Consider the following 115,343-nt stretch of genomic DNA (forward strand, 5'->3'; position numbering starts at 1 on the left):
TTGTTGAAGGCTATATGGATGTCATAGCCCTAGCGCAGCATGAAATTACAAACGTAGTAGCCACATTAGGTACAGCCACGAGCACCTATCATATTCAGTTACTGACCAAACATACTAAGTCTTTGATTTTTTGCTTCGATGGAGATAATGCAGGAAAACAAGCTGCGTGGCGTGGGCTAGAAAGCAGCTTACCTCATTTAAATCTAGGTTTGGACGTCAGTTTTATGTTTTTACCTGATGGCCACGATCCCGATAGTCTTGTCAGAGAAGAGGGGAAAGAAAATTTCTTAAATCGAATAAAACAAGCTACTCCCCTAAATCGCCTCTTCTTTGACAGTTTAGTAAAAGATCTGAATTTACTCAGACCTGCAGGAAAAACTCAACTAATTAATCTAGCCAAGCCTTTTTTACAAAAGATGAGCGAAGGATCATACAAGCAAATCCTCATAGAAGATCTTGCACGCTTAACCCATATTGAACCTCATAGACTTAATCAACTCATTACCGATCAATCTAAAAATACTCCTCAAGAACCGATGATGACAATTACACGCACCCCCATGCGTGTTGCCGTAGCTCTTTTATTACAGCATCCAGAAATTTATGCACAAAGCATGTCGCAAATGAATCTTGAACTTTTAGATGCTCAGGAACATGAAATACTGCTTCAACTCTTAAGCCAATTAGCCCTAAACCCAAAAGCAAATACCGCAACATTGATTGAAGCGTGGCGAAATCATTCCTATTTTGATTTTATCAATAAATTAGCAGCATGGGATCATCAAGTACCTGAACTAGAGCTTGTCAAAGAATTTATTGATATCATGTTCTTTTTACAAAAACAAAACCGAGAATTGAGCATACGCCAGCTCATTAATAAATCACGCCAGCATGGTTTAAACGAAGCAGAAAAAATGAAATTACAAGAAATGTTAAAAGAAAGACATAATTGATTGAGCCAATTCTGTACTTAGTTAATTACAAAAAATTAAGAAAACCCCAAAAAAGCAATGAAAAATTACTGGTATGTTGCTGCTACCCAGTTTATAATTATAAGATTTTGTAATCCTAAAAAAACAATCAAAACTTAATCAATAGCTTAATGCTAAGGGTTGAGTTGTTTTTTTAGGATTTTTTCCAATTGTCCCTAGAGAAGTGTCTATGACCATAAATGATCAAGAACAGCAAAGCTCACAGATAACCAAAGTCATTAGCCTAGGAAAAGAACAGGGTTATTTGACGTACAGTCAAATCAATGACTTACTGCCGAATATAGTCGACACGGAACATTTTGATGTCATTATTAGCATGCTAGAAGGCATGAATATCAAAGTGTTTGAGCTACCACCAGGTGATGATGAACTAGCGCTTCTGCTCAATACTGAAGAAGTGCCTGATATTGAAGAAGCGGCAATGGTACTCGCGTCTGTGGACAAGGAAACAGGCCGCACTACAGATCCTGTACGCATGTACATGCGTGAAATGGGCACCGTAGAATTATTGACCCGTGAGGGTGAGATCCGTATTGCTAAACGCATTGAAGAAGGTATTTATCAAGTACTGAAGTCTTTAGCTCACTATCCAGAAACAGTACAACTTGTTCTTGATGATTATGAACGCTTCAATGCCCAAGAAATTCGTCTTAATGAAATTATTAGCGGCTTTGCTGATGTTGAAGATGAAATAGCTCCTGCTTCGAGCATTGGCTCCATGCTTGACGAAGATCAACAGCAAGAAGCAGAAATTCTTTTATCTGACGATGAAGATGAAGATGGTGAAGGGGGCATCAGTGAAGTTGACGATGGCCCTAACCCTGAACAAGCGAAAGTTTACTTTGATGATTTACGTGAAACTTATGAAGCAGCACTGGTTGCATTAAAGGAACATGGCAGAACTCATGCGAAAACCATTAAAGCATTAGAGATAATGTCGGAGTCATTCTTAAAGCTTAAACTCACTTCAAGACAAGTAGATCGCTTAACCCGCCACTTCCGACAATTACGTAATCACATCAGAGAGCATGAACGTGGTATTATGCGCCTTTGCATTGAAAAAGCGCGCATTCCAAGGAAATTATTTATAGATACTTTCCCTGGTCAAGAAACTGATCTTGAGTGGTTGAGCACAATTATTGCGAAATACGGCAAAAAACTTGATATGAATCGTATTCAGGATAATACTGAAGAAATTTTACGCATCCAATCTCGATTAGTTGCGTTCGAAGTAGAATATGGCTTATCCATTTCTGAAATTAAAGAAATTAACCGTAAAATGTCTATTGGCGAAGCGAAAGCACGCCGTGCCAAAAAAGAAATGGTTGAGGCAAATTTACGCCTAGTAATTTCCATAGCAAAAAAATACACCAACCGAGGCTTACAATTCCTTGATTTAATTCAAGAAGGAAATATAGGCTTAATGAAAGCCGTAGATAAATTTGAGTACCGCCGTGGCTATAAATTTTCTACATATGCTACTTGGTGGATTAGGCAAGCAATTACTCGATCCATAGCTGATCAAGCACGGACTATTCGTATACCAGTTCATATGATTGAGACCATTAACAAGCTCAATCGCATTTCTCGACAAATTCTTCAAGAGACAGGACGTGAAGCAACCCCAGAAGAACTTGCCGAAAAAATGGAGTTAAGCGAAGACAAGATTCGTAAAGTCTTAAAAATCGCTAAAGAACCGATTTCCATGGAAACTCCGGTTGGCGATGATGATGACTCGCATTTAGGTGATTTTATTGAGGACAACAACATTGAATCTCCTATCGATATGGCTACTGCCGAAGGACTACGCGAAGCGACTCTGGAAATTTTGGAAACACTGACACCACGTGAAGCTAAAGTCCTTCGGATGCGTTTTGGTATTGAAATGAATACTGACCATACCCTGGAAGAAGTAGGAAAACAATTTGACGTAACTCGTGAGCGCATTCGTCAAATTGAAGCCAAAGCGTTACGTAAACTACGCCACCCATCCCGATCAGAAAAACTAAGAAGTTTCCTCGAAGGCGATGAAGGTTAAGTTCATAAATGAGGATAAAGAGCACCTTAAATCTCTTATCCTCATTTTTTAAATAAGATAAGGCTAAAAAAAATAAAAAAAACTAGCACATTAAGTAAATTAAGTTTAAAATGACTCCCTCTTCGGGCCCATAGCTCAGTTGGTTAGAGCAGCGGACTCATAATCCGTTGGTCCTAGGTTCAAGTCCTAGTGGGCCCACCAATTTAAGCCAGTAAAATCAATAAGTTACAATTGACTATCCCAACCCCTCAAAAACCATTGTGGGGATTTTGTGGGGCACAATCGACACAGACTCATAAACTAATCACCTTACGGTTTTGAGATGTATCTTTTTCTTTCCTATTATTTGGATTACGCAGCAATGGGTTTTGTCGCAGAAATTCCAGATTTTGTTAGAGTTTCCAAATTTTTGGTTCTGTCGCGAAAAATTATGGAACATGCTAATCTCGCCAATTTTCTCAGAGCAGGCTAATGATCAGTTTCAAATGGAAGCATTTCAAAAAAGACCTTATCTTGATGTTGGTGCGGTGGTACTTGGCTTACTCATTAAGCTACCGTGATATTGAAGAATTAGCGTTAGAACGCGGTTTGAAAATTGATCACTCTACTGTTCATCGTTGGGTGGTTGAATATTCGCCTCAGCTGGAAAGTGCTTTCCGCCAACGTCATAAGCGTCAAGTTGGTGGTTCTTGGAGGGTGGATGAGACCTACGTTAAAGTTAAAGGTGTTTGGTTGTATTTATACCGAGCCGTAGACAAACAAGGCAATACGGTTGATTTCATGTTTACACAAAAACGTGATGAGCAAGCCGCCAGATCATTTTTTGTTAAGGCCATCGGTTCAAACGGTATTCCAGAAAAAGTAACTATGGATAAAGGTGGTGCAAACAAAGCCGGCATAGACACCATCAATATTCAGTTGGTTTTATTGTTTATTTTTGGTGGCGTCCCTATTCAAATAATGGTTAGACAAGTCAAATATCTCAACAATATCGTTGAGCAGGATCACCGCTTTGTTAAAAAAATAACTAAACCTATGAAAGGCTTTAAAGTATTCCACTCAGCCGAAGCAACCTTGACCGGAATAGAATTACACCACATGCTTCGTAAAGGCCAACATAAACAGTCACACACTGAGACTATTTTTGAACAGTTCTATGGGCTCGCTGCATAGTTGCGCCCAGAATAAATTTGCTCTATGCACATTAATATTTTCGCAACAGAACCCCTGCGCTTTAATTGTTTCCCAATCTGGTTTTTGTTCCGCTGTAGTAACATAGCCTGTACCTTCAACAAATAAAGCAAATTGAGCATTAGTTACATCTGTTTTATCCATCCAAAATCCATTTACATGCACTTTATGCGCAGGTTGCTCGTTTCGGTTTGCCATGGAACTATTACTACCCATTATAAAGTCGCCACCAGGAATCCATGCCATATCTGAAGGCTTTAGCAATTGACGATAGCCCGCCAAAAATAATAATAAAAAGAAGCTAAAAAAAAAGAATTTCACACAATATTTTTTAAATATATCCATCTCATAAATCCCTTTAATGCATTACTTAATCATTTTACTCGCATTATAATAAAATTCTAATTTATTAGAATCTCTGCTCAATTCTCTCAAAAGCTCAGGCCTAATCTGCATAATCAAACTCTAAATTCCTGCCTAAACTTTAATTCTTTAGATTTAATATATAATTATAAAAAATAGGGTAATAGCACCGTCCAAGGAATATGAATGAAATCAAAAATACGGGACTTTCTTTCTAAGTTACGAGCGAGTTATTGGTATATTCCTTTGCTGATGTGCGTCATTGCTTTCCTACTTTCTGTTTTAACTTTACGGTTAGATCATATATTTGTTTGGCAATGGTTAGAAAAATGGGGTTGGTTTCATGCCAGTAATCCCGAAGGAGCTCGCAGTATTTTATCCACAATCGCCACGTCTATGATTACCGTAGCCGGGGTTACCTTCTCTATGACTATTGTAGCCGTTGCTTTTGCTGGCAGTCAGGTTGGCCCAAGACTCACTTCAAATTTTATGAGGGATAGAGCAAATCAAATCACATTGGGTACGTTCATTGCTACGTTTTTATTTTGCCTATTCATTTTATTAGCACTGTTTAATGCGAATAAAGAAGGTATCACACAGATTAATGGGCAGGTTTTTATTCCTCAAATATCTTTGCTGATGGCTATCATCTTCACTATAAGCAGCTTGGTTGTTTTGATTAGCTTTATCCATCACATCCCTGAAAGTATTAATATGTCTAATGTGATAGCCCGAGTCGGAGAGGATTTAAATAATCAAATCAGCTGTCAATTTCCTATAAATATAGGCAAAGAACACACTCAAAAATCAATAGACTTGTCTTTGCTAAGGAAAACGCTTGTAAAGTCCACTACCCAGGGCTACATTCGTATCTTGGAGGGAAATTCACTAATTGATATTGCTACAAAGAATGATTTGATTATTCAATTAGAAGTAAGGCCTGGAACTTATATTACTGAAGACACCACTCTACTTACTATTTTTTCATCTCAAAAAGTGGATGAGCATATGCAGAAACAATGTACTGATGTGTTTGCATTAGGCCACAAGCGCAATCAAGAGCAGGACATCCTTTTTCTGGTAGATGAAATGGTGGAAATCATTGCTCGTGCTTTATCACCGGGGATTAATGATCCTTTCACAGCTATGACCTGTTTGGATTGGCTGCAATCAAGCATACAAAAATTATCAAAAACGGATGAGCCTTCGGCCTATAGAGCAGATATTGAGAATAAATTACGATTAATAACTAAACCAATTTCCTTTCAGGAGTTTTGTGACCTAATATTTAGTAGAGTGCAACCTTATGTTTGTAAAGACAGGAATGCAACCTTTCATATGATGGAAATGATTATTTCCATACATAAAAACATCACTAATGACTTATATAAATCTATTTTAACCACTCATGCACTATCCCTCAAAGAGGCTGCAAATGAAAGTCTTCCTCTAAAAGAGGATCGTAAAAAACTTTTAAGCTTATATGAGCATTATTTTATTAAGGAAAAAGACTAGTTTATTTCGTCTGCTTCCTAGCTATTTGTTTCAAATACATTATACCCCATATAACTCCTATTATAGCCGCAGTAAGAGATCCCAACAGTACTCCTAATTTCGCGGCATTTAAAAAATTCATATCATGAAAAGCTAACATGGCAATAAACATTGACATGGTAAATCCAATTCCTGCAAGAAGACCTACCAACCAAATACCACCCCATGTCACGCCCTCTGGTAAATGACACCATTTTAACTTAACACAAATCCAGCTAATTCCAACGATACCTATAGGTTTTCCACAAACTAGCGCTACGGCAATACCAGCTGTAATAGATAGCTCTGGAACAGAATAAGTGCCTTCACTGAGATTTATACCTGCATTTGCTAGTGCAAATAATGGCATGACGATATATGCAATCCATGGGTGTAATGCTTGCTGAACTCGAACTACCGGAGGTAATAATTCTCTTTTAGCCACTTGAAGCCTCTGAAGTAGATGCCTTTGCCTCTGTCCTTCTTCTGATTTAATATCTCGTCCTGTAAGCTCGTTGGTAATACGTGATAATAAATCTAAAGGACGCTCAGACATGGATTTGGATCTCACAGGAGTCATTAGACCAAGAATTACTCCTGCTAAGGTAGGATGCGCCCCACTCATAAAAATTCCAAACCAAATAAGGCTCCCTGGAATAAGATAGCTCCATGCTGAACCAATGCCAATACACTGAAAACCCAACACCAATAGAATACCGATTCCCGCTGTTAGAAATCCCCAATAATTGAGACCTTCCGAATAGAATAAAGCAATAATGAGTACCGCAATAATATCGTCAATAATAGCTAAAGAGAGCAAAAATACTCGAACCTCCCCAGGAATAGAGCGGCCTAATAATGCCAATATTCCCACTGCAAACGCAATATCAGTTGCAGTAGGGACAGCCCATCCATTTTGCTGTATTGGTGCAAAATTAAAAGCTAGAAAGATTATTGCCGGGATGATGACCCCACCCAAGGCCGCAATAACAGGTAATATTGCTTGCTTGATTTTACTTAACGAACCCTCATGCATCTCACTACGAATTTCCATACCCACAATGAGAAAGAAAAAGGTCATCAGAATATCGTTGATCCAAAAATGAAGTGACTTAGAAAATTGAAGCTGACCTAAGCTAATAGAAAAAGAGGTATGCCATATAGTTGCATAGATATCAGCCCACGGGGAATTAGCCCATATTAATGCTATTGTGGCTGAAATAAGCAAGATAATGCCACTCACTGCCTCAATATGAAGGAACTGTTCAATTGACGCAAAAGCTCGAGCAGCCAAGATTTGAGTTCGTGGCAAACTACGCTGCTTATGATGAGAATTTATACTCATAACAATGGGCATCCTTCGTTGAAAAATATTAAATAAAAATATAATAATCGAAACGTGGTGTTATAACAAAACTGGGTTGGACTGATTTAGTTATATAGCACGCAAGCTAGTTAGTCTTTAAATAATTGTGGCAATCAGCTTAAATGGTTAACAACCACTGATTTAGTTGATTAATAACCGCATCAATCTTTCCTGGTATACCAAGTAACTGAGTTCGAGAAGTACCTAAAGCACGTAAATGCCCAGCCCAAAGAAATTGCATCCTCTCTAATTCATCAGCCTGAAATTGAACTGGAATGGAAAATGCGGTTCCTCTCTTTTGAAATGTATGGGCAATGTTATCTTTTAAGCGATCTTTATCAAGCAGCCCATCTTCTCGGCAAAGTAATAAAAGATCATGATAATCTTTCATACGGCTGTTAGCTGCGCCACGAGAAATGAGGGTTTCCAGTTTTTCGGCAAAAATAGTTTCCACTGGATATACTTCCAGCGAAATGGAATCGTTAAACAAGGGTATTTCTTTGTAGCTAAAAGATGGCCAATCCAGTAATATTGGCTCAACCACATCCCCCACACCAATGTCTACAAAAAATTTATCACTCATTACCCCAAATTGAACGGCAATCCCTACTTGAAACCCAGGATAATTCATATGTTGGTGATCTAAATCATCGAGATGGATGAATTGCATCTGAAACCCATCATCCAGATTGAGTAAACAGATTTCTTGCATGATTAATTCTACATTGGATTTTTCTGCATTTAGCCGTCTAGCTAATAGATCAATATCGATGGTTTCTCTGCCGATAGTCAGGTAGTAGGATAATAGCAAACCGCCTTTAAAGATGAATTTATCAGTATATTCAGAACAAGAAAGTCTAGCTAAAAATCGCTCTAAAACTAATAGCTTCCAGATTTCATTAAAACTCTTGCCTTTTTCTTTACCAATATGTTTTAAGCGTGCTTTTAATGCTTGTTCATTCATGTTGTCACCGTCAAAATATAAGGCTCAAGATTAAGTCCAAATTGCCTCGTATACTGCTGAAGATTTTTAATATCCAATTTTTTTGTCGCTCTACCACTCACAGCAGCTTTAAGCGCTTTAATGGCAATTTCTTTACTGAGATAGCGAAAAGCGTCTATTATCGTTCTTTCTCTGTCAAAGATGACAACAGTTTCCCGCCCTATTTTGTACATGGTTTTGCCGGTTTCCATATCACGCATTCTAACAATACGAGTATGATCTCGTTTTGGTGCCGTTGTAGAATGAGGAACGGCTATCCAATGCTCTCTTGGCATTTCATCCGTCAGTTCATAGAGAGCCAACGCTGAGACTAGGCAGACTACGCCTTGCGGAATACTTTTGGCAATAATAATAAGATCTTCCCATTGAAAATCCGCATCAATAGTGGATTCAACGCCTCGATAAACACCGTGACCAATGCGTTCAATCCTATTAGTTTTTACATAATAGCTGAGTCGGCTGGGATGGATGCCTGCTTCACGTGCCTCTGCGGCGTAAAAGACTGGTCTTGCAAACAGATCTTTCAATGTCATTTCATTATTTAGTTTCATACTTATAATTTTAATATTGAAACCCAGTAAAGTCAAATGGGTTTCAATATTGAAATAACTTTGTAAAAACCCATTGTGGGTAATTTGCGTATTTGAGTACGACTCTGTTATACTTCGTACGACAATTGTAGTGGATTCCTGCGATTAAAATTATAATAAAATCAATTAGTTATTTTTGCATTGACGGGCTCATAATCCGTTGGTCCTAGGTTCAAGTCCTAGTGGGCCCACCAATAAAATCAAGTAGTTACGGTAGTTTTCAGAAAGTTCGAAAAAGTCATGTAGACGCGATGTAGACATAAAAAGGAACTTAAGGTTGAGATCTAAAAATTTTTGTTCCCATTCAATAAAACCTTAAATTTTACGTGTCGAATTTGTGTCGAAGTTTGGAATCCAATACGACTCTATCAGCTCAATGTTAAAGTAATATTCAAATCAAAATTTTCCTATGGTATGCGAATTACTTGGTTATATCGTGACTTGAGACTAGTTTAAATAATTATGAACGATATCTTCTTGTACTTACTCCAAAATTAAAATTCTTTATTCGTTCTTCTGATACTCCTTTCTGAAGAAATATTTTTCTAAACTGATTTTCTGAATACACACTATCACAACAAGGACCAAAGGTTATTCCTGCCAAATCATCCAAAGAAAAATTTAAGATTTGATAAATTGGTTTTGATTGAGAATCAATTAGAAATAGATCCGGAGGTGGTGAAGGTAAATAAATCTTTAGGATCGGATTGAATATTCTAATAGAAAAAGCCCTCCATTCCCATTCATCTTGATAATCATTTACTTTAAAAAAAGGCATAAGCACTATGAGTTGAGTAACTAACTCTAGTTGGAGCAGTTTTTGATTTTCTGGTGAATAAATCAAAAATATGCTTAAAATTTTATTAATGATATCTCTTTGAAGAGTATCGTATATGACAGGACCAGTAGTAATTATTTCTGGGAATGTTGTTTCGCTAAATACCTTTTTCTTGAATTTCATTGCTACACCCTTGCCATTTTCAGCATAATACCGCCAGCCAGGCATATAATCTTCCCTCTCCAAAAACGAAGTTATCAGACAATGGTAGTTTTCCGCAATTTGCTTTTCCAAAAAGTTAAGGACGTTGTCTCGCACATCTCCATTTAAATTCGACCTCATACAACCTTGAATCAAATCCATTGAATAACCAATTTCACTGGGATCATTCATATACCTATGATGACTCATCCAAAGGCATTCTGATTTAAGAATACCTAACCCAGCTTCCAAGGAGCAATAATGAAATACATGCTCGCACTCCCTATTAAGTAAATTAAGAGAATCTAAATATTTCCTTATTTTGTGGTCAAAGTCTTCTATTAAATTATTATTCATATATTTCTCTAAAATCATGATAAAGCAATCTATGTGATCGGCCTAATCTAACATTAGTCCTTCCTTGTATTACTGCAATCTAAAAAGCATAATTTGTGATTAACTAATATTTTTAATTGATCATTTAGTGACTTATTTTTATCAATAATATTTTCTATAAAAGCATTTGCTATCGTTCCCATTTTTCCTCTATTTTTTTGGATTTCAAGTGGAATTTCCCCTATTTCAACCCGTGGGTTGATATATTCAACGGACAAACGAATGAACATTCCAACAAAATTATTTATCAAGCGCTCATCTTCTGCATCGTCGATTAAGGAATAATTATCTGAAATCAACTTAAAAATCATTTGAATATTGTCAATTGCTTTTTCAAAGTAATAATTGCTTAAATCAAGAGTAGCAGTTGACTCTGCATCGATTTTGAGCTGAGTTTCTGGAAGTTGAGAAAACTTGTCGGGTACAAAATATGTTTTATGTTGTTCTATTAAACCGTTGGAGTTATCAATATAAGTTTTTGTACAAAGAAGTAAAAAAGATAATGGCCCATAAAGATTATTAATTTTACGTTCTAATAGTGCTATTTTTTGATTTCTTTTATTTATATGGTTAGTGCTCCAAGCCGTTACCATAGCACCACCTAGAGCCCCAGTTAACAATCCTATTAAAATATCCATGATTAACTCAATTAATCCTTAGGTTATATTTTATATAGCATAGATATTTGAATGAAGTTGAAATAAGAAAGCATAGTTAACAAACGTAGTTGCTATGATTTTTTTATATTTGTTGATTACCCAGTCCTAATTATGAAGACAAGTACCATATATGGAGCCATTGCTCTTATAACAAATTGAACCCGGACCACAATCTGTATCAAACGAACAAGTGTCACCTGTGGTACCGTTTGGATCTGTTGGTGAGTATACTGGCTGTTGATCATTACTATTTCCTGGGCTTAGACCACCTGCACAAACTCCATAGATATTACCAGAGGATTTAACACAGTTACTTCCAGGATTACAATCAGTATCAAATTGACAAGCAAAGGATTTGCTTGAGAATACAGTTACCAATACTACAAATAATAATATTTTATTTTGATTTTTCATAAAATATTAACTCCCAGAGTATAACTTAGACCTTATACATTTTTATTTGATTATAGCTTATGGTATTTACTCCGCTTGCAAACAACTGAAAAAAGCCACTTACCCCAACAAAAAGACCAATGGGGGACAACTCGATTGATTATTTCGGAATTTATTTAGAATGTGTCGGATATTTAGAATATAAATCAATCAAGTCTGATTCCAATCGATTCTTATATGCAAGTTTAATTTTTGTACTAAAATAAAAAGAAGTAATTATAACAAGGTAAGAAAATGAAATTTCATTTTCGCATATCTGTTCTATTAACTTTATTAATTTTTGTTACCAATACATTTCCACTCACTGCCGAAGAATTATTACGTCAATGTACAATTAATCCAAATGGATATTGCTTAGGTTATATAACAGGACTGTATGATGGATGGACTACAAGCAATATTCAAGAAATACTGAAAGAGCAAAGCTGCCCTCCCTCTGACAGTTCAGGTTTAAAATTAGCTGTATCAAATGTGCAAATGGTTTGGGTTTTTATGAAATGGGCAACAGATCATCCAGAAAGTCTTTATTTACAGGACTGGCAATCTGTAAGTGAGGCATTTGCTAAAGCATGGCCATGCCCAAATTAAACTAATATATATATATTCTCCTATATCTAAAATGCGTATTTATTGTGACTTTGCAGCAGAGGATCTACCCATTGAAAACTGATTTATTGCAGACTAATAGATAATGCAAGGGACAAATGGGACTTATGGGAATCCTTTTCCTGCATTAGGCTCTAGCTGCCCCACATTTAAAGTAATGAAGCGGGACAGAAGGGACAATTGAGGTTAAATACTTTGACCATCTAATAAAGGCAAAGCAATCAGAATAGATCCTCTGGATTGCGCTTAGGACTAAAAGTAAAACTGGGTATTGGGGTTGACTCTTTCTTCATTGGAGACTTTTCAACTAACTGTTTAGCTCGATGTTCAAGTAAATCATTTCGAGAATACCCTGGTTTTTGACCCTTCAAGTATTTCAACACATACAACCGGAACGTATTGTAAGTTGCAGTGAAGCTTCTCTCATCCCTAAGAGTTTCCCATATGATGGTAATCGACCATCCTTTTTCCAAGGCTTCGGAAATATCTTCGCGTAACGCAAGAAACTCCACTTTATTTTTCCTGGAGTTCGTTTTTTGTTGAACTTGTTTAGAAGTCGTTAAGTTTTCTGTTAAGGATTTTTTCATGATCTACTCTCTGTAAAATGGCTAATCAATCCTTTGAGTTTTATCGTTTATTTCTATTTATTTACGACTTTTTTCGGTCACTGGCAAAGCCCTTTTGGTAACTTTCGGTAGTTTATTATTTATTTCTGTTTATTCTTGATTATCTTCGTTACTAATCGTTATATAACGAATAATTACCAAAATACGGTTCCAAAATAAATTTCAAAATGCAGGGCAAGATAGGTGAAGTTAGCTAACCAGTGAGCTGGTTGCCAAACTTCACGAGTCTTATTCGCACCTTCGGGGCTCAACGTAAAAATCGATGATATAGGCAATTTTATTCACCTCCCCAAATTTTACCGGTAAAAACATACAATCTTGGTGTGCCAACTCCTTTGATTCGTGGCTTATGTGATGCTTTACCATCAGGGGCGGGTTTCAGCCAGCCAGCTTGTAATAAAACCCTTGTCACGGTGCGTTGATCAAAGCCTTTGCACAGCTCATTTTTGTACGTCTCGGTTAACACCATATAGATTCGAAACCCTTCGCTATCTGTATGATAAAATCCTGCTCGGTTGAGAATCTTGTCATTGTTGGGTGAGTTGGCGCTATCAAATCGGCTGGCTCCATGAGATTCAAAGAAAGCGCGTACTTGCGCCATAATGGCGCGATCTTCGCGATGGCCATCAACCCCAAAAGCATCCTGCCATGCAATAAAGCAGGTCTTTGCAGAATGGAACGATTCCCCTTTTTGCCATCCTGTCAGACCAAATTGACTGGCCAGTTCTCCAGCAGCTGCAACTAATGCAAAGCGTCTAGCAACACGGATTATTTGGCCTGTTGCATCAGGTTGAATCACTGCATCAACAAAGGTTTGAATGGTGTCGGTAATATATCGGCTGATTGTTTGTCGATTGACGACTACTTGATTCAGCCACGTCATACCGATTGCGCCATGATATCGGTTGCTGTATTTCTTTAGCGCTAAAGCCATACTGGCTGGGCTTAGTTGATCATGAATCGTTTCAAAGATCCCCATCTTGCACCCTGCATCCGCCTCAATATCAGCAAGCCTGATTTCCTGACCTGCGTTAATACGCTGTCCTGTTTTTGCCATCAGAGCCGTCAAAGATTCTTCTCCAGCAGATAAGAAGAATAAAGACCATCGGGAAGATTGCCTTACTGTACCTGTCCGAGAAGCACGTGTTTTTCCCTGACCATTAGCTAGCAAATAAGCGGCCTCCCCTGCTTCCCTGGGATCCATTTGACTGAGTTCATCAAGAATCAGCAATCCATCATTGTGTAATGACGCCAAGCCTTCAAGCCCATTAGTGGTGCTGCGCCATAAACGGCAATAAGATTGTGGGTTTCCCCAAACAGAGGCAGCGAGACTCAATGCAGTGCTTTTGCCTGATGAGGATGCGCCTCTGAAATGAAAACCACCTGAGTCCTCACCAACAATCTTTGACAGAACCGGAGCAAGGGCTACAGATATGGCAAACACCAATCTTGAGTTGCCTGATGCCAGCCGACCTATTGAGTCTCGCCATTCTTCAACGCTTCCCTTGATGGACACTGCTGATTCAATGGCATTGGTATTCTGGAATACAATCTTCTCAGTTGATTGTCCAATACACTGGGAAGCAGTAACAAAAACATCGCCATGCCAACCCAGTTTATCAACACATCGAGCACGCGCGTCTACCGGAAAGACCTGTAAATACGAGGTCAATAAATCACGTGCAGTTCTATTGGGAGAAATACTCAACCCCAATCTTGCCAGCTCTCGCCTCACATCGGAGGCATCTCCTTGCAACAAAGCCAGTGGCATCGCCCACTGATGAGTTATTCCATCATCATCCTGCCATTCCAGCAAACGACCCCATTCACCACTTTGAGCATCTCGGGTCTTTGCAACAACATACAATGGCGCGCATATCCACCGAGGTGGCAATGGATTACCATCCTTATCAATACCGATAAAAGTTAACCCCTCAGCAGTTAATCGAAAACGACCACCCGCATAGTCGCAAAAAACTGGACGCAGCTTTAGTGTATTGGGTAATTCAATAACATGATTTTGTGACATACTTTATTCTCCAAACAACAGTCAAACCATAGCAATGAAGCAAATTCATTCTGACGAATTTAAATTTATGCGTTCTCAACGAGCTGTAACTGACCTTCGTCACTGGTTGAGTAATAAATTTTTTGTTGTTGGAGAAAATTCAACACATCGCTTTTTCGGTACAACACCTTGCGTCCAATTTTTAAATAAGGAACACCACCAGCCCAGCGGTTACGTTCAAGTAACTGGGTGGAGCAGCTTAATACCGCAGCAATCGTTTGTTGATTAAAAAGCGCAGAATGTGGCGCAGATTCAAATTCGTTTAATAGATGTAAACGGGATGGTTTTTTTAAAGTCATAGGAAATTCCTCAGTTATTTACACCTCAGCCAAATGCCGAGATGTATCTTCCTTGAACAGAACTCAACGCATCATCCAGTATCACCCTGAACAATTGATTGATATTCTTTTCTCCTAATCCTTTGACTTCCAACAGCCTACATTTTGTTGGAACATCGGGCTTACTCCTTAAGCTTGGAAAAAGTATCTCGTATTCCCTCAAAGAATGTCAAGCACAAAAGATCAATTTCAAAGATGTGTTATCGAACGATATTGATTGATACTAAAAATGAAATATAACATGTCATAAATTCGCAATTCGCGAATTTATCATAACTTTTGGTATTATTAGATTTATCTGTGTCCCATACGTCCCAGCGCTGCAAAATAAGTTAGGGACGTGTCTAGCCCAGTAATGACATGGATGCCCCATCTGTCCCATTAGTCCCGGATATTTTTTATATGTCTACAAATGAGCATTGAATAAATTGAATAAAATTCATTTGCATTCCATTTTGGACGAAGCTATATTCCATAATAGACGGAGATACAATCCATAATGGACGAACGTATAATCCATAATGGACGAACTCATAATCCATATTAGACGAAACTTAGGACACCTTCTTGAATACGAACACAAATAATTTTCCAAGACAACTTAAAAGTCGAATGGAAATTGCCATGAAGGATACACCCGTTGTTTTAATAAACGGGCCTCGGCAATCAGGAAAGACCACTTTAGTCAAAGAATACTCTCCTTCCTTACCCTACTTCACATTGGATGATGACAATATTCTTAATGCAGTAAAACAAGATCCTGTGGGTTTTGTTAATCGAATCGATAAAGCAATCATAGATGAAATTCAACGAGCGCCAGAATTACTCCGTGCGATAAAACGTTCAATTGACGAAAACAGACAGTCCGGCCGCTTTTTATTAACTGGATCAGCCAATTTACTCGCATTACCTCAAATTGGAGATAGCTTGGCTGGTCGAATGGAAATATTAACCTTATTTCCACTTTCTCTGGCTGAAATCCAACGTAGAGAAAATCACTTTATAAAATATGCCTTAGATCAATCCTGGCCAAATCAAGCAACACGTTCAGAGCAATCAGACATTATTTCACAAGCTCTGACAGGTGGATATCCAGAAATGTTAACGAGACCAACTTTTGAAAGACGAAATGCTTGGGCTAAATCTTATATCAAAGCAATAGTAGAACGAGATGTAAAAGATATCTCATCAATAGAAAAATTAGTAGAAATGCCTCGATTACTGGAGGTACTGGCTCAACAATCAGGAAAATTAACCAATTTTACTCAAATTGGTGGGCAATTAAATTTAGATACCAAAACAGCGCAGAAGTATGTCGGTTTACTGGAAACATTATTTTTAGTACATCAATTAAGACCTTGGCATGACAATACCTTAAGTAGAATAGTTAAAACACCCAAAATTCATTTTATTGATAGTGGTCTTTTAGCATGTCTGAACAGAGTTACCATCGAAAGCATTGAAAAAGATAAATCTTCTTTTGGAGCTTTACTAGAAACTTGGGTATATAGCGAATTACTGAAAATGTGCACTCTAGCTAATGAGCCATGGAATATTTATTACTATCGTGACAAAGACCAAGTGGAAGTGGATTTTATTCTTGAAAATCACGCACGCAAGATTATTGGTATTGAAGTTAAAGCAAGTCAAACTATTCTTAATCAAGATTTCCGTGGATTGAGAAAACTGGCTAGTTTAGCTGATAAAAACTGGGTTAGCGGGATCGTTCTCTATAATGGAGATAAATGTTTGTCATTTGGAGATAATCTCTGGGCAATACCATTTTCATTTCTTGATTGAGACTAGAGTGAGGAAAATATTTAATGATTGTGCATGTGAATCAAATACAAAAGTCACAACTCTAATTCTTGGGACAGTCCGATACGGGCCCCATTTAAAATGATACAAATTGAACATTTCTTGCTGGTTTCAACTCTATCCATTAATCCAGAAATAATTTTAAATATTTATCCAATAGGAGTTAGTTTCTATTTAAAATAGTTTGATCACACTGTCCATTTTATAAATTTGCGTTATCCTATCCACGCTTTAAAATGGAAAAAGGAAGATAGATGAAAAGCAAAATAATCGTTTTAGCTTTATTATTTGGATCACAAATTAATATAGCAAATGCAGGATTAGCCGCTACGACTGTCCATAGTCGAGCAAATTGTATCAATAATGAATCTATAACTTGGTGGCTTGGTCACGCTTATGATTGGCGTGTTGTAAGTACTCATACCAATATTTATGGAGGAGGTCATCTTATTGATACAGGATATGCTGTTACTTGGAGGCAAGCAGCTGTTCATTGGAATGAAGCCCCCTTAAACGATCACAGATGGGTTGTTTCCGGGTATCATTATTTAAGTGACTATGGCAACGGAAGAGTACCATTTGATACAACATCTGTTGGCGACTGTAGCATTTATAATGGCTGGTGGGATTATTAATAAGTACAGGCATAAAGGGAATAAAAATGAATAGCAAATTATTAATAGCAGGGATCACTGCTTTATTTTCTTTTAGTGTAATAGCAAGCAATGAGCAAGCTTTAACAAAAGAAGAAATAAATAAAAAAAACAAAGAAATTCTTGCTAAAGCAGGTATTGAGATACCTGAATATAATGAAATAAATATTGTCACTGCAAACAAATATATTAATAGCATGAATATTAAAGATGCAAACGATGCTCATTTGGCAAAGAAAATGCGAGAGTATCTAGTTATGAACGATGAACAACAAAAAAATGGTTATGTTAATGACAATGAACCCAGAGCAAAGGAATTACTAGATTTAAAAAATACCGCAGCTTACCAAAAGAAAAAATACAATGGAGTTCTTTCCGCAGAAAGCACTCATATAAGAGATTCCAGTACTGATCTAAAACTTGCATATACATTTGTTGGTGTTCCACCGGAAGAGATGGACATGAGCATTGGTTTTGCTCCTTATGGTGCATATAAATCAGTAAAAAATGGTGATGGTGGTGATGGATGGGATGGCGCGGTACAATTTTTTGATAAAAATGGAATTGGTAGCTGCGCGTTTTCGGAGCATAATAGAAAATTATCGGGATTAGGTGTTGAGCTCATTAAAGAGCTGGTTTCTTATGACGTTCAAAATAGACCGACGGTTATACTTGTCAAAGGAACCAAAGAAAGTGGCTATCTCTATAAAATAAAATGGTATGACCCAACGTTTAGTCGTGAACTTGAGTGTGCAAACATGGAATTTAGCCCTCAGATTAAAGAGAATGTGATTGCATTAGCCAGTCGTATAGAGTCTTATCAGCAACCATAACTTTATAATCTATGAGCTTAGATTGGTATTTGTAAATTGATTTAGGCTCATGAAATTAATAAATAAAAGTAGCTGGCGTAACAATTAGAAATGAGAATCATCATACTTGGAGATCATTGCACTTATAACATCTATCAGGCCGATTAATTCATGAGATTCATCTTCCCCAACAATATCCAGCAATTTATCGAGAAAACCAGCTAACTGATCATATTCATCTGCATTTTCGGGCTCACGTATCACCGGTGAGATATGCTTCCAATGTTCTATCAATTCATTGATGTTCATATCTCAACTACCGCTGTCATGTGTTCCTGTAAAAAATTAGCTACTTGTTGCATGGGTTTCCTCAACCGTTCAACGTCTTTCATGATATACCCAGCAGTTACATCATTATTCATTTTATGATTAAGAAGTCGCTTTAATGCATAAGCTGGTAGATCAAGACTATCTGCGATAGTCGCGAAGGTTCTACGAAGATCATGCAAAGTAAATGGTACATCGGATAATTCCACCACCCTATTTACTGCTTTTTTAGGTTCATAGATATAACCAGTTTTACTATCAGCTGGGAATACAAATTCACTGGTTTTATTTCGGCTTCTGCGCTCCATTAGCTCATAGACAAAATCAGACATAGGTAATGTGTGTATTTCGTGGTTTTTGGTGTCTTGCAGGGTGATGGTTTTGGATTTGAGATCCACATCTTCCCAGCGCAAAGAGGCAGCTTCCATTTTTCTCATGCCAGTAAACAAGAGCAATAAAAAATAATCATGCCACAGTAAGGCGTTACGATAGTTATCTGTCTCCACCAATATAATGACTGCTTTATACCAGTCAGAAAGTTGATGCGGTTTGATAACCGTTTGTTTTCGATCCACTCGATACCATGCCCGGGTATGCGATAGGTATTTGACTGGATTAATGGTGATAATTGGATGGCCGTTGCCATCTTGATATTCATACATGGCGTAATTAAAAATAGCTCTTAATACCCTCATGGCATTGTTAGCTCGTGCTTTACTATTTACCTGGCCATGCTTGCTATGACGTTTAGCAATCATCTCTCGGGTAATATTCACCAGAGGTTTATCAAGCCAATCAGGTACTACTTCATGCAATACACATTGATAATCGTTTAAGGTGCGTGGCTTTAAATCTTTTCTTGCTTTGAGGTAGTCATTCAATACCTGCTGTAAGGTCATGGCATGGACTTTTTTGGTTTTCTTCTCAGCTATCGGATCATCACCTCTGGCCACACTACCCAAAAGACTTTTGGCTTGCTTTCTGGCCTCTTCAACCGTCAAGTTGCCATATTTGCCTAACGTCACTCTTTTAACCTTGCCGTTGATTCTGGTTTCAACGATGAAACTTTTAACACCACCTGAAGTAATTCTTAAAGCAAAGCCTTTTAAATCATTATCACGATAAAACGTTTGGGTTTTTCCAGCGATATGTTCGAGTTTATCAACGATGGTTTTGGTTAATTTAATACCCTTTTCGGCTTCGGCCATAATTTACCCCTAAAATTCCATGTAGACGCCATGTAGACACTTTATTTAAAACTAAATAAATCTTAATATAGCAAATTATGGCTTATAAACGTTGATTTTAAAAGGTTTTTGAAAGAATTTAAAATTTGATAAAAGTAGCTAAAACCCATATTTTACAGACTTATAATCCGTTGGTCATAGGTTCAAGTCCTAGTTCCCCCCAATTACAGTCAGTAAAATCTCGTGATTGATAAAATCAATCACGAGAAAGAAACCCTATAGTTTTTTGTTAATATTAATTAACGCCATTGAGACGAGACAATTGATTTACTGGGGTAGCATCGGCAGGTAACTGGAGATTATTGGGAGTAACTTCCCAAGTAATACCGCCATCGGTCGAAGTATAGCTTAATGGAACAATACCTATTGTGCCTGATTTCTTGTAATACCCAACTGAATTACAAAGGTTTTTTGATGCATCACAAACAATACTAAACAGCCCACTATTACTAAGAATGCCGGTCGCAGCATCAGAGGGGAGAGGAAGCGGTGATGAGCTGACAGTCCATGAGTAGCCACCATCAACAGAAGTATAGCTTAAAGGTGCCACAACACCATTTTTGTTGGTGTAATAACCCACCGCACTACAACTTGAATCAGTTTGACTGCAAAAAACACTATTAAGATACGTCTTTTGACGATAGACTTGACTGATTACATCAGGGGGTAGCGGTAATGGCAAGCTCAGCTGCCATGTAGCGCCACTGTCACTCGAAATATAGCTTAATGGAGAAACCCCTGTTCTATTATTATAATAATACCCAACCGCAGTGCAGAATCCCATGTTATTACAAGAAATAGCACGTAGTTCACTCAGCTGATTAGTATTAGGAACATCTGCTGGCAGAGGAAAAGGAGTTTGATTGAGAGTCCATGAGCGTCCCCGATTTGTTGATGTATAACTTAATGGGACAGTTGACTTGTTATTATTGGTGTAAGACCCTATTGCCGTACATAACTCACCATTGGGATCACAGGAAATGCCGTAGAGTATATTGTTCTGCTTGTTGGCTGGGAGGATCACATCAGTTGGCAAAGGGAGTGTTTCACTAAGTTCCCATTTCTTACCTCCATTGCTTGATGTATAACTTAATGGGACAGTGGCGCCAGTGTTGTTACTGTAATATCCAACAGTAGAACAATGCGATTGTCCTGATCCAGTACATGCAACCCCGAAAAGTGCGGTACGTATGCTATCAGCTGGCATACTTACATCTTTCGGCAAAGGGAGTGTAGCGCTTAATTTCCAATGAGCACCACTATCAGTCGAAAAATAGCTTAATGGTGCATAACCCGGCGCATCTGGGCCCTCAGCATTAGTAATATAAGCTCCTATCGCAGTACAAGAGCGACCCATTTTATAGCAGGCAACACCGTTGAGAAAAGTGTACTGCTTGCCAGAAAGCTGAAGAACGTCAGAAGGGAGTGGTAGAGAGGCACTTAGTTTCCACTCAATACCACCATCATAATAGGCTAAAGGGACAGTGCCACCCTCACTATTTAAGTAGGACCCAATGGTTACGGTTTGTAGTACTGGCTGGGCTGGAGTAATAGTAAGACTTGCATCAGCAAAAGACTGATTCGCTGATAATAAAATAATAGCTTTACCAAAAAATAATACTGGAAGTTTGGTTTTTTTATACATTTTCTATCCACCTTTTTTAATAAAAGATTCTTAATCCCTAAGTGATAAGCTAATATGCCTATCACTGAGTTATGATTACTAGTATATTGGGGGGAAATGAGCAGAGAATTACGATGCCGACTCAATAAATGCATAGCTTATTTAAAATTGTAATACGGGTTTAAATGACAGGTTTTCTTGGTACTATTTTAAGCACTTAACACCATCAAGAAATGAGCCAGGGCGCTCCACTCTTAATGGAGCTCTAAAAGGGAAGCCAATCACGAAGCAAACTCAGATTGGCCTGAAAATTCGGATTTACGCCTTGGATGGACTTTCACATTCCAGAGTGGCAGCATCATAAATAATGGAATCAAGCAGCAAATAAACAAGGTGAGGAAGAAATTATCCCAGCCGTAATTTTTGATAATTGCACCCAAAGGAGCACCAGCCAGAACAGCACCTAAACAATAAGCAAAAAATCCGGCAAAGCCAGTTGCAGTCGCCGCTGCTTTTTTATGTGCTAACTCCGCACACGCCATACCAATCATCATTTGTGGTCCAAAGATAAAAAAACCAAAGAAAAAAAGAAACAAAGAGTCGATGAATGGTGTATATCCCCTAGTCAACGTAAATAACAACAAAGTGGCAAATACACCAGCAGTAAAGAGAACATTGATTGGATTGCGTTTACCTTGAAATATTTTATCAGAAAGCCAGCCGGCAACTAAACTTCCAAAAAAACCACCAATCTCAAACCAGATGACACAACTACCTGCTGTGATTAAGGAGTAATCCTTCACTTCCGTTAAGTACAGCATGCTCCAATCATTAATGGCCGTTCGGACAATGTAAATAAACAAATAAGAAATGGACAGCATCCAAATATATGGGTTACTTAATACGTAATTCCAAAGAATTTCTTTGACTGAGAATTCTGTTTTTTCGTGGTGGTGATTTGATAAACCAGAAAAATCTCCCCTATATTGCTCTATCGCAGGTAAACCGAGCGACTGTGGAGTATCTCTTAAACGATTGATTAAAAAAATACCTCCTAAAATGCAGATCATCCCAGGCACAAACATGGCTGAACGCCAGCCGAAATATTGCGCGCACATAGCAACAACCAATGGAATTAATGCCCCCCCAACGTTATGTGATGTATTCCAAATACTCCACCAACGACCACGTTCGGATTGAGAATACCAATGGGTTAATAATTTAGTACATCCTGGCCATCCCCATCCTTGAAACCAACCATTCAATCCCCAAAAAATAGCAAATAGCCACCAGGTAGAAGACAATCCAAACAAAATATTAACAATACCTGTCAAAATTAGCCCAATCGCCATTAAATAACGAGGATTTGACTTATCGCCAAGAATCCCACTTAAAAATTTGCTGATGCCATAGCTTAAGCTTAAAATGCTAGCAATCATTCCCAGTTCAGTTTTGGTCATTCCCAAGGAACTTTGTAATGCAGGCATCGCGAAGGTAAAACTTTTTCGCGTAAAATAAAACAAAACATACCCTATATACATTCCATAAAAGGTACGAATACGCCAATAACGATATTGTTGTTTAACAATAGTTTTATCCTGAATTTCATCAAGATAAGGAGCAGGTTTTAGAAAATTCAACAATGCCATGATGGTCCATATCATGATAAAAAAATACGATTAGAATGTAACTCGCAAAGTATGTCAAATCCTTTCTAATGAAAATGATAGCTTTGTCATACCTATTGATAATTAATTTCTAAAAATTTAAATGGAATTTTTGTGAAATTATAAATAAGCTACACAGTTTGTATTAAAAAGGGATTTGTCGGAATGAAAGAAATAGTTAGTTTATTAGAACAAGATCAAATCGATTTTGCTATTTATAAACGTCCTGAAGTCATAATGGTTTTAAGAAGAAAATTTCGTACTCAAAAAGATTGGATTATTGCTTCTTTCAACCAATATCAATTTACTGAAGAAGAATCGAAAAAAGTCCAACAAGCCATTTTAAACGGGGATCTTCGAATAACAGATATTCTAAAACGTCCGTTTTCCCACTACTTTTGGAGCTTCCTTACCTTTAAGTGGGGAGAGATACTTTCGGGTGGAAAAAGATTATCTAAACAAGAAGTTTTACAAATTGCTACTTACTCTAGCAATGGGCAAGAATTTACAAGAACCCCCATTCAAAATAGAAATAGGCTGATAAAAGGAGTGCCATTAGTCATTGGCAAAGTCATTACCTCCATGGCGCTTTGTATGGTATTTTGCCTGGGATTATTAAGTACTTTAGGAGTTCCTTTTGGCGTTGGCCTCGGCTTAGCGATAGTACTTTCCTTATGTAACGGAATAGTTTGTTTATTAAGTCGTGGACAAGCCATGCTTGATAGTGCAGGCTTTCATCCTAAAAAACAAAAAACGTTTACGACCCTTGAAGAAAATATAAAAGAAAAAACGATATTCGATAGAGGTCAGAAATTATTTTTTGGTATTGTGACCTTGTTGGCATGTATGTCTGCGGGCATTTCTGGATATGCTGGCCTCGTAGGGCTTCTCACTTTTTTGGGGGCAGGTATGATAGCCTCTAACCCTCTAGTTTTAATAGTTACGATTGGACTATCTTTGATTGCCGCTATCTCTTTTTATTCGTTTCAAGCTGTAGGCATACGTGAAAATTATGCAAAATTTAAAAATCTTTTTATCGAAGATTATAAAAAACCCTATGGTCTTTTGCGATGTGTCTTATTAGGAATCGTAAGTACGATTTTTCTAGCTGTCTATGCGACACTAACTTGGTTTACTACTGTATCAGGGGTTAATAAACTTTTTAATGCTTTAGGCGCGAATCCTGATACCTTTTTAGCACATGTTCTTTCTATGATATGTACTTCGACAACCATGGTTGTTAATACTTTTTCACAAGTATATAAAGTCTTTAACCCGAAAACGTATGTCGATCTAAAAGAAAAATTTGAAGCAATACATCAACCACCGGAAGAATACCAAACAAGAGCACAAAAGATAAAATATGGAGCCATCAATATACTCAAATTATGTGCTTTGATAGGTGATTCTCTTGCTTATTCTGTTGCCGGTGGAATCCGAAGTGGAATTCATGTTGGTGAAACGCTGGGAGAGGCAATAGGGGCAAAACTTGCATTAACCATTACCATGGCAATATTGTCGCCAGTCATTTTGGTATTCGTATCGATAGCTTTTACTTGGCCTACTATTTTTGATAGAAAAAAATCGACTCAATATCCTTCACAGCTGGAGAAGCCATTAATAGAAAAAATGAGCCAAAGCTCTACTCCAGATGCACTTCAAAATAATACTCCATTACCAACATTAGAAAAATCTCCCAACCCTAATAATTCTAAAATTAGGCAAGCTGGACCAAAATTTTTTGATGCGAGGTTGAGTGAAGTGGCCAATGGTAGCCCTACTTTAGAGAGAACAATTTTGAGATCTTCCTCCCCATAAATGAGGAGGTTTTTGAATCAACAAGGTAAGTATCGATTGATTTGAATCTGGAAATGAGTGAGAGCACACGTAGCCCGGCTGCTAGCAGCCGGGAACCCACTTATCTATGCAGGCAAACCATCGGAATGAAGCAAATTCATTTCTGATGAATTTTAAATTCATGCGTTCTCAATCCGCTGTAACTGACCTCAGATAATTTCACTACCCTATTAACCACTTTCTTCGGCTCAGAGATATAGTCCGTTTTACTTTCTGCTGGGCATACAAATTCTAGAAATAAACGCCAATTCGAGCAGAGACAGTGTCTGCACCTCTGCCGGTACCCCAGGTAGGTGTATTTACAAGGCCCTCAGCAGCAGCGCCATTAGCAAATTGATTTACTCCATAGTCAATATCATGGCGGTATTCGATGCTTCCTACGGTATCTTTCCACAGGGAAATATTAAATGCCCCTATAAAACGCTGTTGCGGCAAATTTAGAGCTAGGGCATCTTTAGTCCATTGATAACCAACACCAATAGATGAGGGCTTATTAAATGCTCTAAATGTCATGTTTATTTCTGTGTGTAACGCTTGTGGTTTTGCACCGCGCCCATTAAAACTCAAATCCTCTGGCCTAAATGCCTGAGCTACACCAACCCATTCTACTGCAAAGTTAAATCGCTCATAAGCCATATTGCCATAAACATTTACAGCCGGGGTCTTGCGACTTGCTTCATTTCCATAAGATAAGGAACCAAAACCACCAAACCTTCCAGGATTTGCTTCTGTATTTTGCATCCCCGTCGCATCTTCCACAGAACTGATGTAACTTGTTCCCAATTCTCCAGTAATTTTATCCAATTTAAAACGATACCCCCCATTCGCACCACTTACTCCTGATTGTCCTAAAGTGGTATCACCTCGATAAATATAGGCTGCAACAAAGAGTCCACTGTCTTCTTGATACTTATATCCCCAAATGAACGGTTTTGCTTTGTTTTGTGTCATATTTGCCGTTAAAGGAGCACTTATCATAGAGCTCGAATAACGTCCAAAGGGCAGGTACAATTGTCCCGCAGCAAGATTAAACGGAGTTTTATCCTCATTACCTATATTTACAAAGCCCATATCAAGATTAAATGCTGAATTATTAATCTTGGGCCCCATCTCTAGCAGGCTTTCATTAGAAGCACTAGCAATATAAGCTTCTTCATTTTGGTTCAATGCGGTGGCAATGTCTAATTCACTTAAATCTAAGGTTAAATCAACGTTTGTTTTTTGTAAGGGGTCTAGTGGCGTTTGTATTATTTGATATGGCCACTGTTGCTCTTGCTCTGCATAGAGCGGCAACGATAAACAGACTAAAGCCCATATTATTTTCTTGCACTTCATAAACTACCCCTACTTATTTTTTACTTCTACTTCATGGCCTATGGGGTACACCCACTTTCCAAAGCCAATTGATCTACTCCTCTTTATTAAAATAAATGCAGTCCTTCTGACTTAAATTTGTAAGACATACATCTCACTCATCGCTGATGAGACATAAAGTGATTAATAGTACGTTATCTTTTTTATCCTCTGATGCTTTAGTCAGAAATAGAGTTAAATTAAACGAATTTGAATTTAAATGCAAATGATAATTGTTCTCATTTGATAATATTTTTCACTTGAATAATAATTATTATCCTTTGAGTCGTATTTAGAATAATTTATCGGTGGTTACAAACTTAAAACTGCTGATGTTTCTGGAGAAGGGTTGTGCAAAGTCAAAATACGATCATGAAACTCCATCACAGTAGAGCGATGAGCAATACTAATTACTGTGGTTTTAGGTAATTTCTTTTTTAAAAGAGAGTAAAGTTGTTTTTCACTTTCTTCATCAAGTGACGCAGTAGCTTCATCTAAAAAGAGCCAGTCGGGTTTCTTTAATAAGGCTCGAGCAAAAGAGATTCGTTCTTGTTGGCCTAGTGATAATCTTTTCGACCATGTATCTTTCTTATCCAGTTCAGAAATAAACTGGTGCATATTTCCACCCACAGCACTTAATACTTCCTCATATTCTCTATCAGTATAGGCATTAGACAGTTCAGGATAAGCAAGTACTGCTTTCAAAGAATCATGTGGAATGGATGGTTTTTGCGGTAAAAAATAAGTTTTTTGATGTGGAGGAATGCTAATTTCTCCTGTTCCATATCGCCATATACCTCCTATGGTTTTAAACAATGTGCTTTTCCCATAGCCAGAAGGAGCTTTAATTAAAATATTTTCGCCCGGTTTAAATTCTAAATTTAAATTGTTCATAATATGTTGCGTACTTGAAGAGTTCGGATAATCAATAGTCAAATTTTTTACAGTTAATCGCTCTGAATGATTTTCTTTGATATGAATATTTTTTTTACTTACATCACTGCTCTCTTTATCAAACGCCTCTTCTAACTCAGTAATCCGCTCTACACTTGTTTGATATTCTTTGAATAAACTATGGGAGTTAAAAAACCAACTTAAGGCCGTACTTATCTCGCTGATAGCAAAGTTAATTTGGGTGAATTGAGCCAATTCGATAAATCCAGCAAAATAAACTGGGGCTGTGAAAAGATAAGGGAATAACCATGAAATATGAGTATAAGCCAACTGAAAAGCATTTAATTTTAAATTAACCCATAATCGTTGAAACGCATTTTGAGATATTTTTTCGAGATCGTGATCTAAAATATTTTTGTGGTACTTTTCTCCTGCTTCGAGAGCAATATTTTCTGCATCATTATGAACAAACTCTAGATCTTTTCTAAACTGTGCTTCGGCGGATTCGTTTTGTTGATTTAATGCGGGTAAAGATTTGCCCAACATTGGAGTAATAATCATTGGTATTACTGCAGCCAATAAGGATAACCATACCAAGTATCCTGGGATAAATATATTAGTTCCTAAAATCATCAATGTCACCGAACCACCAACAACCCATAACAAAGTAATCAAGACAGGTAATGCTATTGATGAACGAATAAATCCCGTGCTTAAGGAAAGAGTTAATCGAATAAAATTTTTAAAGTTTTCTTGAATACGTTGCTCTGGATCATCAACATGCAGTGTTTCACGTGATAGGTTTAAATAATTTTTCTCTCCAAACAGATACTTATTAATGTACTTTGATGATAACCACACACGCCATTTAATTGATAAGGTTTCAGCTAAATAATCTTTTAGAGTAGTAACAGCAACAATTACTGCAGAAGTTAGAACAACAATACCGCAATAAAAAAGAAGTGCAGAAAGTTCTTTCGCCATCCAAGCAGTCCAAAGCCCCATAAAACACCATGGAATGAACAAAGAGCCTAATGCAAATAAAGAAATTTCACACAGAATGATTCCTATAAAGAATGACCAGGCAATTAACTTTTGATCTGAATGAATAAAATAATCATTGAATAATTGAAGTGCTTTTTTAAGGTATGAACTTTTTTTCGTTTTTATTGTTCTTACTTCTGACGTCATTTATATTTGTCTTCCATATTTCCTATTACTTTTTCTCGACGGACAGCCCCTCTCCTTTTAGCGATTAAAAAAGCATTGTAAGGCAAAAAAAATGTTGATGAGGGCTGTCTTTAAGCTTCATTACCCTTTAAATCATTAAGGCATCCCTGCCAAATATCCTAAATCAGATAAGACTTTAATGTACCTTGGCGACGGACATCTAAGGTAGCGCAATGGAATGAGCCACCAAAACTATTAAAGTTCCTAAAATGGCATGGAATAGGAGTAAAGCCCCATTTTTTTAAGGCAGTAATCATAGGTTCATCCTGGTACTCCACCACTACACGTTTTTCATCAAGCATCAGAATATTCATATTAATCCATTTACTGGTCATATAAAGCGGATGTCCATCAGGAATAATTGGTTGTGGTGATCGAAACACATCCCAACCTTTGAAAAGTTCAGGTACCACTGGAACACGGTCGGGATGAATTAGTAATTTTCCAGGTGCCAAGGGCAATAGAGTAGTATCAATATGCATGGCATGTGGATCATCAAAATCCAAAACATGGATCCGATACTCATTGCCCAGATGACGCCGTAGCCATTCAATTCCCAACTCATTGGTGACATGACTTTTTTGGGCAATGATATCTCGCCCACAACGTATAAAATCGGCTGCATCAAATGTAGGTTCGAATTCATTGATTATCCACCGTGCGGACTCACCTTGCTTGGGTTCTGTCCATTGATATTCATAGAGTTCATCTCGTAACTCCGGTTTCGGCGCTGAACTCCATTTAGCCCCTTGTTTGAAATATTCTTTAAGCAATGGCCTATATCCAAATACCTCACAATAACGTGAACGCCACGCTAGAGGACATTCAATTATCTCGTTACCGATAACCAATAAGAGATCTCTGGGCATCGCATTATAGAGCCCGGTGCTTTCCCACCCACTCATTCGAAACGATTGAGCATGATCCATAGGTTCTGGGCGACGAACCTTTACCCCCTCAACCTCTAAAATACGAATAAATTCTTCCAGCTCTTTATTCGCTGCAGCAATTCGTTCGGCAGGAAAAAGCTGTCCAGCATGCTTTCGAAATACATCATGTTGAGCTTCAGGTAGAACAGGACCCAAGGCGATATGCCAGGGTGGAAACCTGGCGCCATCTACAACACCAACAATCACCTCCTCAAGTAAATCCCATTCTGTATAAGAACAAACAGGTGAGGTGTGCGCTTTAGAAATCTTTAGAGAAGAATCTCCCATCGACTCATTTTCAGTCAAGTACATGTTCAATTTCCTTTATATAAGCCCAGTTATGAGTTATTTTCAGTACAGGCCATTTTCAGCAATGGCCCCTCGTGCATACCCAGACACAGACGTGGTCTTCAGTGTGGTAACCGCGTTGGCATCATTGGATGATTCAATTTGCTGCAGAATTTCTTGTGCTCGTAATGCTCCAATTGAAAGCAACGTATCAGTTAAACCATGTGTGCGCTCATTACAACCTTGTGTATAAATACCCGCTAATAATTGGGAGGTGGTAGAAAGGCGGTAATGACGATTAATTTCCGGGAGACCTGCATCACAATAAATAAAATAATCTGCCATGGAACTTAACAATACTGATGGATTTTGAAATTGATAACCTGTTGCTAAAATAGCTGCATCGACACTGAGTGTTTCTACAACATCAGTATGCAACAAACTTTCAACTGCAATTTCCACCTTATGTTCTTTCTCTAAAATACGTGCAATAGATGAAAAGCCCATATACTTTAAACGTTCTTTTTTCAGAACTGATTCTTCGTATTTAATTTTATATAATTTTTCTAACAACTCGCTATCAACAACAGAATAGTTGGTATCCTGATAGGCATTTAAAAATTTATTACGTAACTCAGCAGGTGCAGAATAAAACAGATCGACTGCTGCTGTATCGAATATTTCATTGGAAAATTGACTCTCATCCACTGACTTATAACCAAAATGTCGATGAACGCAGGTAATCGTTGCATTAGGAAAATTTGTATGCAGATCATAGGCTATCTCAGCTGCACTTTGCCCTCTCCCAATGACACTAAAATGATAAGGACAGGCTGTATTATTTTTAAATTTTGCTATATTTGCCAAGTAATCAGCAGTATGCCAAATGCGTTGACTATTAGGCGCTCTGGTAACAAAATTGGGTATTATTGGGCTACCTCCAGTAGCAATCACTACATTTTTAGTAATAATGGATAAGCGACCCGTTTGTGGGTTATCAATAATGACCTTTAATAGCCTAAATGGCTTATTTCCATAGGGAATAATATCAACAACATAACTATTGTACTGCACATAGCGTTTGAGTTTATTCGCAACCCATAAAAAATAGTCATTAAATTCAATTCGTGAGGGATAGAAGCTCTTCAGATTAATAAAACTCGATAAACGACCTTGTTCATGCAAATAATTAAGAAAGGTATACGGACTTGAAGGGTTTCGTAATGTCGCAATATCTTTTAAAAATGAAATTTGCATGTCTGCATTATCAAGCAGCATGTTTTTATGCCAGGTAAAAATGGGCTCTTTTTCTAAAAAAAGAGCTGTAAGATTGCTTTGCTTCGTTTCGCTGATTGCAGCTGCTAATGCCAAATTTGAAGGGCCAAATCCAACACCAACAATATCATATATTTTTTTCATACGATCAACTCCAAAAACAGGTTGCAGCCTTATTTTTTCCATTGAGCAGAAATAAAGCAACTTAGATTTAGATGTGGATGGTTACATAAAAGTCTTTACGTTGTCAATGCAAATGATAATCTTTCGCATTTACTCAAATTAAAGGTAAAATTTTTTAATTTTTTCCTAACCATTTGCCATCTTCAATCGTCTTATAGATAGAGACATCGACTTCTGAGTATTATGAAAAATTTATTTTGCTTTAATGTTAGACCCGCAACACAGTTATTGTTATCGCTACTGTCTCGTTCTAGAGGGACGCTGCTGGTTGCCCTATGTGCCTGCATCATTAACGGTTTAGCGAGCGTGTCACTGGTTGCATTAATTAACCAGGCTATTACCCGTTCGGCTGATGCCTTGCTTCCTCTAGCTGGGCAATTTGCCGCTTTAGCCGTGCTCACCTTACTAAGTCGAATTGTAAGCGGTGTACTGTTTGCACAACTTAGTCAAAACACAATGAGTAAAATACGCGAATACATTGCTCAGCGAGTAATAGATGCATCTTTTTTTGATGTAGAAACTCTAGGGGTGGCGCGATCTCAATCTATTGCTACTGAAGATGCCACAAATGTATCAATGCTGTTTTTTGCTTTACCCAATCTGCTTATGCACGGTTCAATTGTTATTGGATGTTTAGGATATTTAGCATGGTTATCTTGGCCAGTATTTGCTTTAGCCTGCACAGTAGTGATCCTCGGTTCTTTAGGTTACCGTCTTGGAGATACGCGCGCCATTCGTGCTTTAGAAGCAGCAGGCCAAGCACAAGACAGATTATTTGAGTATTTTAATGGATTGTTTGCTGGTGCAAAAGAACTTAAGTTACACCGTGATCGGGCACAGAGTTTTATGACGGAGTCTCTCAATCCCGAAATTGATGCGGTACGTCGGCATCGTACACATGCTTTTGCTTCTTATGCAGTGGGCGTGGGATGGATTTTGTTTTTATTCTACATTTTTTTAGGGGTGGTTATTTTTGGCATCAGCCAGTTTGGGGTGGTCGATTTTAAGGTATTAGCAGGCTATGTCATCGTATTTTTGTTCATGCTGATTCCATTAGATGGATTACTCAACAATCTGCCTACGCTCAATGCCGCTCGCGTATCTCTAAATCGCATTGAAGATGTATTACTCGAATTACCTGCCGCCGAGGAAAAAATACAAGGTCCCTCTTTTAAATCATTCCAAACTTTGAGCATAACTGAACTCACTCACATTTATTATCGTGAAAAAGAAGACGATGTATTTCAATTCGGTCCCATTAACTTAAACTTTGTCCCCGGTGAATTGACCTTTTTAGTCGGCGGTAACGGTAGCGGTAAAACCACGCTCGCGAAGTTACTGGTCGGCCTCTACACCTCAGAAAATGCTGAGATACGTTTGGATGGTAATCTCATTACCGATGCTAATCGGACACAATATCGTCAGTTATTTTCCGCCGTGTTTTCTGACTTTTATTTGTTTGAATCGTTATTGGGGATCACTGCTGTTGATAACGATCTCGATGCCCGTGCTAACGCTTTGCTAGCCAAGTTACATCTGGATCATAAAGTGAAAATCGTGAATGGTGTTTTTTCTACGCAAGCACTTTCCCAAGGACAACGTAAACGCTTGGCTCTGGTGGTTGCTTACCTAGAAGATCGCCCTTTTTATTTGTTTGATGAATGGGCAGCGGATCAAGATCCTGTTTTTAAAGCGGTATTCTATCAAGAGCTCTTACCTGAACTTGCTGCGCGTGGCAAAGCGGTCTTAGCAATCAGCCATGATGATCGCTATTTTCATTTGGCTGATCGCTGTATCAAATTGGAAAATGGGATAGTGGTAAGCGATGAGCAACAACATAAGGTTAATCAACTGTCTGATGCAACTCAGTTGCCGCAATTGGTGGATTAAACCAATCAGCTTGCGCCCATACCTCACGCTCCAACAGCATAAGTGCTGCACGTTTATGCGGGAAATCAAATTGCCGCAAATAAGCAAAGTCATAATGCTGTAAGTAGCTGATCATACGCGCATTATCAGCACGTGGCTCGCACACGACTACCTGGGTGCGCGGATCATCCAACATGATGTAATGCACCAATGACGGTAACCATGCCGCAACACGCTGGGGCCCTCGTGCCCAGCTTTCACCTACTAGCATATGTATGCCGCGATCATAATCTCCCACTGCATAAAATGGGGCGATACGATCTTCTTTAGCCCAATACACTTCAAAATAACCAAATGCCTGCTCATCCAGACAAGCGATCAATGGATGCACGTGCGGATCAGTTAATACCTTATCGATAAAAGCCTGATGGTGCTTCAAATCACCTTCTTCACCCCAAAATTTGGCCACCCGCGGTGTATTCATCCAATGATGAATGGATTCAAGATCAGGTTCAGCTTCCAAGGTGCGCAACGTCAACCATTGCCCTAACCACGGAATAAAGCGCCGATACACTACTCCATAACGTTGTGGTGGACGACGAGGATGACGTTTGCCGTTACTTATTAAAAAAGAATGCGGGTACGTGCCATGGCAAGCTCCTACCAGCCATAAATCGGGCTGTTGCACCAAGCTTTCTCGGGTACAAAAGAACTGCCCATCGGTATCACTCATCACCAAACCGCTTTGCAGCCAAGCAGATAAAGCGTGCGGATAATCGGTACATTGCAAATAAAACTTGCTTAATTGTGTCTCCATCATAAACACACTATGTAGCGCGGCAAGTAATGCCCAACGTTGTTGCATAGTGTCTTGGATAAACAAAGTGATGAGGGTTGCATGGCAATGAATCCCTTCATTAACACTGATCTGCACTTGTAGTGCTAACTGTCCATTGAGCCTGACCTTGAGCATTGGCGCTTGCCATTGGGCATCAAGATGTATGTTTCCAGGTAAATCGAATTCGTGCAACATGGGTGTCCTTTTTATATGGGCGATTTTAGCGCAACTGAAGATACTGCTAGTGCAGCCGCTAATTCAGCCAGGGTTTGGTATAAAAATAAATCGTTAACGCACAATGTAATTCCTTGCTGGCGTGCGTGTTCCACCACAAAGCAACAATCCAACGAGCTCAAACCAAGGGCAAAGAAATTATCATCGCGTGTTAACATAATAGAAAGGCCAAGAACCTCCATAAAAATAGTGGCCAATCGCGCTTCGAGTGCCACATGAGGTGGTGCTATCTCCTGTGGTTTCGTTTTAATGATCGTTGCTGGTGCAATGGGTGTGATCAGTGTTGCTAAAGATGCATCGGGTGCATTAAGTAAAGCGGCAAGAAGGTGTGGATAGTCTTCCCATAACGCATGCGCGAACGCTGCGTCCACACGCTCTATTGCATACGATAAGGCTCCTCGCACTTGTCCGTGCGCATTTTCAGCCAAGTCAAATTCCAGATCAAATACTAGGGTATTGCGTGGCACAGGAAATTCTTCAATCTGTAAGTCTGGTAATGTCAATGTGTCGGCGTTAGGAGGTAAAAAGTTGTAAAGCACCTGAAACAATGGATTGCGACCCGCGCTGCGAGGCGGTCGTAAAGCTTCCACTAGCTTAATAAATGGCACATCGGCATGTGCTTGTGCTCCAAGTACTGTATCTTTTACCATGCTAAGTAGCACCATCAAACTTTGCGTCGAATCAATGCATACTCGAAGCGGCAACGCATTAAGAAACAGGCCGACCAAATTCTCAGTGGTGAGGTGTTCACGATTGGATAGTAATGTACCAATACATTGATCTGCCTGTCCTGTATGGCGATAGAGTGCCACATGAAAAATAGTCTGTAACAACATGGATAAAGTGGTTCCCTGTTGTTGCGCGAATGTACGTGCTTTTTGCAGCAAAATTGGATCCAAACGAAACAATAATTGCTCACCACGCAAAGTGGGAGTGTGTCCAAATGAGGTTGAGATTGAAGGCAAGAGCAGTTGAGGTAAATTGGTCAATTGAGTTCGCCAATACGCCAAGCTGCTTGCTTGTGCAACGCCTGGCCGCTGCTGCCAACTGGCATAATCAGCATAAGTGATGCTCAACTCGGGTAATTCAATAGTACTTCCCATTAATTCAGCGCGATAAAGCGCCGTAAGTTCTTTAAAAAATATCCCCATCGACCAGCCATCAGCAGCAATGTGATGTATGGATAATAACATAACATGATCGTCAGGCGACAAGTGCAGCAAACGCAGACGTATTAATGGGCCATGTTTTAAATTAAAGGGTTGCTGTGACTCCTCTGTCGCTACACGTTGTGCAATCGCCAGGCGTGCTGTTGGTGGATGGTGAGAAAAATCATCCTCACGAATTAACAGAGATGTTGGCGCATGTATGTTTTGTTGAAGCTGTCCGTGCACGTTCCTGCTGAAGGTAGTGCGTAAGGCAGTATGACGCACAATTAATGCATCGATACAACGCTGTAAAATGGTGCGGTCAAGCTTGCCATGACAACGTAGAGCCGTGAAAATGTTATAGCCGGAATCATATGGCGCAAGCTGCCACAGAAACCACAAGCTTTGTTGCGCAAATGAAAGAGGTATTGCATATTCAGGATGATGGTGTGGAATTAGTCCGGGGACTACTGTATTGCTCTCGCCACATTCACGAGCAACTCGTTGTGCAAATGCACCAAATAATGGAGTATCAAACAGGGTACGTAATGGTACCATTAGCCCCATTTGCTTCTGGATGCGCGTACAGATTTGCATCGCCGTGAGCGAATGTCCCCCCAACATGAAAAAATGATCATCAAGTCCCACACGCGCCACCTGTAGTACTTCCGCCCAAATGGCTGCCAGACTGATTTCTGTGGCGCTCTGAGGTGCACGGTAGGGTCGAACATCCTCTTCAGAGGTAGGTATCGGCAACGCATGTCGATCCAATTTGCCACTGCCATTCACCGGCAACTTACTCAATTCCACCCATTGGCTCGGTAACATCGCAGCAGGTAATCGTTGGGCGAGCTGCTGTTGTAATCCAGCCCAATCAAGCGGCGCGCAGTACGGCACCACATACGCCACCAGCCGTGCTTGAACCCCCTCTCCTTGTAAGACCACCACTGCCTCGCATACTTCAGCACAGGCTAAAAGCTGAACTTCTATTTCGCCTAATTCAATACGTTGTCCACGTAGTTTGACTTGATTATCCACACGTCCTAAATACTCTACACTGCCATCAGCACGCCAACGGGCACGGTCTCCTGTGCGATAGAGGCGTCCACCGACGTGCCAAGGGTCGGGAATAAAATGTTCCGCAGTCAGACCTGCACGTTGATGATACCCACGCGCTAACAGCACTCCTCCCAAATACAGCTCACCAGCAACTCCCACAGGCAGTGGATTTAACGAGCCATCGAGCACGTATGCGCTACGGGCACCAACTGGTGTACCTATCGGTAAATAAGCCCCTCCTTGCCAGCTGCTTGGCTCGCTCTTTGGCGTAGTAATCCACAGCATCGGGGAAATCACGGCTTCCGTTGGACCATAACCATTGATTAACGTCGCAGGACTAAATGCCGCACGGACTTGGTTAAAATGGGTACTCGACAATGCCTCACCACCGAAAGCCAAAACGCGTAAGGGGAGTTTGAGTCCTCTTGACTGCACCGCTTGCGTTAACTGCAGGAGATAACTGGGGGGAAAAGCAGCTACCGTTACACCATGATGCAGGAGCTGCTCACACATCTCCTGGGCTCCCCACAAAGGCTGATCCGTAATGACCAGGCTTGCACCATACGACAGGGGCATCAACCAGTATTCATGGGCTAAATCAAAATTGATTGACGCAAAATGCAGAACTCGATCTTGAGAAGACAAATCATAACAAGCACCAATAGCCTGGCAATGATGGGCTAAAGCCTCATGAGCCACAGTCACCCCTTTGGGGTGACCCGTGGAACCCGAGGTGTAAATCACATAAGCACTTTGCTCCGGATGGATTGCCACCCCAGGATCTGTGCTCGGATAAGACGTACGTGGATCCTCAAGGAACAATACCTTCAGGGATTCAATAACAGGCAAGCCACTGGCCAGCGCCCGCTCCGTCAAAAGATGGCTCACACCTGCGTCTGTTAACATATAAACAAGGCGCTCAGAGGGATAAGCGGGATCTAAAGGAACAAAAGCACCTCCCGCTTTTAATACGGCCAACATCGCGATAATCATTTGCGGGGAACGCGTTACGTTCACACCCACTCGAATCTCAGCTCCCACCCCACAAGCAATTAATTGATGAGCAAGGCGATTAGCACAGACCTCTAAATCAGACCAACTCAACGTGGCCGAACTGTGAATCAATGCCTGCCTTTCACCATAACAACGGGCTTGCTCTGCTAACGTATGATGGATAGGGATAAATGCGGGTTGTGCAACTATTGCATTTGCATTCCAACGCGCAATATCCGTATGCTCTTCCTGTGTCAGCAATGACAATTGCGCCAACAGGGTATTTGGAGCTTCGACACATTGTTTAAGAATTGCGAAAAAGTGGGTATTCAACTGCGCTATCGTCGCTTGGGTAAACAGCACACTGCTGTATACCCAAGCCCCCCAAAGACTGCCATCAGCCTTTTCTTCGGTTGACAAGGTCAAATCAAATTTCGCCAGAGCACTTCCAACAGAGACCTCTTCAACCAACAATCCAGGCCAAGTTAGTGGAGTACGAGCCACTTGATGATTAACCATAACTTGAAATAAAGGATGCTGCTCAGCTTGACGAGTTATGTCCAGTGCTTCTACCAATTGTTCAAACGGTAGATCTTGATGCGCTTCAATATCCAATAGGGCGCTTTTAACTTGTGTCAGCAGTGAGCCAAAACTCATCTCGCCGGTAAGACAGGTACGTAGCACCACCGTATTAATGAACAAGCCAATCAGCTTGGCACTTTCCGCTCGTTGTCGTCCTGCAACAGGTATGCCAAGACGAATATCAGTTTGTCCAGTATAACGATATAACAAAACATTAAAACTGGCTAATAACAACATGAACAATGTAACACCGTGTTGTTGTGCTAAGTGACGTGCGTGTGTGTGCAGCTCAGGAGGAACAGTAAATTCATAACGTGCCGCCGTATGTGGAATTCCAGTGGATCTAGTGTATTTAACAGGCAATTCAAGTTGTGGGTGGTTTGTACCTAAGAATTCGCGCCACCAGGTCAGTTGACGTTGCCCTTCGCCCGCCTCTAACCAATGACGCTGCCACTGCGAAAAATCAGGATACTGAATCGGTAAAGGCGGTAGCGTAAGTTCAATACCAAGACACGCCGAGTGATAACCTTGCGCTAACTCATCAAGCATAAGTGCTGCTGACCAGCCGTCAGACACGATATGATGCACTGTCAGTAGCAATAAATGTTGCTGAGGACTTTGACGGATTAACATAACGCGCAACAATGGGCCAGTGCTCAGATCAAATGGCTGTAATGCTTCTCGTTCTGCTGCTTGGAGCACTTCCTGTTCGGTAGCCCCTTCCAAATCCAAGCGACGAATAGGGACTGGCGCCGGTGGATGAATATGTTGCAGTACCTCTCCTGTGGCATTCATAATAAACGTGGTTCGAAGTGCTTCGTGACGAGCCACTAGTGCATTCATGCTCTTGGTTAGCGCTGCCTCGTTCAATATACCACTGAGCGCGAGACGACCAGCCATAGTGTAAGCAGGGCTATCTGGATTCAAGTTCCATAAATACCATAAGCGCGCCTGTGCATAAGACGCAGGGAGCTGATCTTTATCTGCTCCATTTACACTACGCGGCACAATAGGTATCAGGCTAAAATCAATATCGTGCTCAGTTAAACGTTCTAAAAAGAGTTTACGTTGCGCCGGTGTTCGTTCAGCAAAGTTGCGCGCTAATTGCTGAAGTTTATCCTCATTCATTGGGCCTCCATTTCATCTAACAAGGCATCCAGAATATCCAGCTTGTTCTCGTTCAAGCGACACGTAGCCGCTTGATCGATCATGCATGCAAAGTCTGCTAATATGGGTGTGTCAAAAACCTGCCGTAACGGAATACTCAGTTGTAATTCCTGCTTAAGCCGTGAGATAACCTGAGTAGCTGATAAAGAGTGTCCTCCCAAGCGGAAGAAATGATCCCTACGCCCGACCTGCTCTATACCCAATACCTGACACCAAATTGCCGCCAATTGTTGTTCCGTATGAGTCAACGGTATAGCCTGGCTATCGCTTTGCCAAACTGGCTCGGGCAATGCTTTGCGGTCTAACTTACCATTGAAATTCAGTGGCATCGCCTCCAATAAAATCAATTGTGCCGGCAGCATAAAATGAGGTAGATGTGCTGCGAGGTAGTCAAGCAATAGCTGCTTACTGCATTCTTGTTTTAATACCACATAAGCGATCAACTGTTCGCCAGAAAATACCTGCACTACTGCCTCTTGTACTGCAGGATGGCTCAACAATTGTGCTTCAATTTCTCCTAATTCGATACGCTGACCACGCAGTTTCACTTGTCCATCGATGCGCCCCAAGTACTCTAGGACACCATCCACACGCCAGCGTGCTAAATCCCCACTGCGATAAAGTCGGGCCCCATGCTGGAATGGATCAGGAATAAAAGAGGCCGCTGTCAATGCTGCTTTCCTAAGATAGCCACGTGCCAAACCTATTCCGCCAATATAGAGCTCTCCTTTAACACCGGGAGGCAAAGGATTGAGTGCATCATCCAGAATGTGGATTTGCGTTTGATGAATAGGCAGACCAATGGGCACTGAATCTACATCATCATGCTGGTAAGTCCGATGCGTAACGTCAATAGCAGCTTCTGTTGGACCATAAAGGTTATGCAGTTCAATATGTGGCAAACAGTTCTTGACGTGCGCGGCTAATTTGGCAGATAAGGGTTCTCCACTGGAGATAATATGCCGTAATTGGGAGAAGCGACGCGAATCCACCCCATTTGCGAGGAACGCATGCAGCATCGATGGTACAAAATGGAGAACAGTTACGGTATGCTGTTCGATTAATGCAGCTATTTGTACAGGATCCTGGTGATCTTCTGGAGCAGCAATGGCTAAGCGTGCACCAAACATAAGTGGCCAAAAAAATTCCCACACAGAAACATCGAAACTAAAGGGAGTTTTTTGTAATACCGTGTCAGACTCTGTTAAACCATAGCGTGTTTGCATCCACTGTAAGCGGTTATGCAAAGCGCCATGTGTGTTGCCCACTCCTTTTGGTTGACCGGTGGAGCCAGAAGTGTATAGTAAATAAGCTAATTGATCTGGGTGAGGATCTAGGACAAGAACATCCTGCGGATAGGATGATAGATCTTCATTATCCAAACATAATAATGGTACTTCCCCGTCAATGTCGTCGCATAATGTACTTTGTGTTAGAAGCAAAACAGGTTGTGCATCAGCCAATATAGAAACACGGCGTGCCTTGGGATAACGCGGGTCGATAGGTACATACGCTGCACCTGCTTTCAGCACACCGAGTAAGCTTATCACCAACTCAAAAGAACGCTCCATGCATATCGCAACAGGATCATCCGACGTGACTCCTAGTGCACGCAAGCGATGTGCTAATTGATTAGCGCGTTGATCCAATTCACGATAATTCATGCTCTGTGTACCAAATAATAAGGCCACTGCATCGGGTTGGCTCTGTGCTTGACGTTCAAAGTCACGATGTATAGCATTGAATGCGAGTGTATCTCCCATTGCTGTTGCGTTCCATGTCATTAATTGCGTTTGCTCTTGATGGGTGAGCAAAGACAATGTACCAAGTGGACGATCTAGATTTTGGGCAAGCTCTGTAAGCAGTACTGCAAAGTGGTTATGGAGATTCTCAATTTCTACAGCATTAAAATAGCTGCGATCAAAGCCATACTCCACCGCCAGCGTATCACCCTGTGTAATCACTAGCGTGAGAGGATAGTTGGTTGCTTCGACATTAGCTAATTGATCAAACTGCAAAGAAGTCGCGTGACGCTCGTTCCATTCGCGTGCTACGGGATAATTTTCAAATACGATCAAACTATCGAAGAGCGCCTGCCCGCTTTGACCCGCCCAACGTTGAATATCAAATAACGGTGTATGTGCGTATTCACGGAGGGTAATATTATCGGCTTGTACCGCACGTAACCATTCTCCACCAGTCTGCGTAGCGAGTGGAGTAAGCTGTACTGGCAAGGTGTTAATAAACAATCCAAGTACATTCTCGATTCCGGCTAATTCAGGAGGACGCCCAGCAACCGTGGAACCAAACACCACACTATGTTGGCCAGTATAACGCTGCAACAGTAAACCCCAAGCTCCTTGAATGAGTGTATTAAGCGTAATGCGTGCGGCACGCGCTGCTTCCTGTATTTGTGCATAGTTGGCACTACACCATTGCCGTTGTATCGTTTCATAGCCAGTAATATTGTGATGACGCTGTTGTACCAATCGTGTGACTTCTTTGAGTTGCGATAAGCGTGTTTGCCAGAACCGACGGCTCGCTTCTTCTGATTGAGTAATTAACCAGGCAATATAATCTCGATAACGTAATGGGCTCAACGGTGCTAAAGGTGTTCCCGCGTAATGTTGCAAAACTTCACTCCACAATTGTGCAGTACTCCAGCCATCGAGCAAAAGATGATGACGTGTCCAAATTAGGTGATAATGATGTTCTGTAAGACGTAGCAATGCGAGACGCATAAGCGGCGGACGAAGTAAATCAAATGGTCGTTGACGCTCAGCCTGCGTAAATGCAATTAATGCCGCGCTGGAGTCTTCTTTACCACGCCAATCATGGTAGTCCAAGGACAGGTGTGCGTTGTGATACAGCACTTGTTGGGGAACGCTAACCCCTTCGTACCAAAAGCCAGTGCGCAAAATATCGTGCCGCTTTACAGCTGCTTGCCAGGCTGCGGCCAAACGCGCAACATCAGGATCAGTCAACCTCATTGATAACTGATTGATGTACGTCATATCGCCTGGTGTTAACTGCGCATGAAATAGCAAGCCTTGTTGCAACGGTGCAGCCGGATAAATATCAGCAATATCATGTGCAAATACAGGTAAAGATGCAAGTTCAGCTGGCTTTAAATGCGTGAGTGGAAAATGATTAGATTGCAGGATATTGTCAGATTGTGCAACACTTTGGGTAATTAAAGAGAGGAGTTCCTGACGATATTCATCGACTAAGCATTGAATCGTATCTTTACGATACATCTTACGACTAAACACCCAATTAAGTACAAGCTCATTTGCGTTAATCTGACCATGAATTGCTAGCCAGTTAGTGAGCGACCCACTGCTATCACGCTCAGTACCAGAAGTACCAAATATGGGGTGTAATAAAGTCTGGTCAGTAGGGTGATTAGCAAATTGCCCTAAGTAGTTAAAAGTAACGCGTGGTCTAGGGAGTGCCGTAATCAAAGAACGCCATTCGGCGCATGCCAGATACTGCAAAATGCCAAAACCAATACCTTTACAAGGAATCTGACGCAAGGTATCTTGCACCTCTTTGAGCGTTGCTTCACGCTGTTCTTTCACCTGGAAACATACTGGAAAGTGGCTTGTAAACCAGCCGATAGTACGTGATAAATCAATGTCCTCAAACAGCGCTTCACGCCCATGACCTTCTAATTCTATCAATACTTTGTCACAGGCTGTAAAGCGACTTAATGTATCTATCAAAGCACTGAGCAGCAATGAATAAACATCAGATGTCGCATTGAGTAATCGCTGGGTCATGTTAGAATTAAGTTTCATCTCCACTTGCATCGAATCGCTTAGGAGTCCTGTTTCAACAGGGATATCACGTGGAAAAGCAATTGGGGCATCAGCTAACGCAGTCCAATAAGGTAGTTCTACAGCCAACGCATCGCTGTTAGCATAGTTCATCAAACGCATAGCCCAAGCATTACTGGGGCTACTTGGTGCTGGTAAAACAGGTGCGAGCAATTTCTCATGTGTGAGTTGACGATACGCCGTATCAAGATCATCAATGAGTATGCGCCATGAAACACCATCCACAGCCAAATGATGAATCGTGATAAACAAAAATTGGGTGCCATCAGCAGATTCGGCTAATACCGCACGCAGTAATTCGCCCCTATCCAAATTAAGACTTCGATGTGCCTCATCACATACAGCAGCCCATTGTGTCTCACTCGTCCAAGGCCGTAACCAAAGAATATCTGTCGCAGATAGTGGCATGACATAGGCACGCCAACGCCCATATTGATCTTGATAGCAACAACGCAAGCTCGGGTGCTGCTCAAGTACAGCAATGAAAGCGCGCTGCAAACAGGCTGGATCAATACGCTCTCTTAAAGAAAAACACAAAGCCTGATTCCAATGATGACGATTGCTAATATTCAGCGTAAAAAATCGCAATTGTGCTGGAGTTAGTGATAAAACCTCCTGAGTAAATGGACGCGACGAGGTAACGAAGGCCTTGGCCGATGAACTATCAATAGCAGTTGCCACGAGCGCCAATTCACTAATGGTTTGCTGTTCAAATAGCTGCTTTGGTGTTAACTTCAAACCTTGTTTGCGTGCCCGTGCGATGATTTGTAGGCTTAGAATTGAATCACCTCCCAGGGAAAAGAAATTATCGTGCAGTCCAACTGCTGTTATTCCCAATACCGCTTGCCAAATTTCAAGCAAGATCTGCTCATTTCTTGAATAAGCATTCTGCTTAGTCAAATTGATAGATGAAGTGTTCTTGTTGGGTAGAGGAAGTGCTTTACGATCTACCTTACCATTAGCCGTCAGAGGCATGTTCTCTAGTATGAAAAAATAGGTAGGACACATGTAATCAGGTAAATGATGTGTCAGAGCTTGCTTTATCTCATCCACCACCAATCGCTTACCAACATCAGGTACAACATAACCGATTAATTGCTGATGATTCGTATCACCATTGAGTACTGTAAAGAGAGCTTCTGCCATAGCAACGCCGGGTAAAGAACGTAGAGCCGAAGCAACCTCAGAGAGTTCAACTCGATAACCCCGTATTTTGACCTGATCATCCACTCGACCCAAGAAATCCAATAGACCATTAGGTAGCATCCGCACGAGATCACCAGTGCGATAAAGTCGTGCCCCATCGGCCCATGGATGCGGTATAAATCGTTCCGCTGTCAAGTCTGGACGTTCCAAGTACCCCCGCGCTAAACCTGGGCCCCCAAGATAGAGTTCGCCAGTGCTGCCACGTGGCACAGGATTGAGATCACTATTTAAAATATAAGCTTCACCATAAGGTAAGGGGCGACCTAAAGGCACACTCGCCCCTTTAATATCTTTGGAAGATTGTGTTGCATCTTGCGTTAAAATACCGACCGTTGTTTCTGTGGGTCCATAGTGATTAAATACCTGGCAATTCGGATGCAATGTACGCACACGCTCTAACAGTGACCATGGTAGCGCTTCTCCTCCCAGGATCAAGGCGTGACGTGGCAGCACCGCAGCTGGGTTAGCAGCAGCAAGTAAGCCTTGCAAATGACTTGGCACAATTTTCAATACACCAACTTGGTGCGCGTCCATATAAGCAGCAAAATGGTCGGGATCAAAAGCATGTTCTACGGAGAGAAGATGCAGTGTTCGTCCTGAACATAAGGCACCAAACAACATAGTGTGCCCAAGATCCGCGCTAACGCTAGATACCAGCGCCATGCTGCTGTCTTTTGGAAGCTGAAAACGTGCTAACATTCCGCTCACATAAGTAGCCAGCGCTCGATGGCTGATTACAACACCTTTGGGCTGGCCAGTAGAACCCGAAGTATAAATCACATAGGCTGCTGCATCGGCTGGAGGATATTTTGTCAATGGAGTTGTATCGTAATTAGTCCATGTTGGCTCAGTTTCCAGGGAAATTACCCGCATTTCTGCTCCTATGACAGCCTGAGCCCCTATTGCATCCGTCAACACACATTGCACCCCGGAATTGCGCAATAACAAGGATAAACGAGCGGGTGGTAGCTGAGGATCAAGCGGCAAATAAGCAGCCCCTGTTTTTAACACAGCAAGTATACCGATAACCCAAGGTACTGAGCGTGTTGCACATATTGCCACACGCTGCTCAACTCCCACACCATGTGCCTGTAAAAAACGTGCCAAACGATTAGACTGGTTATCCAGTTCAGCAAAGCTAATGCTCTGGGTTTCATCACGTACGGCAATGGCGTGATTTTGTAGCGCTACACTCTGCGCCCATGCAGAGAGAATAGAGGTAGGAGGGTGCGGCAATGATTCACCACGCAACATAAAATCGGCAGGCTGACAAGGAATCTGTAAACCAGCAAGATAAATTTCAGGAGTGGCGGCAACGGCTTTAAGTATACTCACATAACTATCAGCAAAACCCTCCGCCGTGGCTGCGTCAAATAAATCGGTGGCATAATTAAATATCGCCTCGATTCCATGTGTGCATTCAGTGACATCTAAAGACAGATCAAAACGAGCAGCGTGATCAGGTAACGGCCGTAGTTTTGCGGTCAACTCAGGTAAATCAATGAGTTCTGGCAAAGCAATTTGTTGCGTGAATTTAACTTGTACGAGGGGATTATAGCTGACGTTACGCTTAATTTTTAACGCGTCTACTAAGACATCAAATGGCAACTCCTGATGAGCTTGTGCACCTAATACCGCTGTTTTGATTTGGGCGAGTAACTCCGTAAAACGCATCTCTCCCTTAAGTTGAGCGGGCAATACCTGAATATTAACAAAGAGACCCACCACATTTTCTGCCTCACGACGCGTCCGACCCGCTACAGATACTCCAACACAAATTTCTGTCTGCCCACTCAGGCGCCATAACAACAGATGATACGCCGCCAATAAGACCATAAACAAAGTTGCCTCATGATTTTGAGCTAGAGTACGCAAAGCAGCCGAGCATGCTTCATCCAGAACTACAGTATGCCGCGCTCCTCGCAAGCTAGGACTGGTTAGGCGAGGATAATCGGTCGGCAATTGCAGCACAGGAGATTCATCAACTAAAGTACCCAGGGTTGCCCGCCACCATGCAAGTTCGCGCTCGCGTTCCCCAGCATCCAACCAATGGCGTTGCCAGAGTGCATAATCGCTATATTGAATCGGTAATTCGGGTAGATTGGGTTGTTTTCCTTGTACAAAAGCGCAGTAACACAGTGCAAATTCCTCTAGTAATAAAGCCACAGACCAACCATCAGAAATAATGTGGTGTTGTACTAATAACAAGAAATGCACAGATGCATTGAATTTGAATAAATGGACGCGCAACAAAGGACCGGTGCTTAAATCAAAGGCTTGTCGTGTTTCCTGTTCTGTTATACGCTCAAGTTCGCTCTGTTGTTGTGTGGAAGATAAAGTGGAAAGATCAGTTTCAATGATGTTTAGTGAAGCCGCCTCATATATACGTTGTTCGGCCTGTCCATCGCTGCGTGCATGAAATGTAGTACGCAACGCCGCATGGCGCGCGATCAAAGCGTTAAAACTAGCATCTAGTGCAGTTCGATTCAATACACCATCTAGCTGCAACAGTGCAGGAATATGGTAAGCACTTTGACCGGGTTGCATCTGCTCTAAAAACCACATGCGTTGCTGCGCAAACGACAATGGCATAGCACTATCTGCTGGCACGGCAGGTACGATAGGAAGACGCGAAAAATCGATACCTTTTTGTGCTAAAACCTGCAAAAATGCACTGCGCTTTTCTGCTGGTAACGCAATGAAACGACGAGCAATATCATATTTATTGAGTGACATTAAATTAGTTCTCCAGCGCTTGTAATAACACATCCATATCCAGTAAATCTTGTGCTTCAGCTTGAGATGCGGCATCCGCTGCAAGCTCCAACAGGTTCGCCATTTCGGCAAGCACAGGATGAGCAAAAAAATCAACAAGTGTAAAATTAATCAACAATCGCTCATGAATCAAAATAATGGCTTGCATCGCCGTGAGCGAATGTCCCCCCAACATGAAAAAATGATCATCAAGTCCCACACGCGCCACCTGTAGTACTTCCGCCCAAATGGCTGCCAGACTGATTTCTGTGGCGCTCTGAGGTGCACGGTAGGGTCGAACATCCTCTTCAGAGGTAGGTATCGGCAACGCATGTCGATCCAATTTGCCACTGCCATTCACCGGCAACTTACTCAGTTCCACCCATTGGCTCGGTAACATCGCAGCAGGTAATCGTTGGGCGAGCTGCTGTTGTAATCCAGCCCAATCAAGCGGCGCGCAGTACGGCACCACATACGCCACTAGCCGTGCTTGAGCCCCCGCTCCTTGTAAAACCACCACTGCCTCGCATACTTCAGCACAGGCTAAAAGCTGAGCTTCTATTTCACCTAATTCAATACGTTGTCCACGTAGTTTGACTTGATTATCCACACGGCCTAAATACTCTACACTGCCATCAGCACGCCAACGGGCACGGTCTCCTGTGCGATAGAGACGTCCACCTACGTGCCAAGGGTCGGGAATAAAACGTTCCGCAGTCAGACCTGCACGTTGATGATACCCGCGCGCTAACAGCACTCCTCCCAAATACAGTTCACCAGCAACCCCCACAGGCAGTGGATTTAACGAGGCATCGAGCACGTATGCGCTACGGGCACCAACAGGTGTACCTATCGGTAAATAAGCCCCTCCTTGCCAGCTGCTTGGCTCGCTCTTTGGCGTAGTAATCCACAGCATCGGGGAAATCACGGCTTCCGTTGGACCATAACCATTGATTAACGTCGCAGGACTAAATGCCGCACGGACTTGGTTAAAATGGGTACTCGACAATGCCTCACCACCGAAAGCCAAAACGCGTAAGGGGAGTTTGAGCCCTCTTGACTGCACCGCTTGCGTTAACTGCAGGAGATAACTGGGGGGAAAAGCGGCTACCGTTACACCATGATGCAGGAGCTGCTCACACATCTCCTGGGCTCCCCACAAAGTCTGATCCGTAATGACCAGGCTTGCACCATACGACAGGGGCATCAACCAGTATTCATGGGCTAAATCAAAATTGATTGAAGCAAAATGCAGGACTCGATCTTGAGAAGACAAATCATAACAAGCACCAATAGCTTGGCAATGATAGGCTAAAGCCTCATGAGCCACAGTCACCCCTTTGGGGTGACCCGTGGAACCCGAGGTGTAAATCACATAAGCACTTTGCTCCGGATGGATTGCCACCCCAGGATCTGTGCTCGGATAAGACGTACGTGGATCCTCAAGGAACAATACCTTCAGGGATTCAATAACAGGCAAGCCACTGGCCAGCGCCCGCTCCGTCAAAAGGTGGCTCACACCTGCGTCTGTTAACATATAAACAAGGCGCTCAGAGGGATAAGCGGGATCTAAAGGAACAAAAGCACCTCCCGCTTTTAATACGGCCAACATCGCGATAATCATTTGCGGGGAACGCGTTACGTTCACACCCACTCGAATCTCAGCTCCCACCCCACAAGCAATTAATTGATGAGCAAGGCGATTAGCGCAGACCTCTAAATCAGACCAACTCAACGTGGCCGAACTGTGAATCAATGCCTGCCTTTCACCATAACGCTGGGCTTGCTCTGCTAACGTATGATGGATAGGAATAAATGCTGAGGCATGGGATAAAAGATGGGTATCTCGTTCGCTTAAAATCATTAGCATTCTCGTATTTTACCGCTATAAATCACGGTTACATATTAAAGACGAATCACATCACTAGTTTTTCAAATGAGGAGCCTAAAAAATTTTTATCATTATTCACTTTCACTTATGGTTCATTCATTATTGGTGTTTGCATAAGCCGCTAACATCCCGTCAGTTAAATGTTGCGACAATTTTATGGCTGACATCGGTCCACCAAATCCCCAGATATTTCGGGGTATCAATGTAATGCGCCCTTTTTCATTGGCTGGTACGAAAGGCCATATCGGTGAAATGAGTTTTTGTGCCAAACTTATCTCAGATCCAGTGGCACTAATTAAGAGTACCGATAAATCGGCTTGCTTCAGTAAATCTTCGGGCGTGACAAAAGTCGTTCCTTCCTTTGTGGGCCAATTCGGCCATAGCGATATTCCCAAAGATTGAGCAACCCCGCCTGCCATACTATTAGTCGTATAAGCCCAATAGCGATCTTGCAAACCAAGTTCTTGTAATATTGCGATATGTTTGCCATTTAATCCGGCAACAGCCAAACGAGCACGATCAGCAGCTAAAGCGTTTTGGAGTTTATGTTTCACCTGCTGTCCGGCAGAATCATGACTAGTAATAGTTGCTAACGCAGAAAATACGTTCATCATGTGCTGCAGTTGATTGATTTGAAGATCTCTTGCGTTAAATTCAAATAGCACTGTGGGTGCAATACGAGTTAATTCATCAAAGAGCACCGTATGGCGAAAACTTACCCCAAGAATTAAATCAGGTTTAAGGCCTGCAATCGCTTCCAAGCTAGGTTGCTGGCGTGTTCCCACATTCACTACGTGAGTGAAACGTGGTAAATCGTAGCCTATCCATTCTCGGTAACGTTCTGGATCAACCATACCCACAGGGGTAACATCAAGCGTAGCTAAGGATTCCGCTAACATAAACTCCAGCACCACCACCCGTTTAGGCTGCTTAGGAAGGACTGCACTGCGGATACTGATAACGTTATCTGAAGCTGTAGCATATGAGGTAACGAGCCAAATAAGTAAAAACATGCAAAAAATACGTTTCATTCAGCCTCGCATGCTTGTATTAATTGGATTTGCCTATCCAATGCTGGCCTAGGAAGGATTAACAACAAAGGACAGTTTGTACACAACATTTCCTCTCCAGGCAACTCATTACGCAAACAACATACACGCCTCACTCGCAAAGGAGTCGGCAATTGTGAGGATGGAGGTTGCACATAGCGGATGGCATGACGTAAGGGATTAGGCAAGTTACTATCAAAAAAGTTGGAGCCTTCGAAGAGAAAAGTTATGTCTTGTTTAGCATACTCATCGAGACCTAATGTAGATAAGGTATACTCTAATGAATGGCCCACGTTATTCCACAACACGCGTGGTGCTACTCTTACCGTGGCTGCTAAAGCATTGATCTGCGGAGCAAGATGTTCCAGACACAAGGAACGATAACGAACAGCAGGATCGTTGTTAACTTTACCGAGCGCATCCTCAGGTAACCATAATTCATGCGGCATACCATTACGTAAGACTAAATGGCTTACCTCTAAAGCCATATTCAAAGAACGACGCAGTACCAACGCTACAACCACCGCGGCAGGAATAATCAGACTGAAATAGTACTTAGACCATTGTGAGAGTAGAGCACGTACATCATCACCGTCATAATACTGTCGTATCGTTGCTAAAAGATATTCTTTTTGCTCAGCTAGATGAGAAGCTGGTATCAGCCTATCTGCATCTTGATGAACACAAGGCTCACCCAGATATATTTTGTTGCAATAGGAGGCATATTGATCTGGCAAAAATTCAGCAAGATTATGTGTTGCTTTGTAGGAAGGAAGGGCTTGATTCATACATACCTCCTCTTACGTTGTCCTAAGATCAGCATTGCTAATAGATAGGGAGCACCAATTAACGCGGTCATGGCGCCAGCCGGAATTTCAATTGGAGCGAGAACACTCCGACCTGCAACATCAGCCACCCCCAGCACAAGTGCTCCTAGGAGCATGGCGATTGGTAGGCGCTGGCGATGACGCTGAAATCCCAACATCTGTGCAAGATGCGGGGTCATTAATCCTACAAATGAAACAGGCCCAACTACAGACACAACCACAGATGCAAGTACAGTAGCTAAAGCTAAGGTCAGCATACGCACCCGAATCACAGGAATGCCAAGCGTTGCTGCATGTTGCTCCCCTAAAACAAGCATATCTAATGGTCGCGCTAATAAATATAAGACGGGAAGAGCAAAAAGAAACCAGGGTAATAGACAAAGGACATCAATTAGACTGCGACCATAAGTCCCACCAACTAACCATACTAAAAAACGTGCTTGCTCCACACTGTTTTCCACCACCAACCATTGTGACAAAGCGGCATAGAGAGCGCCCAAAGCTATTCCAGTCAATGCAACTGGCAATGGGGCTAAATGATGGCGGCGATTAAAAAGTAAGATCAGTCCTAAAGTTATGGTGCCACCAAATAAAGAAACGAGCAGCAGCATACCACGTGAAAGCATGGTTGTCGTAACCATCATCAGCAAAATAGCAAGTCCACTACCCTGGATAATACCGAGTACTTCGGGACCCGCCAGTGGGTTACGCACCACACTTTGTAATAACACACCACTCGCAGCGAGGATAGCACCTGCTAATAGCGCGGTTAACACCCGAGCTAAGCGCAGCTCAAGCACCAAGTGATGCTCTAACCATTTATTAGGAGCAAGCCAAGTTTCGCCATAGATAGCGGCAAATGCAATTAATAAAAGCAAAAGCACACTACATACCCACACACAGCGCTTAAAGGATAGTTGGAAACGGAACCAACTATGTGATGTTGAGATCATTCCAGTTAATGCACGATGACGATGGATCAGAAACAGCAATACTGGGGTACCAACCATTGCGATCATGACACCAGTAGACAGCGTTGCATCTAACTGTAATCTCATAACTAAACTATCCGCTGCCAATAAAATCACTGCTCCCCATACTGCTGCCAGCGGTAATAAGCGGGATAAACGCTGCACACCTTGAGTACGTAAAAGATTGGGGGCAATTAAACCGATAAAACCCATTGGTCCTGCAATAGCGGTAGCACCTGCTGCAAATAAAGTAGCAATCCATAATGTTATCAATCGTAGGGGACGCAAGGCTACGCCTAGTGCTCGTGCAGTATCATCGCCCAATGTACTGATTTCTAACGGTTTGAGTATCCAGGGTAATAGTAATAATGGGAGACAAAACCACATCATCACGGTGAGTAGGCCATGCGCATCTGGTTGGTATAACAGACCATTACTCCATAAAGCCACACCAGTAATATCTTCTTCAAAAATAGTCATCAACATGAGGCTGATGGCAGAGAACAAGAGTGAACAGGCCATGCCTGCCAGAGTTAAACGCAACGCAGACGTTTGCCAACCACCAGCGGCAAATATCGCCAAAAGAGCACCTAGCATACCACATGCAAAAAGAAGCGGTACACTTGCAACTCCTCCTAGCGCAGGAAGAATGATGGCAGCAAAAATACCTAATTGCGCGCCTCCAGTCACACCTAATAAATCAGGCGCAGCCAGCGGATTACGCGTAATTGCTTGAAATAACGTCCCAGATAGTCCTAACGCAGCACCAGAAACTATAGCCGCCAAAACACGGGGTAGCCGTGAATTGAAAAATAAGAGTTGAGCGATATGCTTGTCGGTCTCGCTCTCATCTAAACTGAAGATAATCCGTAACTCTGGCCATAGACGTATACTTGACAATATCAAGAGTACAAGAAAGCCGATTAAAGTTCTCTGTGTGAGGATACGGGATCTCATAGGTGAAACGGATAAGGCTAAAGAACTCATACGCTTACACAAAATTCAGTATTGGATTGATAAGATGGCAGACACACCGGCTTCCCGCTTTCAGGATGATCCAAGCGTACCATGGGCATACCAAAAGTATCCGCAAGATAATGAGGATGAATCATTTTATCGGGTGTACCTTGATGTAAAATACGTCCCGAACGCATCAACACAATATGGTCACTAAATGCCGCAGCCTGATTGAGTTCATGTAACACCCATACAATGGTCAAACCATGCTCACGATTAAGACGACGTAAGGCACATAAAACATCGACCTGATGATGAATATCTAAATAAGTAGTCGGCTCATCCAATAATAAAATTTTGCATTCTTGTGCCAATGCCATCGCAATCCAAGCTCGCTGTCGCTCACCACCAGATAAGGTGGCTACTTCATGATTGGCGTAAGCAAGAAGATCCATTGTCTCCATGGCATTGGATACGGCAATATGATCAGTGTCGGAAGACGTGGAAAATAGTGTAGAAAACGCATAACGACCATAGGCCACTAATTCTGCTACCGTAAGTCCATCGGGTATTTGATTAAATTGAGCAAGCATGGTCAAAATTCGCGCGATTTCGCGTCGTTTAAAGGAAGATAAAGAGCGCCCTTCGATTAAAATTTCTCCTTGCACCAAGGATTGCAGTCCAGCCAAACTTTTCAACAAAGTAGTTTTGCCACATCCATTCGGTCCACACAAAGCTGTAATTTTTCCCGCTGGGATGTCTAGGCTCAAATCTTGAAGTACCGTTTGATGTTGGTAAGATACGGTGAGGTGTCGTCCAGATAATGCCGGCCTATTTATATCGTGATTATTCATATAAAATCCGCCCCATGTCCTTGCGCCATTGCAACCATTACCTTGCGCGGCCCCTTAAATGGTAAACGTGCATGTGCGCTTAACATGTTATCCAGCATCAAGACATCACCTTCCTGCCAAGGAAAGATAACCGTATGCTGTGCCAATACAGCACGGATATGATCCAATTCCAGATCACTAATAGGACTACCGTCACCATAGTAAACATGACGTGGCACATACGCCTCTCCTACGCTCTCCAACAAAGCTTCACGGGTATCTGCATCGAGGGCAGAGAGATGAAAAAGATGTGCCTGATTAAACCATACCGCCTCGCCCGTGAAAGGGTGGTGAGCAATACCCTGACAACGTTGCCAGGTACGCAATCCACCATCATCTAACCAAATAAATTCAATGTGGTTTTTATTGCAATATGACTCTACTTCGTCTGAGTTATCAGTATTAAATACTTGCTGCCAAGGCAAATCCAAACCGTGCCCATAATTACGTACATATATTAAACCCAAATCAGTAAAACGCTGACGAATCTTTGGGTCAATAGCGCGGTAAATGGTACGGCTATCCGCTATTGGTGTCTCACCTCCCTCAGGAGCTGCTTGCGCACAATAGAACCAAATTTTCATTGGCCATTCACGTGTATATGCTTGCTCATTGTGAAGTGGAATATGTTGATGCGCTGGATATTCAGTTGAGGTATACACCCTACCATTGATTTTACTACGGGGGGTTGAGCCAAACTCATAATTGAGTAAAGAGTGTCCAAATGAGGCACAAAACGTCTGGAATTCCTCTGCTCCCGCATTGGAAAAGCCACGAAATAAAATAGCTCCGATTTTCAAGAGCTGTGAACGGACTAATGCTGTTAACTGCGCCCTTACATCCGAAAAACGAACATCAGGTATCCGCGGACTCACGCACAATGGAAAACCTGGTTCAATGTTGAGTTCTACCGATTCGATCACTTCTTCATTCATATGCACAACCGCCCTGATCTCAATGTTACAAGAGTAACGTCACAGCCATCTGGAACCAGATATGGAAAAATAAAGATAAGTTTTATTTGTCCGCAGATTGTGCTGCTAAATGCTGGCGCAAGCTAAGCGGCCGCATGTCAACCCATGTCTGCTCAATGTATGCCAAACACTCTTGTTTTTTTCCACTAAAGCCTATGGTGCGCCAGCCCGGTGGCACGGTTTTATAATCAGGCCAAATAGAATACTGTTCTTCTTGGTTAATCACCACGTGGAACAGGGTATCTTCACTATCAAAACTCATCTTAAATTCCTCATCAAACAATATTGATCATGCCTATGTAGATACATATGCATTTTCTATTTTATTTAGATCATGAGCGACGATATCCTACACATAATGCAAACATCGTTGGGTTACATCACGTACCATAAAGTGCACTAGAGCTTGAGAGACTTTCAACTTAGCTGCAGTTTCTTTCAACGTGCAATCATCAAAGCGCACCATCTCAAAAGCAGTACGCGTACGTAACGGTAAGGAAGCTAACATGCTAATGATTCGGCCAAGCAAATCATGCTGTATTGTTTGTATTTCTGGTTCACTACAAAGTGACGGCACATTAATCCCATCGTCTTCCTCAACGTAAAGACGACATTCAAAAGCTCTGCGCCGCGTATAATCAATGGCTAAATTACGCACCATGCGCACTAAATATCTCAAAGGTTGACGTATCGGCTCGGTCCCGTTATTTTCCATGACCTTAATATAGACATCCTGCACAACATCTTCAGACAAACTGTGACTACCAATAATAGTGGTTGCCAGATTGACCAAAAAACTTCGATTTGTAATTAACACCAGACCAATTTCTTTATTCGTGTAAAGCTGATCCTGCACCATTAGCTTGCCCATGCAATCACTACCTCGGCCATACATTGAACAATATTGGTACTCTAACAATAATAAGAATCATTGTCAATTGCAATTGATAATGATTCTTATTAAGATTTACTTTGCTGATTGTATGTTGAAATTTTTATTCAACATTAATACTGCAAATGATCTTAATTGATACCTTTACGATTATTTTTGTTTCAATTTTTTTGCTGGAAGGGATTTTTGTAGAGATTTGTATTCACGTGATGCTCTGCATATTTCTGTCATTTTATCTTACTGCAATCATCGTATTAAACCATCCTTTGTCGGGTTTGATTATGATTTCTAATTAACCCTATAAAGTTCTTATATCTAAAATAAATATTTGACTTTAGTATTAGCAGCATTATACGTAGCGTATTTAACATACTTATTTAGGTTATTAGCTTCTGCTAGGGAAACAATTTTAAAATATTCCCATCTTCTCCTAAAGGAGAAGATCAGGCAAAATATTCCATAGTTATTGAAAATCAAACCTTTGATCTACGCTCGCAAAAACGGTCCCTTTAGGTCCTGCTACTTCACCACCACTTTCACCAAACATTGTAGAACTAACTACTCCTAAGAAAGAAGGAAGGAACAATAACACAGCAGAAATAAATACCAAAGCTATTGGTGTTCCAATCGGAATTTGGGTTGGGTTATCTTTGTGTTGTTTAAATTTCATAATAGCACTGATAGAGAAACCTAACCCAGCTATATACGAACCAGCAGTAATTAATTTAGCCAGCTGTTCAAATGAATTTGTAATTTGTGAAGCCATTTGACCTAAAGTAAAGATATTTTCTGCAACTGCATTTTTGCTAACACAAATTAATAAACCTAAACAAGCAATACTGCATAGCCGAAACCAATTAGTTGGCTTTCCTACAACTTTATTATTCACCTGTACTCTCCAATTTAAAATTAATTAAAATCGTAATTGCTGCCACGGCTACCCATTTAAAATTTCAATAGTACTCGTAATAGAGATGTGACAATCATTGACACGAAAAGGGTTCTCTACACAAAAAATCACAAAGCCATTTCTAGATCTTCAGTGCTAAATTCAGTGACTTCAGTTGTCCTTTTGACACAACTTTTGAATAATAATCTCACCTAAGGTGGCTTAGTGAGTTCATTGTCATGTATTGATTCATCTCATTTTTTACCTCATCTGAGGTAAAATAGTCGAATAACCTCTTGGAACAGCTTGAAAAGCTGATAATCTACCCTTTTTATAAGGTGTTTTCAACTCCAGAGTGGATGCAAGGTTTTGACAATACATCATCTGGATAATCTTTTAGCTCTTTTAAGTTTTCCAGGAGAACCTCCTCCTGCTAGGCCCGACAAGTTTTATCTTTTTTAATCCAGATATTTTTCGAGATCTTATAAATCATTTTCATCAAAACGTTTGACAAAAAAAAATAAAGACAATAGGTTATGTTTTATTTGAATGAGGAAAAGGACATGCCAAATTCTAATTTAGACCAACCATTGCCATCTCTCCCATCAGGCCTGATCAGCCCCATTCCTAATCATCATTCAGGCAGCACTTTTAATTTTGATTATTTATTAAATAATGGAAAAATTTACCTGCGGACACGAACACTTGAAGATCCCAAAGCTTTAGTTCGAGGCGATCTTGTTTCAATCAAGGATGATCTCGATGCTCTGGAATGGAAACTTTTTGATGATATAGGGATACCCTATAACAAAAATATGGAATCGCTTCTTGCTCCTGAGGAGCAGATTGTTGAGATTGGTGTTGCAAGCGATATCGTGGTGGCGGTTTCGAATTTAGATCGTGTGTACCTTTACAAACCAACCGAAAACAATAGACCTCTTCACTGGGAGCATATATTAGGCGCTCCCGATTTTATAAGTAGCGACAAGCTTTTTCTTCCTCACGATCGGCGAGCTTGGGCTTTTAGCTGCAGTGTACGTACTAAACCCGAAATACGAAGAACTGACTTTATCCACCCAAATGAAATCGTTTCCTTCTTTAGCGATGCAAACGGAATCCATTTTGATTTTGGATTTACACCAACCCTTTACGTGTTGGATAAGGATGGACTAAAAATAGTCTATTGGGATACAGGCTTACCGGCCAGTTTTTCAAGAGGATTTCTTGTCCCCCAGGGTACTCAAGGTCAGTCTATCAGTGCAGCTGGCTCCACTGTTTTTCTTTCTGCCATAGACGCAGAAGGAAAACTGCATTTTTTTACCCGGATGATTGACTATGAAATTAATGGCGCTTGTCCAGGGCTGAAAGTAAGTTATACGGATATTCCTGTTGTTGAGCCTCCCGATGGTCCAGAGGGAAGTTTTTTTCTTGGACATGGCATTCGGAAATTGCCCTTGCAAGGATGGGTGGAACACTCAGTAGATGAGATACTCCCTAATCTTACCCATAATGTGTGTATTCGCTTGACAGGACAGGGCGATGAGGCACGGGAACTAAGAATTCAAGGTAAAGATCCCAAATTAGGATGGGGTTATTATTTTAAAAATATCTCTGAAACAAGCTGGACATTTCATCCTGAACCAGCGGCTGCACCAGCTAACCTTGCAGAAAACACAATAATTCCTTTTAATCCGGCCTGTCCTAAAACGTCAAAATTATCTTACACGGGCAAATTGTATTACAGAAAATTACCACATATCCTAAGGATAGAGGACACATCAGACATTACAATAGAACTTAAAGATTTTCATCCTTTTCTAACTGATGCCGATCCTTTTTCTTTGGTTATTCATCACCCTAATGAGCCTTCTCAACATTTGAAAATTCACGCCGTGGATGCCTGGGGTTTACATTATCACCATCACCACGATGAAGAGTTAGTCGGAACAGTGGATGGCGAACCTAAAGCTCTTATAGGAACACTCATTCTAACCCCTGAACAAATAGAACTTACTCGAGATAACAAATCCAGCATCGGAGCTTATTTGAAAAATCATTTTTTAGATTATCAAGGAAAGACCAAAGCCATACCTATTATTGCAGATAATAGTATGGCTATTTTAAAATTTGGCCCTGCCAAATGCTGCTTTAAACGATCATTGTCTGAAGAGGAAATCTCCGGTTCTTTCTATATGAGAAAAGCGATGGCTCCGGAACTGGCAATTACCTCAGGTAGTCTCCAAGAATACACTCGTCTTCTTGATAAAAATAAAGAGTGCTTACACGACATAAAATCAATTTTTTCAGAGCGCCAAAAAGAAGACCGCCGGTATGCACTACTCAATATTAACATGAGTTTTATTCGTCCACTTGCTGCAGGAGTGTTCAAAACGATTATAAAACCAGAAGATCCCACCTATGAACAAGCGATAGAGGATCTTGGATTACTCTTAAACGCGCATAGAAAAGCTACTGCCTATTCAGGACTAGGAAGAACGCAAGCTCCCGGTTATGAGCAAGCTGTTGCTATTTTAAACGAACGCATAAAACAACTACACGAAATAATAAGCCATGCAGAACATAGACCAGCAAGAGCTTTATGTTAAGAGGTATAATTGGCTTCCTGCCTCAGCGTGCCTAGCCTGGCCGCTGGCAGGAATATATTTTATCAATTGACTTTAATTCTCACCCACTTCTAATCCAGGGCTCATTACCCAATAGATTGATAGCCTAAGTAGAATCATTAAACACAAAATTGCTGCTATAGAAGTAATTTTTAAATTTTTTTAAGCAATTTAAATACATTAACTCCTAAATCATCATTATTTACCGCCACAGAAGTAAATTTATTGTATTTATGCTATAACATACCTCTAGAAAACTTTCATTTCATCATTTTTACTGCTATAAAAGTAATAAACCTTTAATTTATAGTGCACTATGATCCCTAATGAGATTGCAAAGATAGTCCATTATTGCCGCAAACAAAGCGGATTATCACAGCAAGAACTAGCCAGATTAGCTGGTGTAGGTAAAACCGTTATATTTGATATTGAAAAAGGTAAAGAAACAGTGCAGTTAAATACATTGTTAAAAGTACTCGATATTTTGAATATTCGAATGAAATTTGAAACACCTTTTTCACAAACAACGGATGATAATTCATGAGAAAAGCAAGCGTATTGGTTAATGGAACTAAAGCTGGGATATTAGAAGAATTAAAAGATGGAAAATATCAATTTATTTACTTTGATGATTATCAGGGAGCACCAGTTTCTCTTACAATGCCATTAACAAATAAGGTGTACGACTTCAATATATTTCCTCCATTTTTTGAGGGCCTATTACCAGAAGGTATTATGCTTGAAGCGCTATTACGAAAATATAAAATTGATAGGAATGATTACTTTGGTCAATTGATGATAGTTGGACACGACGTTGTGGGTGCAGTTACTATTGAGGAACTAAGATGAAATACTGCCCTATTACCTATGAAATCATAAATGACCAAGAAAGCTACTCACAACGTGGGTTACGATTGCTTTCACCTCAATTAAAAATACTTAGTCCCTTAGAATTAAGTGCTGATGAGCAAAGACAAGAAGCACTCGACCGTGTAGGAAAAATGTCGATTCAAGGTGTTCAAAAGAAATTAAGCGCACAATTAAAAGTTAAAGCCGGATGTTTTGAAATCGTTGATCAAAATGGTCATTATATTTTAAAACCACAAAGTGACAATTTCCCTGAGTTGCCAGAAAATGAAGCCATTACTATGTCATTAGCAAAAACTATTGGCCTCGAAGTCCCTGTCCATGGCTTAGTGTATTCTAAAGACAACAGTATGACGTATTTCATTAAACGATTTGACCGAATAGGGCATAATAAAAAATTAGCAGTAGAGGATTTTGCACAGCTATCAGGCGAAGATCGCCATACAAAATATCAGAGTTCCATGGAAAAAGTAATTACTGTCATAGGAAAATTTTGTACATTCCCCAAAATTGAATTCGTTAAATTATTTAAGTTGACACTATTCAACTTCCTAATCGGCAATGAAGACATGCATTTAAAAAATTTTTCCCTAATTACAAAGGATAAAAAAATTTCTCTATCACCTGCATATGATTTACTTAACTCAACCATCGCTTTAAAAAATGCCAAAGAAGAAATGGCTTTGCCTTTAAGAGGCAGAAAAAATAATTTAACGAAACGTGATTTTTTTCAATATTTGGCCGTTGAACAACTCTCATTAAACCAGAAGGTTATTGCTGGAATAATACAAGAATTCCAGCAAGTAATACCCAGATGGCGTCAACTGATTGGTTACAGCTATTTATCTCAACAAATGCAAGAAAAATATCTTCAATTGTTAGATGAACGATGTGATCGATTAGATTTTTTTAATTAAATCATAAAATTACTGCCATGACAGTAATTTTTTAAATTTTCAAGTATTTTAAATACATAGCCTTAAAAAATCACCATTAATTACTGCTATAACAGTAAAATTATTGTATTCAGTGATACTTGCAAGCTTTTGGGCGATGTGGGCTTTAGTTTTTCTAATCGATTTAGTATGGATAATACTATGCTTTTTTCTTACCAAAACCAGGTTTTTTGTAAGGGTTTCAGAGATAAAATGACAATTATAATCAAATACACCCATAATGGTACTTGATCAAATATTGGAAAAATGAGTTCCATAATACAAGAAAAAAAGAACATCCCAAGAAAGAGTAATACCTGCAAAGCTGGAGTATTAGTCTTCACACAAGAATGGAATTTAGATTTCAATGTATCTCCTGGTCGCGATACCAAATGAATAATTAATGGAAAAATACCAATAATTAACAATAATAAATAGAACCACCAGTCAATACCTCTTAAAGGAGGATAAATGGAGAATATTAATAATCCCACCACAAAATAAACTATCATAACTAATACATAGTCAATTAAATCAAAACGGTGCAATTTTTTGGAAAGATATGTTTCAGCAGACATGGTCAATCCTTTTTTCATAGGTACTTTAATTATAGAATAAAATCTCCTCTTCTTTTTTTATAAAGAAAAGGAGATTCTTGATAGAACCTATACAATAAAATTATCCCATTTCCCATAGGAAGCTTTTATTTTTCCTCGTGGAATAGTTAAGAAAAAAAGTAAAAGACCGCAACATATACTTGAAATTATTTGTATCAGACTGGCATGGTAAATAAACGGTATGAATGGTATGAACGGTATGATTAGAAGAACTACAGCAAAAAGCCAATTGATATATCTAATTGCACGCGCTACTTCTGCAAAAGAAATAATCGTTACAGTAATAATTAACGCCCCCAATAAATGAGTCATGTTTGCCATTCCCCCAGTAGCCTTTAAGAGCAAAGGTGAAAACATTAACCATAGTCCGATTAACAAACACAAGAGCAAGTTCCAAGGTAATGTAATTCCTTTACCCCACATTACCTTAAGGATTTTGATGGGTGATTGTTCAAAATCATCTAAAGATTCATCCCTCCCCTTTCTATATTTTTCATCAGTATCCCCAACAAAAAGAATAAGTAGTAATGGCCTTCCATTTTGCCAGCGTCGCCATAGAAACATCAATGTTGCGATAATTTCGTCCACAGAGTACGCCATTTGTATGACCATAGCCATTGCAGCGATTAAACAAAGAGTACAATAGGTATTTAAAAAAATGGGCTGAATAATAATAAAAGCAATGGAAACAGCACCCAAAGGAATAATCATTAAACCAAATAACAAGACAAGCCAGGGCATGGTACGCCAACGATTCGTGCCCCCTATAATTCCAGTAAGAATTTCGAAGAGATAAACTACTGCTCCAAGTCCTGCATCAGATATAGGCCATTTTTTAGAAACATAGGAAGTAATAATTTCTTCAGTACCATTTTGGGGATTTTGTGGCTTTCCAATAAAGAAAGGATCCCAGACATAATCAATATGGCCTAGTTGATAAGCCGCCATGTAGCGTGAAATATAAAAACCAATAAAAGCAAGCATAATAATTGGGATACGTTGTACCCAACTTGATGGTGAAAAATCCCATCCAGGAGGAATAATAGGTCCAGTTAATGCAGCATTAGGAGAAATACCTATATTGGGACGTATTAATACTGAAAACCCAATAATTAATGCTCCAATCAAAGTATCATTTAAATAAGCTGCAGCAGTAGGTGCCCAAAAAATTAATGGAGCGAAGATAAGCCACACCCCAAGGATTGCTAAAACCCATCTCAGTGGAGCCAACCTCCAGGACAAACATAAAAGAGAACCACCCGCTAAAAGAAAACCAGTAAGCATGTCGCTAATAATTAAAGAATTTGAGTGATATCCTAAAATAAATGGCGCAGTAATCAGCCAAAAAGCAAGGGCAAGATTTAAAAAATGTCCCCACAGATTTTGTTGATGGGCTTTACGAAATTCAAATTCATAACGTTCACGAATTATTTCAGGATTTTTTTCTTCAAGCGCCTGCATCCAGTCTGGCAGTGTAATTCCATTATTTTTGTACCAATTTTTAGGATCTTTTTTTAATTCATTTATTATTTTAGGTACTGTTTTTTCTATATGATGGCTTGGTCGCCAGTGAAGTTTTTCTCTCGCTTTAGTAATATCTAATTCATAATGATCAGAACCTAAATCAATCATAAAAGGGCGAATAAATGGTTTTTCTCCTTGATCAAAATCATCAGGAATAATAGGCTCAGACTTTTCTTCCATCCAGGATGCAACTTTGGCAACTGGACGAGGGATATTGAATAACTCCATTTTTTCATCATGCAGAAGCTCAGTAATCATTTCTTGTAAGTGTTTATAACTTACTGTTTCTGCCTCTCCTGCAAGAATAATTTCTTCTTCAGCTAATTCCTGGCGATAATGAACTGCTTTAACAAAGAGGCGAACTAAATCGTCTTGGTGAATAAAAGACTGACCCGCTTTAGGATCCCCTGCATATAAATTACTTTTAAGCTTTCGCTCATAAGTGCGAGAAATCTGATGTGCAAGTGTGGGAATACATGTCTTATCATCATAAAGACCTGCGAGTCTTAAAATTAAATAAGGAATTTTTCCATGGTATTTCTGAATGATTTTTTCAGTTTTTTCTTTTGATTTAGGATAAATCCATTTAGGTGCCAAAGGGGTTTCTTCATTAATCTTTTCACCAGGTGTACCGGCTTTATGCACCAGCATAGTACCTGAAAAGATAAAACGTTCTACTGTAAATTCTTGCAACGCATTTAATAAATTTTTAGTGCCTTGTTCATTTACTTTTTCATAAAGTGGCGATTCTTCCCCACTAAAATCAAAATATGCAGCCAAATGAATCACTGCCGCAATTTTACTACCGTATCTCTTTTTAAATAGATTAAATGATTGTGATACTGAGGAATCTGATGTGATGTCAAATGGAATATCGCAATCAGTCCCTTCTTTATCAAATCCAATAACTTGATATTTTTCTTGCAATGCGTCTGTAATTGCGACGCCCAAGTTACCTACAGATCCTGTTATAACCACAAGAGGTTTGTCTCCATCATTTGGCATTATTTGTTCCTCCTGTAATGAATTGAATTCTCCTATCATTCCTAAATAGCACTACAAATTGAATAAACTATAGATTAGTTTTTATAGATTTTGAATTCCACTTGATTAAGGAAAACCTTACACGGAACTGTTTTAAAGAAAACTATAATAAGAATCAAACAACAGTTTTGAGAGGTAGGGAAATCGCTTCGCAACCCTGGCTGCTCTTTTTGTTATTGCGGTGGTTGTATGTCTTTTTGAGATTCTTTAATACTTGCACAGATATTTTTAATATTCTCAATCTCCGGATGTTCTTTTTTTATATTATTTTGTTTTCTTTTTATTTTAGTAATTCCCTTTAGTGTTGAATGGCAAAAAGCTCAATATCCTTTTTAGCAATATAATGAACGTTTAAATCTTTGTTTTAACGTTAAGGTTCATCTTAAAAATATACTTGATAAGTTTATACAAATTACATAAATACCTACCTTAATTTTTTAGCAAAAACCCTAATAAATGATTTGCATTTAAAACATTATCTGTGTGCGATGAAAAGAAAAAGCTTGCGCTCGCTCCATAAGAGTAGGTAACGCCCCTAAACTTTAGGGACGTTACCTAGGACTAACGAAAACTTTTTTGAGAGTGATGGCAATAAGAGAATTAGTAAAACAAATTATTTTCCAGTATATATAAGTATATTACAATCGTGTGTAAAGACATGCTTCAATGGATTTAATTAGAAGGGTCTTCTTGAGATTCACTCAAAAGCGGGTGGTGCTTCCCAAGAACACACAATCCAGATATTCTCTTAGAAATTGGAGTTTTCGATGAAACAAAATGTCTCCCATCTGCCAAGAGAACTCAGCCATATGGTTTCTTGGTCGCTTACTCGTTTAGGGAAAGCCATTGCAGAGGTTTATGGAAAAGAAACATACGAAATAATTGAGCAAATTCGAGTATCCATGCAAGATACAATTGGGAGTAAAGCACTCGAACTTAGAAATGCACTTCTTAGTCTTCAAAGTGAGCTGTCTAAACTTGATAGAAATCAACTTTATCAAATTGCTCATGGATTTTCGCTCATGATGGAACTCATTAATGCCTGTGAAAGTGCCTACCGCATTTTTCGTATCAACCAAAGAAAAGAAAAAATCTATTCTGACAAGCCTCAAGGTATTCATTATGTTTTAACAGCACATCCAACCGAAGCTCGTACCAATGAATTTTTAAAACTTTTCAAAGCAATTCGTGACTATCTTGTCGAAGTTCTTAAATCCCCCTACCTGATGAATGAATCCCACCTGGATCAAATGCTTAAAATCTCACTCCAAATTAATATTTCCTTTCATGAAAAACCAAGCGTAGAAGACGAAGCTCGATACATCTATCAATATGCACTCAATCCACTCAATATCAAACTTTATCATTCCTTTTTCACCCAAGGCATCCCCATTCAGTTACGCACTTGGGTAGGAGGTGATAAAGATGGGCATTCAGGTGTTAATGAAAAAATTATGGTTAAAAGTCTCGAGCTTTCTCGATCCTTTTTTATTGTCTATATTCAGGAGTGCCTAAAAGAAGTACTCGAAATTGTCAAACTCTCAACGGCATTAAATGCAAACAAAATCTTGGCGAGTCAGATCAATCAGCTTATTAGAAAAACGCATGATCTTAGAAAAATAAAACCTAGGGATCATGAAAAAGTTTCTGCATTCAAAAAAGAATTAACTGCGATACAGAGAGAGACCCTAAAGTTTTTAAATTTCAAACTCGAACAATTTTCCATTATCTCCAGCATTTTTCAGCTTTATCCCGCTTTGGTCATACCCATAGAACTCAGAGAAGATTCAGCCATTGTCAAAGAAAGTTTAACAAGCATAAAAAAAACCACGATCACCAATATGCTGGAACAAGTCTATGCCATAACCCACGGGACTGATCCCAAAAACTATATACGAGGTTTTATTCTCAGCATGGTTGAATCTGCTGAGGATATAAAAAATGGAATTAAGTTAGTAAAACAAGTTTTTAAAAACTATACCCTACCTGTTGTACCTTTATTTGAAAATCAACTTGCTCTCACCAATGCTGATGCAATTTTAAATAATTCAATCACTGAAGATATTAGACAGAAGCATCTTAAACAATGGGATGGTAACTATGAAGTCATGCTAGGTTATTCTGACTCTTCTAAAGAAAATGGCGTATTACCTTCCCGGCTCATGATTGCTAAAAGCTTAAGAAGTATTCAGTTTACACTCGAAAATAAGAACCTTCGGCCCATTTTTTTTCATGGTTCGGGTGGCAGTATTGAGCGAGGAGGTGGGGATATTAAAGAACAAACTGCTTCTTGGTCCAAGGAAATAATGGCGAATTATAAAGCAACTATTCAGGGAGAAATGGTTGCACGGCTCTTTGGTTCAAGTTCTATACTCAAAAGTCAGATTGACAAATTCATTGATATTTATTCACAGCAAGATAAAAACAGCGATAATGATTATCCTGAGGAGCTATCATTATTTTCTACAAAAGTCAGTCAAAAATATAAAACGCTGATAAAAAGCGAATGGTTTTGGTTGGTAATTGAACAAGCATCGCCCTATCATTTTTTGAAGGAGTTGAAGATCGGCTCTCGTCCGACCAAACGAAAATCAGGACCGGATCAAAGAAAGCTTCGTGCCATCCCATGGATTCTATGTTGGACTCAAACACGACTTCTTTTTCCAACTTGGTGGGGTGTTGGTTCCACGTGGTTAGAGCTCAATGAGCTTGGAAAAAATAGGCTTAAGAATCTCTATAAAGAAAATGCTCTTTTTGCTTCCTTTGTAAAACAATTAGGAGTAACCCTTTCTAAAGTTTACCTCCCTATCTGGGAACAGTACTTGTATCAATTAACTGGCTCCAATGAATATCTCAAACCTTTTCAATCAGAGCTAGAATCAAGCATCCTATTTTTCCATCAAATTACGGGGGAAAAAGATTTTTGTTTTCATCAACCCTGGCTTGGAGAAAGTATTCAATTAAGATCAACTATGGTTCATCCTTTGAATCTTATTCAGATTGAGGCCATAAAAAGAAAGGATTTACCTCTTTTAAGAAAAACCGTGACAGGCATTTCTTGTGGTATGTTAACAACAGGGTAATAGAGATAAGTGTTGCCATTAATGTTTGCATGGATTCCTAGGAAAAAAACCTGTGGAGAAATCATTTTTTTGATGTTTCATTTAATAAATTGCTAACGAGCAAGTATTTTTAGTCATTTTTATTCTTTCTTTTGTGTAACCCATACAGTTGCTTCCCCACATTTCGGATCGCTAACGTTGTGTATAAGTACTTTAAAATTACAATTTAGAAGTATTTGAGTATATTCTTCAGCAGAAAGAGATGCATGATATAAATCATACCCTCCGTTATCACCCCAGACTTCCCCGTATTCAGATCCTGAGGTAAATATTAATAAACCATTTTGTTCCACCAAGGATGAAAGGGATTTTAATACCATTCGTTGATCATCATGAGGTAAGTGAAAAAGGCTGTGCCAAGCAATTACAGCATGAAACTTATCTTGTAAATTTAGAGTGCGCATATCAGCAAGAAGCCATTTTCCATTGGGAAACCGCTTTTTACATAAATGAATCATTTTTTTACTGGCATCAATACCTGTTACTTTATAACCTTTTTTAATCAAAAATTGTGCTATTGGTTCACCAGTACCACAACCAACATCTAATACTTTGCCCCCTGAGGGAATATGATTTTGTAAAAAATCCAAATAGAACTGTTCCATATCAAGTTCTTTATTACGATGGCTATCAAACCAATCAATCATTTCATCATAAACAAGAGATACTTTATTCTTATTTTTTTCCTTTACAGCCTCGGTATCTGCAATAGAATGAATGCGATATTTCAGTTGCGTAAAACCGCCGCCAATACATTTGGTTTCAATATGGTCAAGTTCAATATCATGTGTCAATGGGCCAAACAGAGAGCGACCAGATCCCAACAATACAGGAGCGATTGTTATCGTTAATTCATCGATCAGATTATCAACAATAAAGTTCTGGATAGTAATACCTCCATCGATATAAAGATGTTTAAAACCTTGATTTGTTAACCGTTTGACTAAATCAACTGGTGTTTCAGAAGACATCGAAACATTATTTTTTAAATGGCTGGGTATTTCTATAGATTGGCTACTCATTACAACTACTGGGAGATCACCATATGGCCAAGATTCAAACGATAATACCTTCTCAAATGAATGCCTTCCCATAACCAGTCCATTGACTGTCGATATAAATTCTTTATAGCCACCATCCTCACCTGGCGGCACAAGAGTGTTCGCTTTCATTAACCAATCAATAGATCCATCATCCCTAGCAATAAAACCATCAAGACTGGTAGCAATAAAAACAGAACATTTGGCTAGCATAATGATTTATCCTTTCTAACTACCCTTTTCTTTTTATTCCTGCGACGATCACTTCTCCCTTTTCATCGACATGAGCGTCGGCAATTTTTTTGAAAAGAACGCTACCTCCAATGATTCCACTTTATCAATGCCAGAAGCTATGCATTCTTTCGCCGAGCAAAATAAGCTATAACTAAAATAGCAATAATTAAAATAGGAATAATGAGAAGAAATAGATGTGTTTCCATCCAAGCAACACTTATTGCGAACAGGCCAAGTGCAATTCCAATAAAAAGAAAAGTTGATTCAATATAAATACCCGCTAAAAAAATCGCTTGTGCCAGAAGTGCGAGAACTCCTAATGCTCCAATAAATGGACTTATAATTCCTATATTGACATACATTGAAATGATATAAACGGACCCCATTAGTCCCAACCAATGCAAAACTTCATGCCAAATAAGAACCGCCGTTGGTATTTTCTTCACATGCCTCAGATAAAAACTTAGTCCTAAAGCAAGCAGAGCAATGATAACTGTAATTATCTGCCAAAATCGCCATGCGCTTTCCGCTTTCATATTAGTCAGGATTAAGCCGATAAAAGTTAGAAGAAGGATGATAATTCCGACAATAAATCGCGCGTTCCAAGGATGCCGTGAGCTATTATTTTCCATTGATAAATTCCTTTTTACTTTTTAACAATATACCAAATTTTTTTTCAATTGCTACCAAGAATCCAATATAGTGAACTCAACAAAGCCCCCCCCTCTTTGATAGCCCTCCTTTATTTTTATAACAAAGTTTTAATACTGAAATTGATTGCTAAGAGAGGATAAATACTCTTGAATCGCTTCTGACGCAATTGCATAAGAACGAATAGGAATATCCAAAGGTGTTTGTTGGATAACCTGCAAAAAAGCATATAATGACATATCAATAACGCGACATTTGCCTTGTTGACGATGAATGATAAACTGCTCAATTGCTTGTAAATCATCAATGCCTTTTTGATAAATTTGCTCACGATTGTGTCGGGCAATCCCTTGAAAATAGCCTTGTTTTCGTAGTTGTAGACGAATGATAGATAACACTATCTTCCCTAGCCCCTTAGGAAAAAAAGGTTTAAACGCCTTTTCAATCTGCATCTTATTTTCTGAATCAATCCATCGCGAATATAATATGATGAAATAAAGATGCTCTTCAATTAACCGTCTGATAGGTAAATCATCTATATAATCTTCAATATCTAATTCATATTTTTGTCTACAATGCTCAATGATGAATTCTGAATCAGCCACCAATAAGCCATTATCCTCAATCACAGGAAATTTACCCTTAGGTCCCTTACGCGGATTAGAAACCTGAATCACTTCAAAGGGTAAGTTTGTCCAGGTGAGGAAATAAAATATTTTGCTGCAAAATGGGGACAAGCTCGGCATCCCCCAAATACCCGGATACTGATATAGTCTAATCATAATGATGTTTCCCCATAAGTTTGACCAAAAATTTAGGATTTAATAAATGCCATGGCCCTATTTTTTGATGTAGAACCTGAATAAGGGCTTTTCCAACGGCAGGATCAATCGTTGCCCGTTTTAATAGTTTTTGCAAAAACCATTGAAATGTAGTGTCCTTATCATGCCCCCTGTCCTGATGAGAAGACATTAACCAGGGCAACCAATTACATTGATGCAGTTGTTTTTGACTTAACCAATTTAGTTTATTAGGCTGTCTTAATAGCTGTATCTGCTTCAGTATAACGGTTAAACCTTGCCCATAAACAGGATTCTGGTAACAAATACTGTCACCAAGAGCAAACAAATTTTGAGGCCACTTCCTGCTCGCAATGATTAAGCGCTTATTATTCAAATTAGCATAGGGCACCCAATTCATACACTTACAATCAATAGAACCTAATTGATATTTTTCGAATAAGCTGTTTACTATTAATTGTCTCTGTACCTCTGTTTTAACGGTGCCAGTGGTATCAATTAATGTCAAAATCATTTCCTGTCCTTCAATGGGAGACAATACCAAACCTATGGGTTCTTTTTTAGGACAAGCTTGAATATAAACTTGTTGAGCCACAAGTTTAGTCTGCCAAGTATCTTGCTGCAATCGGGTAGAAAAATATCGATATTGATTTTTAACTTCTAAAGACTTGAGTCGCAATTGCCTTTGCAAGTCCGACGCTCTACCCCGTGCATCAATGACATTCCCTGCAATTGATATATAATTGCCATCTTTAAATTGCAATCGCTTTATTTTTCCATCAATCACCTGCCAATCATCCACTGTTGCAGTTAATGTCTTTATATTTTTAAACTGCTGGCACTCAGACCATAAAGCCTGATTGAACCATTGGCGACTAAATAGGTACGTTTTTACATCACAATCATTTGGTATAAGAAGTCCCTGAGGAGTTTTCCACCAAGTTTCCTTACCCCAATCCACCAACGGCAGCAAATCAACAGTTAGCTTTCGCCAAACTTTTGGTAATAAAGAAGCCAGTAGTCGTTGTCCTTCCGCTAACAATACATGCAAATGACGGCTTTGAGGTGTTCCTTGACTCCCCCCTTGTGGATCAGGCCAATATCGATCAATGAGTAAAATCTCTTCAGCACGTTCTGCTAAAACCAATGCTGATAATAACCCGCTAGCGCCTGCGCCAATAATAGTAAATGATGGGCTCATATTACGCCTTGCATATCATCATGCAATGCTTGTAACTGCTCAAATCCTTTCACATAGTTCTCTATTGAGAATGTTTTTAACGATTTATCCCGTATTTCTTGATACAGTTTTGCTCTTTCCTGCTTTAAAAATTCCATAATATCGTCTTCACTCCCATTATTTCCATGAAGTTTTCTTAATAGAACTTCATTACTGATGCACTCTTCTTGTATTTCTCTATCCATAGTAGTTAAAGTATTACAAATATGTCCGCAACGTTGTGCGCTATAAAATATTTCACGCATAGCCGCCATTTCTTGCCATTCAATGGAATCACTGCAGGCCAAATCCACCATTCCTGCAATAACAATGCCCATGTTATGAGGCGCATGCCATAGATACTCTCGTTTACAAATCAATAAAGGTTCACTGCTAAGAAAAGCACTGAAATGCATGTTTAGGAAGTATTGTTGCATGTCAAATTCAATTAAGGGAATAAGCCTTGGTTGAAGTGTCATTTGAGCAATCGATTGTTGTATCCATTCATATAATTGACAAGACAATTTCAATGCTTGTTGCTGTTTAGCAGACAGAGGATAAATCGAACGGCCATCTTGGATGGCTGCAATAAATCCTTTTACCCACGACATGCTCCTAAATGCTGGATTATCAGTGAAATCATCAGTTAAAGTGATAAGTGCACCTACCATCCATTTGGTCAATTGACATCGTTCATAAAAAGAAACATTGACGCAAGATAAGGTCGTTTTAGTATAGCCCAAAGGTAAAAATTGAGTAAATAAACGCTCATCTCTGCCCATATCCAATTTTAAATAGTCACACAGCCACTGATTTAGCAAGGCTCGCAGTTCAACCATATTTGACTCCTTGGATGAAGTGTAATCTCTGTATTCATCATCGGTTTGATAATATTGGGAGTAGTTAATTGAAAACGTTGACAGATTAAAGACAAGGTCAACATACTTTCAGTCATCGCCAAATGATGCCCAGTACAAATTCGTTTTCCCAATCCAAATGGCATAAATGCTTTATTAGCAAATGGAGAGCTGTTTAAATGGCGCCTTACATCAAATGATCGGGGCGTACACCAATAATGCTCATGCCTATGAATGCCATGAATATTGACGACTATTAAATCATTACTTTTAAAAATCATGTTATCGTGGTGGATATCTATTGTCGGCTGGCGAGCCAGCATATATGCAGGCGGGTACATCCGAAGTGTTTCACAATAAAGCGCATGCGTCCAAGACCATTGCCTCATTAATTGTACTGACAATTTTCCGGTATAAACTCCTTCTTCTCGTATTGCATTTTGCAACTCTGGATCTTGAGCCAAATAATACAAAGCAGTGATAATAGAGCTTGATGTCGTTTCAAAACCAGCAAACAAAAAGGTACTTAAATGATCGATACATTCACTGCTAGACCAATACTGTTGTAACTGATGTAATGGTGAGTTAGCACGAAGGCTTGATGTTTGTAGCAAACGATTTAATTTAATCCTCAACGCATAAGCCCTCTTGTTTATGGTTCGATGTGACTGTACCGGCAAAAATAAAGGCCACCGAACTAGTTGCCGCATGCGGTTACCACAGAGTTTGTTTAATACCAACATATCATTAATAATTGCTGTTATATCTGACCTACCCTCAATACCCAACATTGCCAATATGTTGTTCATAGTCATTTTCATAATGAGAGGATAGATATTGATGGGGCCATTGTTCAATTGCTGTAAAACGGTTTCTATATTATTGATGATCACAGGTAAAAAATCGTTCAGACCTTGAATAGAAAACTGGGCCTTAATCGGAGGAATCCTAAGTTGCCAGCTGCTATTATCCAGCTGAACTAATCCCTGCCGACCAGTAACAGGATATAGTTGTTTAAAAATAAGTGGTGATTTTGCTAGATCGCTATTTTTAACTAAAGTAGCAGCTAACTCTGGCTGACGAATTATCCATAAACGTTGATTTAAAAATTTGAAACTTGCTGTATCTCCATAACGATAAGCAACTTGACTCATAAAACGAATAGGTGCTTTGTGAAAATAAGAAATCGCTTTTAATGGTAACCATCTTGGTTTAAATGAATCCTCTCTTAACATACCGATAATCTCAACCCATTGTGGCTTGTCAGCATAACAGTAAATGATGAGTAATAAAACTTCCATCAATTTGTTGTAGAAAACTTACCTATTTGAGTAGGTTGAATGGATAGATCCAGTGGCTATCCCACTTTTGAAGCGTTTGCACAAAAAGATTATGCATTTTAAAAATTTGATTTTGCAACACAGGAGTCCTTAAGTAACGTCAGTTATGGATGAAGATATAATTATAACGAGCTTCTATCATGACCCGTTCGAGCTGAGGAGGCGCATCAGCCCGAACGGATCGAAGTAATAACTCGATCTCTTATCCATAATTGACGTTAAGTAAGCTAAATTTCTCAGGATAGCTTTCTTTCATGACATTGATTAACTGGCTCGAAATACTTTTTGTTACGTTAGAACCATAAAATATACATCGCATTTTGCAAAAAACATATGCTGCAAACTATTAAAATTCATGAGAATTGATTGCTCCGTATCAGAAGCTAATATTCCTTCCTGCGAGAAAGAATGTAATAATGATTTGCAAATATTAAAAGATTTATTAAATTGTTGCCGTTTATTAATAATATCTTTTCTACTGCAAAGCGACGCATAATCCTCTTGACTATTTGTGGGTGAATACAAATGGACAAGTTCTTTTAATTCATCCATATGCCTTTTGAATTGCGTATAGTGTTCAGGAGTAAAACTATTAATTTCATTATTTTTCATCTGCGTAAGAATTTCATCAATAAAATGTAATCCTCCGACTTCTGTAATAAGAAGTTGACTGCTGATTTTTAAATTAAAGCATTTTTTTATTAAACTCTCTGTGTGATCTATGTGAGCGTTAATTAGTTGAAGTTGTTCAGGAGAAGCCTCTTCTGTCATGTGCATTAATTTTGCCTTTCTCTCTTTCAATTTACTAGAGACAATTCGAAGGAGCGCATCATTAGCTTTTAGAACATCTTTTTTAAATATCTTTATCTCTACATAACCATTTTCATAAATAACAGAGAGTTCTAAATCAATTTCATGGGTTCGGAGGGGACCTTTATCAGGGATTACATCATAGTAATTTATCATGTATTCCTTATTTAACATCATTCGCCATTCTGATTCTACATCACCATTTTCTACTAAATAAGCAGCGATTGCATCGAGTGTTTCCAATACTAACTTTCTTTGAGCTCGCAAAATGTTTTTATGCTCTTCTGAAAAAGTCGTCAAATTTAATTTCATAACGTACTATAACATTTGGATTTTAATTAATTATAGGTAATTTTTAGATCTGTTGTTAAAACCAATAATCTCATTAAATCAGCCTAACAAGGTTGTTCTCCTTACGCGAAAAAAATTCATTGAATTTTAAACTTGAAGATATTTCTAAACAAAAATCTTAACATTTAATGCAGCACTTAGGTGCCACATTAAATGGCACTCACAAAAACACATCGCTAAATATAGACTGAGAAGGCACACCCGCGAGAAAAATCTGCCTTTTCAATTTATTGGTTGTCTCTTTAGGGCCACAAACATAGACACGCGTTGCTTTCGAGACATTTAAATGAATCAAGGCTCGTTTTTCTATGGATGCTTCTGGATAACACCCCTGACTTTGGAGCACGCAAGGGTCATAGACAAAAGAGCTAAACACCGCTGATAACATTTCCAGCTCTTCTCGATAGTATATATCTTCATCTACAAGACCACCATGAACTAATGTAATTAACCCCTGGTGGTTTTGACTTAGCGCACTTTTAATAATCGCAATAAGTGGTGCAAGTCCTGTCCCTGTTCCTGCTAATAAAATATCAAAAACTAATTGATCTGGATTATAGTAAAAACAACGACCAAAAGGACCTCTAAGTTTGACTTCAAGATGTTTTGTTGCCTTATTCAAAAGCCATTGTCCCATACTCGCATTAGGATAAATTTTAACGTGTAACTCAATAAATCCTTCTTGGATAGGGATATTGGCGATTGAATAGTTTCGCATGATGCCCTCGGGATTAATCAGACTCAGATATTGGCCTGGGATCCACCCCTCGAGATTATCTACACTAAGCTTGACTTGCATGACATTATGGTTAAGTCGTTTAAGATCTATTATTTTTGCATCTACTTCACACTCAGCATTTTCAGGTGGTACTACCTGAAGTGCTGCTTCTGGTTTTGCAAGACATGCTAGAAAATAACCTTGCGATTTAAGGGTCTCCGGTAATCCCTCCTGCCAGGAAGGATGAACTACACCTTCCTTGGCTTTAATCAAACAAGATTGGCAAATACCAGCCTGACATGAGTTAGGATAATCCACTCCATGGCGTAAAAGGCACTGTAACACATTTTCCTGGGGTGCTAAGCGATACGATTGATTATTAAAGTCGATGATACTCATGAGCGCCCCAATACTTCATTCCGAACGCTATTGGCAATAGCAGCCACTTGTTCGATATCTTCTGCCCCCGCTCCTAATTCATTAAGAGTAGCACCTAAATGTTCGATAACTATATCTACATGGGTATCATTTAATCCACGTTTGAGTAAATGAGCATGTCCTTCACGCATATTTTTTCCACTGTAGTGGTTGGGACCTCCGAATACCAAAGTTAAAAAACCTTTCTGCTTTAAGATTTGTTGCTCCATATCAATGTCATCAAAAAAATGACTTACTCGTTCATCCGTCAACATTTTGCGATAGAAAATGTCAACCGCACTATTAACTGCCTCTTGACCACCAAGACGCTCAAATAACGATTTATCCATAGCTCCCCCTTAAAGATGTATTTGCAATGCATCTTATAAAAAGAAATAATCAGAGTCAACTAACTATTAGGAATTAATAATGCAACTCACGCAATTTACTGATTACTCCTTGCGCGCTTTGATTTATATCACTCTGAGAAAAGAATCATGCACGATTAAAGATATTACTAATGCCTACACTATTTCTAATAATCATATGGTTAAAATCATTCATAACTTAGCCAAACTTGGGCTGATTAAAACCAGTCGTGGTAAGGGTGGTGGTCTATTAATAGCAGTTCAACCCGAAACAATTAATTTGGGTCAACTGATTGCTCAACTAGAGCCTCATTTTGATTTAGTCCCTTGTTTTAATAAAGAAAAAGCAAACTGCTGTATTGCTCCAGTATGTCGATTAAAAGGTATTTTACATGAAGCTCAGGCTGCATTTATGGAAGTATTAGAGCGTTATACCTTGGCTGATGTATTACATAATCCCAAGGAACTGTCGGTATTATTGAATATAAAACAAATAAATCAATAGTGAACGAATATCCTATCTAACCTTTTTTGTAACCAATTTTTGTGTATGTGGATTGGGTTTTCTGGAGAATATTGCGAAAACAAACACGATCAAACTGAAAAATAATAAATATACTAAATCCCAATACCTAGGTAGGATAAGTTTACCTCCATAATTACCAAGATAAGAGAAAATACTAAGCCCTAAAAGATATACTATAAACCAAAGTGTATGTTTGCCATCAAGATCTCGATGCGTGTTTTTGATGCAACAATAAAGAAAAGAACCTGCTAACCCCAAAATAGTGATCACCAGTAACTTGCGGACGCTATGAAAGCCGGCCCAATAAACACCAACCGTACAAACATAAAATCCAATAAAAGCAATAACGCTACACCCTTGCAAACGAAAAGGCCTTTTATAATCAGGTAATTGTTTACGTAAACAAACAATTCCTATAGGTCCTATGGAATAACTAACCATCAGTAGGGACACAAGAAAAGCAGACATCTCCTGCCATCCATGCAACACAAATGACATTGAAGCAGCAAGTAAAAAATTCACGCCTAAACTCACCCAGGGCACGTGATATTTATTACGTTTAGCAAGAATTCTTGGAGTAGGAACCACAGAACCCATATTGCTTAACATATGCGCTGCTGTTGTTGAATACACCAAACCTGTTGAATAAGGAGATACAAAAGCATCCACATATAATAAAATACTCAACCAAATCATTCCCAATAATGCAGCCAAAGCTGCAAATGGGCCTGCATCACCAGTAAACGATAAATTCACCCAACCTTTTGCAAGCGCTTGTTCACTAACACTACCAATAAAGGACCATTGTAACCCTGTATAAAGTAAAGTGACGAATAATAATGAACCACCCAAAATCAGAGGAACAGATTGCCCTGGTTTTTCGAGTTCTCCCATCATAATAATTACTTGTCTAAATCCCAATAAGGAGAATAATATCCCTCCACTCGACATAGCCGCCATGATGCCCTGCCCACCATAAGGCATGAAACCACCGTATTGAAAAAAATTATTGGAGTGATAACTCATAGTGACTAAGCTTGTGATGGTAAGCGCAGGAATAACTATTTTCCAAACAGTAAATGCTGCATTAAGACGGGCAAAAAAACCAATCCCGAAATAATTGAAAAAAACAAAACTCATTAATACAACCAAGGACGACATATAACCCAAGGGAGTATTCTTATAGTAAATCCCATTATGGGTTACTAGCCCTGGAATGTAATTACTGGCATATTGAAGAACACCTTGAGTTTCAATGACAGGTAAAATGGCCAAAGAAAACCAAGTCATACTATTCATGATGATCCCGGTTAAGCGCCCATGAGTATATAAAGGCAAGCAAGCCAAGCTATCGGATTGTGGAAACATTGTGCCTAATTCAGCATAGGATAATGCTACAAATAGAAGTAAAAAACCTGCCAATGGCCAAGCTATAATAGCGGCGGGACCAGCAAAATGTGCAGAATATAAAGCACCAAATAACCAACCTGAACCTATCATGCTGGTAATTGAAATCCAAAGTAAACTTAAAGCACTTAAATTTTTATTCATCTATTTTTTCACACGTCCCTATGCTTTTGATACAATGACTCCCTGTCATGATTTTATCCATACCCCTAAAGAGGTCCTGCTATTTACATGACTTCTCTATAAAGCTTTTTGTGCTCCTCGTTTATCGACTATGTACACCATATGATATTGTTTCTTCAGGCATAACTTCCAATACTTTTTTGAGTAGCGTGATTTTACTGTCAGTAAGTTTCTGTCTCATTAAGTCATTTGGAGGTATTAAATCTACCAACTCCAATTCTTGAATTGGTAATATCCGGCAAAGCTCCTGACATTTTTTATCGGATAGATATTCCATTAGCACTACTACTTCATCCAATGTAGGTTTCATATCGATTAAATTTTCTTTAACAGCATGATAGATAATTTTTCGGTGTTCATATGTAGGAAGTGTGTTCATGAGCAAAAGTACATCAGCCATTGTTGTAATTTTGTTATTTATCTCAAGTACCTCTTTTAACTGCTTCGGTGTTAAAAATGAAGCGATATTTGCTAAATCAGCCGCATTGGTTATAAATTCTCCTAGAGATTTCTTTTCTTGTTCAAATATCACTGTACGTTGTCTTACAGAACTATGAAATAATTTTTGCGATAATTCTTCTGCGTTCGTTACAGCACCATCGAGCGCGGGTTGATCGGCAGTAAGTAAATTTGCAGAAAAAGTTTCATTTTCATCGATAAATTTTACTAAATGTGAATGCACTAAGGTATTTTCAACTAACAGAATTGTGGTTAATTCTTTTAATTTATCATAAACATTGCTGGGTAGATCACGTTTTGAAAGACTGATATTTGATTGTATTGCTTGTGCAAGAGCTTCTTTTTCTTTCAAGCTTGGATTTTCTAATTTATAAAAGTCTGCGATTAATTTATATGTATTTTTTTCTAATTCAGCCATTGTTCGTCTGTGATCAGCTTTTAAAGTACTTTGCTCTTTACTGTATTGAACAATACTATCAAATTCCACGATAAATTCGCGCAATCCTTTGCCTTTATCTGTATTTTTTAAAACAGCTTTTGATAAAATCTTAAAAGTTTCCTCATCCATAGTTGCATTATGTAATGCTAAAAGCGCCTGCCCCCATTTAAATTTGCTACCCTCACCTATAGGGCAAAAAATTTCGGGGTCATATTGGCTTTTCAGACTTCGAAGAACACTCATTTTATAGGAAGGTAAATATTCTGCCCTACCTACAACGCCAAAATGAAATTTTTGTTGCTCTACTTTGGGAATTACATAGGCGCGGTCATTCTCTTCTCTCCAAGCAAGACTAGTAGTAGTTAAACCTCTATTATATAAAAAGCTTGAAGTATATGTTGTTGCTCTTCGATTAAATTCGACATGCATCTTTTTGGGAACCATAAAAATATGACTATCAGTGATCGTATTAAACTTTGGCGCCATTTGTCTAAACCACTTATTTTCCCAGCCTTTATTATGTTTCGAATAGGTTCCAAGCAATATTTCTCCTCGAGCAATATTTCTGCAATGACTCAAATCGAAATTTTTGGCATATAAAGAATCGTGTTTATACGTATTTTCACGATCATTACCAGGAACTGGATCTTCAGCTAAAAGTGAGATAGGAGTATCTAAATCATCGAGTGCTCGAGCAGTTGCAAAAGTAGCAACTGCACCACGGCTGAAACCATTCAAAGTAATGTCATCTACTTCTACCACATCCGTTAATCCTTCTTTTGGTTCAATAATAATGGAACTGCCAAACTCCTTTTTTAAATCAACAAGATTCAAGGTAACAACATCGTCTTTAGAAAAAGCGTGACGCACCTTATTTGCAACAACATCAAGATTTGGATCTAAATATCCCTTAAGTTTTGAATGACCCCCAATATGTTTATCTTGGCAACCATTAAAATACACCCGAATCACATCATCATTAAAAGTTTCACCAGTATCCTCAGTTTTACCTTCGGTGAAATCACGGATCATTTGTGCATTAACGCCTGTACCACCAAAAACAAAAAGAATCTTTTTAGCCATATGGTAACCTATGTATTCCAAATGAATATAAATTGATCTACAATAACAATTATAGAACATTTTTATATGCTCAATATTAGGATCAACTATGCCAATTACTGTAGATAAAGATAGCGAATTTTTTATAACTATTGCAAAAGAAGGGATTCATAGTTTTATTATGTTAGGGGTCATGGTCGATGACAAACCCCAACTTTTAGCCAGGGTAGGTAAGGGAAATCTTATAGATCCAAGCTTTGGTACAAGTTGCGGTAAACAATTTACTATGTTTGGGAAAGCGGTAGGCACTCACACCGAGGCTTCATTAATGGATGAGGGCCTCAGTGATAATGAAAATGTTACTTCAGACATTAGTTATCAATCATACTCCATTACCTATGAACAATATTTAGAATTTTTGGCACTCACAAAAGAGATCCATAACGAGCAACTTGAGCACTATAAGAATAGAGAATTACCTAATGTAAAATATAGGGAGTTGACTTATCCTCAAAAAGGAGTGCACAAGCTTAGAAGTGGTATCAACTGTTACCTTCCTACTCAAGAAGAATCAGGAAAAATAACATTTGAATACAAGTCAATTAATACTTTTCAACCTCAACACGTTAACGATAACCAGCCCTTGCATCAAGAGATAATTAGTGGTGCCAAAGAAATTAAAGCATCTAACACTTGCCGTACAACTGCACGCGCCCTTCTTAATTATACGTTGCACTATCCCCCAGATGTCCCTGCTTTATTTGCTATTGGGCTTGATTACAAAACAAAATTAGTAGGTGGGAAGCCAACTGCGAATACATTTTATGTTCTTCCACAACCGCCAAATTGTTTTGAGGTAAACCCTACTCAAATGAAGGTACTGCAAGAGCTCTATAAAAAGCTTGAGAACTTACCTAAAAATCAACCTCAAGCAGACGCTACCAGAGACAAATTTAAGGAATTAAAGCATCTATATCAAGAAATAGCAGGCAAACCTCAATTACCTCTCACCCTTCTTTTAGATAAAATTACGGTCCATCGCGTTGCACATAACAAATTGTTTGATACGCGTAGAAGCCAAAGTATTATTAGCAAATTTGCTGAGCTGTTGGGAATTAAAACAGGAACGCAACAAGCGTACGACCGAATGGAAAAAGCTGTAAAACAAGAAATCGAACGAGTAAATAAAGCGGAAACTAAAAAAGGTAAAGGGGCCGATAAAGATGGGTTTCAATCCGATGAGCATCGACCTCCTCATGCAACAACAATCTATCATAAAAATTGATAGAAGAAGTGAAAAGCAGTGCTTACGCTAACTTTTGCTGATAATGCGGACTACTCGCACTATCAGCAATACGCCATCATTTTCCATAAAAAGCAAATTACAGATTTGCCATCAAAGGTACAAAGTTAGGAAGATTTGGTGAGCCTACTCCAATTGCATCATTCCAAAATTGACTTTCTGGAGCAATGGTTAATGAAGAATCCCATCCCCAAATATCCACATCCCCTTGTTTATTCGGTAAGACAAAAGCTGTGGAAGGAGCTTTTGGATAGGTCGATGGATCAGGAGCAGTTGCCCCATCAATAACTTTAACCGGCGGGACAATGGGATTAAGTGCACGTTTGAACCGTAATATAGAATTCATTTGATATAAATAAGGTGCTGTATGTCCAATACGAGGCTTATTTAATAAGGCGCGTGCTTGATTGACTAAAAGCATTGTAGCAGAAAATAAAGGGCAAGCTAAACTAGTACCACCATTTTGTAGATAAGCTCCATCCAATACCATATTTAGACCTGTGCTTGGATCTCCTAACATCGAGACATCGGGCACTGCACGACAAGGTTGATTACCTCCTGTCCCGCACACAGTATTTACTGCATCATTTATATGGCCATAACCACCCGCATAAAACGAGTTGATCGAACTTTGCCAAGTTGGGGCTTGATAAAATTGGCTAATACCTCCTGTAGTACCTGAAACAAATCCGTCCTTTTTAACATCATAAGTTCCCCAAACATTTTCAAAAGCATAATTGTAGTTGGTATCCACAAACACGGAAGTTGCGCCTACAGCTGTAACGTAAGGAGAGCTTGCTGGGTAATTCACGGTTTTTGCATCCCCTTTATTTTGGCATTTTATTTTCCCATCTGCGCCTTTACGAGGGCTGGTATACGTATTATCACCACAATCTCCGGATGAAAATTGCACACTGATTCCAAATGCAGCGGCAGTTTGTAACGATTGTTCCATTGATGTATTGGGATCAACGCTTGCTGACTCTGAACTAGTCCAACTGTTAGAGATAACGTATGCGTTAGAAAATCCAGCAATAGTGAAGTAATGAGAAATTAAATAACCAATCACATTTTGCAAAGCTACTGCTTGATTATTGTCATCGGTAACAATTAATACCGTATTATTTTCTGGAGCTAAGGTATGAGAAGATTCAATATCCAGAGCAATTTCTCCAGTAAAACCATATTCTCCCGGTCTGGTTGGTGTGCATAAGGTAGTGTATGGTGTGAAATTTTGATTAAGCATTACAAAATTTCGTGATGGGCCAGAAGTAAAAAAAGGCTTTATGCCATTTGCACTAAAATATTGGTTAGCATCACTCAAAATTTGTTGGGGTTGAGTTGCACCACATCCATCCACGATGATTAATGTTTGTCCTTTCCCATCCAGATGAGTGCCATTTACAGGAGGGATATTATTGATGTTATAGGTGTATTGTAACTGCTCCCCAGAAAACCCATGCACCGAAGTTGTAGTGGGAATAGCGCTGGGGATTAATGAATCCCAAATGAATGTTTCATCATGAGCAGTGACACTCATCTGGCTTGATGCATAATTAGGGGAGTAAAGTGGAATATTGTTTAACCCAGTAATCTCAACAACGTATTGAGCAATTTCAGAGGGTAACGAGGGTTTACTCATACTGGCATAAACTGTGTCATGATCATAGAGGTAATAGTTTAGACTTGTATGCAAAGTATTTTCAATTTGCCGCACAGAAGCAGTTACTTGCACACTATGATTGACAAGATCTGCTTGCATACCTTGAGCGATGAAATATTCTTGTAGGGTATGCTCCACCTCTTTAGTCGGTGCATATTGCTCTTCGAAAATATCCTGGGTTAAATAGTGTTGATAGTTAGGGCTATTGGGATCATAAATTTCCTCCACTAATTTATCCAATTGAGTTTTATTTCTTAACTTTAACCACACAATAAATTTTAATTTTTTATGGGCCTCAACTGGTTTTATAAATGTTGCTTTTTGTACTAAAGCAGATCCTGGGCTAGGCAAGCTTACAAGTATGTTGGACTTTTCTGCGTAGGAATGAGTTACCATTAGACTAAATGGTACTAAAGCCAACGAGAGTGATTTTAGCTTTAACATGAATTATCTCCCTATAAACTTAGTTTGCACCTAGCAAAAAAACGCTATTAATCTTGGTGTCTGTTATAAATCCATATAAATCGCCGGTCATTAATGAGTAAACGAAACCATCTTGCGTACCTGCTAACATTGTAGTGCCATCAGCACTCACAAAGAAGCTGTAGACCGTCTGATCCATAAAAGAACTCCAAGGACCATTTGTGGTTAAATCATAAGTATAAACGTATTCACGTGGACCTCTTCCATCGCTATCTGGTGGTATTTGAATTGGTGCAGTATTAGCATAGAGTAACGTATTAACCACAAAAACATCATGTATAGCCTCAACATTCGCAGGGCCAGGAATTTTTGTCCAACTACCCCCATTGACCGATGAGTAATAAACATGCCCCTCATTACTGTCTGTAGTGCCTATATAAATTGTATTATTTGTGACATAGATGCCATTAACAGCAGTTATGGCGTTTGGTAAAGAGCGATTTATCCACGATTTTCTATCGTCCGTAGAATAGAATAAATTGCCATTCTTTGTACCTGCATAAATAGTCGTTTGAATATTTTCAGTAGTCACAAAAACACTTAATACTTCAGAGTCATCTGGAGACTTGCCTTGATCCCAGCCCTCACTACTATTACTATAACGATAAACGTGATGGTCTGCACTTCCTGCATATATATCTGTACTGGTGGCATAAACACTGTTAACCGCGTGCCCAGGTGCCGGAATAGTCCCAGTCCAGGTGAGACCATTATCACTGGAAGAATACACCTGCCCATTCTCTGCTCCACCAAAGATAGTCGCTGCCTGATTAAATGTGACTTCAACGGTATGATTCGCAGTAATACTGTTTAAACTAAAATTTAAACCGCCCCATTGAACAGGGTTACCATCCACATACCATTGATAAACTTGATAACCACTATTAGGTGTCGCTGTAAAAAGCAAGCTACTGTTTGCAACGACAGTTTGTGGTTTACCCGGTGAAATTGTCCCATTTGCTCCTGCGCTTGGGGTAATTACAAAACGTGCATTGCGCACAGTAATATCTAAAGGATTAGTCGGTTGATAGCATTGCAAGGGACTACCTTGTTCACACACAGCTGGACCCCCTTTAATATTACCAACGAGCTGACTACCATCCACAAACAAAGTCAACGTACAATATTGTTGATAGGCCAACGTAAAGGGATTAGAACAGTTTCCTGGCGTGGTCATTTGAGTAACGCCGGGGATGGAATTCATAATTAAAGTTTTTGTTTTTCTTGATTGATTTGTTACTGTATATTGCACATAAGCATATCCAGACTGAGTCAGAGATACATTAGGAGGAAAAGCAGGATTGGGAGTGAATGTCCACACTGGCATTCCCGCTTGAGAAATACTGTTCGTAAAAAAAACTGCTGCACAAAGAAAGAAGCGCAGGATTATGCCTTGCCATTTAGTTTGCATTATCAAGTCCTTTTGTTAATCATTGTTAATTTTGGAAGCTTAATACTATTCCTGAGGGATTTTATTGTTCGTGCTTTCTGCTGCTATTTTGAAAAAAAGCAAGTTCACTTTGGCAAGTATACAGAGATATAATCTCAGCAACAAGAAGCAATGAAGATAAGAAATGTCTTCACAAAAGTATAAAAAAATTAAAGTAAAAATAAGACACATAATAAGAAAATGGAAACTCGAACTGATTTTGAGTTAAATCATGTTACCCACATAGATAAGGATTTCAAAAACAAAGTAATTGAATATTATTCAATATAATTTAGGTTTTAGAGGAGTTAGATGCATCGTGAATCAATATCGTATTTTAATCCAAGCTCCAGATCGAGCAGGTCTTGTATATAAAGCAGCGAAGATATTTTATGAGCATGGACTAAATATCATCACCAATAATGAATTTGTAGATAATGCGAATCGTCAATTTTTTATGCGTACCGTGGTGGCTGGGGAAATTGATGCATCACTTTTATATGACCAATTAATAAATGAAATGCCGCAAGATACCATGGTAATCATTAAACCACCCCATAAAAAAAATATCGTACTTATGGCTACCAAAGAAGCTCATGTTTTAGGTGACATCTTAATTCGTTATCAAGAAGGGCTTCTAGATGCCAATATTCTTGGTATTTTATCGAACCATAATGTTTTATTTCCCTTATGCAGTCATTTTAATATTCCTTATTATCATATAAGTGCTGACAATATCTCCCGGGAAGAACACGAGGCTCAAATAATCCATATCCTCGAGCAATTTGATTCTATTGATTATATTGTATTAGCTAAATACATGCGTATTTTAACACCCAATTTTACCCAACACTATCACGGCAAAATAATCAATATTCATCATTCATTCTTACCTGCTTTTATTGGAGCCAATCCTTACAAACAGGCTTATGATCGCGGCGTTAAAATTATTGGAGCCACCGCCCATTTCGTCAATGAAAATCTGGATGAAGGCCCCATCATTGAGCAAGATGTAATTCATATTGATCACGCTTACGATTGGCAAAGCATGCAACAATATGGCAGAGACGTTGAAAAAGTAGTTTTAGCTCGAGCCTTAAAGCTTGCTTTAGAAGATCGAATATTTGTATATGGCAATAAAACCGTTATCTTTTAAATGTAATCGAGAAGCCTCTATCGTGTAATGGCACTAAGCTAACGTGAGTTTTGGATAAGGATATAATTATAACGAGTCTCTATCACGATCCGTTCGGACTGAGGAAGCGCGTAGCGCTGTCTCGAAGCCTTAGCACGAATTTTCAAGATCTGTGTTAAGGCTTCGAGACGGCATACATGCCTCCTCAGCCCAAACGGGCCGAAATGGAGACTGGATCTAAATAAATTCTTTATCCGAAACTCACGTTAAGTTAACGTAAGTTTGGGTGTCACGACCTAAGAACCCCAAATTTTTTTAATTATTCGAGAAATAGGCCCATTGATAAAACGGTTATTTGTTTGACGGCATTTGGCGGTCCGATGAAATTGGCTGATACCAACATCATCAATTACATCCATGATGATATGAATACGATCCTCATTGCCATGGTTGTATGCTCTATGTAAGCAATTAACCGCAACCAGATAACAAGACCCGTCAGCTGGCATATGAAATGTACCTTCTTCAGTTTCAAACTCACTGCCAGGATTGGTGATCACAGGAATGTGCAATCGAACTTTGTAGGAATTTTCCCATGCATCTCGATGCCAAATAGTGGTTCCGTTCGGCGAAATCCGTGTCCAACGAGCATGATGGGGTTGGAGTCCTAATTTGTAAATAGTCGCGATAATTTCGGCAATATATTCAGTACCTACTTGAGTGGGATTAATATGCATCTTCGGCCACATATAACCAATTTCACGATTGGCTCTTTCATAGTCAAACTTATATTCACCACTCACCTGATCGAAAATGTAGAAGCGCTCTTCTGTTTGTTGAAAACCATCTCGATAATCACCACTTGCACTTAGGATACTCCACCCACCAAACATCTCATTTTGTTGAACCGGATCCAGATGTTTGACGTATTGATTAAAATAATTTTGAATGCGCTTAATATCAAACTTGATGTTTAACTTTTCTGCAATCATTTAGAATAATTCCTCTCGTTGAATACTGCCAAGATAGATTGAATGCTAATATCCATTGAACTCTTTTTTGGTGTTGTCACTGAATCAAGTTGATATTTATTATTGCTCTCTAAAATACAATGATATTATTAATTATTTTACTAAATGTTTTTGTATTGCGCTATATTTTCAAGATAAAAACAATTTATCCTATAAAAATGTACTAAATTAATATTTTGTTAAGTTAATTCAATTACAATTTTCCAGAATAAATTTTAATTAATCTATTCGCCTTGTGATTAGATTAATAATTTTATGAATCATTTTATAGCAAGCTCAGAGATAAATTTTATGAATGATAAAGGCATTAACGAGAAACTAAATAGCATTTCAGAAGGGAGTCAAAAACAAAACCAAGCACAATCTCTATATGATGAGATTGCAACACCTATAGCAGGGACATTAGCAGAAAAATATCTTGTGGAGCATCGCCATATTCCACCAGCATCTTTGGAGCACACCACCTTCAAATATGATGAACAATCCAATAGTCTTGTGACCCCTATTTATGATTCAAGAAATATTTTGACTGGCGTTCAATTGGTTCGCTTAGATGAGCAAGGCCAAAAAGCATCTCCTGGAAACGATGCTAAAACAGTCATTGAAAATAGGCATCATATGGATAAATTTGGCAGAGTTGCCATGGTTCGCCAAGGTACCGATTTGACTCGTATTTATATTGCCGAAGGAGTGGAAACTGCTGCTTCATTATTATCCGTTATTCCCGAAGAGTTTACTGTTGTCGCATCACTTGGGATAAAAGAACTCGCTAGTTCTATTCCTTACATTCGTTCCTCACTTATGCCAGGAGCCCAGGTAGTATGGCTTGCTGATAATGATAAGGGGAATCGCGAGGCCGAACAGCAACTTTCAGAATCAAAAGAACATTTTCTTAAAGCAGGTTTTAAAATCGGCCAAGATTTGTTTCTTGTAGCCCCAATTAAAGAAGGGACAGACTGGAATGATGTGTTGTGTGATCCCTCAACGCCCCTTAAAGAATCTTTTGAGCTGTCGCAACGTGCTTTGGAGACAGAATATAATCACATAGACACAGAATATATTATAGAAACACCATTAGCACTACTCGACCCAGCTCCTTATGAAGATGCTGAAGAGAAAGAAGTCATTGAGAAAAGTTTTTCCGATACAAAACCTGTTCGTGAACATATTATAGAAATGGAAGAGCAGTTATGCCAAATTGAAGACTATAAATCTTTAATAAAAATCCTCGAGAAACTGAATGTTGATCTGGAAAAATTAAGAGCGCAAAAAATTGAACATGCAGGTTCTTTATCAAACGCGGAAAGAAATCTAGGAAAAATAAATCAGATGCTTGATAAGATTCAACAAGTTTTATCTCTTAGTGCTGAAAAAACCTTATCTGCTGAACCAGAAAATCATAAGGAAAAATTAAAGGCAAAAAGCGACGAAAAAGCGTTTGAAGCTCAATTATGCGAGCAAGCAATTAAACAAATTTCAACGCTTACAGGTACTAATCTTGATCATTTACTTAAAGAGAAAACCGCCTTTTCCCAATATTTTGATCAGTTTGATGAAGAGCAGAAAAAAGAGTGTCGCGAAGGAAAATTAGAACGTCATCAGATAAGAAAACTTGTTTTAGAGGTTTCTAAAACTAATACAGCAAAATTAAGCAAAGAAATTGAAACAATTAAAACCGCTCAACTGCAAGAAAATATCGCATCATTTATAAGAAATGTTGAGAATTCGTCTGTAATTTTGCACCAATTAAAAAACACAGTAGCTGAGCGTCAAAAAGAGTTAGAACAAAAAAATGAAAAACTTTCCAATGCATTAGAAGAACTTTATCTAACATCTCTTGACTCCAAAAATGACTTCTTTTGCAATATGACATTACAATGGTGGTATAACAATTTATCTGCATTTAAGTTTTCAAAGCCTATTGTTTATAGTCTAGAACCATTTGGACATGCAGTTGAGTTAGCTCATGTTGAGTTTTTAGCAGAGGAAGAGCCAACAATTGAGGAAACTATAGAACAACTCGCAGATGATATTTTGCAAAGAAGTGGGATTGCTCTACATGAGAAATCTTCTGCTCAAGATGTTTCTTTATATGAGCGCTCCGTCAAAGATTATGCCTATAAATTGGCGATAAGTATGCATCGTTCATTCAGCGTCCATATTCCTCTTGTAGTGCCAAAACAAGAACAGGAATTTGATGGCATTGCCAAACGACGTTTTACAAAGAAAAACCCAGAGGGTGGCGAGGAGCAAACCACAGAAGAATATGTCATTCTTGAGCGCAAAACAAACACCGGAACTCGAAAAGAAGTCATGCAAACAGCGTTCACTCAAGATAAAATTAACTCTAAAATGACGTTCTTTAAGAGAGGGAGTGAGTACGAAAAATTTACTCATGCTCTAAAAAATCGCCACACATTTACTGATGAAGATATTGTCTTATGCAACAAAGATGAACCTAGCAAACAGCTTAAATTATCTGCATGCACGTGGTATGACTTAAGTCCAGATGTAATGGAGCGTATGAACAAAGCAGCTAAAAAGATTTTAGCAGAGGCATTAAATACACGAAACATGGAATTTGTATTTAATCATCCGGGACATGATGTTGGCACAGCAACAAAGAAAAATTATTTTAACTCCAACTTCATGCAAAGAGTAATGTTGAGAGTTTCTAAGCATAATGCAGGATCAGAAGAAGATATTCTCAAGCGTTTACAAGCTTTTTACCAAAGCTGGATAGAGAAATGCGCGCCTACTTCTCAAGCTCCATTAGCTTCTGATCACGGGACAGCAAAAAATTCCGCGTCAGAACAAACCACTGATCGAGCTTATTGTGGATTTTTTACGACTCATCCAGCGAAAGATTCGGTTAAAGCGTCACCAGAACTCAAACCCCATAATTTTTCGGGAGCATAATTACTGGGATCGACGAATTTCCTGAACTCCCAGAGCGTTCCATATACCTCCCCCTGTACCTTAAGGGGAGGTAAATTTTGGAGCATCAAGAGCATTTTTCAAAGTAGTCTCCAAAAATTCTTCGAGTATTTTTTTTGCTTCCACAGGAGAATCAATGCCCAAAGAATTACTGAAACCAAGTCCTTTACCAAAACTGGCATTGTGGATTAAATATTGGCTCTTTTCTAAGTACTTTGTGGCATTATCACAAGAAGCGATTGCCGATTGTAAGGCCCGACGAAATGCAGACATACTCTCCTGATCTTTTGCCCATAATGCATATTGATAAAATGCTTCGGCTAAAAGCATATAGGCATAACTTCCATAAGTTTTTAAAAGGGATTTAGAGTTTGAATTTTTAATCGCTTCCATGAGCAATGTTTTGGCATCTTCACCGTCTTCGAATTGTCCATGAGCAACTTTGTTGTATAAAAAGATATTATATCGTTGTACCGCATGAACTGAATTAAAGCGCATTGCTTCTTTTAATAAACGCAGTTCACTGCTTGAAAACCCATCAGGCAATGTAGCTCTTATCTGTTGAGAAAGATAAAATAAATACGTTCCTCGAAGTATCTCAAAGTTATCAATATTAGAACACTCGTAAAAAGCTACCTGTTTTTCTTCCATCAAAGAAACAATCAATCCAAGCTCAGAATAAAGTGTACTCCATAATTTATTATAACTATCCTTTTTACACATACTGGCAAAATCAGGGCTTGCATGAGCCATTTTAGTAATAAAACCAATATCGGCTACAGATTTTTTAGTAGAGAAAAACTTTGGCTCATCGAATGTACCCTCTTTAATACTCTTAAGAGTCATCTCCTCTAAAAAGTTCAGGCGTAAAAAATCACTTAAAGTGAGAGGGGTAAAAATATCTTTTTGTGCATGACTCATATTATCTTTTTGACTAAAAACTATACATGATGTAGTTTATCAGCATTATATGGGGAAATCAATTTCATATAATCTGGGAAACAAGTAATTAAGGGTGCAATGAAAAAAAGAATTTCTTCACTAATCTTAATCAATCAAACTCAATATATTTACTTTAAACTGACTAAAAGCACGGCTGTTGATTACGCAAAATATAATATTAACGTCAGTTATGAATAAAGATATAATTATAACGAGTATCTATCACGACCCGTTCGAGCTGAGGAAGCGTTTACGCCGTCTCGAAGCCTTGGCATCGGGGTCGAAAGTACCTGCCAAGGCTTCGAGACGGCGCTGGTGCGCCTCCTCAGCCCGAACGGGTCGAAGGAATAACCCGATCTCTTATCCATAATTGACGTTATTAGAGTCAATTGTGTATGCCCAGGAGCCATTGAAACATCTTATACCATCCTGCTGTAAGTGCTTACTTAGCTAAATCCGGAATTCCCAAGGAAAAAATTTATGAATCATTAAAATCGGCTCAACCCATGTCACATGTAGGTAGCGCAACCGAAGTTGCCAATCTTGTTGAATTTTTACTTTCGGAAAAATCTTCATTTATCACCGGTTCATTATTCAGTATCGATGGGGGGTTTGTAAATTAGGATCTGTTGACAATTAGGCTCTCCTGTCTATGTGTTGGAGATAAAATGAATTGTCAATAGCTCCTATTCCTTAAGTGTATCCTCTTAATCCCTATGATTAAGTAGAGCCCGCTGCTTATTGATGATTAGTTACTGTTATCACTTTAATAGTGTGAAATAAACTCAAAAAATCATTCTTAATAATTTCTTAATCTTATTCCAATACAATAGTGAGCAATTATTATTCTTTTTGTTTTATTTTAATCAAGAGATTTATATGAAAAGAAAACATGAATTAAGCAAGTATGAGCAACACTATTACAAAGAAGTCAGTAAAAAAGTTGTTCCGATAGAAGATGAAAAGGAGCAAAGAAAAATTGATACGTTTATGGAAAAACATTCAACAACTCCCTCGCGAACATCGCGAGAATCAGGTTATTCAGCGTATCTATTTAAGGGAAAAAAAATTGAAGTAAATTCGTCCATGGTTAAAAAACGGAAGATTGATGAAGATCATCTTCTCATTACGAGAGTCCAAAAAGCACCTACTTTACCCGTCTCTTGTTTAGCCTCAACAGAACATGTAATCGCGATGCAAGATGATGTTGACGATTTTAAATCAGAACTTGAACCACAAACAAAACAGAATGTGATGTATCTGCTCCTATTAAGATGTCATGCTAAAAAAGTTAAGGTCCAAAGCGAAAAAAAAGCAATCTTAAATCTGTTGCACGAATATGATGACACGTTAAATAAGAACAATGTCAATATTCTTTATAATAAAGACAAAGCTGTATTTGAAATTAGAGTAAGCACTCAAGTTGCTGATATTCAATTACTTATTCGTGCATTGACCAGCAAAAAAAGATACAGCATCATTAATTGTGATTTTGAAGATATAGGTTTAAATCAAGGTGTATGTTTGGTGAAAAAAGATGCCTCCAATCCAATTCATGCCTTGGTTAATATCGCAAACTCTGATTCGGAAAAAGGATTTCTTGAGCGAGATGCCGGTACCACAACAGGACTTTATACAACGAGTTATCAAGATCGAAATTGGACATTTAATTTCTTTACCAGCTTGGAAAATATGCGAGAAAAAACTGAGTATCCAGAAGACACTTTTGCGATAAAAATTCTTAATACCAACTAAATGCTCTAGAACCTTTTCTCAAACTTTTTGAGAAAAGGTTTGCGCTTTTGCTTCCAGTATATTTCTTAGAAATTAGACTGCATAATTGTATCATTAATTTGATTTTTAATTTGATTCCATTGTTTAAATATCTGCTGTTGTAGGAATGGATTGTTTTGAATTTCTAATTCTTTAGCATTCTCTTTAGTATAAAGAACATTCAATACCAGTACATCATTACGATCCGCGAACGCTTTATTCATAGAGAGATTATTTCTTTTTGCATCATCAACAAAAATAATGGTTTTAATCTCTGTTTTTATTTTGGATAAAACACACAGTAGTGCTTGCCCTTTATCTTCTCCGTCAAGAAACATAATACCTCGTTGATAAATAACTTCTTTGCTAAATTGCGGACAATGAAGATTACCGGCAAGTGATGTTTTATTGTTTTTAAATTTCAATCCTTTTTCTTGGAACAAAAGTTTATCACCCATCATGAAATTATTGTCTTTAAGTTGCATCATTGTCGCACTTAAATGCTCTTTGCCACGAGCCGTTAATCCCATAATACTGGCACCTTGATCTGTTGCATTCTTAATAAAAGGCAATACATATTGATCAGTCACCTCCATTTTGATTAATTGAAATAAGATATTTTGAATACGCACCAATTGTTGATAGTCAGTAGTAAATAATTTATCGGAATCCTTTCCAGTTTTTTGTAATTCAGACTGCCAGTCCCACCAACCCACACTGCCTAAGGGTTGAGTCATGGTAATTAAGGTATCATCTAAATCAAAAACCATTAAGGTTGATTTGGGATCGCTTCGCACTTCCTCATATAAAGTTGTAAGATCTGCAAAACTCTCCATCTCATAATTAATTACTTTAGCAAATATAGGGTTAATGAATAATGAACAAATTAAAAATAAAATAAAACGCATTATCGCTCCTTGAAGTTGTAGGTAAGGAGTTAATGGTATAGATTAGCTAATTAATTGATTAGATAGAAAAATCAAAACATATTGTTCATTATGACAAACAATCAATTGAATCTTAATGATTTAGCAATTTTTGCTTTGGTAGTAAAAAATCAAAGTTTTACTCAAGCAGCACTGGAGGCTGGTATCTCCAAAGCTTGGGTCAGTCAAAAGATTTCCCAACTGGAAAGTATTCTTGGAATTAAGCTACTCCAAAGAACTACTCGATCGTTAAGTCTCACTGTAGGGGGGAAAATTTTATTTGAACATTGTCAAACCATGTTAAATGAAGTTGTACATGCGGAAAATCATTTACGGGAGTATGCGAAAGCCCCTTCTGGAAAACTAGTCATTACGTGTCCTGAGATCACGGGTATCGAATTATTACCAACGCTATTAAGTGAGTTTAACTCGCTTTACCCACAAATAAAAACTCGCCTAATAATTACAGATCAACTCATGGATTTAACCCAACATGGAATTGATTTTGCCTTCAGAACAGGAAAGCTCGCTGATTCAACACTTGTATCCCGCTACATTGGCAAAGTACCTCGTTGTCTCGTTGCTTCTCCCGCATACTTATCCAGTCATGCGCCCATTAAAAATCCTGGAGATCTAAAGGAACATGCTTTGTTAAAGCATAGTTCTCTGGGTGATTGGCCCTTAAAAAGTGGAGAGAAAATCTTTAAAATTCATATTAAAAATGCAGTGATTGAAAGTAGCTCTTTAATTTTTTTATATAAAATGGCTTGTCTTGATCGAGGCATTGCCTTTCTTCCCTATTACTTATGTTCTGATGCGCTAAAAAATAATTTTCTAATCAAGGTATTGCCAGAGTGGTCAAACACGGATAATCAGTATTATCTGATTTATCATAAAGACAAAACTGCTCTTTATATAAACCAATTATTTAAAGAATTTATATTGAGTTCTGATTTAAAAAATAGGATTTCTCAATAGAAGTTGTGAAACTTACAGTTCCATAGGCTATTCAATTCAAATTGCCCCCTTTACTATTTTTTTTCAAAAATAGACAAAACTCTATAAAAAATATTATGATCAGTGTGAATACATTTAAAACAATAATAACGACGTTCCAGGAGTAAAAGATGAAGTTTTTTGGTAGATCAAAAAATAAAAAAGTTTATAACAACCTCGAAGATAAAGCACAAAAACAAGAAGTTCATCATGAAGATACTTCTCTTAAACAAATTGACGCCCAATTAAAACAATTAAAAAAACAAAGAAAAAGACTAACTTCACCCAATATTGCTCAAGTTTGCGGAGGCGTCCTTTACATGGGGGTCCCAGTGGGAATACCTCCTGCCTATTTTGCTCCCAATAATAGCAATAATAGAGAAATTGCGTCATTAGATAGACAGATTGATCAATTAGAAGAGACTAGATACAGAATGACTCATCCAAGCAGCAAGAATACGCTATAGTACTTTTCTATTCCAACAAGGTGAGTATTGACTCACCACCACTGCCATTGACTTAAGGAATTTGTAGTCATCCTCGCACAAGCGGGGATCCATATTGATGACCAATGCTCCTCTGGAAATATATTTCCGCTTACGAAAACGAAAAACCTTTAAGCAGCTAGACTATTACTCGATTCAAAACGAATACTTTTGTGTGCCCTCTAACCATGAACACAAAACATCTGCATACAACCTTGGCTGTTCTAAGTGAGGATTATGTGATGCATCCTGGATAATTGCCAATTGAGCATTATCCATTAATTCTGTATATTTTTTACAGGAAGTCGGTGAAATAAAATCATGCTGCCCAACGGTAATTAAGGTTCTCACCTTAAATTCTGATAAACAGGACAATCGTTCGTACTCTTTTAAATTTCCCGTTATTAAAAAATCATTACATCCCCACATATGATCTCGTAATTGAGTATTGGTATTCACCGAAGACTCGAACATTTCATCTGGCCAAATCGGCAAACGGCATAAATGATGCTCGGCAAAATACGCCGTTGCTTCCATCAACTCCAGTGTATTGGTTTTATTCTGTTCAATTGCTAATCTAAAAGCAGTTTGGATATGCTCAGGAAAAGTGGCAAGCAATTCATGCATGAAGGCTAAATAAGCGTTGACACTCAACACCGGTGACGCCAACACAAGATTGACAAGCTTATCAGGATAAGCTAATGCATAATCAAAAGCATACATGGTCCCTGCTGAATGTGCATAAAGATTAAATTGCTGAAGTCCCAAATGTTGTCTTAATTTTTCGATTTCATCTACGAAACGCTCTAATTGCCACCATTGCGGATTATTCGTTTTAGCAGACAAACCACAATCCAGCTGATCATAAAAAATAACCGGCCTCTCGGGAAGAAACGATGCTACGGAGGCTAAGTAATTATGTGGAGTTCCAGGTCCCCCATGAACCACAATCAGCGGCAAGCCTTCTGCGTGCTCATTGGCAATTGTATAAGTAATAGTTCCGCCAATGACAGAGCATTGAGCGGAAGAGCAATATTCATTTAGAATCACGCAGGAACTTCCTCCGAAGGTTGATTCTCATTTAACCAACTTAAAGCAAACAAGCTCGCGATGATCACACCAAAGAAAACAGACAACGCTAACATCAAGGGCTGTCCATTATACAAATAACCGGTGATCGCCGTAGACACAGAAACCAACAAAGCCCTAGATCCCATGATCAAGGAAGAAGCAGGACCTTGTAATACGGGGAATAGAGACAAAGAATTGGAAAAGATAATCGGATAACAAGCGGCAAAACCGATCCCAAATAAAGACATAAGTAAAGTGGTCCAATAAGCGGAGCTTATACCTTCGATACTTAATACCACAAAAGCCAATATACTGATAAAACTCAAAGCAACACCATATTTTACAGTTTTATTTGGGCCAAATAGGGGAATAATTTTACTGGCATACATACTGGTTATGGCAAAAGAAGCGACAATAATTGCTTGGTGTACCACAAAAGTTAAAATAGTTAAGCCAAATGTTTCAATGTATAAAAAAGCACTCCCAACTATATAAGACATATATGCAGCAAATAATAAGCTAGGAACCATAGATGCGGTAATAAATTGGGTACTGGTGAGTAATTGCTTATAATCGCCAAGCATTTTTTTGGTGTTAAAACGATCTAATTGCGTCTTTGATTCTGGTAATAAAAACACTAATAAAACCCAAACGAATACACTAAACATTGCTACAGTGCCATAATTACCTCGCCAACCAATCGCTTGATTAATTACTCCTCCCAATAAAGGTGCACAAGCCATAATGATTGATAATGCGGCATTCATCATGCCGATGAGTTTCATCGCTTTTTCACCTTGGTATAAATCAGCAATCATAGTGAATACTAAAACTACTGAAGTACTTGCGCCAATACCCTGGATAAATCGAGACATTAAAAGAAAATCAATGCTTGGCGCATAAAAACAACCCACTGCACCTATTGATAAAATCGCATTGCCAAACAACATCATCTTTCTTCGCCCAAAACTATCCGACAAAGGACCATAGAGCAAAGCCCCAAGAAAATAGCCTAAAAAATTATAGGTAATTGTTGCTTGAATAACGCTTTCAGAAACATTAAAAAACTGCGCAATCTGTGGAAATCCAGGCACTGAAATATCTACTTCAGCACAAGTACTAATTAACGACAGCAAAAATAACCATGGTAAAAATCGATTTTGCATTATTACTCCTTCAAAATGATGGTTCTATAAGGATATTTACTCCATATAATGCTGAGCAAAATCCACATAACATCCTTTATAATCACGAACACCTGTTTGTGGGTCGAAATATAAAATTCTCGTTGCAATTTTGTCAACAAAATGTCGATTATGACTGACAAAAACAACGGTTCCACTATATTGAGCTAAGGCCTGCGCCAAAGCTTCGATGGTTTCCAAGTCCATATGGTTCGTGGGCTCATCAAGAATTAACAAATTAGGTGATTCCAAAATAGTCTTGGCCAACAAGAGTCGAGCAGCCTCCCCTCCACTGAGTGATAAAATATCCTTATCTACATCTTCTTTCACAAATAACATTTGACCAAGTGCTCTACGTATCTGCTGTTCGGTCACGCCGCTCACTACATCAGATAACCAATGAAAGACACTCACATGTCGATTGAGCAGCTCATGATGATCTTGAGAAAAATAACTCATGCGTACTTCATGCCCTAAAATGACTTGACCTTCATCACTCTGCATCATACCCGTCAAGATTTTAATTAAAGTAGATTTCCCAATTCCATTAACCCCCATAATTGCTACCTTTTCACCACGGTCTACTTTGAAATCAAGATGCGTGAATAAGGTCTTATTCTTAAACGATTTACTCAAATGCTCTGCTTTAATTACATGTTTTCCAGATATTTTTTTAGGTGTGAAATGAAAATGGGGTGCAACCCGAGAGGAGTGCTTCACATCAGGAATTTCAATTTTTTCAATCATCTTCATGCGTGAGCGTGCTTGTCCTGCTTTAGAAGCTTTGGCTTTATATTTATCCACAAATTTTTGCATTTCTGCAATCTTGGCTTCAGCACTCTTTTTTTCAAGATTTTTTTGCTCTTCTAGCAGATTTTTTTCCGTCAGGAATCGTTCATAATTGCCGCGGTATTGCCTGATTTCACCGTAATCAAGATCTAAAATATAATCCGCCAAATTATCAATAAACTCCATGTCATGAGAAATAAAGATAACCAATCCTTGATATTCATTTTTTAAATACTTCTCCAACCAACGAATGGATAAAATATCCAAATGGTTTGTTGGTTCATCGAGTAATAAAACAGAAGGATGTTGAAATAAGGTTTGCGCTAATAAAACACGCAATTTATAGCCACCAGACAATGCTTTAAGTGGTTTTTGCAGATAATCTTTAGCAATTCCTAAACCTAATAAAATCGTTTCGACCTCTGCTTCTGCCGAATAACCATTATAATGCGCAATAATTTCTTCCAATGCGGCAAAACGAAAACCTTTCTCATCATCCCAAGTATCGCTTGCCAATAAGGCCTCACGTTCTGACAAAGCCTGCCATAGTTTTGGCTTTCCTTGTAAGACAATGTCCTTAATTAAAGTATCTTCATAACGAAATTGATCCTGCTTCAACCAACCAATGGTGGCATCCTTAGGCATCATAATTTCTCCGGAGGTCAACTCCTCTTCTCCAGTAATCAGCCGAAAAAAAGTTGATTTTCCGCAACCATTTGCGCCCACCAAAGCATAACAAAACCCTGAATTCAAATTCAGACTTACGTCATAAAAAAGAAGCCGTTGGCCATAAGCCATACCCAATTGATTTAATGCAATCATGCCTCAACCTCAACCAATAATTCCAGGCTATAGTATCTCTGTTTGAGTTCAAATACGAGAGCATCTGCAATCACTTCTACATGAGGTGCAGCATTCATCGTAATATGAGTACCTGGAACCAAAATAGATTTAAAAGATCCATGAACCAATTTCTGCCAATGCGCTTCCTGATGGGCAGGAAAATCATCAATAACCTCAGTATGGGCAAAAAAGAGTACTCTACCTGGATAAGGATCTGGCTGATACTGATGCAAAAGCTGCCCATGCGCTTGCCAAGTATGCAAAAATCGCGGCAAAAACTCTGTGGATAATAATTCTTTTAACTCAGAATCTTTGGCTCGATTCGCAATAAACTCTATTTTCTGCTCCAAAGTTTTTTGTGCCTGTAATTCAGCAACTGAAATCTGCAAATTACCTAATCCATGTTGCATTAGATACATAAGAATTTCTTCTTGGCTCATCAATTTAGGTAAATGGGTATAAGCTGGCGTATCAATAAGTGCTACTAAGGGTATTGACTGTCCCGCTTGAGCCAATTGTCGTGCCATTTCGATGGCTACTGCGCCACCAAACGATGAACCCCCTAAAATATACGGGGGTTTTAAGCCAAACTGCTGTAAATGATGCAGATAAGCAGCAGCCATAGATTCGATACTGGCAAAGGGTGTCCCCCCATCCAATAAAGGCGAACGTAATGCATACACGGCCTGATTTTCAGGGAGTGCGTTAGCAAGATCGCGGTAAAAATAAACATCGCCACCGATTGGATGAATGAGCACTAAGGGTATTTTATTTTCATGCGTTTTCCCTGCTTTAATTAAAACTACCGGCGAGCGCGCTTTAGCAGTTTTTTCTTGTTCTTTTTCGATTAATGCCAATAAACCATCAATAGTAATTCGATTTAAGGACATTAACTCCAGGTGCACACCTAATTGTCGTTGCAATTGTGCACTCAATTGCACTGCAACCAGTGAGTCACCCCCTAAATCAAAAAAATCCTCATTATTTTTAAAGGACTCAATACCCAATAACGTAGTCCATAAACCTCGTAAAACAGAGATAATATACTCACGATCACGAACAATAACCCTACTTGCTTGATTTGGTGACTTGACAACTGCTGCAGTTTTTCCAGCAGGTAACCAATATTCTGTTTTGGCAAAAGGATAAAGTACAGGAGATTCTCGTTCTTGTTTCGCCTCAGACGGTGCTTCTTCAAGAATTAAATGAGCATTGGTTCCACCAATTCCAAAAGAACTGACTCCTGCACGCCGTGGACAATTACCTTGAGTCCAAGGCTTTAAAACGGTATTGACATAAAAAGGACTGGCAGCAAAATTGATTTTGCTGTTCGCAGACTGATAATGCAGAGTAGGAACTAATTGCTTATGATAAAGGCACAAAGTCGTTTTTATTAATCCGGCAATACCTGCTGCTACATCCAAATGTCCTATATTCGTTTTCACTGATCCAAGAGCACACGCCCCAGATGCAAGGCCTGAATCTTTGAAAACCTGGGTTAGTCCTTCCATTTCAATAGGATCCCCTAAAGCAGTTCCTGTTCCATGTGCTTCGATATAGCTGATGGTATCTGGTGAACACGCGGCACGTTGTTGTGCCAATGTAATGACTTCAGCCTGTTTTTGAGGGCTAGGAGCAGTAAAACCAATTTTTTGGTGACCGTCATTATTAATGGCAGAAGCCTTAATTACTGCATAAATAAAATCTTCATCGGCTAAAGCGTTACTCAATGGCTTTAATACTACCAAACCAACACCCTGGCCTTCGAAAGTACCTTGAGCTTGAGCATCAAAAGCACGACATTTGGCATCGGGCGAAAAAATCAATCCGGGTTGATATAAATAGCCTTGCTTTTCCAATTGACCAATAGACACCCCACCAGCTAAGGCGATATCACAATCACCAGCATTTAGAGCCAGACATGCCTGATGTACTGCAACTAAAGAAGTGGAACATGCCGTCTGAATGGTGATTGCAGGTCCAGTCAAATTCAATTTATAAGCAATTTTGGTACACAAAAAATTGGCTTGCTGATGAATCATCAATTGAAATTGCCGTGATAAGTCATCTTGAGTTTGGTTCGGTAACACATGATCACTAAAATAATTATTTTGCCCACAACCGGCAAAAAGTCCGATATCCCCTGCATAGTGATGTGGATTATAATTCGCGTCTTCCAATGCATGCCACGCACATTGCATTAATAAGCGATGCTGGGGATCCATAATCTCCGCTTCCGAAGCGGTATAACTAAAAAATTCAGCATCGAAGCATTTGATATCACTTAATTTACACTGGGCCTTAACATAATTCGGATGATCCACTAAAGAAGGATCTAATCCTTGCTCCAGTAACTCTTCGCGCGAATAATAAGTGAGTCCTTCTTTGCCAGTTTGTAAATTAAACCAAAATGTTTCTAAATCATCAGCACCAGGAAAACGGCCCGCCATACCGATGATGGCTATATCATCCCGTTTTAAAGAAAGCTGTATTCTTTTCTCTCCCATTTCTTCTGAATGTTTGTCTGCAGCTAAATAACCCAACAAGGCGCTAATTGAAGGATATTTAAATAAATCCAATACCGTAATCCGTGCTTTGATTGCTGCGGGTAATTTGCTAAAGAGCTTAATTAAGGAGATGGAGTGCCCTCCTAAATCAAAAAAATTATCCGCCACACCTACTTTGCTGACACCTAATACTTCTTCCCATAAAGAAGCTAAAAGTTTTTCTTGTTCTGTGGTAGGAAGTGCATAATGTGCACGTTTGGTCAAATTTGGCTTAGGTAGTGCTTTTCTATCTAACTTACCATTAACCGTTAGTGGAAATTGCTCCAACTGCATATAGGTCTGGGGCAACATGTAATCGGGTAGTTGTTCTTTTAAAAAGTCGTGAAGTTGCGCTTCAACCACCCATTCAGACGCAGTAAAATAAGCAACTAAATTCTGCGCAAACTCGGCCACCACCGTTTGTTTTACCTGTGGGTGCATGCGCAGTACCGCTTCGATTTCAGCTAATTCAATACGGTGACCTCTGATTTTTACCTGAAAATCATTACGCCCTATAAATGCCAACTCGCCATTAGGCAACCATTTAGCCAGATCCCCGGTTTTATATAAGCGATTATATAATGGATGCGTCATAAACTGCTTCGCCGTTAAATCAGGGCGGTTTAAATACCCACGAGCCAAACATGCCCCGCCAATATACAGATCACCAATAGCTCCTACCGGCATGGGCGTTAAATAATCATCTAATACATAAACCGATTCATGATGAAGAGGCCTACCAATACTCACTATTGGTGCATTTTGCTTAGAGTACGGCTCTCCCTTACCTACGTCCCGCACGGCTTGTCCGCAGGACATAGGATGGAGGTTAGTTACCCTAGAATATAATTTTGCCGTGGACCAAATGGTCGTTTCAGTAGGTCCATAAACATTAATCACCCTCTGTGCTTTAGCTAATGCTTTTGCTAATAACTCCGGAGCAAGTGCTTCACCGCCAATTAAAAATGTGGTGGACTCGCAATACTGCAAAGACTCTAATTTTAACTCACACACACTGGGGGTCATTTGAATAAAATCGAAGGAGCCACACTCTAAGACATCAAATAGGGGATTACCCAATTCTACTTTACCTCCTGTAAGCAGCGGCAAACCGTATTCCAAACCAAAAATATCGAACACAAAATGAGTCATACTGTAGGTACTAAGTGGCTTCTGCTCCGAAAAATATTCAGCTTGCATCGACACTAAAGTCTGCAAAAAAGCTCCATGCTCAATCATTACTCCTTTAGGCTGTCCTGTAGTACCGGATGTATAAAGAACATAAGCCAAATCGTCAGGCTTTAGCGGCCAATGCACATTGCTTGTCGCTTGTTGTGCTATCGCGAAAGCAGCATCAGGATCATCTAAAATTACCGCCTGTGGGAATTTATGCCTTACTGCACCACACGTTAAAACAAGTTTCGCTTGACTGTCTTCCAGAATATGCTGCACACGTTGCGCAGGCATTGCAGGATCTATGGGTAGATAAGCACTGCCTGCTTTGAGTACTGCCAATAATGCAATCATTAAATACTCATTTTTTTCCAGGCACAGTCCAATCAAACTGTCTTTTTCAAGAGTAGTTTGTTGGCGAATATAATGTGCTAACTGATTGGCGCGTTGATTTAATTGAGCATAACTGATCTGAGTCTGTTCATGAACCAAGGCAATTCGCTCAGGATGCAAAGAAACTTGTTCTTCAAAATAATCAATAAAAGTGCGCGATAAAACAGGAGAACTGCTTGGTTCTGGCAACCTCGATTCCATATAATTTAATTCATGCACCCTTTGCAAAGGATTTCGAGCAATTTGATCCAGCAAATAATTTAAAGTTGCCAGCAATTGCGTCATCAGTGATGAATCAAATAATTCGCCAGCATAAGTAAGTTTAATCCTAAGCTGGCTTTCTTCTTCATCTGCAGCAAGCGATAAAGGATAATCACGTTTTTCAAAAGTACTTTGGATCTTAAAAGACAATTGCTTTTCTGGATTTTCTACCGCCAGATTAGGATAATTCCCATACAGAAACAAGCAATCAAACAAGCGCTCCCCCTGACGTTGTAACTTAGCCAAACTCATCGCACTTCGTTGATTTATTTCATTAGAAATTTCCTGCACACTACGAATGGCCTCTAACACACTAAGGCCATCATGGTGGGTGTGATCCACAATCATCGGCAGCGTATTAATGTACAACCCTACAGAGTGTTCCACCTGATCAACAGGTATGTTTCTCCCTGAAACAATAGTGCCTACTACCGTTTGTTTACCATTGCCATAAATGCGCATTACTTTATGCCACGCATAAAGAATAATCGCATTTAAAGTGAGGCCCTGTTCTTGACTCATCATTTTAATCTGTTTAAAGCGTTCTTGAGCTATGCAAATGGTCTGTTCTGATTGATGAATGATGTATTTGTAGTCGCTTAATTTAAGCTGTTTTTTACCCTGTTGCAGAAGGTTACTTAAATCCGCTTTATGTTCTATTTGGCCCATATACTGTTGCCAAAACGACTGATTTTCTAATTCTTGAACTTGTAAAAAATGCTGCGACTGTGCGTAAGCTGTATCTACCGTAAAATCAATACGTTCTTGACGAAACAACTTCATATACATTTCATGTACAAACCCAAGTAATAAGGGACCGCTCCAGCCATCAATAATGGCATGATGTGCATTAAAAATACAGATATAAGATGTTTCCTCTTGTTTAATCAGCTGAATTCGAAACAAGTTCCCTTGGGTCAAATCATATGCTTTGTGCCTATCCTCTTGGATGAGCTGTTGTATTTTAAGATCTTGATTGTCTTTGTCCTGGCTTAAATCGATAAACTGCCAATGCAAATACCCAGTTTTATCAATAACTTGTACTAATTCTTCATCGACCAAAAAGCGCAACCGTAAACTAGGATAACGTTGTTGTCCAAAACCCCATGCGCGTTGCAACAGATCAATGTTCAGCTCACGATCATAAGACCAGACAATTTGCATGCGGTAGGCTTCATCCTTTTGTCCTTGACTCATAAAATGATACATAAAACCCTGATGCAAACTATTCGCCAAATAAACCCCATCCAGCTCGCGGTCGCGCTGTAATTTATCCAAGCAACGAGCGCTCACGCAATGATGGATATCACTTAGGGTTAAAAAGCTACGCGCTAAAGAACGTTGATGCTCAAGAATCATCAAGAGTTGCTTCTTATAAACTAAGGCCAAGCGATCGGTTACTTCTTGAGGCAGCTGAGTCCGAAATACCATTCTTAAACGACCTTGATGAATCCCGCCAAAACAAGTAATACAATGCGTTTCTTGATTCTCCGAATGCATGGCCTGTCCAGAAGGCTCATCAACTACATGCCAAAATTCAGATTGCTGCTCAAACTGACCCAGATAATTAAAACTAACCACGGGCATCTGGGCAATGGCATAACCCAACAACGCCCCATAACCAATTCCTTTATTAGGAATTTGCCGTATATTGTCTTTAATTTTCTTGATGCTGTGACCTAAATCATCACCCAACGCAAGGCGAACCGGATACAAACTCGTAAACCAACCCACAGTTCGTGTCACATCAATGGAAGCAGCGATGTCTTCGCGACCATGCCCCTCCAAAGTCACATGATGAACGGCCTCACCACTAAGATCATTTAACGCATAAGCCAATGCGGTGAGTAACAAATCATTGATTTGGGTATGATAAGCACCATTCGCTTCTCTTAATAAAAAGGACGTGAATTCCTCGCCCAATTCCAATTCGGCAACACTGAGTACGGACTGTTTCTCTAAAGCAGGTATCTCTTTTAAATCAACAACCACTTCCTGCCAATAAGCGCGCTCGTCCTCATGATACTCTGCATAATCCTGCAGCGCGTCAACCCATTGGCGGTAGCTACTGCCTTTAGCCCCTAAAGATTGCCCTTCATAAAGATGGTGTAAATCATCAGCCAATATCCGCCAACTCACGGCATCAACCAGTAAATGGTGCATGGCAATATAAATACGACTGCTTCCATCTGCATAACCTGACAAATAGGCAAAACAATACAACGGTCCTGTTGTTCCATTAAACCCAGACTGCCACAGTGTCATCTGCTCTTCTAATGCAGCCGCATCAAGACCACTGACATCCAATACCTGCACCTCTGAAAAGGCACTCTCTGTATCATAATATTGCTCTATCCTTCCATCACGTTCGCGAAAACGAAGCCGAAATGCATCATGATGAGCTACTAATTGCTGCAAACAAGAACGCAAACGGCCCACATCCAAGGCAGGAGTTTTAATTAAAAAAGATTGATTCCAATGCCAACTCTTCGCAAAAGAGTGTGCGAAAAACCAATCTTGGATCGGTAATAACCCTACCGACCCCCTCAATAATCCTTGCTCACCTGAGGCCAATACGCCCAACTCCGGCTCACAACGCGCTACCAGGTGCTCATGCAAACGACGTAGCGTGCGGCAGCTAAATAAATCCTTTACACTCACTTGCAATTGCAAACGTTGCCGTATCCGACTGATGAGCTGAATGCTGATGATGCTATCACCTCCTAAGCGAAAAAAATCATCATGTACACTCAAACCACCTGCTTTTATCCCTAATACCTCACTCCAGATAATACTCAATTGCTGCTCTAATTCGGTACTCGGTAATTCATAATCTCTTCTTTGACCTTGGGCTGCCTCTGGAAGATTTTTTAGGTCCAACTTGCCATTGGCTGTTAAGGGAAAAGAATCTAAATGGACCAACCGCGTAGGAACCATGTATTCCGGCAAGCGCCTTGCTAATTGCTCCAGCATTACCTGCTCGTCTTGCTCGGCATCGCTGACGTAATAACCCACCAAATACGCTTGGCCCGATTGTTTCTTCACCACCACCAAACTTTGTTTCACCTGCGGACAGGCAAGCAACGCTTGCTCTATCTCGCCTAACTCGATTCTATGACCACGGATCTTCACTTGAAAATCATTACGGCCACAAAACTCCATATACCCATCTTCATGCCACCGCCCCAAATCACCGGTGCGATACACTTTTCCTAATTGCGGATGGGTGAAAAACTGACGTTGAGTAATCGCTTCATCACCCCAATAATTTAACGCAACCCCCATTCCTCCGATGTGGATTTCACCCATAACCCCCACAGGACAATGTGCTCCATCTTGATTAAGCACATACATATGCTGATTGGGCATGGCCACTCCATAAGGAATGCTACTCCAATTAGGATTCACTTCCTCGATGGGATACCAAATCGACCAGATACTGCCTTCAGTCGCACCACCCAAACTCATCACCGTCGCCTCAGGGCAACTTGCTTTGAGCTTCTTCGGCAGTGAAACCGGTATCCAATCGCCACTTAATAAAAACGTCCGCAAAGAGGGCAATGGCCCTTCTGCTTCATCAACCAACAATCCAGCAAGCTGCGGCACCGTATTCCATAAACTGATTTGATGCGTCTCAATCAAAGACAACCAATGCTTAGGTTCTTTGGTTTGCTCTTGCTCGGGAAATACAATACAACCGCCCGCAAGCAACAACCCATAAATATCATAAACCGACAAATCAAAACTTAATTCCGATAAAGCCAATACTTTATCTTTGCTGCTCACCCCAAAGTGTTCATTCACCGCTTCAATCGTATTTAATGCCCCGCGATGACTTATCGTCACCCCTTTAGGCTTGCCTGTCGAACCCGAGGTAAAAATGACATACGCCACATCATCGGCATGAACTTTGGGCTTTTCTAAACCCAAATCCACAGCATGCTCCAATGCGTCCTCGATAATCAAAACCTCATACTCATTAACTAGGGAAGCATAAGTCTCTTCGTGTGCTGCCATCTTGCGCGACAGCAAAACCAACTCGACCCCTCCCTGCTTTAATACCTCATGCACGCGTCCTAGCGGCCAGTCTACATGCAGGGGCAAATACGCATAACCTGCCTTCATAATCGATAACGTCGCTACAACCTGACTGTAACCCTTCTCACTCAGCACTGCAATTAAGCGGCCTTGACTGCCTGTGGCTAAAAGAGACGCCACCACCTGTTCGCTCGCTGACCATAATTCACCATGGCTATACTCTGCCTTTTTCCCTGCATCAATCACCGCGATTAACTCAGAACATCCCGCTACTTCTAAAGAGCGCTCATAAGCACTCACCAATGTCTCTTCACTGAATGCTCGGGGATACTGATTGGCAGCAGCAATAATTTCTTGATGTTTCTTGGGTAAATAGTGAGATAAATCAATAGAATGATTCCAATCTTGATGTGCTAAAGCCTTAATCAAATTACAGTAAATTTGATTCAAAGTCGCGATAAAATCTTCGGTAAATAATTGATCGACATACAGCCACTTACTCATAAAACAGTCACCTGTTTCTACTGCCTGCAAATCAATCCATGCCTGAGACGTTTGCCCACACCAATAGCGTTTTTCTTTGAACTCATCTGCTTGTAAGAAGGTTTCTGAGTCAAAGTGGTGTGATTTATTCCCCACCACCCCAGTAAATACAATCGGTGACGCAGCTTCAGTGGCGTCCAGTCCATGTAGTTTACTTAAAGCCCTTTGCACTTCCATTCCTGTATAAAGTGCGTGATTGATATCATCCCACATACGTTGATGCGTACGCTCAAAAGTATCAATCCAGTTTTTACCTAAATCTTTAAAATGGAATAAATCAGTCGTCGTAAAATCCCCCCAAATCGCATTAGCCTCATCATGGATGGCATAACGATTAAATAGCGTCAGGGTGATCAAAAATTCCTTATGTCCTGAGAAATAAGCCAGTACACTGCCATACAAACTCAACAAAACGGAAGAATAAGATACCTGATAATCACTGGCTTTTTGCTTAAATAAAGTCCAATCTTCTTTATCCACGAGCAAAGTATGGGCTGAAAAGGTAGGATATTCAATTTGCTCAGGGGCCTGTTTAAACGGAAAACTTGGGCGTAAAGGCATAGATGGAAGCATACCCTCCCAGTACTCTTTATCACGCACATACCAAATTGAATGCTTTAATAGCTGGTAGTATTCCTGATAATCTTTAAACGAAATACTAGGCGATGTGATTTGTTGCTCTGGATTACGATATAATGCACTGATTGCGCTGAAAAAAGATAAACGACTCTTAACGTCCAATAAAATTAAATCCGAGCTCACATGCAGCACCCACATAGTGCGAAACTGAGTGACTTCAAAAGCAAATAAAGGAAATGCTTGCGGATCATAAACCTGATGTGATAAACGCTCTCGAATGAGTTGTAAATCTTTTTCATCGCCGGTCAAGTGACGATAATCATTCACTTTAATTGAATAATAAGGCGTTTCATCCAATGATAAAAATCGCTGTTGCAACTGTTCATAAGAATAAACCGTACGTAGCACAGGATATTCTTTAATCAAATAATTGATGATCGTTTCAAGTTTGGGGACATCAAGTGAAGGGTAATAATATTCACTATAGACATGATTAGATACGTTACCAATTTCATATTCACCTAAACGTCCCAATAGATAAGCTTTCTGAATTTCGGTCATTGGGAACCAAACATATTGCTCAGCACTGGGCAACAAAGGTAAAGCTGCTAAATCTGCTTCACTTAAAACACCTTTAAAATCACCTGGTGTATATTGCGGTTTGTCTTGACGACTTTGGCAATGCGCTAGAATAGAATGTAAATGCTGGTGTAATGCATGCAGTAATTGTTGGGTTTTTTGCTCATCCAAGTGTGCATCAACTCTCAATTTTAATCGGCCATCAACAATCATCCCTAATATATTGATTAGGTGGTAGTCCTGATTCTCCGAATGCATGGCCTGTCCAGAAGGCTCATCAACTACATGCCAAAATTCAGATTGCTGCTCAAACTGACCCAGATAATTAAAACTAACCACGGGCATCTGGGCAATGGCATAACCCAACAACGCCCCATAACCAATTCCTTTATTAGGAATTTGCCGTATATTGTCTTTAATTTTCTTGATGCTGTGACCTAAATCATCACCCAACGCAAGGCGAACCGGATACAAACTCGTAAACCAACCCACAGTTCGTGTCACATCAATGGAAGCAGCGATGTCTTCGCGACCATGCCCCTCCAAAGTCACATGATGTACACTCTCACCACTGAGGTCATTTAACGCATAAGCCAATGCGGTGAGTAACAAATCATTGATTTGGGTATGATAAGCACCATTCGCTTCTCTTAATAAAAAGGACGTGAATTCCTCGCCCAATTCCAATTCGGCAACACTGAGTACGGACTGTTTCTCTAAAGCAGGTATCTCTTTTAAATCAGCAACCACTTCTTGCCAATAAGCACGCTCGTCCTCATGATACTCTGCATAATCCTGCAACACGTCAACCCATTGGCGGTAGCTACTGCCTTTAGCCCCTAAAGATTGCCCCTCATAAAGATGGTGTAAATCATCAGCCAATATCCGCCAACTCACGGCATCAACCAGTAAATGGTGCATAGCAACATAAATACGACTGCTTCCATCCGCATAACCTGACAAATAGGCAACACAATACAACGGGCCTGTTGTTCCATTAAACCCCGACTGCCACAGTGTCATCTGCTCTTCTAATGCAGCCACATCAACACCGCTGACATCCAATACCTGTAAACCCGCAAAGGCACTCTCTGCATCATAATATTGCTCTATCGTGCCATCTCGTTCGCGAAAACGAAGCCGAAATGCATCATGATGAGCTACTAATTGCTGCAAACAAGAACGCAAACGGCCCACATCCAAGGCAGGAGTTTTAATTAAAAAAGATTGATTCCAATGCCAACCTTTCGCAAAAGAGTGTGCGAAAAACCAATCTTGGATCGGTAATAACCCTACCGACCCCCTCAATAATCCTTGCTCACCTGAGGCCAATACGCCCAACTCCGGCTCACAACGCGCTACCAGGTGCTCATGCAAACGACGTAGCGTGCGGCAGCTAAATAAATCCTTTACACTTACTTGCAATTGCAAGCGTTGCCGTATGCGGCTGATGAGCTGAATGCTGATGATGCTGTCTCCTCCTAAGCGGAAAAAATCATCATGAACACTCAAACCACCTGCTTTTATCCCTAAGACCTCACTCCAGATAACACTCAATTGCTGCTCTAATTCGGTACTCGGTAATTCATAATCTCTTCTTTGACCTTGGGCTGCCTCTGGAAGATTTTTTAGGTCCAACTTGCCATTGGCTGTTAAGGGAAAAGAATCTAAATGGACCAACCGCGTAGGAACCATGTATTCCGGCAAGCGCCTTGCTAATTGCTCCAGCATCACCTGCTCGTCTTGCTCGGCATCGCTGACGTAATAACCCACCAAATACGCTTGGCCCGATTGTTTCTTCACCACCACCAAACTTTGTTTCACCTGCGGACAAGCAAGCAACGCTTGCTCAATCTCGCCTAACTCAATACGATGACCACGGATCTTCACTTGAAAATCATTGCGACCATGATAAGCAATTGCTCCATCTGGAGATAAACTGACTATATCCCCTGTTTTATACAAACGGCTGTTGTAATTTTTTGTTTTTTGTTCTAAAGATTGAAACGGATTAGTAACAAAACGCTCCTTGGTTAACTCGACACGATTTAAATACCCACGCGCCAAGCCCACACCACCGATATAAAGCTCACCCAAAGCATAAAAAGGCAATGGATTCATGTACTCATCTAAAACATAGGCCGTGGTGTTATCTATAGGTTTACCAATAACAATTTCGGTAATACTCTTGTCGCTGCAATCAGCGTATAAAACATCAATGGATGCTTCTGTTGGACCATAGAGATTATGGATCTCAGTATGGGGCAATAAGTCATGAACTTGTTTTACCTGCGTTAATTTGAGCGCTTCTCCGCTGCAAAAAATCATCCGTAAATTAGGAATCGTGCCCTGGCGTAAATCCAATGCATCCATAAAGACGTTAAGCATCGATGGAACAAAATGTACTCTGGTAATTTCTTCTTGGCGCATCAAGTCATACAGATAATCTGCATCTTTATGCCCTTCAGGCTTGGCAAAAACCAAACAAGCACCATACCAATGCGCCCATAACAACTCCCAAACAGAAACATCAAACACATACGGTGTTTTTTGAATGATTTTATCCTGCTCACTCAGCGGATATTGGCGATTCATCCAATGAATGCGATTCACTACGCCGCGATGTTCAACCATTACCCCTTTAGGTTGTCCTGTAGTACCGGAGGTATAAATTACATAAGCCAAATGATCGCTGGTATGTTGCGGAGCAAGATTGTCACAAGGTTGTTTGGCAAGTTGCTGGACAAAACTCGTTTCGTCTACAGCATGCACAGGTAACGTTAAAAAAGACGCTAACCAGGACTGATGGTGCTGATTGGTTAACAGCAAAGGAGTCTGAGTATCTTGAATCAGATACTCAATTCGTGCTTGGGGAAAATCAGGAGCAATAGGCACATAAGCAGCCCCAGCCTTTAACACCGCTAGGATGCTAATCATCATATGTTCACTACGATCCAGGCAAAGGCAGACCATCGTATCTGGCTTTAAAGCATAATGCTCACGTAAAAAATGAGCCAGTTGGTTTGCACGATTATTTAATACTTCATAAGTGAGATGATTCTGCTCATAAACAACAGCAATATTCTCTGGAGTTCGTGCAACTTGCTCTTCAAAAAGCTGATTAATGGTTTTTTGTTGCGGAAAATACGCTTCTGTGTGATTCAATTGATGAACAATACGGTTCTCTAAACATTCATCTAATAAATGAATAGAGGATATTTTTTGCAGTCCTGCACCTTCACCATATTTCGTTAATAAATGGGTAAAACACTCAAATAACTGTGTGATATATCCACTTTCGTAGCGATTAGCAAAATAAGTCACGGTAAAATAGATACCCTCATCGCACTCTTTGGCGATAATCGAGATGCCAAATTTTTCGTAACAATCGGGCAATAAAATAGGCTGTGCAAACTCTGCAACTGCTGGCGCCAGTACTTGTTTAAAATTATGAAAAGTAAACAATACCTGCAGCAAAGCAGGTAAGTCCTCATGACTTCGCTTTAAATGTTGTGCCAAAACATCCAAATTTATCTGATGATGTGTATTCAGAAAAGAAATCGCCTCATGAATTTTTTGCGCATGAAATAAAACTGTTTCCTCTTTTTTATACTCAGGAACTAAAGGTAATGTATTGATAAAAGGACCAATAACCTGATTCATTTCTGGTAAGCGGTTTGAAACAGTCAAGGCAATCGGAAAGTTAGTTTGTCCACCTGAATACGTACTGAGTACCTGATACAGACCAGTTAACAATAAAGAATACACACTGATTTCATGCTCAAGGGCTAACTGCTGCACCTGTTTATAAGTTTGTTTTTCCAATCTAAACTCATGAAACCCAGCGCGATTATCTGCTAAAGCTGTGCTACGCGCTAATAAATTCAAAGGCTCAGCCTCATCTAATTGCTGCGCTAGTCGGTGAATGGCGTGCTGATAAGGTACTGTATTTAAAGAATAATCTTGAAAAAACGTGTAATCAAAATAGTGAAACGTACGTTCATGTTTCGCTACGAATCCTTTACTTATTTTTTGATACTGATCCACAAGTTCATTGATCATTAAATCAGCAGAATAAGCATCTGATAACATGTGATGATGGGTTAAATTAACTAAGTAGTCTTGAGTGTCGCTAATTTGCATTAATTCCAAATGAATTAAGGGCTCATCATCCACAGCAAAAGCTCTTCGTCCTTTTTGCTCACAAACCAGGGTTATTTGTGGTGCGCTAATACTGGATTCATGAATTGTTACGCTATTTTCAGGGAGAATCTCATAACCAAATCCATCAACAACACGCATCCTTAAGATTGGATTTCTGTTCACTAGGTGTTGAATTGCCTGCTTTAATACATCGGGATTAGCATTTTTAAAAAACACAAACAAAGGAACGGTATAGGTAGCTTTTTGCTCATCCAAAGTAGTTTGTAAATACATTCCTTTTTGAATGGTTTGCAGCACTTGCTTGTTTAATTGCTCAGGTATCTTATAAAAGCTACAACACTTAGCTTGTTCTTCTGAATGAATGTCATTGTATTCCAACAAAAACAATAATTCAGTTTTATAGTGTTTTACCTGTTCTTTCAATTCTTGTGAAAAGCCAATACTTTTATCCACGCTAAACGCTAAATTACCCTCATTATTTTTCCAGAGCAGAATACGATACTCTTGCAATTGATATAACAAACGTGTTGCACTCATTAAATAACTCCCTCTTCACGTACCTCTTCTTGTGCAGGAGAAAAATTCCTGGCAATGTCACGCAGTGTGCTGTATTGGTACAAATCAGTTAATTTCATATTCAGTTTCAATTCACGATTTAATTGCCTTACTAATTGCATCGCCAATAGCGAATTACCGCCCAAGGCAAAGAAATTATCTACGCGGCCAATTGAGCTAGGAGATAAAGACAAAATTTTTGCCCAAATGCTCGCCATCTGCCATTCAAACTCGGTTTCTGGAGCCTGATACTCATGTTTTATGGTAATTTCAGGCAATTGATTTTTAGCTAATTTGCCATTAGCACTCAAAGGCAAAACATCCAATAAAGCATAAGCATGTGGCAACATATAATCAGGCAAAGAGTGACTTAATTCTTGATTCATCAACTGCTCTAGTGAAATAAGGGGGGGCGCACTTTCTGGTTTTTCTTGTTCTTGTGCCTCAATGCTTCCCAATACCATGGCATATAAAGCGCCTGCATAAGGGGTAAAGCCTAAGGTACAGCTACCTATGTTATGTGCATATAAAGACTGGCTGATTGCTTGAAATGAGTAACCAGCCATCAGGTAGTTTTGCCAAGAATCATCCCCCTCAGCAGTGATCATCAATTGACTAGCACGCAACAGTTGGCCAAATTCACTGCTTTGCGTAAATATGGAAAAATCTCGTAAAGAAAGAACCGAGTTTTGCGTCTCATCTACATAGCTTTGGTTCTGGTTGGATAAGTACTTTAAGCCAAGCGAAAAGCATGGAAAAAAAGCTTTTTCCTGAGTCAACTTCACCTTGGCCAATAAGTGATTGTCACTATCCAAAACCTTATCCTCTATAGAAAGCGCATACGAAAAACCTTCTACTAAAAGAGAAGACAACATTAAGTGCAGCATATGTCCTAGCTCAATATAAGCGAGCTTTTTAGATAAATCAGCGTACAAGGGTTGAATTGCTGGCCAATGCACTACAAAGTGGAACTCAATGTCGTCTGCAGACGACATTAGGTCGGTAGCACACAAAGCCTGTTTTAAGGGATGATAATAAAATAATCCTTGTTCTAAATCCTGTAATTTATCAGGAACATTCACAAAACAACGCACGGAGTAGGAGCTCCCACCAGAAGGATATTGGTATTTGGGCAATGCTCTATTGGCTACTTGCTGTCCAGCGATACTTGCCAACACACGCATTAAGGACTGGATATCAATCGGAGCAAGACGATATTTACACTCTGCTTGCATCATCAGGCTGGAATTACCTATTTTTTGCACTAATGTACTGTCAATTGGTGTACTAATAAAATTCCGATAACTTTTGCGTCGATTAGGATGAGTTACTAAAATAGGTTGTGGTAATTGATAAGAAATATGCTTGTTGGCCAGCAAGCCACGTTGTTCTAATTTGAAAAGATCTTTATCCAAGGAGCTTTCTTGCTTGCGGTTTTCTGGCAATAAATAAGCCACCAAATGCGTTTTTCCTTCATGTTTTTGCAGAGCCACAACTGCCTTTTCCACGCCCTTAATC

75 protein-coding genes, 1 tRNA gene and 1 pseudogene (2 of these 77 only partly in view) are annotated in these 115,343 nt (G+C 39.4%); 24 read left to right on the forward strand and 53 right to left on the reverse strand.

The genetic code is table 11. The features are described 5' to 3' along the window. The 4 genes from dnaG to DYH34_RS14680 form a co-directional block, all read left to right on the forward strand. On the forward strand, positions 1–953 hold the 3' portion of the coding sequence (dnaG, locus tag DYH34_RS14665; RefSeq protein ID WP_058464416.1) for a DNA primase. It extends 766 nt beyond the left edge of the window; the window shows 953 of its 1,719 coding nt (coding positions 767–1,719); its start codon lies off the left edge, out of view; the stop codon is at positions 951–953. A 208-nt stretch (positions 954–1,161) separates the two neighbouring features. Then, positions 1,162–3,030 carry an RNA polymerase sigma factor RpoD gene (gene rpoD, locus DYH34_RS14670; protein ID WP_058464415.1) on the forward strand — a complete coding sequence of 623 codons (1,869 nt, stop codon included), beginning with the start codon at positions 1,162–1,164 and terminating at the stop codon, positions 3,028–3,030. A gap of 124 nt (positions 3,031–3,154) precedes the next feature. Further along, positions 3,155–3,231: transfer RNA gene (locus DYH34_RS14675), tRNA-Ile, on the forward strand. A 270-nt stretch (positions 3,232–3,501) separates the two neighbouring features. Further along, positions 3,502–4,203, forward strand: coding sequence for an IS6 family transposase (locus DYH34_RS14680; RefSeq protein WP_058464414.1), 702 nt, complete (start codon positions 3,502–3,504; stop codon positions 4,201–4,203). Here DYH34_RS14680 and DYH34_RS14685 read toward each other — a convergent pair. Then, complete coding sequence (locus DYH34_RS14685; protein ID WP_058464413.1) at positions 4,156–4,566, reverse strand: SUMF1/EgtB/PvdO family nonheme iron enzyme; 411 nt, start codon at positions 4,564–4,566, stop codon at positions 4,156–4,158. The two genes, DYH34_RS14680 and DYH34_RS14685, sit on opposite strands and share 48 nt — an antisense overlap. A 204-nt stretch (positions 4,567–4,770) precedes the next feature. Here DYH34_RS14685 and DYH34_RS14690 point away from each other — a divergent pair, with 204 nt between their 5' ends. Beyond that, entirely contained in the window at positions 4,771–6,099 is a 1,329-nt protein-coding gene (locus tag DYH34_RS14690) for a DUF2254 domain-containing protein (RefSeq protein ID WP_058464412.1), read from the forward strand. Between the two features lies 1 nt (position 6,100). Here DYH34_RS14690 and nhaA read toward each other — a convergent pair whose 3' ends face one another. The 6 genes from nhaA to DYH34_RS14720 all read right to left on the reverse strand — a co-directional run bounded on the left by nhaA (position 6,101) and on the right by DYH34_RS14720 (position 11,524). Beyond that, entirely contained in the window at positions 6,101–7,462 is a 1,362-nt protein-coding gene (gene nhaA / locus DYH34_RS14695; RefSeq protein WP_058464411.1) for a Na+/H+ antiporter NhaA, read from the reverse strand. A gap of 139 nt (positions 7,463–7,601) precedes the next feature. Beyond that, on the reverse strand, positions 7,602–8,447 hold the full coding sequence (locus DYH34_RS14700) for a nucleotidyl transferase AbiEii/AbiGii toxin family protein (protein WP_058464410.1): 846 nt from the start codon (positions 8,445–8,447) through the stop codon (positions 7,602–7,604). After that, entirely contained in the window at positions 8,444–9,037 is a 594-nt protein-coding gene (locus tag DYH34_RS14705; protein ID WP_058464409.1) for a type IV toxin-antitoxin system AbiEi family antitoxin domain-containing protein, read from the reverse strand. The genes DYH34_RS14700 and DYH34_RS14705 overlap by 4 nt, the downstream gene beginning before the upstream one ends. A 499-nt stretch (positions 9,038–9,536) precedes the next feature. Continuing rightward, the gene (locus tag DYH34_RS14710) at positions 9,537–10,412 is read right to left on the reverse strand and encodes a DUF2971 domain-containing protein (protein WP_058464408.1); all 876 of its coding nucleotides are present in this window, start codon (positions 10,410–10,412) and stop codon (positions 9,537–9,539) included. A 53-nt stretch (positions 10,413–10,465) separates the two neighbouring features. Continuing rightward, complete coding sequence (locus DYH34_RS14715) at positions 10,466–11,089, reverse strand: hypothetical protein (RefSeq protein ID WP_058464407.1); 624 nt, start codon at positions 11,087–11,089, stop codon at positions 10,466–10,468. Between the two features lie 126 nt (positions 11,090–11,215). Beyond that, positions 11,216–11,524: a hypothetical protein gene (locus DYH34_RS14720; protein WP_058464406.1), complete on the reverse strand. Its 309-nt coding sequence runs from the start codon at positions 11,522–11,524 to the stop codon at positions 11,216–11,218. Between the two features lie 273 nt (positions 11,525–11,797). On the opposite strand from DYH34_RS14720, the gene DYH34_RS14725 reads away from it, so the two are divergent. Next, complete coding sequence (locus tag DYH34_RS14725; RefSeq protein ID WP_058464405.1) at positions 11,798–12,151, forward strand: Rap1a/Tai family immunity protein; 354 nt, start codon at positions 11,798–11,800, stop codon at positions 12,149–12,151. 239 nt (positions 12,152–12,390) lie between these two features. Here the strand turns inward: DYH34_RS14725 and DYH34_RS14730 are convergent, their stop codons facing one another. The 3 genes from DYH34_RS14730 to DYH34_RS14740 all read right to left on the reverse strand — a co-directional run bounded on the left by DYH34_RS14730 (position 12,391) and on the right by DYH34_RS14740 (position 15,162). Continuing rightward, on the reverse strand, positions 12,391–12,756 hold the full coding sequence (locus DYH34_RS14730; RefSeq protein WP_058464404.1) for a TraK family protein: 366 nt from the start codon (positions 12,754–12,756) through the stop codon (positions 12,391–12,393). Positions 12,757–13,072: 316 nt separating this feature from the next. Beyond that, positions 13,073–14,824 (reverse strand): DUF927 domain-containing protein, encoded by a 1,752-nt coding sequence (locus tag DYH34_RS14735; protein ID WP_058464403.1) that lies wholly within the window; start codon positions 14,822–14,824, stop codon positions 13,073–13,075. 65 nt (positions 14,825–14,889) lie between these two features. Further along, positions 14,890–15,162, reverse strand: a complete 273-nt coding sequence (locus DYH34_RS14740) for a helix-turn-helix domain-containing protein (RefSeq protein ID WP_058464402.1) — start codon at positions 15,160–15,162, stop codon at positions 14,890–14,892. A 663-nt stretch (positions 15,163–15,825) separates the two neighbouring features. Between DYH34_RS14740 and DYH34_RS14745 the strand changes: the two genes are divergently transcribed. From DYH34_RS14745 to DYH34_RS14755, 3 genes are all read left to right on the forward strand, one after another. Beyond that, a complete protein-coding gene (locus DYH34_RS14745; protein ID WP_058464401.1) occupies positions 15,826–17,001 on the forward strand; it encodes an ATP-binding protein in 1,176 nt (391 codons plus the stop codon). Positions 17,002–17,273: 272 nt separating this feature from the next. Beyond that, positions 17,274–17,654, forward strand: a complete 381-nt coding sequence (locus DYH34_RS14750) for a hypothetical protein (RefSeq protein ID WP_058464400.1) — start codon at positions 17,274–17,276, stop codon at positions 17,652–17,654. A gap of 26 nt (positions 17,655–17,680) precedes the next feature. Further along, entirely contained in the window at positions 17,681–18,505 is an 825-nt protein-coding gene (locus tag DYH34_RS14755; RefSeq protein WP_058464399.1) for a hypothetical protein, read from the forward strand. A gap of 84 nt (positions 18,506–18,589) precedes the next feature. On the opposite strand, the gene DYH34_RS14760 is transcribed toward DYH34_RS14755, so the two are convergent. The 4 genes from DYH34_RS14760 to pgtP form a co-directional block, all read right to left on the reverse strand. After that, the gene (locus tag DYH34_RS14760; protein WP_058464398.1) at positions 18,590–18,793 is read right to left on the reverse strand and encodes a hypothetical protein; all 204 of its coding nucleotides are present in this window, start codon (positions 18,791–18,793) and stop codon (positions 18,590–18,592) included. Then, a complete protein-coding gene (locus DYH34_RS14765) occupies positions 18,790–20,019 on the reverse strand; it encodes a tyrosine-type recombinase/integrase (RefSeq protein WP_058464397.1) in 1,230 nt (409 codons plus the stop codon). Before DYH34_RS14765 ends, DYH34_RS14760 begins: the two co-directional genes overlap by 4 nt. Before the next feature lie 274 nt (positions 20,020–20,293). Next, entirely contained in the window at positions 20,294–21,703 is a 1,410-nt protein-coding gene (locus tag DYH34_RS14770) for a beta propeller repeat protein (protein ID WP_058464396.1), read from the reverse strand. A gap of 260 nt (positions 21,704–21,963) precedes the next feature. After that, the gene (gene pgtP, locus DYH34_RS14775; protein ID WP_058464395.1) at positions 21,964–23,331 is read right to left on the reverse strand and encodes an MFS transporter; all 1,368 of its coding nucleotides are present in this window, start codon (positions 23,329–23,331) and stop codon (positions 21,964–21,966) included. Between the two features lie 183 nt (positions 23,332–23,514). Here pgtP and DYH34_RS14780 point away from each other — a divergent pair, with 183 nt between their 5' ends. Beyond that, entirely contained in the window at positions 23,515–25,167 is a 1,653-nt protein-coding gene (locus DYH34_RS14780; protein ID WP_058464394.1) for a hypothetical protein, read from the forward strand. A 270-nt stretch (positions 25,168–25,437) separates the two neighbouring features. Here DYH34_RS14780 and DYH34_RS14785 read toward each other — a convergent pair. From DYH34_RS14785 to DYH34_RS14800, 4 genes and pseudogenes are all read right to left on the reverse strand, one after another. Next, positions 25,438–26,439, reverse strand: a pseudogene (locus DYH34_RS14785) (LbtU family siderophore porin); the annotation flags it as partial. A gap of 432 nt (positions 26,440–26,871) precedes the next feature. Next, complete coding sequence (locus DYH34_RS14790; protein WP_058464393.1) at positions 26,872–28,644, reverse strand: ABC transporter ATP-binding protein/permease; 1,773 nt, start codon at positions 28,642–28,644, stop codon at positions 26,872–26,874. Positions 28,645–28,802: 158 nt separating this feature from the next. Further along, positions 28,803–29,924: a hypothetical protein gene (locus tag DYH34_RS14795; RefSeq protein ID WP_202972241.1), complete on the reverse strand. Its 1,122-nt coding sequence runs from the start codon at positions 29,922–29,924 to the stop codon at positions 28,803–28,805. Positions 29,925–29,963: 39 nt separating this feature from the next. Continuing rightward, positions 29,964–31,319: a lysine N(6)-hydroxylase/L-ornithine N(5)-oxygenase family protein gene (locus tag DYH34_RS14800; RefSeq protein ID WP_058464392.1), complete on the reverse strand. Its 1,356-nt coding sequence runs from the start codon at positions 31,317–31,319 to the stop codon at positions 29,964–29,966. 222 nt (positions 31,320–31,541) lie between these two features. Here DYH34_RS14800 and DYH34_RS14805 point away from each other — a divergent pair, with 222 nt between their 5' ends. Further along, positions 31,542–33,248, forward strand: a complete 1,707-nt coding sequence (locus DYH34_RS14805) for a cyclic peptide export ABC transporter (RefSeq protein ID WP_058464391.1) — start codon at positions 31,542–31,544, stop codon at positions 33,246–33,248. Here the strand turns inward: DYH34_RS14805 and DYH34_RS14810 are convergent. The 12 genes from DYH34_RS14810 to DYH34_RS14865 all read right to left on the reverse strand — a co-directional run bounded on the left by DYH34_RS14810 (position 33,202) and on the right by DYH34_RS14865 (position 56,390). Beyond that, positions 33,202–34,260, reverse strand: a complete 1,059-nt coding sequence (locus tag DYH34_RS14810) for a GNAT family N-acetyltransferase (protein WP_058464390.1) — start codon at positions 34,258–34,260, stop codon at positions 33,202–33,204. The two genes, DYH34_RS14805 and DYH34_RS14810, sit on opposite strands and share 47 nt — an antisense overlap. An 11-nt stretch (positions 34,261–34,271) precedes the next feature. Then, positions 34,272–39,209, reverse strand: coding sequence for a non-ribosomal peptide synthetase (locus DYH34_RS14815; protein ID WP_115342628.1), 4,938 nt, complete (start codon positions 39,207–39,209; stop codon positions 34,272–34,274). After that, positions 39,206–47,029 (reverse strand): non-ribosomal peptide synthetase, encoded by a 7,824-nt coding sequence (locus tag DYH34_RS14820; RefSeq protein WP_058464665.1) that lies wholly within the window; start codon positions 47,027–47,029, stop codon positions 39,206–39,208. Before DYH34_RS14820 ends, DYH34_RS14815 begins: the two co-directional genes overlap by 4 nt. A gap of 4 nt (positions 47,030–47,033) precedes the next feature. Further along, positions 47,034–48,917 (reverse strand): amino acid adenylation domain-containing protein, encoded by a 1,884-nt coding sequence (locus DYH34_RS14825; RefSeq protein ID WP_115342629.1) that lies wholly within the window; start codon positions 48,915–48,917, stop codon positions 47,034–47,036. A gap of 113 nt (positions 48,918–49,030) precedes the next feature. After that, entirely contained in the window at positions 49,031–49,969 is a 939-nt protein-coding gene (locus DYH34_RS14830; protein WP_202972245.1) for an ABC transporter substrate-binding protein, read from the reverse strand. Then, complete coding sequence (fhuF, locus tag DYH34_RS14835) at positions 49,966–50,775, reverse strand: siderophore-iron reductase FhuF (RefSeq protein WP_058464993.1); 810 nt, start codon at positions 50,773–50,775, stop codon at positions 49,966–49,968. Before fhuF ends, DYH34_RS14830 begins: the two co-directional genes overlap by 4 nt. Further along, positions 50,772–52,772, reverse strand: a complete 2,001-nt coding sequence (locus DYH34_RS14840; RefSeq protein WP_058464992.1) for an iron ABC transporter permease — start codon at positions 52,770–52,772, stop codon at positions 50,772–50,774. The genes fhuF and DYH34_RS14840 overlap by 4 nt, the downstream gene beginning before the upstream one ends. Next, entirely contained in the window at positions 52,769–53,596 is an 828-nt protein-coding gene (locus DYH34_RS14845) for an ABC transporter ATP-binding protein (RefSeq protein WP_058464991.1), read from the reverse strand. Before DYH34_RS14845 ends, DYH34_RS14840 begins: the two co-directional genes overlap by 4 nt. Continuing rightward, entirely contained in the window at positions 53,593–54,570 is a 978-nt protein-coding gene (locus DYH34_RS14850; RefSeq protein ID WP_058464990.1) for a TauD/TfdA family dioxygenase, read from the reverse strand. Before DYH34_RS14850 ends, DYH34_RS14845 begins: the two co-directional genes overlap by 4 nt. An 82-nt stretch (positions 54,571–54,652) precedes the next feature. Further along, on the reverse strand, positions 54,653–54,871 hold the full coding sequence (locus tag DYH34_RS14855; protein ID WP_058464989.1) for an MbtH family protein: 219 nt from the start codon (positions 54,869–54,871) through the stop codon (positions 54,653–54,655). Between the two features lie 87 nt (positions 54,872–54,958). Beyond that, complete coding sequence (locus DYH34_RS14860; RefSeq protein ID WP_058464988.1) at positions 54,959–55,480, reverse strand: sigma-70 family RNA polymerase sigma factor; 522 nt, start codon at positions 55,478–55,480, stop codon at positions 54,959–54,961. 484 nt (positions 55,481–55,964) lie between these two features. Continuing rightward, positions 55,965–56,390, reverse strand: a complete 426-nt coding sequence (locus DYH34_RS14865) for a hypothetical protein (protein ID WP_058464987.1) — start codon at positions 56,388–56,390, stop codon at positions 55,965–55,967. A 563-nt stretch (positions 56,391–56,953) separates the two neighbouring features. Here DYH34_RS14865 and DYH34_RS14870 point away from each other — a divergent pair. The 4 genes from DYH34_RS14870 to DYH34_RS14885 all read left to right on the forward strand — a co-directional run bounded on the left by DYH34_RS14870 (position 56,954) and on the right by DYH34_RS14885 (position 60,798). Beyond that, positions 56,954–58,996, forward strand: coding sequence for a hypothetical protein (locus DYH34_RS14870; protein WP_058464986.1), 2,043 nt, complete (start codon positions 56,954–56,956; stop codon positions 58,994–58,996). 334 nt (positions 58,997–59,330) lie between these two features. After that, positions 59,331–59,558, forward strand: a complete 228-nt coding sequence (locus DYH34_RS14875) for a helix-turn-helix transcriptional regulator (protein WP_058464985.1) — start codon at positions 59,331–59,333, stop codon at positions 59,556–59,558. Next, the gene (locus DYH34_RS14880) at positions 59,555–59,863 is read left to right on the forward strand and encodes a HipA N-terminal domain-containing protein (RefSeq protein WP_058464984.1); all 309 of its coding nucleotides are present in this window, start codon (positions 59,555–59,557) and stop codon (positions 59,861–59,863) included. Before DYH34_RS14875 ends, DYH34_RS14880 begins: the two co-directional genes overlap by 4 nt. Further along, the gene (locus DYH34_RS14885) at positions 59,860–60,798 is read left to right on the forward strand and encodes a HipA domain-containing protein (protein WP_058464983.1); all 939 of its coding nucleotides are present in this window, start codon (positions 59,860–59,862) and stop codon (positions 60,796–60,798) included. The genes DYH34_RS14880 and DYH34_RS14885 overlap by 4 nt, the downstream gene beginning before the upstream one ends. A gap of 191 nt (positions 60,799–60,989) precedes the next feature. Here DYH34_RS14885 and DYH34_RS14890 read toward each other — a convergent pair whose 3' ends face one another. Both DYH34_RS14890 and DYH34_RS14895 read right to left on the reverse strand, forming a co-directional pair. After that, a complete protein-coding gene (locus tag DYH34_RS14890; RefSeq protein WP_065240105.1) occupies positions 60,990–61,394 on the reverse strand; it encodes a hypothetical protein in 405 nt (134 codons plus the stop codon). 87 nt (positions 61,395–61,481) lie between these two features. Further along, on the reverse strand, positions 61,482–63,962 hold the full coding sequence (locus tag DYH34_RS14895; RefSeq protein WP_202972244.1) for a vitamin K epoxide reductase family protein: 2,481 nt from the start codon (positions 63,960–63,962) through the stop codon (positions 61,482–61,484). 806 nt (positions 63,963–64,768) lie between these two features. On the opposite strand from DYH34_RS14895, the gene DYH34_RS14900 reads away from it, so the two are divergent. After that, positions 64,769–67,084, forward strand: coding sequence for a phosphoenolpyruvate carboxylase (locus tag DYH34_RS14900; protein ID WP_058464980.1), 2,316 nt, complete (start codon positions 64,769–64,771; stop codon positions 67,082–67,084). A 119-nt stretch (positions 67,085–67,203) separates the two neighbouring features. Here the strand turns inward: DYH34_RS14900 and DYH34_RS14905 are convergent, their stop codons facing one another. The 9 genes from DYH34_RS14905 to DYH34_RS14945 all read right to left on the reverse strand — a co-directional run bounded on the left by DYH34_RS14905 (position 67,204) and on the right by DYH34_RS14945 (position 75,910). Beyond that, a complete protein-coding gene (locus tag DYH34_RS14905) occupies positions 67,204–68,376 on the reverse strand; it encodes a methyltransferase domain-containing protein (protein WP_058464979.1) in 1,173 nt (390 codons plus the stop codon). A gap of 137 nt (positions 68,377–68,513) precedes the next feature. Beyond that, positions 68,514–69,029: a hypothetical protein gene (locus DYH34_RS14910; RefSeq protein ID WP_058464978.1), complete on the reverse strand. Its 516-nt coding sequence runs from the start codon at positions 69,027–69,029 to the stop codon at positions 68,514–68,516. 129 nt (positions 69,030–69,158) lie between these two features. Next, positions 69,159–69,830 carry a Tom37 metaxin N-terminal-like domain-containing protein gene (locus DYH34_RS14915; RefSeq protein WP_083502757.1) on the reverse strand — a complete coding sequence of 224 codons (672 nt, stop codon included), beginning with the start codon at positions 69,828–69,830 and terminating at the stop codon, positions 69,159–69,161. After that, complete coding sequence (locus DYH34_RS14920; protein ID WP_058464977.1) at positions 69,823–71,049, reverse strand: FAD-dependent monooxygenase family protein; 1,227 nt, start codon at positions 71,047–71,049, stop codon at positions 69,823–69,825. Before DYH34_RS14920 ends, DYH34_RS14915 begins: the two co-directional genes overlap by 8 nt. After that, positions 71,046–71,906: a terpene synthase family protein gene (locus DYH34_RS14925; protein WP_058464976.1), complete on the reverse strand. Its 861-nt coding sequence runs from the start codon at positions 71,904–71,906 to the stop codon at positions 71,046–71,048. The genes DYH34_RS14920 and DYH34_RS14925 overlap by 4 nt, the downstream gene beginning before the upstream one ends. Then, positions 71,882–73,225, reverse strand: coding sequence for a cytochrome P450 (locus DYH34_RS14930; RefSeq protein WP_058464975.1), 1,344 nt, complete (start codon positions 73,223–73,225; stop codon positions 71,882–71,884). Before DYH34_RS14930 ends, DYH34_RS14925 begins: the two co-directional genes overlap by 25 nt. A gap of 327 nt (positions 73,226–73,552) precedes the next feature. Further along, positions 73,553–74,386, reverse strand: a complete 834-nt coding sequence (locus DYH34_RS14935) for a glycoside hydrolase family 30 protein (RefSeq protein WP_058464974.1) — start codon at positions 74,384–74,386, stop codon at positions 73,553–73,555. 199 nt (positions 74,387–74,585) lie between these two features. Next, positions 74,586–75,542 carry an FAD-binding oxidoreductase gene (locus tag DYH34_RS14940; RefSeq protein WP_058464973.1) on the reverse strand — a complete coding sequence of 319 codons (957 nt, stop codon included), beginning with the start codon at positions 75,540–75,542 and terminating at the stop codon, positions 74,586–74,588. Continuing rightward, positions 75,539–75,910 (reverse strand): group I truncated hemoglobin, encoded by a 372-nt coding sequence (locus DYH34_RS14945; RefSeq protein WP_058464972.1) that lies wholly within the window; start codon positions 75,908–75,910, stop codon positions 75,539–75,541. The genes DYH34_RS14940 and DYH34_RS14945 overlap by 4 nt, the downstream gene beginning before the upstream one ends. Positions 75,911–75,989: 79 nt before the next feature. Between DYH34_RS14945 and DYH34_RS14950 the strand changes: the two genes are divergently transcribed. Continuing rightward, the gene (locus tag DYH34_RS14950; protein ID WP_058464971.1) at positions 75,990–76,433 is read left to right on the forward strand and encodes an Rrf2 family transcriptional regulator; all 444 of its coding nucleotides are present in this window, start codon (positions 75,990–75,992) and stop codon (positions 76,431–76,433) included. Between the two features lie 12 nt (positions 76,434–76,445). Here DYH34_RS14950 and DYH34_RS14955 read toward each other — a convergent pair whose 3' ends face one another. Beyond that, positions 76,446–78,005, reverse strand: coding sequence for an APC family permease (locus DYH34_RS14955; RefSeq protein ID WP_058464970.1), 1,560 nt, complete (start codon positions 78,003–78,005; stop codon positions 76,446–76,448). 121 nt (positions 78,006–78,126) lie between these two features. Next, the gene (locus DYH34_RS14960; RefSeq protein ID WP_058464969.1) at positions 78,127–80,025 is read right to left on the reverse strand and encodes a hypothetical protein; all 1,899 of its coding nucleotides are present in this window, start codon (positions 80,023–80,025) and stop codon (positions 78,127–78,129) included. Between the two features lie 88 nt (positions 80,026–80,113). Between DYH34_RS14960 and DYH34_RS14965 the strand changes: the two genes are divergently transcribed. Beyond that, positions 80,114–81,289: a hypothetical protein gene (locus DYH34_RS14965; protein WP_115342631.1), complete on the forward strand. Its 1,176-nt coding sequence runs from the start codon at positions 80,114–80,116 to the stop codon at positions 81,287–81,289. 97 nt (positions 81,290–81,386) lie between these two features. Here DYH34_RS14965 and DYH34_RS14970 read toward each other — a convergent pair whose 3' ends face one another. Together DYH34_RS14970 and DYH34_RS14975 are read right to left on the reverse strand one after the other, a co-directional pair. After that, positions 81,387–83,414, reverse strand: coding sequence for a S53 family peptidase (locus DYH34_RS14970; protein ID WP_058464967.1), 2,028 nt, complete (start codon positions 83,412–83,414; stop codon positions 81,387–81,389). Positions 83,415–83,433: 19 nt separating this feature from the next. Beyond that, complete coding sequence (locus tag DYH34_RS14975; protein WP_058464966.1) at positions 83,434–84,864, reverse strand: InlB B-repeat-containing protein; 1,431 nt, start codon at positions 84,862–84,864, stop codon at positions 83,434–83,436. A 337-nt stretch (positions 84,865–85,201) separates the two neighbouring features. Between DYH34_RS14975 and purU the strand changes: the two genes are divergently transcribed. Beyond that, positions 85,202–86,038, forward strand: coding sequence for a formyltetrahydrofolate deformylase (gene purU, locus DYH34_RS14980; protein ID WP_058464965.1), 837 nt, complete (start codon positions 85,202–85,204; stop codon positions 86,036–86,038). 275 nt (positions 86,039–86,313) lie between these two features. Here the strand turns inward: purU and DYH34_RS14985 are convergent, their stop codons facing one another. Further along, positions 86,314–87,009 carry an aspartyl/asparaginyl beta-hydroxylase domain-containing protein gene (locus tag DYH34_RS14985; protein ID WP_058464964.1) on the reverse strand — a complete coding sequence of 232 codons (696 nt, stop codon included), beginning with the start codon at positions 87,007–87,009 and terminating at the stop codon, positions 86,314–86,316. Between the two features lie 330 nt (positions 87,010–87,339). Here DYH34_RS14985 and DYH34_RS14990 point away from each other — a divergent pair, with 330 nt between their 5' ends. Continuing rightward, positions 87,340–89,967, forward strand: coding sequence for a toprim domain-containing protein (locus DYH34_RS14990; RefSeq protein ID WP_162263059.1), 2,628 nt, complete (start codon positions 87,340–87,342; stop codon positions 89,965–89,967). Positions 89,968–90,027: 60 nt separating this feature from the next. Here DYH34_RS14990 and DYH34_RS14995 read toward each other — a convergent pair whose 3' ends face one another. Beyond that, entirely contained in the window at positions 90,028–90,906 is an 879-nt protein-coding gene (locus tag DYH34_RS14995; RefSeq protein WP_058464962.1) for a DUF5630 domain-containing protein, read from the reverse strand. Positions 90,907–91,403: 497 nt separating this feature from the next. Here DYH34_RS14995 and DYH34_RS18460 point away from each other — a divergent pair, with 497 nt between their 5' ends. Together DYH34_RS18460 and DYH34_RS15005 are read left to right on the forward strand one after the other, a co-directional pair. Further along, a complete protein-coding gene (locus DYH34_RS18460) occupies positions 91,404–91,550 on the forward strand; it encodes an SDR family oxidoreductase (RefSeq protein ID WP_342353102.1) in 147 nt (48 codons plus the stop codon). A gap of 256 nt (positions 91,551–91,806) precedes the next feature. Continuing rightward, positions 91,807–92,682 carry a hypothetical protein gene (locus tag DYH34_RS15005; protein WP_058464961.1) on the forward strand — a complete coding sequence of 292 codons (876 nt, stop codon included), beginning with the start codon at positions 91,807–91,809 and terminating at the stop codon, positions 92,680–92,682. Positions 92,683–92,747: 65 nt separating this feature from the next. Here the strand turns inward: DYH34_RS15005 and DYH34_RS15010 are convergent, their stop codons facing one another. Then, entirely contained in the window at positions 92,748–93,608 is an 861-nt protein-coding gene (locus DYH34_RS15010) for a DUF2608 domain-containing protein (protein ID WP_058464960.1), read from the reverse strand. Positions 93,609–93,698: 90 nt separating this feature from the next. Here DYH34_RS15010 and DYH34_RS15015 point away from each other — a divergent pair, with 90 nt between their 5' ends. Both DYH34_RS15015 and DYH34_RS15020 read left to right on the forward strand, forming a co-directional pair. Then, positions 93,699–94,604 (forward strand): LysR family transcriptional regulator, encoded by a 906-nt coding sequence (locus DYH34_RS15015; protein ID WP_058464959.1) that lies wholly within the window; start codon positions 93,699–93,701, stop codon positions 94,602–94,604. A gap of 149 nt (positions 94,605–94,753) precedes the next feature. Next, positions 94,754–95,089, forward strand: a complete 336-nt coding sequence (locus tag DYH34_RS15020) for a hypothetical protein (protein WP_058464958.1) — start codon at positions 94,754–94,756, stop codon at positions 95,087–95,089. 174 nt (positions 95,090–95,263) lie between these two features. On the opposite strand, the gene DYH34_RS15025 is transcribed toward DYH34_RS15020, so the two are convergent. The 5 genes in view from DYH34_RS15025 to DYH34_RS15045 are tightly spaced (at most 36 nt apart) and all read right to left on the reverse strand, a layout consistent with a single transcriptional unit that may run on beyond the window. After that, positions 95,264–96,157, reverse strand: a complete 894-nt coding sequence (locus tag DYH34_RS15025) for a proline iminopeptidase-family hydrolase (protein WP_058464957.1) — start codon at positions 96,155–96,157, stop codon at positions 95,264–95,266. After that, complete coding sequence (locus DYH34_RS15030; protein ID WP_058464956.1) at positions 96,154–97,344, reverse strand: multidrug effflux MFS transporter; 1,191 nt, start codon at positions 97,342–97,344, stop codon at positions 96,154–96,156. The genes DYH34_RS15025 and DYH34_RS15030 overlap by 4 nt, the downstream gene beginning before the upstream one ends. 36 nt (positions 97,345–97,380) lie before the next feature. Further along, a complete protein-coding gene (locus tag DYH34_RS15035) occupies positions 97,381–98,973 on the reverse strand; it encodes an ABC-F family ATP-binding cassette domain-containing protein (RefSeq protein ID WP_058464955.1) in 1,593 nt (530 codons plus the stop codon). Next, a complete protein-coding gene (locus tag DYH34_RS15040; protein WP_115342632.1) occupies positions 98,970–113,807 on the reverse strand; it encodes a non-ribosomal peptide synthetase in 14,838 nt (4,945 codons plus the stop codon). Before DYH34_RS15040 ends, DYH34_RS15035 begins: the two co-directional genes overlap by 4 nt. After that, positions 113,807–115,343, reverse strand: the end of a protein-coding gene (locus DYH34_RS15045) for a non-ribosomal peptide synthetase (RefSeq protein WP_172465422.1). 5,570 nt of this gene lie beyond the right edge of the window; the window shows 1,537 of its 7,107 coding nt (coding positions 5,571–7,107); its start codon lies beyond the right edge, outside the window; the stop codon is at positions 113,807–113,809. Before DYH34_RS15045 ends, DYH34_RS15040 begins: the two co-directional genes overlap by 1 nt.

The sequence above is a fragment of the Legionella cincinnatiensis genome (assembly GCF_900452415.1).
Taxonomy (GTDB): Bacteria; Pseudomonadota; Gammaproteobacteria; order Legionellales; family Legionellaceae; genus Legionella; species Legionella cincinnatiensis.

Coding starts and splice junctions, on each gene's coding strand:
- DYH34_RS14920 (WP_058464977.1), bottom strand. CDS start 71,049: ATGAGCCCATCATTTACTATTATTGGCGCAGGCGCTAGCGGGTTATTA.
- DYH34_RS14730 (WP_058464404.1), bottom strand. CDS start 12,756: ATGAAAAAATCCTTAACAGAAAACTTAACGACTTCTAAACAAGTTCAA.
- DYH34_RS14685 (WP_058464413.1), bottom strand. CDS start 4,566: ATGGATATATTTAAAAAATATTGTGTGAAATTCTTTTTTTTTAGCTTC.
- DYH34_RS14985 (WP_058464964.1), bottom strand. CDS start 87,009: ATGATTGCAGAAAAGTTAAACATCAAGTTTGATATTAAGCGCATTCAA.
- DYH34_RS14910 (WP_058464978.1), bottom strand. CDS start 69,029: ATGGAAAATAATAGCTCACGGCATCCTTGGAACGCGCGATTTATTGTC.
- DYH34_RS14700 (WP_058464410.1), bottom strand. CDS start 8,447: ATGAATGAACAAGCATTAAAAGCACGCTTAAAACATATTGGTAAAGAA.
- DYH34_RS15030 (WP_058464956.1), bottom strand. CDS start 97,344: ATGCAAAATCGATTTTTACCATGGTTATTTTTGCTGTCGTTAATTAGT.
- DYH34_RS14930 (WP_058464975.1), bottom strand. CDS start 73,225: ATGGAAGTTTTATTACTCATCATTTACTGTTATGCTGACAAGCCACAA.
- DYH34_RS14880 (WP_058464984.1), top strand. CDS start 59,555: ATGAGAAAAGCAAGCGTATTGGTTAATGGAACTAAAGCTGGGATATTA.
- DYH34_RS14710 (WP_058464408.1), bottom strand. CDS start 10,412: ATGAATAATAATTTAATAGAAGACTTTGACCACAAAATAAGGAAATAT.
- DYH34_RS14940 (WP_058464973.1), bottom strand. CDS start 75,542: ATGAGTATCATCGACTTTAATAATCAATCGTATCGCTTAGCACCCCAG.
- DYH34_RS14815 (WP_115342628.1), bottom strand. CDS start 39,209: ATGAATGAGGATAAACTTCAGCAATTAGCGCGCAACTTTGCTGAACGA.
- DYH34_RS14830 (WP_202972245.1), bottom strand. CDS start 49,969: ATGAAACGTATTTTTTGCATGTTTTTACTTATTTGGCTCGTTACCTCA.
- DYH34_RS14780 (WP_058464394.1), top strand. CDS start 23,515: ATGAAAGAAATAGTTAGTTTATTAGAACAAGATCAAATCGATTTTGCT.
- DYH34_RS14945 (WP_058464972.1), bottom strand. CDS start 75,910: ATGGATAAATCGTTATTTGAGCGTCTTGGTGGTCAAGAGGCAGTTAAT.
- DYH34_RS14745 (WP_058464401.1), top strand. CDS start 15,826: ATGAAGGATACACCCGTTGTTTTAATAAACGGGCCTCGGCAATCAGGA.
- DYH34_RS14680 (WP_058464414.1), top strand. CDS start 3,502: ATGATCAGTTTCAAATGGAAGCATTTCAAAAAAGACCTTATCTTGATG.
- DYH34_RS14760 (WP_058464398.1), bottom strand. CDS start 18,793: ATGAACATCAATGAATTGATAGAACATTGGAAGCATATCTCACCGGTG.
- DYH34_RS14845 (WP_058464991.1), bottom strand. CDS start 53,596: ATGAATAATCACGATATAAATAGGCCGGCATTATCTGGACGACACCTC.
- DYH34_RS14950 (WP_058464971.1), top strand. CDS start 75,990: ATGCAACTCACGCAATTTACTGATTACTCCTTGCGCGCTTTGATTTAT.
- DYH34_RS14955 (WP_058464970.1), bottom strand. CDS start 78,005: ATGAATAAAAATTTAAGTGCTTTAAGTTTACTTTGGATTTCAATTACC.
- DYH34_RS14925 (WP_058464976.1), bottom strand. CDS start 71,906: ATGGTTGAACTGCGAGCCTTGCTAAATCAGTGGCTGTGTGACTATTTA.
- DYH34_RS14755 (WP_058464399.1), top strand. CDS start 17,681: ATGAATAGCAAATTATTAATAGCAGGGATCACTGCTTTATTTTCTTTT.
- DYH34_RS14805 (WP_058464391.1), top strand. CDS start 31,542: ATGAAAAATTTATTTTGCTTTAATGTTAGACCCGCAACACAGTTATTG.
- DYH34_RS14995 (WP_058464962.1), bottom strand. CDS start 90,906: ATGAGTCATGCACAAAAAGATATTTTTACCCCTCTCACTTTAAGTGAT.
- DYH34_RS14885 (WP_058464983.1), top strand. CDS start 59,860: ATGAAATACTGCCCTATTACCTATGAAATCATAAATGACCAAGAAAGC.
- DYH34_RS15035 (WP_058464955.1), bottom strand. CDS start 98,973: ATGATTGCATTAAATCAATTGGGTATGGCTTATGGCCAACGGCTTCTT.
- DYH34_RS14705 (WP_058464409.1), bottom strand. CDS start 9,037: ATGAAACTAAATAATGAAATGACATTGAAAGATCTGTTTGCAAGACCA.
- DYH34_RS14765 (WP_058464397.1), bottom strand. CDS start 20,019: ATGGCCGAAGCCGAAAAGGGTATTAAATTAACCAAAACCATCGTTGAT.
- DYH34_RS15040 (WP_115342632.1), bottom strand. CDS start 113,807: ATGAGTGCAACACGTTTGTTATATCAATTGCAAGAGTATCGTATTCTG.
- DYH34_RS14825 (WP_115342629.1), bottom strand. CDS start 48,917: ATGCTAATGATTTTAAGCGAACGAGATACCCATCTTTTATCCCATGCC.
- DYH34_RS14795 (WP_202972241.1), bottom strand. CDS start 29,924: ATGTACTTGACTGAAAATGAGTCGATGGGAGATTCTTCTCTAAAGATT.
- DYH34_RS14900 (WP_058464980.1), top strand. CDS start 64,769: ATGAAACAAAATGTCTCCCATCTGCCAAGAGAACTCAGCCATATGGTT.
- DYH34_RS14735 (WP_058464403.1), bottom strand. CDS start 14,824: ATGTCACAAAATCATGTTATTGAATTACCCAATACACTAAAGCTGCGT.
- DYH34_RS14720 (WP_058464406.1), bottom strand. CDS start 11,524: ATGAAAAATCAAAATAAAATATTATTATTTGTAGTATTGGTAACTGTA.
- DYH34_RS14715 (WP_058464407.1), bottom strand. CDS start 11,089: ATGGATATTTTAATAGGATTGTTAACTGGGGCTCTAGGTGGTGCTATG.
- DYH34_RS14875 (WP_058464985.1), top strand. CDS start 59,331: ATGATCCCTAATGAGATTGCAAAGATAGTCCATTATTGCCGCAAACAA.
- DYH34_RS14690 (WP_058464412.1), top strand. CDS start 4,771: ATGAAATCAAAAATACGGGACTTTCTTTCTAAGTTACGAGCGAGTTAT.
- DYH34_RS14800 (WP_058464392.1), bottom strand. CDS start 31,319: ATGAAAAAAATATATGATATTGTTGGTGTTGGATTTGGCCCTTCAAAT.
- DYH34_RS14725 (WP_058464405.1), top strand. CDS start 11,798: ATGAAATTTCATTTTCGCATATCTGTTCTATTAACTTTATTAATTTTT.
- DYH34_RS14870 (WP_058464986.1), top strand. CDS start 56,954: ATGCCAAATTCTAATTTAGACCAACCATTGCCATCTCTCCCATCAGGC.
- DYH34_RS14740 (WP_058464402.1), bottom strand. CDS start 15,162: ATGACTTTAAAAAAACCATCCCGTTTACATCTATTAAACGAATTTGAA.
- DYH34_RS14935 (WP_058464974.1), bottom strand. CDS start 74,386: ATGAAATTAAATTTGACGACTTTTTCAGAAGAGCATAAAAACATTTTG.
- nhaA (WP_058464411.1), bottom strand. CDS start 7,462: ATGAGTATAAATTCTCATCATAAGCAGCGTAGTTTGCCACGAACTCAA.
- fhuF (WP_058464993.1), bottom strand. CDS start 50,775: ATGAATCAAGCCCTTCCTTCCTACAAAGCAACACATAATCTTGCTGAA.
- DYH34_RS14840 (WP_058464992.1), bottom strand. CDS start 52,772: ATGAGTTCTTTAGCCTTATCCGTTTCACCTATGAGATCCCGTATCCTC.
- DYH34_RS14960 (WP_058464969.1), bottom strand. CDS start 80,025: ATGGCTAAAAAGATTCTTTTTGTTTTTGGTGGTACAGGCGTTAATGCA.
- rpoD (WP_058464415.1), top strand. CDS start 1,162: ATGACCATAAATGATCAAGAACAGCAAAGCTCACAGATAACCAAAGTC.
- DYH34_RS15005 (WP_058464961.1), top strand. CDS start 91,807: ATGAAAAGAAAACATGAATTAAGCAAGTATGAGCAACACTATTACAAA.
- DYH34_RS14810 (WP_058464390.1), bottom strand. CDS start 34,260: ATGTTGCACGAATTCGATTTACCTGGAAACATACATCTTGATGCCCAA.
- DYH34_RS14915 (WP_083502757.1), bottom strand. CDS start 69,830: ATGATTAGACTATATCAGTATCCGGGTATTTGGGGGATGCCGAGCTTG.
- DYH34_RS15015 (WP_058464959.1), top strand. CDS start 93,699: ATGACAAACAATCAATTGAATCTTAATGATTTAGCAATTTTTGCTTTG.
- DYH34_RS14750 (WP_058464400.1), top strand. CDS start 17,274: ATGAAAAGCAAAATAATCGTTTTAGCTTTATTATTTGGATCACAAATT.
- DYH34_RS15020 (WP_058464958.1), top strand. CDS start 94,754: ATGAAGTTTTTTGGTAGATCAAAAAATAAAAAAGTTTATAACAACCTC.
- DYH34_RS14770 (WP_058464396.1), bottom strand. CDS start 21,703: ATGTATAAAAAAACCAAACTTCCAGTATTATTTTTTGGTAAAGCTATT.
- DYH34_RS14990 (WP_162263059.1), top strand. CDS start 87,340: ATGAATGATAAAGGCATTAACGAGAAACTAAATAGCATTTCAGAAGGG.
- DYH34_RS14860 (WP_058464988.1), bottom strand. CDS start 55,480: ATGGGCAAGCTAATGGTGCAGGATCAGCTTTACACGAATAAAGAAATT.
- DYH34_RS14855 (WP_058464989.1), bottom strand. CDS start 54,871: ATGAGTTTTGATAGTGAAGATACCCTGTTCCACGTGGTGATTAACCAA.
- pgtP (WP_058464395.1), bottom strand. CDS start 23,331: ATGGCATTGTTGAATTTTCTAAAACCTGCTCCTTATCTTGATGAAATT.
- DYH34_RS14890 (WP_065240105.1), bottom strand. CDS start 61,394: ATGTCTGCTGAAACATATCTTTCCAAAAAATTGCACCGTTTTGATTTA.
- DYH34_RS14850 (WP_058464990.1), bottom strand. CDS start 54,570: ATGAATGAAGAAGTGATCGAATCGGTAGAACTCAACATTGAACCAGGT.
- DYH34_RS14975 (WP_058464966.1), bottom strand. CDS start 84,864: ATGCAAACTAAATGGCAAGGCATAATCCTGCGCTTCTTTCTTTGTGCA.
- DYH34_RS14905 (WP_058464979.1), bottom strand. CDS start 68,376: ATGCTAGCCAAATGTTCTGTTTTTATTGCTACCAGTCTTGATGGTTTT.
- DYH34_RS15010 (WP_058464960.1), bottom strand. CDS start 93,608: ATGCGTTTTATTTTATTTTTAATTTGTTCATTATTCATTAACCCTATA.
- DYH34_RS14965 (WP_115342631.1), top strand. CDS start 80,114: ATGCCAATTACTGTAGATAAAGATAGCGAATTTTTTATAACTATTGCA.
- DYH34_RS14820 (WP_058464665.1), bottom strand. CDS start 47,029: ATGTCACTCAATAAATATGATATTGCTCGTCGTTTCATTGCGTTACCA.
- DYH34_RS14790 (WP_058464393.1), bottom strand. CDS start 28,644: ATGACGTCAGAAGTAAGAACAATAAAAACGAAAAAAAGTTCATACCTT.
- DYH34_RS14895 (WP_202972244.1), bottom strand. CDS start 63,962: ATGCCAAATGATGGAGACAAACCTCTTGTGGTTATAACAGGATCTGTA.
- DYH34_RS14970 (WP_058464967.1), bottom strand. CDS start 83,414: ATGTTAAAGCTAAAATCACTCTCGTTGGCTTTAGTACCATTTAGTCTA.